Origin of the sequence: Methylorubrum aminovorans, assembly GCF_022179725.1 — a bacterium.
Classification (GTDB): domain Bacteria; phylum Pseudomonadota; class Alphaproteobacteria; order Rhizobiales; family Beijerinckiaceae; genus Methylobacterium; species Methylobacterium aminovorans.
On record NZ_BPRC01000008.1, the window covers coordinates 56,315 to 171,657 of the forward strand.

General features: G+C 68.6%; 97 protein-coding genes (2 of these 97 running past the window's edge). 53 read left to right on the plus strand and 44 right to left on the minus strand.

Annotation, left to right across the window (positions count from 1 at the left end; translation table 11 throughout):
- The 5 genes from MFF24_RS12865 to MFF24_RS12885 all read left to right on the plus strand — a co-directional run.
- Nucleotides 1-364 carry the final stretch of an ABC transporter substrate-binding protein gene (locus tag MFF24_RS12865; RefSeq protein ID WP_308445601.1) on the plus strand. Its footprint begins 1,262 nt before the window's first position, so only the last 364 of its 1,626 coding nucleotides appear in the window; its start codon lies off the left edge, out of view; its stop codon occupies nt 362-364.
- 243 nt (nt 365-607) lie between these two features.
- Entirely contained in the window at nt 608-1,555 is a 948-nt protein-coding gene (locus tag MFF24_RS12870; RefSeq protein ID WP_283214497.1) for a helix-turn-helix transcriptional regulator, read from the plus strand.
- A gap of 259 nt (nt 1,556-1,814) precedes the next feature.
- Entirely contained in the window at nt 1,815-2,675 is an 861-nt protein-coding gene (gene cysE / locus MFF24_RS12875) for a serine O-acetyltransferase (protein WP_108940038.1), read from the plus strand.
- 139 nt (nt 2,676-2,814) lie between these two features.
- Nucleotides 2,815-3,030, plus strand: a complete 216-nt coding sequence (locus MFF24_RS12880; RefSeq protein ID WP_017485459.1) for a DUF3126 family protein — start codon at nt 2,815-2,817, stop codon at nt 3,028-3,030.
- A 153-nt stretch (nt 3,031-3,183) separates the two neighbouring features.
- Nucleotides 3,184-3,513 (plus strand): DUF6949 family protein, encoded by a 330-nt coding sequence (locus MFF24_RS12885; RefSeq protein WP_108940037.1) that lies wholly within the window; start codon nt 3,184-3,186, stop codon nt 3,511-3,513.
- 65 nt (nt 3,514-3,578) lie between these two features.
- Here the strand turns inward: MFF24_RS12885 and MFF24_RS12890 are convergent, their stop codons facing one another.
- A complete protein-coding gene (locus tag MFF24_RS12890) occupies nt 3,579-4,211 on the minus strand; it encodes a S24 family peptidase (protein ID WP_108940036.1) in 633 nt (210 codons plus the stop codon).
- A gap of 213 nt (nt 4,212-4,424) precedes the next feature.
- Here MFF24_RS12890 and MFF24_RS12895 point away from each other — a divergent pair, with 213 nt between their 5' ends.
- From MFF24_RS12895 to MFF24_RS12910, 4 genes are all read left to right on the plus strand, one after another.
- Nucleotides 4,425-4,775, plus strand: a complete 351-nt coding sequence (locus tag MFF24_RS12895; RefSeq protein ID WP_238224789.1) for a DUF952 domain-containing protein — start codon at nt 4,425-4,427, stop codon at nt 4,773-4,775.
- On the plus strand, nt 4,772-5,848 hold the full coding sequence (locus MFF24_RS12900) for a quinone-dependent dihydroorotate dehydrogenase (protein WP_238224790.1): 1,077 nt from the start codon (nt 4,772-4,774) through the stop codon (nt 5,846-5,848). Before MFF24_RS12895 ends, MFF24_RS12900 begins: the two co-directional genes overlap by 4 nt.
- A 330-nt stretch (nt 5,849-6,178) precedes the next feature.
- Entirely contained in the window at nt 6,179-8,497 is a 2,319-nt protein-coding gene (locus MFF24_RS12905) for an FdhF/YdeP family oxidoreductase (protein WP_238224791.1), read from the plus strand.
- Nucleotides 8,494-8,796, plus strand: coding sequence for a hypothetical protein (locus tag MFF24_RS12910; protein WP_108940032.1), 303 nt, complete (start codon nt 8,494-8,496; stop codon nt 8,794-8,796). Before MFF24_RS12905 ends, MFF24_RS12910 begins: the two co-directional genes overlap by 4 nt.
- Nucleotides 8,797-8,815: 19 nt before the next feature.
- Here MFF24_RS12910 and MFF24_RS12915 read toward each other — a convergent pair whose 3' ends face one another.
- From MFF24_RS12915 to MFF24_RS12945, 7 genes are all read right to left on the minus strand, one after another.
- Nucleotides 8,816-10,783 (minus strand): PAS domain-containing HWE histidine kinase family protein, encoded by a 1,968-nt coding sequence (locus tag MFF24_RS12915; RefSeq protein ID WP_238224792.1) that lies wholly within the window; start codon nt 10,781-10,783, stop codon nt 8,816-8,818.
- 376 nt (nt 10,784-11,159) lie between these two features.
- Nucleotides 11,160-13,295, minus strand: coding sequence for a TonB-dependent receptor (locus MFF24_RS12920; RefSeq protein WP_238224793.1), 2,136 nt, complete (start codon nt 13,293-13,295; stop codon nt 11,160-11,162).
- Between the two features lie 146 nt (nt 13,296-13,441).
- Nucleotides 13,442-16,054: a DNA translocase FtsK gene (locus MFF24_RS12925; RefSeq protein WP_238224794.1), complete on the minus strand. Its 2,613-nt coding sequence runs from the start codon at nt 16,052-16,054 to the stop codon at nt 13,442-13,444.
- A 209-nt stretch (nt 16,055-16,263) separates the two neighbouring features.
- Complete coding sequence (locus MFF24_RS12930) at nt 16,264-17,520, minus strand: outer membrane beta-barrel protein (RefSeq protein WP_238224796.1); 1,257 nt, start codon at nt 17,518-17,520, stop codon at nt 16,264-16,266.
- 341 nt (nt 17,521-17,861) lie between these two features.
- The gene (locus MFF24_RS12935; protein ID WP_133089420.1) at nt 17,862-19,358 is read right to left on the minus strand and encodes an ammonium transporter; all 1,497 of its coding nucleotides are present in this window, start codon (nt 19,356-19,358) and stop codon (nt 17,862-17,864) included.
- Nucleotides 19,359-19,490: 132 nt separating this feature from the next.
- Nucleotides 19,491-19,829 (minus strand): P-II family nitrogen regulator, encoded by a 339-nt coding sequence (locus tag MFF24_RS12940; RefSeq protein ID WP_108940026.1) that lies wholly within the window; start codon nt 19,827-19,829, stop codon nt 19,491-19,493.
- 260 nt (nt 19,830-20,089) lie between these two features.
- Nucleotides 20,090-20,968 (minus strand): acyl-CoA thioesterase, encoded by an 879-nt coding sequence (locus MFF24_RS12945; RefSeq protein ID WP_108940025.1) that lies wholly within the window; start codon nt 20,966-20,968, stop codon nt 20,090-20,092.
- 247 nt (nt 20,969-21,215) lie between these two features.
- Here MFF24_RS12945 and MFF24_RS12950 point away from each other — a divergent pair, with 247 nt between their 5' ends.
- Nucleotides 21,216-22,493 carry an FAD-dependent monooxygenase gene (locus MFF24_RS12950; RefSeq protein WP_238224799.1) on the plus strand — a complete coding sequence of 426 codons (1,278 nt, stop codon included), beginning with the start codon at nt 21,216-21,218 and terminating at the stop codon, nt 22,491-22,493.
- A 15-nt stretch (nt 22,494-22,508) separates the two neighbouring features.
- Here the strand turns inward: MFF24_RS12950 and MFF24_RS12955 are convergent, their stop codons facing one another.
- Nucleotides 22,509-24,197, minus strand: coding sequence for a methyl-accepting chemotaxis protein (locus MFF24_RS12955; RefSeq protein WP_238224801.1), 1,689 nt, complete (start codon nt 24,195-24,197; stop codon nt 22,509-22,511).
- A gap of 467 nt (nt 24,198-24,664) precedes the next feature.
- Here MFF24_RS12955 and frr point away from each other — a divergent pair, with 467 nt between their 5' ends.
- From frr to lpxD, 7 genes are all read left to right on the plus strand, one after another.
- Nucleotides 24,665-25,228, plus strand: coding sequence for a ribosome recycling factor (frr, locus tag MFF24_RS12960; RefSeq protein WP_017485443.1), 564 nt, complete (start codon nt 24,665-24,667; stop codon nt 25,226-25,228).
- Nucleotides 25,229-25,348: 120 nt separating this feature from the next.
- Nucleotides 25,349-26,128 (plus strand): isoprenyl transferase, encoded by a 780-nt coding sequence (locus MFF24_RS12965; protein WP_108940022.1) that lies wholly within the window; start codon nt 25,349-25,351, stop codon nt 26,126-26,128.
- Nucleotides 26,128-26,991 (plus strand): phosphatidate cytidylyltransferase, encoded by an 864-nt coding sequence (locus tag MFF24_RS12970; RefSeq protein ID WP_238224803.1) that lies wholly within the window; start codon nt 26,128-26,130, stop codon nt 26,989-26,991. The genes MFF24_RS12965 and MFF24_RS12970 overlap by 1 nt, the downstream gene beginning before the upstream one ends.
- Before the next feature lie 96 nt (nt 26,992-27,087).
- Nucleotides 27,088-28,266: a 1-deoxy-D-xylulose-5-phosphate reductoisomerase gene (gene dxr / locus MFF24_RS12975; protein ID WP_238224805.1), complete on the plus strand. Its 1,179-nt coding sequence runs from the start codon at nt 27,088-27,090 to the stop codon at nt 28,264-28,266.
- Nucleotides 28,267-28,482: 216 nt separating this feature from the next.
- Complete coding sequence (rseP, locus tag MFF24_RS12980) at nt 28,483-29,643, plus strand: RIP metalloprotease RseP (protein WP_108940019.1); 1,161 nt, start codon at nt 28,483-28,485, stop codon at nt 29,641-29,643.
- Between the two features lie 359 nt (nt 29,644-30,002).
- Nucleotides 30,003-32,567 (plus strand): outer membrane protein assembly factor BamA, encoded by a 2,565-nt coding sequence (bamA, locus tag MFF24_RS12985; RefSeq protein ID WP_108940018.1) that lies wholly within the window; start codon nt 30,003-30,005, stop codon nt 32,565-32,567.
- A gap of 161 nt (nt 32,568-32,728) precedes the next feature.
- A complete protein-coding gene (lpxD, locus tag MFF24_RS12990) occupies nt 32,729-33,784 on the plus strand; it encodes a UDP-3-O-(3-hydroxymyristoyl)glucosamine N-acyltransferase (RefSeq protein ID WP_238224806.1) in 1,056 nt (351 codons plus the stop codon).
- 63 nt (nt 33,785-33,847) lie between these two features.
- Here the strand turns inward: lpxD and MFF24_RS12995 are convergent, their stop codons facing one another.
- Nucleotides 33,848-34,846 (minus strand): WcbI family polysaccharide biosynthesis putative acetyltransferase, encoded by a 999-nt coding sequence (locus MFF24_RS12995; RefSeq protein ID WP_238224808.1) that lies wholly within the window; start codon nt 34,844-34,846, stop codon nt 33,848-33,850.
- A 10-nt stretch (nt 34,847-34,856) separates the two neighbouring features.
- On the minus strand, nt 34,857-35,582 hold the full coding sequence (locus MFF24_RS13000; protein ID WP_238224810.1) for a fused DSP-PTPase phosphatase/NAD kinase-like protein: 726 nt from the start codon (nt 35,580-35,582) through the stop codon (nt 34,857-34,859).
- Between the two features lie 137 nt (nt 35,583-35,719).
- Between MFF24_RS13000 and MFF24_RS13005 the strand changes: the two genes are divergently transcribed.
- Together MFF24_RS13005 and ppa are read left to right on the plus strand one after the other, a co-directional pair.
- Nucleotides 35,720-36,223, plus strand: coding sequence for a GNAT family N-acetyltransferase (locus MFF24_RS13005; protein ID WP_238224813.1), 504 nt, complete (start codon nt 35,720-35,722; stop codon nt 36,221-36,223).
- A gap of 272 nt (nt 36,224-36,495) precedes the next feature.
- Nucleotides 36,496-37,041 (plus strand): inorganic diphosphatase, encoded by a 546-nt coding sequence (ppa, locus tag MFF24_RS13010; RefSeq protein WP_108940013.1) that lies wholly within the window; start codon nt 36,496-36,498, stop codon nt 37,039-37,041.
- A 109-nt stretch (nt 37,042-37,150) separates the two neighbouring features.
- Here ppa and pyrH read toward each other — a convergent pair whose 3' ends face one another.
- The 3 genes from pyrH to MFF24_RS13025 all read right to left on the minus strand — a co-directional run bounded on the left by pyrH (nt 37,151) and on the right by MFF24_RS13025 (nt 40,311).
- Entirely contained in the window at nt 37,151-37,873 is a 723-nt protein-coding gene (gene pyrH, locus MFF24_RS13015) for a UMP kinase (RefSeq protein WP_238224816.1), read from the minus strand.
- Nucleotides 37,874-38,181: 308 nt separating this feature from the next.
- A complete protein-coding gene (tsf, locus tag MFF24_RS13020; protein WP_108940011.1) occupies nt 38,182-39,102 on the minus strand; it encodes a translation elongation factor Ts in 921 nt (306 codons plus the stop codon).
- Between the two features lie 129 nt (nt 39,103-39,231).
- Nucleotides 39,232-40,311, minus strand: coding sequence for a 30S ribosomal protein S2 (locus tag MFF24_RS13025; RefSeq protein ID WP_133089433.1), 1,080 nt, complete (start codon nt 40,309-40,311; stop codon nt 39,232-39,234).
- 640 nt (nt 40,312-40,951) lie between these two features.
- Between MFF24_RS13025 and MFF24_RS28830 the strand changes: the two genes are divergently transcribed.
- The gene (locus MFF24_RS28830; RefSeq protein WP_283214498.1) at nt 40,952-42,385 is read left to right on the plus strand and encodes a collagen-like domain-containing protein; all 1,434 of its coding nucleotides are present in this window, start codon (nt 40,952-40,954) and stop codon (nt 42,383-42,385) included.
- A gap of 156 nt (nt 42,386-42,541) precedes the next feature.
- On the opposite strand, the gene MFF24_RS13035 is transcribed toward MFF24_RS28830, so the two are convergent.
- Entirely contained in the window at nt 42,542-44,524 is a 1,983-nt protein-coding gene (locus MFF24_RS13035) for an acyl CoA:acetate/3-ketoacid CoA transferase (RefSeq protein ID WP_108940009.1), read from the minus strand.
- A gap of 454 nt (nt 44,525-44,978) precedes the next feature.
- Between MFF24_RS13035 and MFF24_RS13040 the strand changes: the two genes are divergently transcribed.
- On the plus strand, nt 44,979-46,181 hold the full coding sequence (locus MFF24_RS13040; protein WP_166059209.1) for a pyridoxal phosphate-dependent aminotransferase: 1,203 nt from the start codon (nt 44,979-44,981) through the stop codon (nt 46,179-46,181).
- Nucleotides 46,182-46,599: 418 nt separating this feature from the next.
- Nucleotides 46,600-46,899 carry a hypothetical protein gene (locus MFF24_RS13045; RefSeq protein ID WP_108940006.1) on the plus strand — a complete coding sequence of 100 codons (300 nt, stop codon included), beginning with the start codon at nt 46,600-46,602 and terminating at the stop codon, nt 46,897-46,899.
- Nucleotides 46,900-47,116: 217 nt separating this feature from the next.
- Here the strand turns inward: MFF24_RS13045 and ppx are convergent, their stop codons facing one another.
- The 4 genes from ppx to MFF24_RS13065 form a co-directional block, all read right to left on the minus strand.
- Nucleotides 47,117-48,670, minus strand: a complete 1,554-nt coding sequence (gene ppx / locus MFF24_RS13050) for an exopolyphosphatase (protein WP_238224819.1) — start codon at nt 48,668-48,670, stop codon at nt 47,117-47,119.
- A 113-nt stretch (nt 48,671-48,783) separates the two neighbouring features.
- Nucleotides 48,784-51,150: an RNA degradosome polyphosphate kinase gene (locus MFF24_RS13055; protein ID WP_108940004.1), complete on the minus strand. Its 2,367-nt coding sequence runs from the start codon at nt 51,148-51,150 to the stop codon at nt 48,784-48,786.
- 152 nt (nt 51,151-51,302) lie between these two features.
- Nucleotides 51,303-52,073: a P-loop NTPase family protein gene (locus tag MFF24_RS13060; RefSeq protein ID WP_238224822.1), complete on the minus strand. Its 771-nt coding sequence runs from the start codon at nt 52,071-52,073 to the stop codon at nt 51,303-51,305.
- Nucleotides 52,074-52,100: 27 nt separating this feature from the next.
- Nucleotides 52,101-53,213, minus strand: a complete 1,113-nt coding sequence (locus MFF24_RS13065; RefSeq protein WP_238224825.1) for an AI-2E family transporter — start codon at nt 53,211-53,213, stop codon at nt 52,101-52,103.
- 132 nt (nt 53,214-53,345) lie between these two features.
- Between MFF24_RS13065 and MFF24_RS13070 the strand changes: the two genes are divergently transcribed.
- The 3 genes from MFF24_RS13070 (at nt 53,346) to purN (ending at nt 55,412) form a co-directional block, all read left to right on the plus strand.
- The gene (locus tag MFF24_RS13070; protein WP_238224827.1) at nt 53,346-53,582 is read left to right on the plus strand and encodes a DUF6429 family protein; all 237 of its coding nucleotides are present in this window, start codon (nt 53,346-53,348) and stop codon (nt 53,580-53,582) included.
- Between the two features lie 106 nt (nt 53,583-53,688).
- The gene (gene purM / locus MFF24_RS13075) at nt 53,689-54,756 is read left to right on the plus strand and encodes a phosphoribosylformylglycinamidine cyclo-ligase (RefSeq protein ID WP_238224828.1); all 1,068 of its coding nucleotides are present in this window, start codon (nt 53,689-53,691) and stop codon (nt 54,754-54,756) included.
- The gene (purN, locus tag MFF24_RS13080; RefSeq protein WP_238224830.1) at nt 54,753-55,412 is read left to right on the plus strand and encodes a phosphoribosylglycinamide formyltransferase; all 660 of its coding nucleotides are present in this window, start codon (nt 54,753-54,755) and stop codon (nt 55,410-55,412) included. Before purM ends, purN begins: the two co-directional genes overlap by 4 nt.
- Before the next feature lie 173 nt (nt 55,413-55,585).
- Here purN and MFF24_RS13085 read toward each other — a convergent pair whose 3' ends face one another.
- The 11 genes from MFF24_RS13085 to MFF24_RS13135 form a co-directional block, all read right to left on the minus strand.
- The gene (locus tag MFF24_RS13085; RefSeq protein WP_238224832.1) at nt 55,586-57,157 is read right to left on the minus strand and encodes a SpoVR family protein; all 1,572 of its coding nucleotides are present in this window, start codon (nt 57,155-57,157) and stop codon (nt 55,586-55,588) included.
- 53 nt (nt 57,158-57,210) lie between these two features.
- Nucleotides 57,211-58,509: a YeaH/YhbH family protein gene (locus MFF24_RS13090; RefSeq protein WP_238224833.1), complete on the minus strand. Its 1,299-nt coding sequence runs from the start codon at nt 58,507-58,509 to the stop codon at nt 57,211-57,213.
- A 90-nt stretch (nt 58,510-58,599) separates the two neighbouring features.
- Nucleotides 58,600-60,552: a PrkA family serine protein kinase gene (locus tag MFF24_RS13095; protein ID WP_108939996.1), complete on the minus strand. Its 1,953-nt coding sequence runs from the start codon at nt 60,550-60,552 to the stop codon at nt 58,600-58,602.
- Between the two features lie 261 nt (nt 60,553-60,813).
- A complete protein-coding gene (locus tag MFF24_RS13100) occupies nt 60,814-61,287 on the minus strand; it encodes a 4-aminobutyrate aminotransferase (RefSeq protein WP_133089448.1) in 474 nt (157 codons plus the stop codon).
- Nucleotides 61,288-61,437: 150 nt separating this feature from the next.
- Nucleotides 61,438-61,857: a hypothetical protein gene (locus MFF24_RS13105; RefSeq protein WP_238224834.1), complete on the minus strand. Its 420-nt coding sequence runs from the start codon at nt 61,855-61,857 to the stop codon at nt 61,438-61,440.
- Between the two features lie 119 nt (nt 61,858-61,976).
- Entirely contained in the window at nt 61,977-62,459 is a 483-nt protein-coding gene (locus tag MFF24_RS13110) for a MerR family transcriptional regulator (protein WP_238224919.1), read from the minus strand.
- 65 nt (nt 62,460-62,524) lie between these two features.
- On the minus strand, nt 62,525-62,851 hold the full coding sequence (locus tag MFF24_RS13115) for an integration host factor subunit alpha (RefSeq protein WP_108939993.1): 327 nt from the start codon (nt 62,849-62,851) through the stop codon (nt 62,525-62,527).
- Between the two features lie 210 nt (nt 62,852-63,061).
- Complete coding sequence (locus MFF24_RS13120; RefSeq protein WP_238224835.1) at nt 63,062-64,042, minus strand: beta-ketoacyl-ACP synthase III; 981 nt, start codon at nt 64,040-64,042, stop codon at nt 63,062-63,064.
- Nucleotides 64,043-64,058: 16 nt separating this feature from the next.
- Nucleotides 64,059-65,129, minus strand: a complete 1,071-nt coding sequence (plsX, locus tag MFF24_RS13125) for a phosphate acyltransferase PlsX (RefSeq protein ID WP_238224837.1) — start codon at nt 65,127-65,129, stop codon at nt 64,059-64,061.
- 161 nt (nt 65,130-65,290) lie between these two features.
- Nucleotides 65,291-65,809 (minus strand): YceD family protein, encoded by a 519-nt coding sequence (locus tag MFF24_RS13130; protein WP_238224838.1) that lies wholly within the window; start codon nt 65,807-65,809, stop codon nt 65,291-65,293.
- Nucleotides 65,806-66,366, minus strand: coding sequence for a ubiquinol-cytochrome C chaperone family protein (locus MFF24_RS13135; protein ID WP_238224920.1), 561 nt, complete (start codon nt 66,364-66,366; stop codon nt 65,806-65,808). Before MFF24_RS13135 ends, MFF24_RS13130 begins: the two co-directional genes overlap by 4 nt.
- Before the next feature lie 158 nt (nt 66,367-66,524).
- Here MFF24_RS13135 and MFF24_RS13140 point away from each other — a divergent pair, with 158 nt between their 5' ends.
- Complete coding sequence (locus tag MFF24_RS13140) at nt 66,525-67,022, plus strand: outer membrane protein assembly factor BamE (RefSeq protein WP_238224839.1); 498 nt, start codon at nt 66,525-66,527, stop codon at nt 67,020-67,022.
- Here the strand turns inward: MFF24_RS13140 and MFF24_RS13145 are convergent.
- From MFF24_RS13145 to MFF24_RS13160, 4 genes are all read right to left on the minus strand, one after another.
- Entirely contained in the window at nt 67,016-67,693 is a 678-nt protein-coding gene (locus tag MFF24_RS13145) for an HAD hydrolase-like protein (RefSeq protein WP_238224840.1), read from the minus strand. The two genes, MFF24_RS13140 and MFF24_RS13145, sit on opposite strands and share 7 nt — an antisense overlap.
- A gap of 94 nt (nt 67,694-67,787) precedes the next feature.
- On the minus strand, nt 67,788-68,876 hold the full coding sequence (locus MFF24_RS13150; protein ID WP_108939986.1) for an alkene reductase: 1,089 nt from the start codon (nt 68,874-68,876) through the stop codon (nt 67,788-67,790).
- A 155-nt stretch (nt 68,877-69,031) separates the two neighbouring features.
- Nucleotides 69,032-69,544 carry a GNAT family N-acetyltransferase gene (locus MFF24_RS13155; RefSeq protein ID WP_238224841.1) on the minus strand — a complete coding sequence of 171 codons (513 nt, stop codon included), beginning with the start codon at nt 69,542-69,544 and terminating at the stop codon, nt 69,032-69,034.
- Nucleotides 69,541-71,166 (minus strand): glucan biosynthesis protein G, encoded by a 1,626-nt coding sequence (locus tag MFF24_RS13160; RefSeq protein ID WP_238224842.1) that lies wholly within the window; start codon nt 71,164-71,166, stop codon nt 69,541-69,543. The genes MFF24_RS13155 and MFF24_RS13160 overlap by 4 nt, the downstream gene beginning before the upstream one ends.
- 674 nt (nt 71,167-71,840) lie before the next feature.
- Here MFF24_RS13160 and MFF24_RS13165 point away from each other — a divergent pair.
- Together MFF24_RS13165 and MFF24_RS13170 are read left to right on the plus strand one after the other, a co-directional pair.
- Entirely contained in the window at nt 71,841-73,007 is a 1,167-nt protein-coding gene (locus MFF24_RS13165; protein ID WP_108939984.1) for a type III PLP-dependent enzyme, read from the plus strand.
- A gap of 190 nt (nt 73,008-73,197) precedes the next feature.
- The gene (locus MFF24_RS13170) at nt 73,198-73,755 is read left to right on the plus strand and encodes a GNAT family N-acetyltransferase (RefSeq protein ID WP_238224843.1); all 558 of its coding nucleotides are present in this window, start codon (nt 73,198-73,200) and stop codon (nt 73,753-73,755) included.
- A 144-nt stretch (nt 73,756-73,899) separates the two neighbouring features.
- On the opposite strand, the gene MFF24_RS13175 is transcribed toward MFF24_RS13170, so the two are convergent.
- Entirely contained in the window at nt 73,900-74,088 is a 189-nt protein-coding gene (locus MFF24_RS13175) for a hypothetical protein (RefSeq protein WP_108939982.1), read from the minus strand.
- A gap of 278 nt (nt 74,089-74,366) precedes the next feature.
- Here MFF24_RS13175 and MFF24_RS13180 point away from each other — a divergent pair, with 278 nt between their 5' ends.
- The 6 genes from MFF24_RS13180 to MFF24_RS13205 all read left to right on the plus strand — a co-directional run bounded on the left by MFF24_RS13180 (nt 74,367) and on the right by MFF24_RS13205 (nt 80,522).
- On the plus strand, nt 74,367-75,815 hold the full coding sequence (locus MFF24_RS13180) for a homospermidine synthase (protein ID WP_238224844.1): 1,449 nt from the start codon (nt 74,367-74,369) through the stop codon (nt 75,813-75,815).
- 89 nt (nt 75,816-75,904) lie between these two features.
- Entirely contained in the window at nt 75,905-76,465 is a 561-nt protein-coding gene (locus MFF24_RS13185; protein ID WP_108939980.1) for a Uma2 family endonuclease, read from the plus strand.
- Nucleotides 76,466-76,536: 71 nt separating this feature from the next.
- Nucleotides 76,537-77,097 carry a Uma2 family endonuclease gene (locus tag MFF24_RS13190; protein WP_238224845.1) on the plus strand — a complete coding sequence of 187 codons (561 nt, stop codon included), beginning with the start codon at nt 76,537-76,539 and terminating at the stop codon, nt 77,095-77,097.
- Between the two features lie 25 nt (nt 77,098-77,122).
- The gene (locus MFF24_RS13195) at nt 77,123-77,464 is read left to right on the plus strand and encodes a hypothetical protein (protein ID WP_108939978.1); all 342 of its coding nucleotides are present in this window, start codon (nt 77,123-77,125) and stop codon (nt 77,462-77,464) included.
- A gap of 6 nt (nt 77,465-77,470) precedes the next feature.
- Nucleotides 77,471-78,322 carry a DUF1206 domain-containing protein gene (locus MFF24_RS13200; protein ID WP_108939977.1) on the plus strand — a complete coding sequence of 284 codons (852 nt, stop codon included), beginning with the start codon at nt 77,471-77,473 and terminating at the stop codon, nt 78,320-78,322.
- Between the two features lie 208 nt (nt 78,323-78,530).
- Entirely contained in the window at nt 78,531-80,522 is a 1,992-nt protein-coding gene (locus tag MFF24_RS13205) for an SDR family NAD(P)-dependent oxidoreductase (protein WP_238224921.1), read from the plus strand.
- Between the two features lie 20 nt (nt 80,523-80,542).
- Here the strand turns inward: MFF24_RS13205 and MFF24_RS13210 are convergent, their stop codons facing one another.
- Entirely contained in the window at nt 80,543-80,950 is a 408-nt protein-coding gene (locus MFF24_RS13210; RefSeq protein ID WP_108939975.1) for a winged helix-turn-helix transcriptional regulator, read from the minus strand.
- A gap of 76 nt (nt 80,951-81,026) precedes the next feature.
- Between MFF24_RS13210 and MFF24_RS13215 the strand changes: the two genes are divergently transcribed.
- Nucleotides 81,027-81,638, plus strand: coding sequence for an FMN-dependent NADH-azoreductase (locus tag MFF24_RS13215; RefSeq protein ID WP_238224846.1), 612 nt, complete (start codon nt 81,027-81,029; stop codon nt 81,636-81,638).
- Between the two features lie 4 nt (nt 81,639-81,642).
- On the opposite strand, the gene MFF24_RS13220 is transcribed toward MFF24_RS13215, so the two are convergent.
- Both MFF24_RS13220 and MFF24_RS13225 read right to left on the minus strand, forming a co-directional pair.
- Nucleotides 81,643-82,566: an NAD-dependent epimerase/dehydratase family protein gene (locus MFF24_RS13220; RefSeq protein ID WP_108939973.1), complete on the minus strand. Its 924-nt coding sequence runs from the start codon at nt 82,564-82,566 to the stop codon at nt 81,643-81,645.
- 12 nt (nt 82,567-82,578) lie between these two features.
- Entirely contained in the window at nt 82,579-83,586 is a 1,008-nt protein-coding gene (locus MFF24_RS13225; RefSeq protein ID WP_238224847.1) for an MraY family glycosyltransferase, read from the minus strand.
- Between the two features lie 315 nt (nt 83,587-83,901).
- Here MFF24_RS13225 and MFF24_RS13230 point away from each other — a divergent pair, with 315 nt between their 5' ends.
- The 3 genes from MFF24_RS13230 to MFF24_RS13240 all read left to right on the plus strand — a co-directional run bounded on the left by MFF24_RS13230 (nt 83,902) and on the right by MFF24_RS13240 (nt 88,383).
- Nucleotides 83,902-86,844, plus strand: a complete 2,943-nt coding sequence (locus tag MFF24_RS13230) for an EAL domain-containing protein (protein WP_238224848.1) — start codon at nt 83,902-83,904, stop codon at nt 86,842-86,844.
- 130 nt (nt 86,845-86,974) lie between these two features.
- Nucleotides 86,975-87,397: a hypothetical protein gene (locus MFF24_RS13235; protein ID WP_238224849.1), complete on the plus strand. Its 423-nt coding sequence runs from the start codon at nt 86,975-86,977 to the stop codon at nt 87,395-87,397.
- 44 nt (nt 87,398-87,441) lie between these two features.
- The gene (locus tag MFF24_RS13240; protein ID WP_238224851.1) at nt 87,442-88,383 is read left to right on the plus strand and encodes a ferredoxin reductase domain-containing protein; all 942 of its coding nucleotides are present in this window, start codon (nt 87,442-87,444) and stop codon (nt 88,381-88,383) included.
- Between the two features lie 19 nt (nt 88,384-88,402).
- Here the strand turns inward: MFF24_RS13240 and MFF24_RS13245 are convergent, their stop codons facing one another.
- Both MFF24_RS13245 and MFF24_RS13250 read right to left on the minus strand, forming a co-directional pair.
- On the minus strand, nt 88,403-88,750 hold the full coding sequence (locus MFF24_RS13245; protein WP_238224852.1) for a DUF1648 domain-containing protein: 348 nt from the start codon (nt 88,748-88,750) through the stop codon (nt 88,403-88,405).
- Between the two features lie 231 nt (nt 88,751-88,981).
- Nucleotides 88,982-91,516: a glycogen/starch/alpha-glucan phosphorylase gene (locus tag MFF24_RS13250; RefSeq protein WP_238224853.1), complete on the minus strand. Its 2,535-nt coding sequence runs from the start codon at nt 91,514-91,516 to the stop codon at nt 88,982-88,984.
- A gap of 340 nt (nt 91,517-91,856) precedes the next feature.
- Here MFF24_RS13250 and MFF24_RS13255 point away from each other — a divergent pair, with 340 nt between their 5' ends.
- From MFF24_RS13255 to MFF24_RS13270, 4 genes are all read left to right on the plus strand, one after another.
- Nucleotides 91,857-93,485, plus strand: coding sequence for an alpha-amylase family glycosyl hydrolase (locus MFF24_RS13255; RefSeq protein ID WP_238224855.1), 1,629 nt, complete (start codon nt 91,857-91,859; stop codon nt 93,483-93,485).
- Nucleotides 93,486-93,774: 289 nt separating this feature from the next.
- The gene (gene glgA, locus MFF24_RS13260) at nt 93,775-95,307 is read left to right on the plus strand and encodes a glycogen synthase GlgA (RefSeq protein ID WP_238224856.1); all 1,533 of its coding nucleotides are present in this window, start codon (nt 93,775-93,777) and stop codon (nt 95,305-95,307) included.
- A 113-nt stretch (nt 95,308-95,420) separates the two neighbouring features.
- The gene (locus tag MFF24_RS13265; protein ID WP_238224857.1) at nt 95,421-96,200 is read left to right on the plus strand and encodes a Crp/Fnr family transcriptional regulator; all 780 of its coding nucleotides are present in this window, start codon (nt 95,421-95,423) and stop codon (nt 96,198-96,200) included.
- Between the two features lie 116 nt (nt 96,201-96,316).
- Complete coding sequence (locus MFF24_RS13270) at nt 96,317-97,153, plus strand: aldo/keto reductase (protein ID WP_108939963.1); 837 nt, start codon at nt 96,317-96,319, stop codon at nt 97,151-97,153.
- 31 nt (nt 97,154-97,184) lie between these two features.
- On the opposite strand, the gene MFF24_RS13275 is transcribed toward MFF24_RS13270, so the two are convergent.
- Nucleotides 97,185-99,326, minus strand: coding sequence for a sensor histidine kinase (locus MFF24_RS13275; protein ID WP_108939962.1), 2,142 nt, complete (start codon nt 99,324-99,326; stop codon nt 97,185-97,187).
- A 102-nt stretch (nt 99,327-99,428) separates the two neighbouring features.
- On the minus strand, nt 99,429-99,743 hold the full coding sequence (locus MFF24_RS13280) for an Rdx family protein (protein WP_238224858.1): 315 nt from the start codon (nt 99,741-99,743) through the stop codon (nt 99,429-99,431).
- A 157-nt stretch (nt 99,744-99,900) separates the two neighbouring features.
- On the opposite strand from MFF24_RS13280, the gene MFF24_RS13285 reads away from it, so the two are divergent.
- The 7 genes from MFF24_RS13285 to MFF24_RS13315 all read left to right on the plus strand — a co-directional run bounded on the left by MFF24_RS13285 (nt 99,901) and on the right by MFF24_RS13315 (nt 107,593).
- Nucleotides 99,901-100,536 carry a LemA family protein gene (locus tag MFF24_RS13285; protein WP_133089472.1) on the plus strand — a complete coding sequence of 212 codons (636 nt, stop codon included), beginning with the start codon at nt 99,901-99,903 and terminating at the stop codon, nt 100,534-100,536.
- An 88-nt stretch (nt 100,537-100,624) separates the two neighbouring features.
- Nucleotides 100,625-101,413 (plus strand): TPM domain-containing protein, encoded by a 789-nt coding sequence (locus MFF24_RS13290; protein ID WP_238224859.1) that lies wholly within the window; start codon nt 100,625-100,627, stop codon nt 101,411-101,413.
- Entirely contained in the window at nt 101,403-102,029 is a 627-nt protein-coding gene (locus tag MFF24_RS13295; protein WP_238224860.1) for a TPM domain-containing protein, read from the plus strand. Before MFF24_RS13290 ends, MFF24_RS13295 begins: the two co-directional genes overlap by 11 nt.
- A gap of 376 nt (nt 102,030-102,405) precedes the next feature.
- Nucleotides 102,406-104,463: a carbon starvation CstA family protein gene (locus MFF24_RS13300; RefSeq protein WP_108939958.1), complete on the plus strand. Its 2,058-nt coding sequence runs from the start codon at nt 102,406-102,408 to the stop codon at nt 104,461-104,463.
- A gap of 7 nt (nt 104,464-104,470) precedes the next feature.
- Nucleotides 104,471-104,704 (plus strand): YbdD/YjiX family protein, encoded by a 234-nt coding sequence (locus tag MFF24_RS13305; RefSeq protein WP_108939957.1) that lies wholly within the window; start codon nt 104,471-104,473, stop codon nt 104,702-104,704.
- Nucleotides 104,705-105,165: 461 nt separating this feature from the next.
- Nucleotides 105,166-106,455, plus strand: coding sequence for a YjgN family protein (locus MFF24_RS13310; RefSeq protein ID WP_238224861.1), 1,290 nt, complete (start codon nt 105,166-105,168; stop codon nt 106,453-106,455).
- 7 nt (nt 106,456-106,462) lie between these two features.
- On the plus strand, nt 106,463-107,593 hold the full coding sequence (locus tag MFF24_RS13315; RefSeq protein WP_238224862.1) for a M48 family metallopeptidase: 1,131 nt from the start codon (nt 106,463-106,465) through the stop codon (nt 107,591-107,593).
- 100 nt (nt 107,594-107,693) lie between these two features.
- Here the strand turns inward: MFF24_RS13315 and MFF24_RS13320 are convergent, their stop codons facing one another.
- Both MFF24_RS13320 and ndk read right to left on the minus strand, forming a co-directional pair.
- Nucleotides 107,694-108,077, minus strand: a complete 384-nt coding sequence (locus MFF24_RS13320) for a hypothetical protein (RefSeq protein ID WP_238224864.1) — start codon at nt 108,075-108,077, stop codon at nt 107,694-107,696.
- Nucleotides 108,078-108,279: 202 nt separating this feature from the next.
- Nucleotides 108,280-108,702, minus strand: coding sequence for a nucleoside-diphosphate kinase (gene ndk, locus MFF24_RS13325; protein WP_108939953.1), 423 nt, complete (start codon nt 108,700-108,702; stop codon nt 108,280-108,282).
- Nucleotides 108,703-109,137: 435 nt separating this feature from the next.
- On the opposite strand from ndk, the gene MFF24_RS13330 reads away from it, so the two are divergent.
- The 4 genes from MFF24_RS13330 to edd all read left to right on the plus strand — a co-directional run.
- Complete coding sequence (locus MFF24_RS13330; RefSeq protein ID WP_238224865.1) at nt 109,138-109,665, plus strand: DUF2147 domain-containing protein; 528 nt, start codon at nt 109,138-109,140, stop codon at nt 109,663-109,665.
- A gap of 361 nt (nt 109,666-110,026) precedes the next feature.
- Entirely contained in the window at nt 110,027-112,138 is a 2,112-nt protein-coding gene (locus MFF24_RS13335) for a carbohydrate porin (RefSeq protein ID WP_373322689.1), read from the plus strand.
- Between the two features lie 203 nt (nt 112,139-112,341).
- Nucleotides 112,342-113,358, plus strand: a complete 1,017-nt coding sequence (locus tag MFF24_RS13340; RefSeq protein WP_238224866.1) for an Hsp33 family molecular chaperone — start codon at nt 112,342-112,344, stop codon at nt 113,356-113,358.
- 335 nt (nt 113,359-113,693) lie between these two features.
- A protein-coding gene (gene edd, locus MFF24_RS13345; protein ID WP_238224867.1) for a phosphogluconate dehydratase crosses the window boundary here: on the plus strand, nt 113,694-115,343 show its 5' portion. Its footprint extends 180 nt past the window's final position; only the first 1,650 of its 1,830 coding nucleotides appear in the window; it begins with the start codon at nt 113,694-113,696; its stop codon lies beyond the right edge, outside the window.

Sequence of the window (115,343 nt, forward strand, 5' to 3'; positions counted from 1 at the left end):
CCGGGCGGCGCTCTACGGCGGCGAGCCGACGATGATGCTCTACGGCTGGACCAGCGACAATGGCGACCCGGACAACTTCATGAACGTGCTGCTCGGCTGCCGGGCGGCGGCGCCGGGCGGTGCCAACCTCGCCCGCTGGTGCGATCCCGCATACGATGCGGCGGTCCAGGCCGCTCGACGCACCGACGACCGCGGGATCCGCACCCGGCTCTACCGGGACGCGCAGGCCCGCTTCCGCGAGGCCGCCCCCTGGGTGCCGCTCGCCCACACCGTCGTTCACATGGCGGTCCGAAGCACGGTCAACGGCTTCCGGGCTGATCCGCTCGGGCGCACCCTGTTCGAAGGCGTGACGTTGGCGGAGTAATGTTTTGCAGTGCCATATCTCGCATTGCGGCATATCATATATTATCCACTGGCGAGTGTGCATGGATGCCACGCTTGCAAGGCGGGTTGCGCTGCGGCCTACCGATATCCAGATGTGCGCCTTCTCCGCCATGGCGTGCGCTCTGGCTCGCGCGTTGCAGCGGGTGTCGTCCGGCCGGATGACTGGACGAACGGGGGTGCGCCGGACGACAGGTGGGGGCCTCGTCAGGGGGACCCGACAGGGATGCGGATCGAGGCGGGCGTCGGAAAGGACGATGAGGTGAGCGAGGTCATGACCGACCCGGCCGAACAAGAGGCGAGTTTCCTCAATGAGCTCGGCCGGCGGGTACGCCATGCCCGGACGGTGCGGGGGCTGTCGCGCAAGCTGCTCTCGCAGGCCTCCGGCCTGTCCGAGCGCTACATCGCCCAGCTCGAGAGCGGCCAGGGCAACGTCTCGATCATCCTGCTGCGGCGTGTCGCCAACGCGATGGGCATGCGGCTCGACGATCTCGTCTCGAGCCAGGAGGCTTCCCCCGACTGGCGCGTCATCCGCGACCTGCTCGAACAGGCGAACCCGGACCAGATCGCCTTGGCTAAGGCGGCGCTCGCGGGCTCGACCGGCGCGGATGTGCAGACAGTCCGGCGGCGCGTGGCTCTGGTGGGCCTGCGCGGCGCCGGCAAATCGACGCTCGGCCGGATGGCGGCCGCCCATCTCGGCTGGCGCTTCGTGGAGCTCAACACGGAGATCGAGCGCGAGAACGGCCTGTCGGTCCGCGAGATTTTCGCGATCTACGGCCAGGAAGGTTACCGTCGTTTGGAGCAGAAGGCGCTTCGCGGCCTCGCCGAGCAGCCGGGCCCGATGGTGCTCGCCACCGGCGGCAGCATCGTCGCCGAACCGCTGACCTACGACCTGCTCCTCTCCTCCTTCTACACCATCTGGCTCCAGGCCCGGCCCGAGGAGCATCTGCAGCGGGTGCGCGACCAGGGCCATGTCGAGGGCAAGGGTGACCCCACCTCCGTGCTCGAAGACCTGCGCGCCGTCCTGCTTAGCCGCGAGCCGCTCTATGCCCGCGCCTCGGCCACGGTGGACACCTCCGACGTCCCGGTCGAGACCATGGCCGCACGCCTGATCGAGGTGATCGAAGATCGCTTCAGCGGCCACGACAACGGCGGCAAGCGCCCCATCGCGTAAGCGACGGCGCGATCCGCCGCAGGGTCTGGCTCGACCTCTTGATGCGGCGGCGGGCAACACCAAGCTGTAGAGCCTGCCCCGGCTGGGCGAAGACTCTTCTCCCGCTTGCCGCCCGCGCGATACGGGTCGTATCCACTTTCTCGGTTCAGCCGGGACAATCGGTTCCGCCCCGGTGTCGAGTCGCCAATGCTCTGCCGGCCGCGCACCGCATCGCGGCCCAGAGGCCGAATGGACAGCCCGCGCTGTCGAGGAGGAATGCATGTCCGCCAGTCCGTCGCTCAGCCCGGCCTCCGGGCGCGAAGGGATCGCCGGAATCGTCGATCCGCTCTGGACGCGCGTGCGCACCGAGGCGGAGACGGTGGTGCGCGACGAGCCGCAACTCGCCTCGTTCTTCGTGGCGACCATCCTCAACCATCCGAGCCTCGAAGCGGCGGTGGCTCACCGCGTCGCCACGCGACTCGGCCACGCCTCGCTCTCGACCGAACTCGTCGCCCACGGCTTCCACGAGGCGCTCCAGGACGATGCGTATATTGGCCAGAGCATGCGCGCCGACATCCTCGCCGTCATGGACCGCGACCCGGCGACCACGCGGGCGATCGAGCCGCTGCTCTACTTCAAGGGTTTCCACGCGATTCAGGCGCACCGCCTCGCCCACTGGTACTGGGGCCAGGGCCGGCGCGACCTCGCACTCTACCTCCAGAGCCGGTCCTCGGAGGTGTTCCAGACCGACATCCACCCGGCCGCCCGGATCGGGCGCGGAGTGTTCTTCGATCACGCCACCGGCCTCGTCGTCGGCTCCACCGCTGTGATCGAGGACGACGTCTCAATCCTGCACGCGGTGACGCTGGGCGGCACGGGCAAGCATGGCGGCGACCGCCACCCGAAGATCCGCCGCGGCGTGATGATCGGCGCGGGCGCCAAGATCCTCGGCAACATCGAGGTCGGGGCCTGCGCCCGCGTCGCGGCGGGCTCGGTCGTGCTCCGCTCGGTGCCGCCGCATACCACCGTCGTCGGCGTGCCGGCGCGCGTCGTGGGAGCCGCCGGCTGCGCCGAGCCCGCTCGCTCGATGGATCAACTCGTGGCGATGAGCGAGTTCGTCGACATCGCCGGCGGGATCTGAATCCGGCCTGTCGCTTTCCCGCTGGGTTGCCTGCCCACCCGCGACGTGGCAAGCCGCCGGCCACCATCCGAAGCCCCCTCAGCGCTGCCGCCGGAACCCTACGTCCCGGCGCGCACCGCCTCGCAAGAAGGTTGACGGCGTGACCAAGACCGAAGTCGCCAAGCTGCAGGACTACCTGCGCCGCAAGTTCGCCAACGCCAATATCCGCGTCGTCGCGATGAAGACCGGTGATTCCGCCGAGGTGTTCATCGGCGACGAGTCGATCGGCGTGCTCGCCGACGACAAGGAGGACGGCGACGATTCCTTCACCTTCCGCATGGCGATTCTCGACATCGACCTCGAAGAGGACGCCTGAGGCTCGCCTCGTCCCGATCACGGATATCGATTCCGACGCCGTCCCGGGCTTTCCCGCCTGTGGGCGGCGTTAGCGTTAACGAAACCTCTTTCTTAACAAGACGTAAACCTTCGGTCAGACTGCGCGTCACATCCTGAGAAGGAGCGTCGCGTCATGACCCTGAGCCCGTCTTCCCTCGAAGCCATCCAGGCGCTCATTGTCGGCCTCGCGCTGGCGGGGCTGCTCGCGAGCGCCTTCGAATATGCCACGAACCGGCGCGCGAGCTTCCGCCTGCTCGAAGCCGGTGGCGTCACCGCCTTGGTCGCCCTGCCGATGATCGCGGTGGTCGCGCCCTTCATCATCTTGCGCAACACCTTGCGGGGCCGCCGCTTCGAGCATCGGCCGATACCCTTCGTGATGATCGCGACGATGATCGCCTGCGGCTGGAGCCTGCTCTCGGGCCAGATCGCCCTCGGCATGGCCCATCGGCTGGCCGGACTGTAACCGCGCTCGCGTGCATCGTCTTTTTCGCGAAATCCGGCGGCCGCCTTTCGGGACGATGCTCTCGGTTACTGACGCACCCACATCACCCGCGCCATCCAGGCGACGTCGGCGAGCGGCACCATGCGATCCTCGTGGTCGGGGTTGAGCGAGGCCAGCTCGATGGTCCGCGCGGTGCGGCGGCGCAGCTCCTTGGCCAGCACCTCGCCGTTGGTGAGCCGGGCGACGATCCGGTCGCCCTTGCGGATGCCGGCATTGGGGGCAACGATCAGCACGTCGCCGTCGCGGTAGAGCGGCAGCATCGAATCGCCCTGCACCTCCAAGGCGAAGGCGTGGTCATCGCCGAGATCGGGAAACTCGATCTCGTCCCAGCCGGGGCCGCCCGTCGGAATTCCCTCCTCGGTGAACAGGCGGCCGGATCCGGCCTGCGTCAGGCCGACCAGCGGCACCATCGTGCGGGCCGGCGCCTGCCCGGAATCGACGAGATGCAGGAAGTCGTCGAGGCTGGCGCCCGTGGCCGCGAGCACCTTCGCGATCGATTCGGTGGAGGGCCAGCGCTTGCGCCCGTCGGGCCCGACGCGTTTCGAGCGGTTGAAGCTCGTGGCGTCGAGGCCCGCACGTCGGGCGAGGCCCGACGCGGAGAAGCCGTGGCGCTCGGCCAACCGGTCGATCGCAGTCCAGATCTGCTCGTGCGACAGCATAGCGGCCTCAGACCGGCGCGTGTGCCGTTGAGACATACGGCCTAAAGTTAGGAAACTAGAACCCGCCGAACCCGGACGCAATCGGAGCATCCGGAGAGGCGAGTGTCGCATCTGAACGGCAAGCGGTGAAGACGTGGCACCCCGTATCCGGCATCGGTTGCCGCGGGGAAGCGCGCGTTCTATCGCTCCGGAAGATCGACCCCCGGAGACCGGATGGCCCTCGTCTACAAGATCTGTCCGCGCGACCTCTGGCGGAACGCCGAGGCGCTCGGCCGCTTCACCGGTGCGCCCGTCGATCACGCCGACGGGTTCATCCACTTCTCGACCGCCGACCAAGTCGTCGAGACCGCCGCCCGCCATTTCGCCGGACAGGACGACCTGCTCCTCGTGGCGGTCGAGGGTGACGACCTCGGGCCGGCGTTGCGGTTCGAGCCGTCGCGGGGCGGCGCGCTGTTCCCGCACCTCTACGGCGACCTTCCCTTGAGCGCCGTGCGCTCCGTGACCGCCCTCCCCCTCGATCCAGAGGGACGGCACGTCTTCCCGGCGGAGATCGTGCCGGCATGATCGACGCGCTTTTCCCCCTCGCCCGGCCGCTGCTGCACGGGCTCGACGCCGAGACGGCGCACGACCTGACGATTCGCGGCCTCTCACTGCTGCCGCCGCGCCGGCCGCCGGCCGACGACGCGGCGCTCGCCGTCGAGGTGTTCGGGCGGCGCTTCCCCAACCCGGTCGGCCTTGCCGCCGGCTTCGACAAGGGCGCGCGGGTGGCCGACGCACTTCTGGGCCTCGGCTTCGGCTTCGTCGAGGTCGGCGGCGTGGTGCCACGGCCGCAGCCCGGCAATCCGCGCCCCCGGGTGTTCCGGCTCCCCGGCGACCGGGCGGTGATCAACCGCTTCGGCCTCAACAGCGAGGGGCTCGACGCGGTGGCCGACCGGCTCAAGGCCCGCGAAGGCCGGGAGGGCATCGTCGGCGTCAATATCGGGGCCAACAAGGAATCGGCGGACCGGCTCGCCGACTACGTCGCCTGCACCGCGCGGCTCGCCCCGCACGTCGCCTTCATCACCGTCAACGTCTCCTCGCCCAACACGCCGGGCCTGCGCGATCTTCAGGGCGAGGCGTTCCTCGACGACCTGCTCGCCCGCGTGGTCGCCGCCCGCGACGAAAGCGGATCGAGAGCGGCGGTGCTGCTCAAGATCGCGCCCGACATCGCCCTCGAGGGGCTCGACGCCATGACGGCGACGGCGCTCCGGCGCGGCATCCAGGGCCTCGTCGTCTCGAACACCACGATCGCGCGGCCCGCCAGCCTTACGGAATCCACCATCGCGAAGGAGACCGGCGGCCTGTCCGGCCGGCCGCTCTTCGGCCCGGCGACGCGGCTTCTCGCGCAGACCTATCTGCGCGTCGGCGACCGGATCCCGCTGGTCGGCGTCGGCGGGATCGATTCGGCCGAGGCCGCCTGGACCAAGATCCGGGCCGGCGCGCGCCTCGTCCAGCTCTACTCCGCCCTCGTCTACGAGGGGCCGGGGCTCGTCGGCACGATCAAGCGCGGCCTGAGCCAGCGGCTTCGGGCGGAAGGGCTGACGAGCCTCGAACCGGTGGTCGGGCGGGACGCGGCCGACCTCGCGCAGGGCGCGTGAACCGCCCCGCGCCCCACCATCCGAGCGCGGACACAATGCAGTTTTCTGCGCACTGCACTTTGTTGCAACGCATCAAATTTCCAAGTCGCTCGTTCGCCCTCTCGACGAGATGAACCCTTGAGCCATTCCAGAAATAGGCACCTTCTGGAATTGAGTTAAATTGCTCTGCGCACAACGAATACCTCCCCCATCAACGGCCACGCATCCACTCGCATCTGCGAGATGTTACGTCTCGATCCAGGCATCCGAAACCGCTCACCCGCCAGGGGGCGAGACGGCGGGCGCGGATCGTCCACAACATCTCCCACATCGCGAAGACCGGGCTCTCGGATGGACCGTTCGCAAGGCTTACCCAAGCGCTCTTCCGCCGCGGGCGGATGGGGCGCGCTGAAGAGTTGCGGCAAGTTCCTGTTGGGCAGCCGCGCTCCGCTCTCTGGGGCGCGAGCCCTGCTCAGCGCCAACCAGCCCGACGGCTTCGACTGCCCCGGCTGCGCCTGGGGCGACCCGGCCCACGGCTCGTCGTTCGAGTTCTGCGAGAACGGCGTGAAGGCGGTCTCGTGGGAGGCCACTGACAAGCGCGTGACGCCGCGCTTCTTCGCCAAGCATCCGGTCACGGAGCTGCGCGGCTGGACCGACTACGCTCTGGAGAGCGAGGGTCGCCTCACCCACCCGATGCGCTACGACGCGCAGAGCGACACCTACCGCCCCGTGGAATGGGAGGAGGCGTTTGCCGAGATCGGCGCAACGCTGCGCGGCTTCGACCATCCCGACCGCGTCGAGTTCTACACCTCCGGCCGCGCCTCCAACGAGGCCGCCTACCTCTACCAGCTCTTCGCCCGCGCCTACGGCACCAACAACTTCCCCGATTGCTCGAACATGTGCCACGAGGCGAGCGGCATCGCGCTGACTCAGGCCATCGGCATCGGTAAGGGCACGGTGCTGCTCGAAGACTTCGAGCGGGCGGACGCGATCTTCGTCGTCGGGCAGAACCCCGGCACCAACCATCCGCGCATGCTGGGCGACCTGCGCCGGGCCGCCGAGCGCGGCGCGCGCGTCGTGGTGCTCAATCCCGTGCGCGAGCGCGGGCTGGAGCGCTTCGCCGACCCGCAGAACAGCGTCGAGATGCTGCGCGGGGCGAGCCACCCGATCGCCAGCCACTATTACCAGCCCAAGCCCGGCGGCGACATGGCCGCCTTCCGCGGCATCGCCAAAGTGGTGTTCGCCCGCGACACGGCGGCGCTCGCGGCGGGCAAGCCCTCGCTTCTCGACCACGCCTTCATCGCCGCCCATACCAGCGCCTTCGACGAGTACCGCGCGGCGGTCGAGGCGACGGCGTGGGAGGCGATCCTCGACCAATCGGGTCTGACCCGCGAGGACATCGAGACCGCGGCCGACGTCTATCTCGGTGCTGAGAAGGTGATCGCGACTTGGGCGATGGGCGTGACCCAGCACCGCCACTCGGTGGCGACGATCCGCGAGATCGCCAACCTGCTGTTCCTGCGCGGTCATATCGGCCGGCCCGGCTCGGGCCTGTGCCCGGTGCGGGGCCATTCCAACGTGCAGGGCGACCGCACCGTCGGCATCAACGAGAAGCCGCCGGCCGCGCTTCTCGAAGCGCTCGACCGAGCGTTCGGCCTCACCATGCCGCGAAAGCACGGCCACAACGTGCTCGGCGCCATCGGCGCGATGCTCGACGGCTCGTCCAAAGCCTTCATCGGCTTAGGGGGTAATTTCGTGCGCGCCACGCCCGACACGCGGCTGGTGGAGAAGGCGCTGGCGGGCTGCGAGCTCACCGTCCACATCGCGACGAAGCTCAACCACTCGCATCTCGTGCCAGGCCGGGTCGCCTACCTGCTGCCCTGCCTCGGCCGCACCGAGATCGACCGCAACAGCCGGGGCAAGGTGCAGATCGTGACCGTCGAGGATTCGATGAGCATGGTCCACGGCTCGGGCGGCATCAACAAGCCGGCCTCCCCGCATCTGCGCTCGGAGATCGGCATCATCGCCGGCATGGCCGCGGCGACGGTGGGCTCGGAGCGGATCGACTGGGCCGGGCTCGCTGACGATTACGACCTCATCCGCGACCTCATCGAGCGGACGATCCCGGGATTCGACGGCTTCAACACGCGAGTGCGCCGTCCCCGCGGCTTCATGCTGCGCAACCTCGCCGCCGAGCGCGTGTTCGAGACGGCGACCGGGCGGGCGGGCTTCTCCAGCGGCCCTCTGCCGGTGGCGACCGAGCACCAGCGCGCGAGCCGGCAGGGCGACACCTTCGTGCTCCAGACCTTCCGCAGCCACGATCAGTACAACACCACGATATACGGCCTCGACGACCGCTATCGCGGCGTCTACGGCGAGCGCCGCGTCGTGTTCGCCCATCCGGACGACCTCGCCGAGCTGAAGGCGCGGGCGGGCGAGCGGGTCGATCTCGTCTGCGTCCACGCTGAGGACGGCATCGAGCGGGTGGCGGAGGATTTCCGCCTCGTGCCCTTCGACATGCCGCGCGGTTCGCTTGCCGGCTACTATCCGGAACTCAACGTGCTGGTGCCGCTCTCGGCCTTCGGGGAGTTCTCGGACACGCCGACCTCGAAGTCGGTGCTGGTTCAGGTGCGCGCCCGCGCCGCGAATGACGTGGGCAAGGCCGCGTGAGCGAGCCCGCCGCCGACGCCGAGACCTTCCTGGCCGCGACCGACACGATTGCGGCCTTGCGTCCGGAACTGAGCCTGCTGGAGGCCGGCATCCTCGCCGGCCTGCATCTGGGCCTCGCCGCGGACAGCCGCAGCTTCGCCCGCATCTTCGGCGTCGAGCACGCCCTGGTGCTGCGCGCGGTGGAGGGGCTTTCCGGCGAATCCCTCCTCACCGTGACCGCCCGCGATGGACGCACCCAGCGCACCCGCTACGCAGCGAGTGCGACGGGCAGCGCGATGCTGACGGCGCTCGCCGCCTGAACTCCGGCGAGAGCGGGCCTCACGCCGTGCTCATCTCGCCCGACCGCTCGCCCAGCGGCAGTTCGATCGCGCAGAGCAGCCGCGTCTCGCCGAGTTCGTAGCGGGTCTTGGCGTTGAGGGCGTAGGGCATCGCCCGCTCGATCAGTTCGCGTCCGTAACCGCGCCGCGTCGGGCCGTATGTCTCGCGCGGCCGGCTGATGCCCTCCTCGATCCACTCGATCAGCAGGTTCCCGTCCCCCTGCTCGTTCCGATCCGCCCGCCACGTCACCGAGAGGCGGCCGTGCTCGGTCGTCAGAGCACCGTACTTCCGGGCATTGGTGGCCAGTTCGTGCATGGCGAGGGCGAGCGTCTGCACCGATGCCTTGCGCAGGCGCACCGGCGGGCCGGCGACATGGATGCGGTCGGCGAAGTCGCCGGCTCCGAGCGCCTCCAGCTCGGTCCGGATCAGGGTGCGCAGGGTGATCGGCTCCTGCTCGGAGCGCGACAGCAAGCCCTGAACCCGCGACAGGGCGGCCAGCCGGTCGTTGAATTGCTCGCGGAAGCGCTCGGTGGGGCCGGTCTGCACCATGGTCTGGTGGGCGATGGAGCGCACGACGCCGAGCAGGTTGCGGGTGCGGTGCTGCAATTCGGCGACGAGGACGGCCTGACGCTCCTGCAGATCGTGCAGCTCGTGAATGTCCATGGCAGCGCCGATCCACTGCGTGACATGCCCTTCGGCATCGACGATCGGCGCCTGCCGCACCAGGAACCAGCGGTACTCCCCGTCATGCCGGCGGATACGCGGCTGCACCTCGATCAGACGCTGCTGCTCGCGCCCGACGCGGAAGGCCTCCTGCGAGGCGTCACGATCGTCCGGATGGATCGCTTCGAGCCAGCCGCCGTCCTGTGACTGCGGCAGGGTCTGGCCGGTATAGGCGAGCCAAGCCTCGTTGAGCGCGTTCTGTTGCCCGCTCTCGTCCGAGCGCCAGAGAAGGACGGGGATCAGACTCGCCAGGGTGCGGAAGCGATCCTCGCTCTCGCGCAGGGCTGCCTGCGCGATCTCGTCCCGGAGCCGGAGCACCTCCTCCTGCGCCGCCTTCCAGGCCGAGATCTCCTTGGTGGTGGTGGCGACCCCGTCGCCGAGCTTGACCGCGCACTGGAAGAACCAGCCGTCGAACTGCTCGTGGACATAGCGGCGCTCCGCGGTCGCGGGTTGGCCGGTCTCGATCACGCGCTTGAAGGTGTCGAAGATGCCCTCCTGAACGACGCCCGGGTTGCGCTCCAGAAGGCTTTGGCCGCTCACCTCACCGTAGCGGCTCTCGGAGGTGTGGTTGTTGAGCAGCCACTGGAAATCGACGATCTCGCCCGAGGCGTCGCGCACGGCCTTGAAGACCTGAATCATGTCCATGGAGCTGTCCATGGTGGCCTTGAGCAGGTCGCGGCTGGCCTGGAGTTCCGCCGTGCGCTCCTGAACCTGCCGTTCCAGCTCGGCCCGGAAGCGCGCCTCGCTCTCGCGGAGCGCCCGGTCCGCCAGCACGCGAGACGTGGTCTCGACCAGGATGACCAGGATGCCTGCGATCGCGCCGGAATCGTCGCGCAGCGGGCTGTAGGTCAGCGTGAACCACGCGTCCTCGAGGCGGCCCGATCGCGTCAGGGGGTAGAGCGCGTCCTCGAAGGTCAAGGTCTCGCCGGCCCAGACCCGCTCGTAGATCGGCGCGTTGATGTGCCAGACCTCGGGCCAGCAGGCGCGGGTCGGCTGGCCCAGCCCGGCCGGGTGCTTCAACCCCATCAAGTCGCGATAGCCGTCGTTGTAGACCTGGATCAGGTTCGGCCCCCACAGCGCGATCATGGGGAAGCCGCAGCCGAGGAGCAGGCTGATCGTGGCCTTCAGGCTGGGCGGCCACGTCTCCGCGGCACCCAACGTCGTTGACGTCCAGTCATACGCCCGGATCCGCCCGGCCATCTCACCGCGGACCGGCTGCACCGGTGGAGAGCCGCTCCGATCCATCCCGTACCTTCGCACAGCCTTCCGAACCGTATTCCGCAGTCGGAACGAGCGGCACGGCCCACAATCCCGGCGAGATCGTTGCGGCAATTCCTCAGGCTGGCAATAGATGGAATCGATGCGAACGGTCTCCCCCATTCGATGAGTTCGCTTGGCGCCCAAAGGTACGACCAATCACCGCTGCGATGTGAAAATACGCCTCGTGATTTCTGGATCGCCATAGCTGCCGCTGGCATCTTTCCGGATCCAAAACGCTCAATCGTGGCGATCGCGAGCGGCTTCCCTCATCGGTCCACGATGTGTGACGCGGCCGAACCGGCCGCCCCGACGCCGGTCGGATGGCTGCGATCATGGTCCGAGCACCGGCGGCTCCCCCTCGTCAGAACCGCGCCGTGAGGAAGAGCCGCACGTTGCGACCCGGCAGGACCACCTCGTCCTTGCGGAAGGAGGCGGCGTTGCGGATCACGTCGTCGAGCAGGTTCGTGCCGCGCAGGCCCAGCGTCACCTCGCTCAGGCCGTGGACCGCAGGATCGAGCGGACGGCTATAGGCGATCTCCGCCTTCAGGTCGTTGTAGCCGGGTGTCGGCGTCTCCAGCACGCCCGTCTGCGTCTGCGCGAAGGCGTGCAGCAGGCTCACCTGAGCGAACCAGCCGTCCGCCCGCAGGAAGACGCCGCCGCCGACGCGGTGGGGTGGGATGCGCGGCACGAAGCTCCCGTCATCGAACTGCGCCCGCACGAAGTCGTACTGAGCGCTGATACCGGCAAAGCCGTCGCCGACCGGCACGAGGTCGATCTGGCTGGCAATCTCGGCGCCGGTAAAGGTGGCGCCCGCCTGCGAATAGGTGACTTGGCGCAGATCCCCGCCGCCGATCCCGCACGAACCGAAGGTGTCGCCGCAGGTGAAGCCGGTCAGGCGCTTGTAGACGAAGCCGGTGTAGCGGGTGACGTAGCCGGTGGCATCGAAGCGGAACGGCCCGTCCGCCCGGCGGATCGCCACCTCGACGGTGCGGGCGCGCTCCAGCTTGAGATTCGGGTCGCCGATCTCGAAGGTCGCGGAGGCCTCGTGCGGCCCGCGAGAGAACAGCTCCGGCGAGGTCGGGGCGCGTTCGACATAGGAGCCGGTCAGGCTCGCGACGAAGCCGTAGGGCAGATCTTGAAGCGCACCGAAGCTCGCGCTCTTCGGGGCGAAGCGGCGGATGCGGCGCGATTCCAGCGGCTCGTCGCCGGGGCCGTCGGGCAGGAAGTCCAAGGGGAACAGGGCCTGGGTGCCGGCGACGCGGTTGCCCTCGATCCGGCCCGCCGCCTGGAACCGCAGGCCGCCGCCGAGCGCCAGTTCCTCGAACAGGTAGGCCGCCTGCACCCGCGTGTCGGTGGGGCGCAGGAGCCCGCCTTCCGCCCCGGAGATGCGGAGCTTGCGCCGATCAGCCTGGACGCCGAACTGACCGGTCAGGGTGCCGAACGGCAATTCGACCGGCGCGTGATCGAACTCGATCCGCCCTTCCGCCGCGCGGTTCTTGAACACCGCCTCGATTCCCTCGACGCCGTTGGCGTCGATGCCGAACTCGTTGTGGCGGTAGTTCGAGCCGCCGGCCCAGAACCGGATCGCCGCGAACGGGCCGTCGAGCGGCCGGTACTCGCCGCGCGCCTGGAGCTTGTCCTGCACCGGATCGAGACGGGTGCGTTGCGCCGCCGAACTGAGACCAGGAATGCCGTAGACCGAATCGAAGTGACTGAAGGACAGGCCGACGAAGCCGCGATCGAACAGGTAGGAGGTGCCGAAGGCTCCGCCCTGCGACCGGTTGAAGGAATTGCGCTGGATGCCGAGCGGCGTGTTGTAGTCGTTCGCCGCACTCTTGAAGGCATCGGCGTGGACCGCGACGTTGCCGCTGCCGGCGTCAACGGTCGCGGCGGCGTTGCGGCCGTTATCGACGGCCGAATAGCCCGTCGTCACCCGGCCCGTGACACCGCCGGGCGGGATGCTCGTCGGGATGCGGTTGTTCTCGACCGAGACCACGCCGCCGACGGCCTGCGAGCCGTAGCGCAAGCCGGCGGGCCCGCGGATCACCTCGATCCGGTCGTTGATCAGCGGGTTGATCGGCACGGCATGGTCCTCGCCCAGATCGGACATGTCCTGCACGCCGGTGCCGTTCTCAAGGATGCGGACGCGATGGTTGTCGAGACCGCGAATGATCGGCCGCGAGGCCGAGCCCGGCGCGAAAGTCGTCGCCGACAGGCCCGGCTTATCGAACAGAGCCTCGCCCAGCGAGGTCGGCTGCGAGCGGGCGAGATCGGCGCCGGAGACGACGCTCACCGTCGCGAAGCGGTCGGCCACCACCGGCAGGACACCGGCCAAGTTCGGCATCGGTCCCGATGCGGCGCCCTCGCGCCGGGTCTTCCGGTCGGAGGTCACGCTGATCTCGTCGAGGGACACTTCCTCGGCCTGGAGCGGCGACACGACGAGACCGGCGATGCCGATTCCGGCCCAGCGACCAAGTCCATAGCGTTTCCTCGACATAAGACCTCTCACTCGAACTTATAGCTGATGCTATATTTTCAAGCGTAGCCGTTGTCGAGAGGGAAGCGCCGCTGAAACGCGAAGCGCGCCGCCCTCCTGCGAGAGCGGCGCGCCAGCCGGTCGTTCGATGTGAGTATAGGCGCGGATCAGTAATCCTGCGGCTCGGCCTCCACCAGGATCTCACGCTTGCCGGCATGGTTGGCCGGGCCGACGAGGCCTTCGGTTTCCATCCGCTCCATCAGCGAGGCGGCGCGGTTGTAGCCGATCTGCAGGCGACGCTGGATGTAGGAGGTGGAGGCCTTCTTGTCCCGCAGCACCACGGCCACCGCCTGCTCGTAGAGGTCGCCCCCTTCCCCGCCGCCGAACTGGCCGCCATCGAAGACCGGGCCATCCTCGGACGGGGCGGCGCCGGCCGGGATCTCGCCTTCCTCCGCCGTGACAGCCTCCAGATAGGAGGGCCGGCCCTGGCGCTTGAGGTGGGCGACCACGCTCTCGACTTCCGAATCCGAGCAGAACGGCCCGTGCACGCGGGTCGTGCGTCCGCCACCGGCCATGAACAGCATGTCGCCCTGGCCCAGCAGCTGCTCCGCGCCCATCTCGCCCAGGATCGTGCGGCTATCGATCTTGCTCGTCACCTGGAAGGAGATCCGGGTCGGGAAGTTCGCCTTGATCGTGCCGGTGATGACGTCGACCGAGGGGCGCTGCGTCGCCATGATCAGGTGGATGCCCGCCGCCCGCGCCATCTGAGCGAGACGCTGGATCGCGCCCTCGATGTCCTTGCCCGCTACCATCATCAGGTCGGCCATCTCGTCGACCACGATCACGATGTAGGGCAGCGGGTTGAGGTCCATGACCTCATCCTCGTAGACCGCCTCGCCGGTGGTGCGGTCGAAGCCGGTCTGAACCGTGCGGGTCAGGGTCTCGCCGCGGGCGCGGGCCTCTTCGAGGCGGGCATTGAAGCCGTCGATGTTGCGCACACCGACCTTCGACATCTTCTTGTAGCGCTCCTCCATCTCGCGCACGGCCCATTTGAGGGCGATGACCGCCTTCTTCGGATCGGTGACGACGGGGGAGAGCAGGTGCGGGATGCCGTCATAGACCGACAGCTCCAGCATCTTGGGATCGACCATGATCAGACGGCACTCTTCCGGCTTCAGGCGGTAGAGCAGCGACAGGATCATGGTGTTGATGGCCACCGACTTGCCGGAGCCGGTGGTGCCGGCCACCAGCAGGTGCGGCATGCGGGCGAGGTCGGCGATGATCGGCTCGCCGCCGATGTTCTTGCCCAGGCACAGCGCCAGCTTGTGCTTGGATTCGACGAAGTCCTCGGAGGCGAGCAGTTCGCGCAGAAATACCGTTTCACGCTTGGCGTTCGGCAGCTCGATGCCGATGGCATTGCGGCCGGGTACGACGGCGACGCGGGCGGAGACGGCGGACATCGAGCGGGCGATGTCGTCGGCGAGCGCGATGACGCGGCTCGACTTGGTGCCCGGTGCCGGCTCCAGCTCGTAGAGGGTCACGACCGGGCCGGGGCGCACGGCCAGGATGTCGCCGCGCACGCCGAAATCCTGAAGCGTGGCTTCCAGCATGGTGGCGTTCTGCTCCAGCGCCTCCGCCGAGACCTCGGAGCCCGGCGCCGCCTCACGCGGGCGGGCGAGAAGCTCCAGGGCGGGCAGCCGGTACTCGCCAGCCTCCGGGCGGGGCTCGAGCGGGCGCGGGCGCGCCGCCGGAGCCTGCGGCAGCGGGCGCGAGACGCGGGTGGACGGTTCGAGGGCGGCCGCCTCCGCCTCACGGGCGTCAAGCGCAGGGCGCGGCGGGACGGCGCGGACGGGCCCGTCGTCCGCGTCGTCGTCCTGCGGTTCGAATTGCGGCTCGCGGCGGCCTGAGACATCGGCATGCTCGCGGGCGTGCGGCGCCCAGGGCGCCTCCTCCGGGTCGGCGAAGGCGCGGCGCGCGGCGAGCGCGGGCGAGGCGCCGGCATAGGCGAGCCCCTCCCCCTCATCGGCCGGAGCCTGCCAGGATTCGAGCCGGGTGCGCAGCGAGGCGCGGCCGCGCATGACCGCTTGGGCGAGCGCCCCCAGCGACAGGATGCCGAGGCTCGGCTCGTCGGAATCGTGACGCTCCTCGTGGGCCGCAGCGCGGCCGGGCCGGGGCGCGGGGCGCGGGGCGCCGTAGGGTCCCTCCTCGTCCTCCTCGAAATCCGGCTTGGTGACGCGGCAGGCGGCGGTGAGGCTGAGGATGGCGATCGCCGCGAACAGGAAGCCGGCAAAGTGTGCCAGCGGCCCGACCAGCATCCGCGTTCCGGCGAGCAGCGCATCGCCCGCCACACCGCCCATGCCGGTGGGCAGCGGCCAGCGGGCGGTCGCCGGCACGGCGCTCGCGACCGCGCTCGCGGAGAGCACGCCGACGAACCACAGGGCCATGCGCACCCCCCCGTGCGGCAAGTCGCGCTCGCGCATCAGCCGCATGCCCCAGAGGACAGGCGGCAGCGCGAGCATGATCGAGCCGAGCCCGAGGAGCTGCATGGCGAGGTCGGCGACGACGGCACCGGGGCGCCCGAGCACGTTGTGCGCCCGCTGGTCGGTGGCGTGGTTGAGGCTCGGGTCGTCGATCGACCACGTCGCCAGGGCGACGGTCAGGGCGACCGCGCCGGTGAAGAGGATCAGGCCGCCGCACTCCGTCAGCCGCTTGGCCAGGAAGGGCCGCAGGCTGTCGACGAAGGTGTCGTAGGGCGACGCGGAACGGCGAAGGGAACGCATGCGCAGACCGGTCCGGTGTCAACGATCCGGTAAGGCTAATGCGGGCCGGTTAACGGCGGGCTAAGTGTGCGCCCCAAAGCGATCGCGACCCCGGCGGCCGTCGAATGATTCGAGATGTACCCGGTGTCGCTCCCAAAAAGCAGGAAGCCCCGGATCTCTCCGGGGCTCCCCATATCCTGTCCCGATCTCGTCGGCGGACCGGCGTGGCCTCAGAAGGTGAAGCCGGTCTCCACCAGGTAGCGCTCCTGCGAGCGCTTGGTGCCGTCGCGGCCGAAGCCGAAGCCGGGGGTGACGTCGTAGGCCTGCACCGTCGCGAACTCGCCGCGGACGAAGTAGCGGTCCCAGGTGAAGGTCGGCGTGATGGTGAACGAGAAGGCCGAGCTGCCCGGACCGTACAGGAGGCTGGTCGCGCTCAGGGTGTCGAAGCGGCTGCCCGATTGGGCGATGTACTCGACACGGCCGGCCAGACCGAAATTCTCGTTGAAGGCGTAGCCGGCCAGCAGCGCACCGCCCCAGGTCTCGCCGCCGATGATCGGGGAGAAGTAGTTATCCTTGCGATCGACGGTGGTGTACTGGAAGTACGGCGCGATGATCCACGGCCCGTTGGCGTAGGTGTAGTTCACGCTGATGATGCTGCTGTTCTGCAGCGAGTTGATCGTCGCGAACTGGAAGCGCGGGCTGCGGGTCGAGGAATCGAAGTCGCTGAAATGCGTGCCGCCGTTGATGCCGATCGTGTTCGAGTCGTCGAGCTTGTAGGTGGCAAAGCCCGTCACCCAGTTCAGCTCGCCCGAGTAGAAGCCGTCGTTCACCGAGACTGCCGCCGCGAACGGACCGTTCGCGTAGTTCACCTGAACGCCCTGGTTGATAAAGTTCTCCTGGTTGAACACCAGACCGCGGGAGATGTTGAGGTTCTGGTAGGAGAACAACAGCTCGGAGCCGATGTTGGTGAACATCCGGCCGGCCTGGATCGACCACTCGTCGTTGATCTGCCACTTGCCGAAGGCGACCGGCACCGGGCCGAACAGCGACTGGGTCTGCTCGAACGAGGAGTAGAGCGGTAGGCCGAGCGCCGGGATCGAGTAGAGGCCGGCATGCACGTAGAACTGCAGCGGGCCATCCGCCTTCTGGATCCAGCCCTGGAGGTTCGTGAAGTCGACCCGGCCGTAGCGATCCTGCTCGACGCTCGGCGAGAGGATGCCGAAGGCGTTGGTCTGGGAATAGGCAAAGCCGGTGATCGCGCCGCCGACATAGATGTCGCCAAGTCCCGTGACGAAGCAGGCTGGGTTCGGGTTCGCCTTGATGAGACCGCCGAAGGTCGGGGTCGAGATCGCGGCCTTGCAATGCTCCTCGACTACAACCGGGGCCGACGCGGCGGCGGGCATGTCCGCGGCGAGAACTGGCAGCGCGGTGGCGCTCAGCGTCGTCAGCGCCGCGCCTGCGGCCAGAAACATTGTTTTGATTGTCATTGCGGTCAGCCCCAAGTTCGATACGGCCAAGGTGCCGAAGTCACCGCCGCGTCGCAAAATGAAGTTTTGCGCAAGTGCCCAATTTTTAGCCAGTTTTGAGCTGCATCAATCCGCGGCCGAAAAATGTTGCGCGAAGGCAACAATCCCTGAAACGGCGAGCGTTTAACTTTCTTGCGAAAATCTCCCGTTTTCCTCACGATTGATTCACGATTGGGAAGACCTGAGCCGCGGCGGCGATCGACGAAGGCTTGGCGCGACTCAGCCATCGACCCATGAAAAAGGCCCCGGCGCGGTGCGCCGAGGCCCTTTCTCAGATGCCCGCCGGGATGGCGGGCCGCCACTCAGTAGTTGTAGGCGCGCTCGCCGTGATCGGCGATGTCGAGGCCCTCGCGCTCCTCCTCCTGCGTCACGCGCAGGCCGATCGTCAGATCGACGAGCTTGTAGAGGATCGCCGAGCCGATGCCCGACCACAGGATGGTGAAGCCGACCGCCTTCGCCTGGGTGATCACCTGGGCGACCATGTCGTAAGCGCCGACGGTGAGTTCACCGGGCTTGGTGGTGTAGTCGGGGATGCCCGCGCCGCCGAGATCGGGCGAGACCAGGATACCCGTGGCGATGGCGCCGAGGATGCCGCCGACGCAGTGCACGCCGAACACGTCGAGGGAGTCGTCGTAGCCGAGCGCGTTCTTCACGGTGGAGCACATCACGAAGCAGACGGCGCCGGCGGCGAGACCGAGCACGATCGAGCCCATCGGGCCGGCAAAGCCCGCGGCCGGCGTCACGGCGACGAGGCCGGCAATGGCACCCGAGAGCATGCCGAGGAGCGACGGCCGACCCTTGGCGGCCCACTCGACGAAGAGCCAGGACACGGCGGCGGCGGCGGTGGCGACGAAGGTGTTGATCATCGCCAGGCCCGCGGCACCGTTGGCCTCGAGGTTCGAGCCGGCATTGAAGCCGAACCAGCCCACCCACAGGAGCGAGGCGCCGATCGTGGTCATGGTCAGCGAGTGGGGGGCCAGCAGGTCGCGGCCGTAGCCGATGCGCTTGCCGAGCATCAGGCAGCCGACGAGGCCGGCGATGCCTGCGTTGATGTGCACGACGGTGCCGCCGGCGAAGTCGAGGGCGCCCCACTTGAACAGCATGCCGGCATCACCCAGCACCGCGTCGTACTCGGCCTTGGCCGCGGCATTGGCCTCGCCACCGGCGGCGGCAAGCTTGCGGGCCGCGTCGGCGAAGACATCGGGACCGCCCCAGTACCAAACCATGTGGGCCATCGGGAAGTAGATCAGCGTGACCCAGAGGATCGTGAACACGACCAGCGCCGAGAACTTCATCCGCTCGGCGAAGGCGCCGACGATGAGACCGGGGGTGATCATGGCGAACGTCATCTGGAAGCAGATGTAGACGTATTCGGGGATCACGACGCCGTTGGAGAAGGTGGCCGCAACCGAGTTCGGATCGACGCCCTTCAGGAAGGCCTTGGAAAACCCGCCGACGAAGTCGTTGAGGCCGCCGCCATTGGTGAAGGCGAGGCTGTAGCCGTAGGTGACCCACAGGAGGCAGACGATCGAGGCGATCGCGAAGACCTGGGTCAGCACCGAGAGCATGTTCTTGGTGCGCACGAGGCCGCCGTAGAACAGGGCGAGGCCCGGCACCGTCATCAGTAGGACGAGGATGGCCGACAGCAGCATCCAGGCGGTGTCGCCCTTGTTGGGCACCGGGGCAGCGGCGGTGGCGGCGGGCTCGACCGTCGGCGCCTGCGCGAGCGACGGCTCGACGAGGAGGAGGCCGAGAGCGGCTCCTCCCAGCCCGAGCGCGAGAAGGTTACGAGGTTTCATGGACAGGAAGCTCCTGATCGCAGTGCGTCACGCATTGAGGAGGGAGAGGCGGCGGCGCGGCCGGGCGCGTTCCGCCGGAACGGGTGATGGGCCGTCGGGATATCGGGGAGGAAACCGAGGCGGGCGGGCTCCTCAGAGCGCGTCGACGTCGGTCTCGCCGGTGCGGATGCGGACCGCTTTCTCCAGCGGCATCACGAAGATCTTGCCGTCACCGATCTGTCCGGTGCGGGCGGCGCCGGCGATCGTGTCGATTACGTTGGTCACGAGGTCGGCCGCGACCGCCACCTCGATCTTGAGCTTGGGGAGGAAGCTTACGGCGTACTCGGCCCCACGATAGATCTCGGTATGGCCCTTCTGCCGGCCGTAGCCCTTGACCTCCGTCACGGTCAGGCCGTGGACGCCGATCCCGGTCAGGGCGTCGCGGACCTCTTCCAACTTGAACGGCTTGATGATCGCCATCACGATTTTCATGGGCGGCGCCCCCTTTGTTCTGCCTTCTCACCGCCGGTCGCGCACCGGCCGAGACCCAGCGGTTCCGCAGGGATCGGGATGACCCTGCGACTGCGCGCCTTCATTCAAGGACCGTGCCAAGCGGAACCATTTTCGGTTTCGCCCTTCTGCCCAGAACGTGAGCGAGCCGTGACACCGCGTCGAGCAGTCCGGTGGCGAAAATTGCCTTCTTGATGAGCAGGCAGCCTAACGGGTCGGCAGATCCGCTCTGATTGCCTGCTTCAGGGGCGACGCTGACGGATCAGGCCCTCCTGGGCGACCGAGGCGATGAGGTGCCCGTTCTCGTCGTGGAAGGTGCCGCGGGCGAAACCGAGAGCGCCGGAGGCACTCGGGCTGTCCTGCGCGTAGAGCAGCCAGGAATCGGCCCGGAACGGCCGGTGGAACCAGAGGGCGTGGTCGAGGCTCGCCGACTGGATCTCCGGGTCGAACACGGTGCGGCCGTGGGGGATCAGCGTCGCATCGAGCAGCGTCATATCCGAGGCGTAGGCGAGCACCGCCCGATGCACCGCCGGATCGTCCGGCAGGGGCTTCGTCGCGCGCATCCAGACATGGTAGCGGGCGGGCTTCGGCAGGCGGTCGCGATAGCGCTCGGTCTCGACCGGTCGCAATTCGATCGGCCAGGCCTGCGTGAAATAGGCGAGCATCGGCTCGGGCACGATGCTGCCGCCCTCGCGCACGAGGGTCCGCGCATCCGCCAGATCGCCCGGTCCCGGCACGTCGGGGCGCTCGGCGGCGTGCTCGTGGCCCGCTTCCGTGACGTGGAACGACACCGACATGGCGAAGATCGCCCGGCCCTTCTGGATCGCCTTGACCCGGCGCGTGGTGAAGCTGCCCCCGTCGCGGATGCGCTCGACCTCGTAGACGATCGGCACCGCGGGGTCGCCGCCGAGGAGGAAGTAGGCGTGCAGCGAGTGCGGCGGACGGGACGCCTCGACCGTGCGGGAGGCCGCGACCAGCGCCTGGGCGACGACCTGCCCCCCGAACACCCGCGGCCAGCCGATCCGGGGGCTGATGCCGCGGAACAGGTCGGTCTCCAGGCGCTCCAGATCGAGGATTGCCAGAAGCGCGTCGACGGGATCGGGCCTGAGGGTTTCGGACATAGCGGCTTCTGCGACTCCGGGATGATGTGGTGACGACGGGATGACGACGAGGGGCGAGCGGCCCCAGTGCGGGGTGTGCCCGACGCACATAGCGGCCTTGCCCAGCGATGCCACGCGGGGCGTCCGCGCCCTGAGCGGCATCTGTCGCCGCCTGCACGGGATCGCGTGCGCGCCCCGCGCGGTCTATGGGGTAGGCTCGAGGGAACACTCGGAAACGCCTCGCCGGAGCCGAGGAAGAGGAAGGCCGATGAACACAACGGATCGCCGTCCCGGACATCGTCCCGGAAGCCGTCACCTGCTCGTCGCCGGAGCGGGTATCGCCAGCCTCACCCTGGCGGTCGCCCTGAAGCGGACGCACGGCCCGGCCCTCGACGTGACAGTTTGCGATCCCGGCCTCGAGGCGGGCGCCGCGCGCCATCGCGGGCGCGCCTACGCCGTCGCGGCGGGGCCGCGGCGGATGTTCGAGCAGCTGGACCTGTGGCCGCGCATCGAACCGGCAGCGGAACCGATGCGCCGGCTCGTCATCAGCGACAGCCGCGTCGGCGATCCGGTGCGGCCGGTCTTCCTCACCTTCGGCGACGGGACCGAGAAGGAGAGCGCGGGCGAGCCCTTCGCCCACATGGTCGAGGCCGAACCGATGGTCAGCGTGCTCCTCGACGCCGCGCGCGAGGCGGGCGTCCGGCTCGTCACCGCCGGAATCCGCGGTGCGGTGCCGGGGCCGCGCGCGAACCGAGTCAGCTTGAGCGACGGCAGCACGGAGGAGGTTGCGCTGGTGGTCGCCGCCGACGGAGCGCGCTCGGCCCTGCGCGAGGCCGCCGGAATCGGCTGGGTCGGCTGGTCCTACCCGCAATCGGGTATCGTCGCGACGATTCAGCATGCTCGCGACCACGAGGGCCGCGCCTTCGAGCACTTCCTGCCGAGCGGCCCCTTTGCGATCCTCCCGCTCAAGGCGGGGGGCGACCTCGGCCACCGTTCCTCCATCGTCTGGACCGAGCGCAGCGCCGACGTGCCGGCCCTGCTCGGCGGGGACGCCACCGAGACGCTGGCCGAGATCGAGCGCCGGTTTGGGCCCGAACTCGGCCGCATCGCCCTGGAGCACGGTCCGAGCGCCCACCCGCTGCATCTCGGCATCGCCCGCAGCTTCCGGGCGCCACGCCTCGCGCTCCTCGGGGACGCCGCCCACGTCATCCATCCCCTGGCGGGCCAGGGGCTGAATCTCGGGCTCGCCGGGGCGGCGGCGCTGGCCGAAGCCGTCACCGGCGCCCTGCGGCTCGGCCTCGACCCCGGCGCCGACGCCGTGCTGCGCGATTACGAGCAGGCGCGCCGCTTCGACAGCGTGGCGATGGCGGCGGCGACCGACGGGCTCAATCGCCTGTTCTCCAACGACAGCTTGGCGCTGCGCCTCACCCGGGATTTCGGGCTCGGCCTCGTCGACCGGATGCCGGGCCTGAAGCGCTTCTTCATCGGCCAAGCCTCCGCCCTGCGAGGCGAGACTCCGCGCCTGTTGCGGGGCGAAGCCCTGTGAGAGGCCGCGCGGTCGTCAGGCCGCGCGGACGGAGGCCAGGAACCGCGCGACCTCGGCCGAGAGATGCTCGGATTGGCGCGAAAGTTCGGAGGCCGACGATAGAACCTGGGAGGCCGCCGCACCCGTATCCTCAGACGCGCGCGCGAGGCCGACCATGTTGCTCGTCACCTCGGTCGTGCCGGCCGAGGCCTGACCCACGCTGGACACGATCTCCTGGGTGGCGGCGCCTTGCTGCTCGACCGCCGCCGCGATGGCCGTGGTGACGGAATTGATCTCGCGGACCCGCTCCGTGACCGAGCCGATCGCGCCGACCGCCTGACGCGTCGCGCCCTGGATCTGGCCGATCTGGCCCGAGATCTCCTCGGTCGCCCGCGCCGTCTGGCTCGCCAATTCCTTCACCTCCGCGGCCACGACCGCGAAGCCCCGGCCGGCCTCTCCGGCGCGGGCCGCCTCGATGGTGGCGTTCAGCGCGAGGAGGTTGGTCTGGCTGGCGATATTCGAGATCAAGCTCACCACATCGCCGATCTGGGAGACGGCGCCGCTGAGTTCCTGCACGAGCGCAACCGTCCGATCCGCCTCGCTGGCGGCGCGCTGAGCCAGATCCGCCGATCCCGAGACCTGCCGGCCGATCTCCTGCACGGAGGCGCCAAGTTCCTCGGAGGCGGCCGCCACCGTGTTGACATTGACCGAGGCTTCCTCGGCCGCAGCGGCTACCGCGCCGGACTGGTTCGCGGTCTGGTAGGCCGTGGTCGTCATGCTCTCGGCCGTGGCATGGAGCTCGGTGGCCGAGGCGGAGACCATGCCGACGATGCCGCCGACCGCCTGCTCGAAACGCTCGGCCATCTGCCGCATGCCGGCTTTGCGCTGCTCCTCGGCCGAGGCGCGTGCGAGGGCGGACTCCTCCTCCAGCGCACGCGCGCGGATCAGACTGTCCTTGAAGACCTGAACGGCATCGGCAATGCGGCCGATCTCGGTCGCCTCACCCTGATGCGCGACGCTGACGCTCAGGTCGCCGCCCGCGAGGGTCTGCATGGGCCGCACCACGGAGTCGATGCCGCGCGAGACGCCGCGGACGATGACGAGGGCGAGCCCGACCGAGAGCAGGATGGCGACCGTGATCGCGCCGAGAACCTGAACCTTGGTCGAGGCGTAGGCATCGGTGGAGGCGACCTCGGCCGCCGCCGCGCCGTCGTTGTTGAGCTTGATCAGGGATTCGAGCGCCAGCGATGCGCGCCGCCGCGGGGGCACGGCCTCGGTTTCATACAGGGCCAGAGCTTGCGTCTTCTCGCCCTGACGCGACAGCCCCATGATCCGCTCGCCGACACCGGCGAAAGCGCGCCATTCCTGCCGGAACGTCTCGTAGAGCTTGCGCTCCTCGGCCGAGCTGATGAGCGACTCGTAGGCATCGGCGGCGGCATCGAGCTTCTTGCCGCGCTGAACGACATCGGTCTCGACGGTGGCCAGGCTCTTCGCATCCGTGGTCAGGACATGTCTCAGCAGGCTGGTGTTGTAGCGGCCGGTCAGCGCATCGACCTCCCCCGCGACGCGGACGCTGGGGAGCCAGTTCCGCTGGATGGTCTGAAGATGCCCGTTGATGTGTGACAGGCCCCCGAGGCTGAGGGCTCCCAATCCGAGCACCAGAATGGTGAGGATGGTGAAGCTCCCGATCAGCTTCGAGCGAATTGACAGAGTCCTGACAGGCACGACACAGCTCCCGACGCGACCCGAATTACATATGTTAGGTGGTCACAGCGGGATTTTACCGTGAGATTACTAACTCATGGTCACTTTCTACGGCGGCGGGATTAAACCGCGAGGTGCTGTCGATTGGCCGGCAAGATCCGGAGGACCCTCCGGAAGCCTCCACGTCTGCCGAGGAAGGCCGCGTTTGAGGCCGGAACTGTGCGGTTTCTGTAGAGAGGCGGATCAAGCCGTTCGCGGCAAGCCCATCCCCTGTCGCCCGCGCAGGCCCGGATTCCGTCCGCGGAGTGGATTGCCACGCAGACGGGTCGAAGCGGGAGGAGGCCGCCGGGTCGCGGCCGGTCCCTGTTGCGGAAGCGGCTCGAGCGCATTTGCGGCCACCCGGTTTTTCGTTCATGTAGCGGCACCGCGTGCCGGGCGCGTCCCGAGCGCGCCGATCTGCCACCCGAACGCATCGGGACTTTGAACTCATGGCCACACCGGAATTCGATCTCGGCGACATCAAGCGCCGCATGCAGGGCGCCGTCTCGTCCCTGAGCAAGGATCTGGGATCGCTGCGCACCGGCCGCGCGACCCCGAGCCTGCTCGATCCGATCCAGGTCGAGGCCTACGGCGCGTCGATGCCGATGGCCCAGGTCGCCACCGTCAGCGTGCCGGAGCCGCGCCTGCTGTCGATCTCGGTCTGGGACCGCTCGATGGTCACCAATGTCGAGAAGGCGATCCGCGAATCCGATCTCGGCCTCAACCCGATGACGGAGGGCCAGACCATCCGCCTGCGCATCCCCGAGATGAACGAGCAGCGCCGCAAGGAAATGGTCAAGGTCGCCCACAAATACACCGAGGAGGCCCGCGTCGCCGTGCGCCACGTCCGCCGCGACGGGCTCGACATCCTCAAGAAGCTCGAGAAGGACGGCGCCATCAGCCAGGACGACGAGAAGCGTCAGGCCGCCGACGTGCAGAAGGCCACCGACGACGCGATCGCTGAGATCGACGGTGTGCTGGCCTCGAAGGAAAAGGAAATCATGCAGGTCTGACGCCTCCGGCCTGTATCGAACGGGACGAACGGTCGGGCCGCGACGGCTAGGGGTGGCCAAGGCGTGGCCAAGGGGCCGCTGAGAAGGCGACACGGGGTGCGCCAAGAGGGGGAGGCTGCGTTGGTTCGCTCGGAAGGCGCGCGGCAGATCGGGGGTACGGCGGGTGCCGCCCCCGAGGGAGCGGCGCAGCCTGCGCCGCGGCACGTCGCCATCATCATGGACGGCAACGGCCGCTGGGCCGCGAGCCGGGGCCTGCCCCGCTTCGAGGGGCACCGCCGCGGCGTCGAAGCCGTTCGCCGGGCCGTGCGCTCCGCCATCACCCTCGGCATCGACTATCTCACCGTCTACAGCTTCTCCTCCGAGAACTGGCGCCGGCCGCCCTCGGAGATCTCCGAGTTGATGGGCCTGCTCAAGCTGTTCGTGCGCAGCGACCTCGCCGATCTGCACGCCAACAACGTCCGCGTCCGGGTGATCGGGGATCGGGCCGACCTCTCGGCGGACATCGCTGGACTGCTCGACGAGGCGGAGGCGCGCACCCGCGCCAATACCGGCCTGACGCTCGTCGTGGCCTTCAATTACGGCGGCCGCCAGGAGATCCTGCGCGCGGTGCGGCGCATCGCGGCGGCCGTCGCGGAAGGGCGGCTTCGGCCGGAGGAGATCGAGCTCCCGACGGTCACGGCAGCCCTCGACACCGCCGGCATCCCCGATCCGGATCTCGTCATCCGCACCTCCGGCGAGCAGCGGCTCTCGAACTTCCTGACATGGCAGACGGCCTATGCCGAGTACGTGATCGAGCCCGGCTTCTGGCCGGATTTCGACCACGACGCCTTTCTGGCGGCGGTCAGCGAATACCACCGCCGCGACCGCCGCTTCGGCGGCCTCAGCACCGGGGCCGGCTGATGGCACGGAACGAAGCCCCCCCCGCGCCTGCCGGGCGGCCGCCCTTCGCCAACCGCGAGTTCGGCCTGCGCCTGGCCTCGGCCCTGGTGCTCGGCGCGGCGGTGCTCGGCAGCTTGGTGATCGGCGGTTGGGCCTTCGCCGCAATCTGGCTCATTGCCGGGATTGTCGGCGCGGCCGAGTGGCTCGCCATGACCCGCTCCGAGCCGCTCCTGCCGCTGCTCGGCCTCACCGGCGTTACCCTGTTCGGCGTGCTCGCGACTGTCCTCGTCGGCGCACCGCTCTGGGTGCCGCTCCTCATCCTGCTCGCCGGCAGCCTCGGCCTGCTCGCCCTCAGCCACGGTCCGGGCCGGCGCAAGCCGGTCTGGGGCCTGCTCGGCGGTGCGGTGGTCGCCCTGGTTCCGACGCTGCTGCGGATCGATCCGGCGATCGGCATCGTCGGGCCGGCCTGGATGTTCGCGGTGGTCTGGTCGACCGACAGCGTCGCCTACTTCACCGGCCGCCTGATCGGCGGGCCGAAGCTGATGCCGCGTGTGAGCCCGAAGAAGACGTGGTCCGGCGCGCTCGGCGGGCTGGCCGCCGGCGTGATCGGCGGGACCGCGACCCTCCTCGTCGCCCGCGCGCAGGGCTGGGACGCCCTGCCCGGCCTTTCCCCGGCCGTGGTCGCGGCGCTCAGCGGCCTCGCCTCGATCCTGTCGATGGGCGGCGACCTCGTTGAATCCGCCCTCAAGCGCCGCTACGGCGTCAAGGATTCCGGCCGCTCGATCCCCGGCCATGGCGGCGTCATGGACCGGCTCGACGGCTTCTTCGCCGTCGCGCTCCTCGCCGGCCTGTGCCTTGCCGCCCAGCGGCTCCTGAATGCCTAGTGTCTCTCACAAAACTCCCGCCGCACCATCGTGCCAGGAAGAGCAACGGTCAGCGACCGGAAGTTTTGTGAGGCACTCTTGAACGGAACTGATCCCGTGAGCCTCACCGTCACCGTCCTCGGCGCCACCGGCTCGATCGGCCGCTCGACCACGGACCTCCTGTCCCAGCATGCCGGCCGCTTCCGGGCCGGGGCGCTGGTCGGCGGGCGGGACGCCGCGGCGCTCGCCAAGCTCGCCCGCGAACTGAAGCCGGATTTCGCCGCGCTCGCCGACGAGAGCGCCGGCCCGGCCTTGGCTGAGGCGCTCGCGGGCTCGGGAATCCCGAACGGCGCCGGCGAGAGCGCGGTGCTGGAGGCGGTGGCCCGCGAGGCCGACATCGTGGTGGCTGCGGTGAGCGGGGCGGCGGGCCTCAAGCCCACTCACGCCGCGCTGCGGCTCGGGCGCACCATCGCCCTGGCCAACAAGGAGAGCCTCGTCTGCGCGGGCGATGCCTTCATGCGCGACGCGACCCGCTACGGCGCCCGCATCCTGCCGGTGGATTCCGAGCATAACGCGCTCGCTCAGGCCATGGGCGACGGCCGCGTGTCCGACATCGCCAAGATGACGCTCACCGCCTCGGGCGGCCCCTTCCGCACATGGACCCGCGAGCGCATCGCCGCCGCGACCCCGGCCGAGGCCGCCGCCCACCCGACCTGGTCGATGGGCATGAAGATCAACATCGATTCCGCATCCCTGATGAACAAGGGGCTGGAGCTGATCGAGGCCCACCACCTCTTCGCCATCGAAGCCGAGCGGCTCGATGTGATCGTCCACCCGCAATCGATCGTCCACGGGCTGATCGCATGGCGCGACGGCGCGGTGACCGCCGGACTCGCCATGCCCGACATGCGCGTGCCGATCGCCCACTGCCTCGGCCTCGGTGACCGCCTGGAGATCGCCCGAGGCCGTCCGCTGGACCTCGCCGCCACCGGCAGCCTCACCTTCGAGCCGGCGGATGAGGCGCGCTTCCCCTGCCTGCGCGTCGCCCGCGCGGCGCTGGCCGAAGGCGGCGCGGCGCCCACCGTGATGAACGCCGCCAACGAGATCGCGGTCGCCGCCTTCATCCGCGGCGCGATCCCGTTCTACGGCATCGCCGAGCTGGTGGAGCGGGCGGTCGAGCAATTCGCCGCCGAGTTCGGCCACGCCCCGGAGGACGTCGAGGAGGCGCTGGCCATCGACGCGCGGGTGCGCGCCTGGAGCCTTGAGGGTGTACCCGCCACCCGCGCCGCCGGCTAAGATCGAAATTAACCTTTACGAAGTGTTGTCGGGGATGGACCGCCCGGCCCCACGGGGCGCGGGCGCGATTACATCTCGCACTCGGACGTGAGGCGTGCGACGATCCGCAACTTGCCGGCTGTGGGCTCGCTCTGCCAGGGCGGACGGTCAAGACCGGATTCGCGCCCGACGTGCACGGATCTCCCAACGCGTCTCGCGGCCTGAAGGATGATGGCCATGGAATTCTTGAGCGGCATGGGCGGCAACGCCGCCGGCTTCTTCGGGGCGGTGATCCCGTTCCTGATCGTGCTGACGATCGTCGTGTTCGTGCACGAGATGGGCCACTTCCTGGTCGGGCGCTGGTGCGGGGTCGGTGTCACCGCCTTCTCCATCGGCTTCGGCCCTGAGGTCGTCGGCTTCACCGACCGGCGGGGGACCCGCTGGAAGCTCTCTGCGATCCCGCTCGGCGGCTACGTGAAGTTCGTCGGCGACGCCAACGGCGCCAGCGTGCCCGATCCCGAGGCGGTCGCCCGCATGAACCCGCACGAGCGGGCGATCAGCTTCCCGACCCAGCCGGTCGCCAAGCGCGCGGCCATCGTCGCCGCCGGCCCCATCGCGAACTTCATCCTGGCGATCGCCGTCTTCGCCGGCGCGATCTATTTCACCGGCCGCTACGAGACGCCGGCCCGCGTCGAGGCGGTGCAGCCCAACAGCGCCGCCGCGCGGGCGGGCTTCCAGCCGGGCGACGTGATCCGCTCCATCGACGGCGAGCCGGTCAAGACCTTCAATCAGATGCAGCGCGTCGTCTCGGCTGCCGCCGGCTCCTCCCTGTCGATCACCGTCGATCGCGGGAGCGAGGTGCAGACGCTGACCGCCGTGCCCGACATGATCGAGGAGCGCACCCCCTTCGGCCGCCACCGCTTCGGCCGTCTGGGCATCAACGGGCCGAAGGCCGACGCGGCCAAGCTGGTGCATTACGGCCCCTTCGAATCCCTGAAACTGGGCGTCCATGAGACGGCCTTCGTGGTCGAGCGCACCTTCGACTACATCGGCAAGCTCGTCACCGGCCGCGAATCCGCCGACCAGCTCTCCGGCCCGATCGGCATCGCCCGGGTCTCCGGCGAGGTCGCCCGCGTGGGCGGCGTCGGCGGGCTGATCGGGCTGGTCGCGCTGCTGTCGGTCTCGATCGGACTCCTCAACCTGTTCCCGATCCCGCTCCTCGATGGCGGACACCTGATGTTCTACGCCTTCGAGGCGGTGCGCGGCCGTCCCTTGAGCGAGCGGGCGCAGGAGATCGGCTTCCGCATCGGGTTGGCTTTCGTGCTGATGCTGATGCTGTTCGCGGCCTGGAACGACATCCTCAACCTGGGCGCCTCGCTGAGCCAGCGCGGCACCTGACGCGGGGCCTTCCCCTGCAGTATCTGTTGCCCGAATCGACGGCCCGGCGAACCCGCCGGGCCGTTCGCGCTCACGGTTAACGCCAGGTTGCCGCGATTGCGACACGAACCGAAAAGTCGTGTTCGGCATCATATTTACGCCCTATTCACGCTAATCTGAGATCGATCGTAAAGGCGCTTCGCCGTTAAGTGGCGCGAAGGCCACGACCCCCCAAAATCCCGGTATGTCGGACGGCCCTCGCGTTTGCTTCGTGGGGGAATCCCGATACAAGCGTGGCCGGGACCAGAGGGCGGCGAGCCTTAAGGGCGGCCGCCCGCGGGTGCGAACCCGTGCTGAGATAAAAAGAGACGGGCGATTACATGATGTCGATGACGGGAAAGCGCCGGCGAAAGTCGGCGGAGCGTGCCATCGTTCTGGTCGCCACCGCCGCCAGCGTGATCCTCGGCGGCGCGGCCGCACAGGCGCAGCAGATCGTCGTCGAAGGCAACCGCCGTGTCGACGCCGATACCATCCGCTCCTACGTCACCGGTACCGCCTCCGGATCGCCCGAGGAGGCGCGGCGCAATCTTCTCGCCACCGGCCTCTTCTCCGACGTGCAGGTCTCCGGCCGCGGCGGCACCACCGTGGTGCGCGTGCGTGAGAACAACGTGGTCGGCCGCGTCTTCTTCGAGGGCAACAAGAAGATCGAGAAGGCTACCCTCGAGAGCGTCGTCGAGACCAAGGACCGCGGCGCCCTGAGCCCGGCGGTGATCGCCGCCGACGTCGAGCGCATCCGCGACGTCTACAAGCGCTCGGGCCGTGGCACCGCCAAGGTCAGCTACCGCACCGTCGACCTGCCCACCGGCCGCGCGGACGTCGTCTTCACCATCGACGAGGGCGACAAGACCGGTATCCGCGCCATCAACTTCGTCGGCAACAGCGTCTACTCGGAGCGGACCCTCAAGGGTCTGATGTCCTCCTCCGAGATGAACTTCCTCTCGTTCATCAAGACCTCCGACGTCTACGATCCCGACCGCATCTCCGCCGACCTCGACGTCGTGCGCCGCTACTACCTCAAGAACGGCTACGCCGACTTCCGCGTCGTGAACGCCGATGCCCGCTACGTCGAGGCTGGCGAGGAGGCCGGCTGGGTCATCACCGTCACCGTCGAGGAAGGCGCGCAGTACACCGTCGGCGCGGTGGCCGTCGATCCGCGCATCCCCGGCATCGACCGCGAGGCGCTCGACGGGCAGATCCGCGCCCAGGTCGGCGACGTCTACAACGCCGAGGATGTCGAGAAGACGCTCGTCGGCGTCACCAACGAGGTCAACCGCCAGGGCTATCCCTTCGCCCAGGTGCGCCCCACCGGCCAGCGTGACCGCGCCACCCATCAGGTGGCCCTCGGCTTCGTGGTCGAGGATGGCCCGCGCGTCTACGTCGAGCGCATCAACATCCGCGGCAACACCCGCACCCGCGACTACGTCATCCGCCGTGAGCTCGATCTGACCGAGGGCGATGCCTATAACCGCGTGCTGGTCGACCGGGCCGAGCGCCGCCTGAACGGTCTGGGCTTCTTCAAGAAGGTCCGCTTCTCCAACGAGCCGGGCACGGCGCCGGACCGGGTGATCGTCAACATCGACGTCGAGGATCAGCCCACGGGTTCGTTCTCGGTGGCGGGCGGCTACTCCACCCAGGACGGCATCATCGGCGAGGTCTCGGTCTCCGAGTCGAACTTCCTCGGCCGCGGCCAGTACGTGCGCCTCGCGGTGCAGGGCGGCCAGTATGCCCGCGGCATCGACTTCTCCTTCACCGAGCCGTACTTCCTCGGCTACCGCCTCGCCGCCGGCTTCGACGCCTTCTACAAGTACTCCGACCTGACCCGGTGGTCGCGCTACGAGACGACGGTCTACGGCGGTCAGCTCCGCCTCGGCCTGCCGATCACCGAGGAATTCGGCGTCACCTTCCGCTACTCGCTCTACAACACCGAGCTGCGGGTCCCGAACACCATCAAGCGGCCCTACAACGACTGCTCGGTGGCGATCCCCGGCTACACCGCCGTCAATCCGGCGGGAACGATCGATCCGGCGAGCGGGCGTGACGTGGGTGGCCTTCCGGCCTATCCGAACTGCGCCTTCGACGGCGAGGCCTCGATCGCGCTCAAGGGCCAGCAGGGCAGCGTGCTGACCTCGCTCGCGGGCGTCACCCTGGCCTACTCGACCCTCGATAACCTGCAGCGGCCCACCAACGGCTTCTACGGCGAATTGAAGCCCGACATCGCCGGCATCGGCGGCGACTCCAAGTTCTTCCGCGTGACGGGTGACGCCCGCTACTACAAGGAACTCTGGGAGGACGTGGTCGGCTTCGTGCGCCTCCAGGGCGGTCACATCTCGGCGCTGGACAATCAGCCGCTGCGCATCACCGACCAGTTCTTCCTCGGCCCGTCGCTGGTCCGCGGCTTCGCTCCGAACGGCCTCGGCCCGCGCGACGTCGGCATCGCCGATGCACGCTCGAACGCCATCGGCGGCACGACCTACTTCGGCGCCACGGTCGAGGTTCAGTTCCCGATCTGGGGCCTGCCCAAGGATCTCGGCCTGAAGGGCGCGGTCTTCGCCGATGCCGGTACGCTGTTCGGCTATGATGGCCGCCGCAACTTCGACGTGAACCGTGACGGCTTCATCAACGGCTTCGCACCGGGATCGGGCTGCAACTACACGAACTTCGGCGCCAGCGCGATCAAGGTCGAGCCCGAGTGCGTGAACGTCCGCGACAAGCCGACGATCCGCTCCTCGGTCGGTGCCTCGATCCTGTGGAACTCGCCGCTCGGCCCGATCCGCTTCGACTACGCCTACGCGCTGTCCAAGGACGAGGGTGTCCAGACGGCTCTGGGTAAGGTCGGCAAGGACCAGACCCAGGCGTTCCGCTTCTCCGGCGGCTCGCGCTTCTGATCCACGACACATTCGCTTGAGAGAGCCGTGTCCGACCGTCACCGGTCGGGCACGGCTCTTTTGTTTTGTCGCACGCCCTCCGTTCCGGGCGGGTGCCCCCTTCCGGCGAAGAGCGCTATAGCGGCGCTCGGACCCCTCCCCTGCCGGCCTCTTCGAATCGCATGTCAGATCCCGTCTTCATCGCGCCGAAAGGCGGCCTGACCCTCGGCGCCGTGGCCGAAGCCTGCGGTGTTGCGCTGCCCGAGGGCGCCGACCCGGCGCAGGCGGTGACCGGGGCCGCACCCCTCGAAACCGCGTGTCCGACCGAACTCGCCTACATGGACAACGCCCGCTACGGCGACGTCCTCGCCACGACGCGGGCACTGGCCTGCCTCGTCTCGCCGCGCTTCGCCCCTCGGGTTCCGGCCGGCACGATCGCCCTCGTTACCCGCGACCCCTACCGCGCTTATGCCGGGCTGCTGGCCCGCCTCTACGAGGAAGCGATGCGGCCGGGCTCGCTGTTTGCTGCGAGCGGGATCTCCCCCGGTGCACATATCCATCCGCAGGCGCGCCTGGAGGATGGGGTGCGCGTCGATCCCGGCGCCGTCGTCGGCCCCGGCGCCGAGATCGGCTCCGGTACGGTGCTCGGCCCCAACGCCGTCGTCGGGCCGAACGTGCGGATCGGCCGCGACTGCTCCATCGGCGCGGGCGCGACCCTGACCCACGCGCTCGTCGGCAACCGCGTCATCGTCCATCCCGGCGCCCGGATCGGCCAGGACGGGTTCGGCTTCGCCATGGGTGCGGGCGGCCATCTCAAGGTGCCGCAGGTCGGCCGCGTCATCATCCAGGACGATGTCGAGATCGGCGCCAACACCACCATCGACCGAGGTGCCTCGCGCGACACCGTGGTCGGTGAGGGCAGCAAGATCGATAACCTCGTGCAGATCGCCCACAACGTGGTGATCGGCCGCCACTGCGTGATCGTCTCCGGCGTCGGCATCTCCGGCTCGACCACGCTGGAGGATTACGTGGTGCTCGGCGGCCAGGTCGGCGTCGTCGGCCATCTGCGCATCGGCATGGGCTCGCAGATCGCCGGCTCCTCCAACGTCAACCGCGACGTGCCGCCGGGCTCGCGCTGGGGCGGCACACCGGCCAAGCCCGTGCGGACGTGGTTTCGCGAGATGACGACGCTGGCCCGCCTCGCCGAGCGCTCAGGCAAGGACGAGGCGGAGGGGTAAGGTTCAGGGCGAAGCCCTGAGATCCGCCCAAGGGCCTGCCCTTTGGGAACCCGTGACCGGCCTTCAGGCAGTTTCGAACAGGGTCCGGATCTCCGGCGAGGCTGCCCAGTGCTCGATCCGGTGGCAGGTCAGGGTCTCGCGCGGCTGCGCCTGGTAGATCGCGAAGCTCTCCGCGACGAAGGCGTCGAGACCGATCGTCTCGGGGGCAGCACCCCGGCGCTGGCGTCGCTTGAACACCGTCGAGCCCGCCACGCCGTAGAGCGTCGCCACCGGCGGGTAGACCGGCCAGATCGCGTCATCGAGCAGCGCGTCCGGGGCGTAGGCCTCGACCGCGACCGGACGCGGGGCGATGCCAGCCTCCCGCAGCAGCCGCGCGGCGATGTCGCCGAGCACGGTCAGGCGCGGGTGGTTGATGTTGTGCATGAACTGGCCGCCGCGCGACCAGCGCAGCAGATCGTCCGAGAGGTCGAAGCCGATCGCCCGGCTCGACGCGATCAGGTCCGCCGCGGCGAGATCCCAGGCGTCGAGATAGCCGAGCTGCGAAAAGACGGCCTCGCGGAACAGCCCGACGATCCGCTCCGGCGGCAATCCCTTGAGGAAGCCGAACAGGGTGATCGCCGAGTGGTAGGTGCCGAGCGGTGATGGCACCAGCTTCACCCGCGCCACAGAGGTGAGATCGCCGACATAGACCGCGTCCGGATGGAAGGCGGTGAAGACGATGGAGGGAAACAGCCGCATCCGCGGCAGCCGTTCGCGCAGGGCGTCCGAGCCGCCCTCAGGGAAGAACCCCGCCGGAAAGGGCTGAGAGAAGACGTGGTCGCACGCCTTGAGCGTCGCTGCGAAAGCGTCGAGGCGCTGCCCGCCGCGGCCCAGGGTGCTCATCGGGATCAGCCGCACCCGCGCCCCCGGCGCGAGGATGCGCACGGCCTCGGCCACGCCCTTGGCTTGGCAATTTCCGATCACCGCGATCCGGGGACCGTTCAGGCCGATCTCGTCCGACCCGCGCCGCCCGGTCCATGATCGAGGGACGGCGGCGAGCAGCCGCGAAAGCCGGAGGGCCAAGGCGGCGCGCCTATTCGCGCCGCAGCAGGCGGTCGACGACGAGGTCGGACCAGAAGCCGGCGCGGAAGTTTTGCGTCACGGCCTGGGGATCGTAGCTGTACTCGACCCACTCGAGGAAGCTCTGGCCGCGCGCCTCGCCCTCGCGGAGATAGGTGGCGAAGAACGCGTCGAGGATGCCGGTCTTGGCGAAGCGGAAATGGCCGTAGCGCGGCGAGAGCTGGCGCAGGGCCTCGCGCACCGGCCGTCCCTCGTGCAGGATCAGGAACAGGGTGGCGGCGAGCCCGGCCCGGTCCGCGCCCGACTTGCAATGCATCACCGCCGGATATTCGAGACCGGCGAAGAAATCGCGGGCGGCGAGCAGGGTCTCGCGGGAGGGCGCCTCACGGGAGCGCAGCACGAACTCGACGAGCGTCAGCCCCTGCCGCTCGCAGGCCTCGCGCTGGAGCGGCCAAGAGCCGTGCTCGCGTCCGCCGCGCAGAGACACGATCGTGCGCACGCCCTGGCGCTTGAACCAGGCGAGCTGGTGCGGCGTCGGCTGGGCCGAGCGCCAGACCAGCCCGGAGCCGATCCGGTGCCGGTTGAGATAGGCGAGGCGGAAGATCCCGTGATCGACGAGCAGCATGTTCGCCCAGGCTTTCGCCCGGGAGGCGGAGCCGTCGATCGGCCGCTCGAACTTCGCGATGCGGGCCATGCGCCGCGCGTATCGGATCTCGGGAGGAAGGAAGCGGTTGAACACGGATCGCTACGAGAGGCCTGTCGGAGCGTTCCTCTAACAGCCCGCGATTCGGGCGACAACGCGCCCCCACTCGGCCCGTTGCCGAACCCGCCCCTTTGCCACCATCATGCGCGGCCCGTTGGCAATCGGAGCCCGCGATGACGACGAACACGGTGAGCCTGCGCCGCGCCCGCCCTGCGGATGCCGCCGGCCTCTCGGCGGTGTTCGATGCCGCGTGGCGCGAGGCCTATCAGGGGATCATCCCGGGGGTCGCCCTGGAGCGGTTCCTCGCCCGCCGCGGCCCCGAGACGTGGCGCGGCATGATCGGCGGGCGGGGCCTCGTCGTCGTCGCCTTCGGCGAGCAGGTCGCGGGCTACGCCGCCTACGGCCGGGCGCGCGATGGCAGCCTGCGAGCGGATGGCGAGATCACCGAACTCTACATCGCCCCGGAATTCCAGGGCCTCGGGCTCGGCACCCGCCTGTTCCGGGCGGTGCGCAACGACCTGATCGACCGCGGCCTCACCCGCATCGGCGTCTGGGCGCTGGCCGACAATCCCCGTGCCTGCCGCTTCTACGCGTGCCTGGGCGGCGTCGCCGGCCCGGAAGCGGTCGAGCAGCTCTCCGGCATCGGCCTGCCGAAGATCGGCTACCTGTTTGCCTGATCGTCCACCCGAGCCCGTCCCGTGCGAGGGCTTGCTCCCGCATCCGAAGCGCGAACGAAGCGGATCGGGACGCCGCCTCATCGAACAAACCGGCATTTTATAGCGCGGGACAGCGGAGGACGCGCCAACTTGGCCGGAGGACCGATTTCATTTCCCCCCCGCACAATCTAAGACATCGGACGATGGGTGCGGCACCGTGAGCCGCCCCCGCACGATGCATCCGCCGGACGGGGCGACGCGTCCGACGGCCGGATTTCAGAGAGCACAGGCCCATGGACATCAACGCCATCTCGATCGGCAAGAACCCGCCGGAAGACGTCAACGTCATCATCGAGGTTCCGCTCGGCGGCGAGCCGATCAAGTACGAGATGGACAAGGATGCCGGCACGCTCGTCGTCGATCGGTTCCTCTACACGCCGATGTTCTATCCGGGGAATTACGGCTTCATCCCCCACACGCTCTCCGGTGACGGCGATCCCTGCGACGTGCTGGTGGCCAACACCCGCGCGATCATTCCGGGCGCGATCATCTCGGTACGTCCCGTGGGCGTGCTGGTGATGGAGGATGACGGCGGCGAGGACGAGAAGATCATCGCCGTGCCCTCGCGCAAGCTGACCCAGCGCTACAACCGGATCGAGAACTACACCGACCTGCCCGAGATCACGGTCAGCCAGATCCAGCACTTCTTCGAGCACTACAAGGATCTCGAGCCCGGCAAGTGGGTGAAGGTCGTGCGCTGGGGCGACAAGGCGGAAGCCCAGCGCCTCATCCTCGAAGGCATCGAGCGCGAGAAGGCGCAGAAGACCAAGGCCGGCTGATTTTTTCCATGACGGGTCGAGCGACGGCGGTCATTCCACCGGGCCGCTGTCGCTCGCTATCCCTCTTGCCGCACGCGGGGCGAGGGGCTTCCAGGCAGGAACCCGCCGGCTACGGCACCACGCGGGTGGAGACCGAGGCGCCCGTCAGGATCGCGTTGATCGAACTGGGCGCATGCACCGAGCCCACCACGATGGTGAGCCGGCTCTCGCGGGCGAGGGCGAAGGCAGCGGTGTCCATCACCTTGAGATCGCGGGCGATGGCCTCGTCGTGGGTGATGCGATCGTAGCGGACGGCGTCCAGGTCGCGCTTCGGGTCGGCCGAGTAGACACCGTCGACCTGGGTCGCCTTCAGCACGGCGTCACAGCGCAGCTCCGCCGCGCGCAGCACCGCGGCCGTATCGGTGGTGAAGTAGGGATTGCCGGTGCCGCCCGCGAGCACGACGACCTGGCCCTTGTCGAGGTGGTGCAGCGCCGGCTGGCGGGCATAGGTCTCGCAGATCGTCGGCATCGACACCGCCGACATGGTCCGCGCCTGCACGCCCGCGGCGTTGAGCGCGGTCTCGATGGCCAGCGAGTTCATCACGGTGGCCATCATGCCGAGCGAGTCACCGGTCGCCCGGTCGATCCAGCCGGCCTGCGAGATGCGCGCGCCGCGGATCAGGTTGCCGCCGCCGACCACCACCGCGATCTGCACCCCGCGCGCGACCGTAGCGGCGATGTCCTCGGCCAGACCCGCGAGCATCGGCGGATGGAGCCAGTAGCCGTCGGGAGCGGCGAGCGCCTCGCCGGACAGCTTCACGAGGACTCGGCGGTAGGGCGTCGTCTCCGGCATCGGATCCTCGTCGGCTCGGGCAGGTCGCGCCGCGGCTTCTAGCAACACGGAAGCCCGAACGTCGAGGGGCGGCGGCATTCCTGCCGCCGCCCCCTCAAGACGTCCTGTGAGGATCGGTGATGATGAGCGCCGTGACCGGCTCTCGTACCAAATCCGGCTGATCCCTTCGGGATGGCGGATTTGGGCTCCGCTCAAGCGCCGCACGGGCTCGCTGATACGGCCCCCGCTTTGATGAAGCGGAGGCCGTATCAGACCTTTCCGGACCGCGCTCTCTCAGGCCGATCCGGTCTCCCCTTCGGCGAGAGCGCTTAGCGCGACATGCTCGCGACTTCGGCGGCGAAGTCCGGGCCCTCTTCCTTCTCGATGCCCTCGCCGAGCGCGTAGCGGACGAAGCCCTTGATCGCGACCTCGCCGCCGGCCTTGCCCGCGGCTTCCTTGAGCACCTGGGTGATGGTCTTGGAGCTGTCGTGGACGAAGGGCTGCTCCAGGAGGGTGACCTCCTTGTAGTAGCTCTTCAGGCCGCTCTCGACGATCTTGGCCATCACGTGGTCCGGCTTGCCGGCGTTCTTCTCGCGCAGGATGTTCGACTCGCGCTCGACCACGGCCTGATCGACGCCGGAAGCGTCGAGCGCCACCGGGCTGGTGGCAGCGATGTGCATGGCGATCTGGCGGCCGAGCGACGAGAGGAACTCGACGTCGCCCTCGGATTCAAGCGCGACGAGCACGCCGATCTTGCCGAGGCCCTCGCTGATCTGGCCGTGGACGTAGGAGGCGATCACGCCCTTGCTCACTTCGAGCTTCTCGACGCGGCGCAGGGTCATGTTCTCGCCGATGGTGGCGATCAGGTTCGAGAGCTTCTCCTGCACCGTCTCGGACGAGCCGGGGAAGGTCGCAGCCTGGAGGCCCTCGAGGGTGCCGTCGGTGTTGAGCGCGAGCTTGGCGGCCTCGCGGGCGAAGGCCTGGAAGCCGTCGTTGCGGGCGACGAAGTCGGTCTCGGAGTTCACCTCGACGATGGCCGCGTGACGACCGGCGGACTCGACGGCGACGAGGCCCTCGGCCGCGACGCGGCCGGCTTTCTTGGCGGCCTTGGCGAGACCCTTTTTGCGCAGCCAGTCCACCGCCGCTTCGAGGTCGCCGTTGGTCTCGTTGAGCGCGCCCTTGCAATCCATCATGCCGGCGCCGGTCTTTTCGCGAAGCTCCTTCACGAGTGCGGCGGTGATGTTGGCCATGGCGATCCTCTCGGGGTCTGGAATTGCGGGTCTTGAAGCGAATGAGCCCGGCGCTCGTTGAAAGCACCGGGCTTTGCAGAAAGATGACGATCGGGCCGCCGGGCGAGACCCGGCGGCGAGCGTTGCAACTTACGCGGCGGCGGCCTCGACGAAGCCGCGGGACTGCGCGATCCAGCCGTCACGGTCGATGCGGCCGTTGAGCTTCAGGTCGGCGTCGAGCTTGGCCACGTCCTCGGGCTGCATGGCGGCGATCTGCCAGTAGTGCCACACGCCGGCATCGTTGAGCTTCTGCACGAGCTGCGGGCCGACGCCGGTGAGCTTGGTCAGGTCGTCGGGCGCGCCGCGGGGGGCGGCGAGCTGCTCGAAATGCTCGGTCGATTCGGCGAGCGCGGCAACGTCGGCCGGGGCGATCGCGTCGGAGGCGACGGAGGCCGCCGAGTCCGAACCCACCACGTCGTCGTTGGCCGGCAGCTCCTCGGCGGTCGGCTCCTCGGAGGCGCCGACATCGATGCCGAGCGCGCCCTGGCCGCGGCCGATGCCCTCGATCGCCGCGCGGGCGATCAGGTCGCAATACAGCGCGATGGCGCGGCCGGCGTCGTCATTGGCCGGCACGATGTAGGAGATGCCGTCCGGGTTGCAGTTCGTGTCGACGATGGCGGCCACCGGGATGCCGAGGCGCTGGGCCTCCTTGATCGCCAGCTGCTCCTTGTTGGTGTCGATCACGAACAGCAGGTCGGGCACGCCACCCATGTCCTTGATGCCGCCGAGCGCCTTCTCGAGCTTGTCCTTCTCGCGGGTCAGCATGAGGCGCTCCTTCTTGGTGAGGCCGACGGCCCCGCCTTCGAGCGTCTCGTCGACCTTGCGCAGGCGCTGGATCGAGCCGGAAATGGTCTTCCAGTTGGTCAGCATGCCGCCGAGCCAGCGGGAGTTGACGTAGTACTGGGCCGAGCGCTTGGCGGCCTCGGCAATGGCATCCGCCGCCTGACGCTTGGTGCCGACGAACAGCACGCGACCGCCGCGGGCGACGGTGTCGCTCACCGCCTGGAGGGCGGCGTGCAGCGCCGGCACGGTCTGGGCGAGATCGATGATGTGGATGTTGTTACGGGTGCCGAAGATGTAGGGCTGCATCTTCGGGTTCCAGCGGTGCGACTGGTGCCCGAAATGGGCGCCGGCCTCGAGGAGCTGGCGCATAGAGAAATCGACGGCCATGACTTTTGTTCTCTCCGGTTGATACCGCCGCGGAGGATGTAGCCGGCTTGATCGGCCGGCCACCGGAAACGCCCCATTCAGGCATGGGGCCGGCTCCGCGTGTGGAATGGGCGGGGCGTTAGCAGAGACGGGACGGGATGGCAAGGCGGCGTGCCTGCCGACGCTCGCCATCGTCCGCTCGACTGCCTCGTCGCGGCTTGGCCGATCAAGCAGGCACGCCATGCCCGACATTTCCGCTCTCCGGACGCTCGCCTCACCGGGACAACAGGCCTCCCGTCGAAAAGACAGCACAAAGCGTCTCATCTGACGTCCGGATTCACATTTGTTGCGAATCCGCTACAGCACAGCTCGATCTTTCACCCTATGACCCGAGCTGTACTGGAGATCCATTTGATAATGGAACTATATCTCACAGAAAAATCTGCCGATTTTCGCAAATAAAACCGTTTATCTGCACAAATAGCCCAACGTAAAGTTCGTATCGACACCTTTGTATCGAGTTGAAGCGAGGAGCAACATGCGGGGCCATGTATCGACGGGGCGTCTGTGGCGCTGGACCCGGTCGGGCGCGACCGGAATGCTGGCGGCTGCACTGACAACGCCTGTCCAGGCCGCTCCGACGAATGAAGAACTTTACCAGATGCTGCGCTCGGTTCAGGCCGAGCAGGAGCGGCTGAGACGCGAGAACCAGGAAGCCAAAGCCGAGCTTGTCGAGGCGCGGCGGCGTCTGCGCGATCTCCAGGCCGTCTCGCGCCCGTCGCCTTCGCGCAAGGCGACCATCGCCGAGCCGGTGCCCGTATCAGGACCGCTTCCCCCTTTGCCGCCCTTGCGCGCCGTCTCGGGCGTCGTCGGTGCGATCGAAGGCGGCGCCGGTGGCTTCCGGGCCGGAAACGGTGCCTATGCCGCGGGCTCGCTGGCCTTTCCCATCGGGCGGTCGTTCGGCTTCCAGGCGGATCTCGCGGCGATCTCGAACGGGGGCGACCTCGGCCTGGGAACGGCCGGGCATGCCTTCCTGCGCGACCCGACCAAGGGCCTGATCGGCCTCTACGGCTCCGTCGATTACGCCACGTCCATCCGGAGCTACGGCCTTCAGGATGTCGGCACGACCATGGGGCGCATCGCCGGCGAGGGCGCCCTGTTCCTCGATCGCTTCACCGTGGACGGCATCGCCGGCTGGCAGATGGGGGATCGCGCGCAGCATTTCTTCGACCAGATCGACCTGTCCTGGTACGCGACCGACGACCTCCGCTTCAGCGTCGGCCACCGCTACGAGAACCGAATCCATGCCGTCGCCGCCGGGGCGGAGTATCTGCTCCCGCTGCTGAGCCCCGTCGGCATCTCGGTCTTTGCCGAGGGGCGGATCGGCGAACGCGATTACCGTGCCGGCCTCGGCGGGCTTCGCGTCTATTTCGGCCAGGAAGACAAGTCGCTGCTGCGGCGGCAGCGCGAGGATACCCTCAAGGTTCGCTTGGTCGATCCTTTCGCCGCGCGGCCGAACGGGTTTCGCGTCGTTCCGGCGGTCGGCCCGCAAGGTCCGGCCGGGCCGCAGGGCCTTCCCGGCGTGGCCGGCGCCCAGGGCACACCGGGTGCCGTCGGATCGCAGGGGCCGGCGGGCCCCCAGGGCTCCACAGGACCGCAGGGATCGGCGGGCGCGCAAGGCACGCCCGGCGTCGCGGGAACGCAGGGCCCCACCGGCGCGACCGGCCCGCAGGGTCCGGCAGGCCCACAAGGCACCCAAGGAGCGACCGGCATCCCCGGCGCGGCCGGTCCACAGGGAGCGCCCGGCGTCGCCGGACCGCAAGGTCCTGCAGGCCCACAAGGCACGCAAGGAGCGACCGGCACTCCCGGCGCGGCTGGTCCGCAGGGAGCGCCGGGCGTCGCCGGACCGCAAGGTCCGGCAGGCCCACAAGGCACTCAAGGAGCGACCGGCACCCCCGGCGCGGCCGGTCCGCAGGGAGCGCCGGGCGTCGCCGGACCGCAGGGACCGGCCGGGCCGCAAGGCCCTACCGGCGCGACCGGACCGCAGGGGCCTCAAGGGCCTCAGGGCCCGCCGGGCTTCTTCCCTCCCGTCTAGAGCCGTGCCCGACGAGGCTAGGTCGGATCCCGCCTCGATCTCTTTGGCTTGGCGCGTACTCGCTCGGCGAACCGGCATCCACTTCGTTGAAGTGCGCTCGGGGCCCGGGCGAGCGCTCCCAAGGCGAGTGTCGGTCGGGCGTGGCGCTCGCCGCGCTCAAGCCGCGGAGGCCACCGCCGGCGAGATCATCTTCCGGGCCTTCTTGTCCTCGGTGCTGCCGAGGAAAGCCTGGGCCTCCTCCTTGCGCTCGAAGACGTGGGGGGCGACGCCGCGCTTGGTCAGGGCCTCCTCCATCTTCAGGCGGAGGAAGGCGCTGGTCGCGTAGCGGGTCGTCGTCGCGTAGTAGTTGGCCTGGAGATACTGGATCATCCCGGCATAATCGTCATAGAGGTTCTCATTGAGCCGGAAGCCGTCGTGGTTGATCACGGCGTTGACCCGCTGGCCGGCCTTGCGGCAGGCCTCGACGATGGTCATGCGCAATTCGTCCATGTCGCTCTTCACCCGGCAGTACCAGCCCTCCAGGTTGATGAAGAGGATGTTGCGCTCGGCATCCAGGCTGACGCGGGACTTCAGGTCGAGGTTGAGCAGGTCCGAGATCAGATCCATCGGCTCGTCGCGGAAGATGCGCGCGTCCATCGTCACCGGATTGCGCACCACGGGGGCGAAATCCATGTGGGCGAGGATGTCGCGCTCGATATCGATGCCCGGCGCCACCTCGATCAGTTCGAGCCCCTCCTTCGTGAGCTGGAAGACGCAGCGCTCGGTCACGTAGATCACCGGCTGCGAGCGCTCGACCGCGTAGGGGCCGGAGAAGGTGTTCTGCTGAACCTGGGTGACGAACTTCCGGGCCCGGCCCTCCTGGACGATCTTCACCTGACCGTCCTGGACGGCGATCTCCAGGCCGCCCGCGGTGAAGGTGCCGGCGAAGACCACCGAGCGGGCGTTCTGCGAGATGTTGATGAAACCGCCGCAGCCGTTGAGCTTGCCCCCGAATTTCGAGGTGTTGACGTTGCCGGCGCCGTCGCACTCGGCCATGCCGAGGCAGGTCATGTCGAGGCCGCCGCCGTCGTAGAAGTCGAACATCTGGTTCTGGTCGATGATGCAGTCGGCATTCGTCGCCGCGCCGAAGCTCGACCCCGAGGCCAGCACCCCGCCGACCGCGCCTGCTTCCGTGGTGAGCGTGATGTAGGGGGTGATCTTCTCCTCGTTCGCGACCGAGGAGATGCCCTCGGGCGCGCCGACGCCGAGATTGACCACGCCGTTGGGCGGCAGTTCGAAGGCGGCGCGCCGCGCGATGATCTTGCGCTCGTTGAGCGGCATCCGCTTGATGCCGGTGACCGGCACGCGGATCTCGCCCGCGAGCGCGGCGTCGTACATCACGCCGTAATTCATGCGGTGCATCTCGGGCTCGGCCACGACGACGCCGTCGACGAGGATGCCCGGTACGCGCACGTCCTTGGGCAGCAGGTAGCCGTCATCGACGATGCGCTCGACCTGGGCGATGACGATGCCGCCGTTGTTTCGAGCGGCCATGGCCTGGGCGAGGCAGTCGAGGGTCAGCGCCTCCTTCTCGAAGGAGAGGTTGCCCGACGGATCGGCCGAGGTGGCGCGGATGAAGGCCACGTCGATCTTGGTGGCGGTGTAGAACAGCCACTCCTCGCCATCGACCTCGACGAGCTTGACGATGTCTTCGGTCGTCAGATCGTTGACCTTGGCGCCGCCGTGGCGCGGATCGACGTAGGTCTTCAACCCTACCTTCGAGAACAGCCCCGGCTGGCCGGCGGCGCAGGCGCGGTAGAGCTGCGAGATCACCCCTTGCGGCAGGTTGTAGCCACGGATCAGATTGGCTTGCGCCGCCTGCGCCACCTTGGGCATGCGCCCGAAATTGGCGGCGATGACCCGCGAGAGCAGCCCGTCATGGTGCAGACGGCCGGTGCCCAGCCCCTTCGAATCGCCGGCACCTGCGGTCATGATCAGGGTGAGGCCGCGCGGTGAGCCGGTCTCGACGAAGCGCTTCTCCAGCGCGGCGTGCAGCGCCTCCGGGATGCAGCTTTGGACGAAACCCGTGGTCGTCAGGACGTCGTTCTCGCGAATGAGGGCGATCGCCTCCTCGGCCGTGATGACCTTGTTCTTTTTCATAGACGCCGCCGTCCTCCGCTTGCCTGACCCGGCGGGGCGGCACCGCCCGCCTCTTGCCGCGCCCGCTCGTAATATTGTCGCCCGGCCTCGCAGGAGCGGATCAATTCCATCTGCATTGGACCGTTTGAATTCTGCATGCAATGCTCATTGCAGCGCATCGATATGCTGTCGCACTGCAATAAACTGCACATCTTGTCTGTAACAATAACCGATAACCGCGGCAGCTTACGCCTGAAAAACTCTTCGTTCCAGCTTGAGAAAAATTGCAGTCCGTTCGGCAGCTGGCCGCAGCGTCGTCGCCGTGGCCGCCCCGCGGCTGGATCGGGACGGGAGCCGGGAGGCAGCTTCCCGCTCGCCGCGCTTGCCCGTGCCGCGACGCATGATTACGAGGGCCCCGATGCCCGGAAACATCTTTCGGGCCCACCGACACTCGAAGACCTTTCGGAGATCTGCCATGGGCTTTCTCGCCGACGCCCTCTCGCGGGTGAAGCCGTCCGCGACCATCGCGATGACCCAGAAGGCGCGTGAGCTGAAAGCCTCCGGCGTCGACGTCATCAGCCTCTCGGTGGGCGAGCCGGATTTCGACACGCCCGACCACATCAAGGAGGCGGCGATCGACGCGATCCGCCGCGGCGAGACCAAGTACCCGCCGGTCTCCGGCATCAACCCGCTGCGCGAGGCAATCGTCAAGAAGTTCAAGCGCGAGAACGGGCTCGACTACAAGGTCTCGCAGACCATCGTCGGCACCGGCGGCAAGCACGTCATCTACAACGCGCTGCTGGCGACCCTGAACCCCGGCGACGAGGTGGTGATCCCCCGCCCCTACTGGGTCTCCTACCCGGAGATGGTGATCCTGTGCGGCGGCACCCCGGTTTTCGCCGACACCGACATGGCGCACGACTTCAAGCTCCAGCCGGAGGAGTTGGAGCGCGTCATCACGCCGAAAACCAAGTGGATCATCCTCAACTCGCCGTCGAACCCCTCGGGGGCCGCCTACACCCGCGACGAGATGAAGAAGATCACCGACGTGCTGATGCGCCATCCGCAGGTCTGGGTGCTCACCGACGATATGTACGAGCACCTGACCTACGGCGATTTCGAATTCGTCACCCCGGCTCAGGTCGAGCCCGGCCTCTACGAGCGCACGCTCACCATGAATGGCGTCTCGAAGGCCTACGCGATGACCGGCTGGCGCATCGGCTACGCCGCGGGCCCTGAGCAGCTCATCAAGGCGATGGACTTCGTGCAGGGCCAGCAGACCTCGGGCGCCTCCTCGATCTCGCAATGGGCGGCGGTAGCCGCGCTCGACGGCACGCAGGAGCATCTCGCCCGCTTCAAGGCGGCGTTCCAGGAGCGGCGGGACCTCGTCGTCTCGATGCTGAACCAGTCGAACGGCCTCAAATGCCCGGTGCCGGAGGGCGCGTTCTACGTCTATCCGTCCTGTGCCGATCTGATCGGCAAGACCACCGAGACCGGCAAGACCATCGCCACGGACGAGGACTTCGTCACCGAACTGCTCCAAGCCGAGGGCGTTGCGGCGGTCCACGGCTCGGCCTTCGGCCTCGGCCCGAACCTGCGCATCTCCTACGCGACCTCCAACACGACGCTTGAGGAGGCCTGCCGGCGGATCCAGCGCTTCTGCGGCTCGCTGCGATAAGCCGCACGTCGGCCTTGCGTCGCCGGAAGGGCAGCGGCGTCACGGCGCGGTTGCTCGCGGCGGCGCGGACCTCTACATCGGCCCTCCCCGCGGCCGATGCGCCTGATGGTTTCGCGAGCCCTCTCGGGCCTGCGTGGCGGCGGGGCCGGCAGTGACGGGGCGGTGCGGACCAGTTCTCTGCGCCGTTCCTGTGACGCTCAGTGGGCCGAGCGGCTGCAGGTGTGTCGGAAGCGCGGGGAACAGGAACCGCGATTTCGGCGCATGGCCCACCCGATTCCCAGCCTCGCCGATCCGGGCTCCAGCCCGGATCGGGAACGGTGTTCCCGGGTTGGCGCCAGATCCGTTAACGGTCTTTCGCAAGGGAAAACCAACCAGACGCATGCAACCATTTTGCGCTTTGTCTCAGAAAGGTTGCACAATGTCTCATTCCGGTAGAGCCCGCGTTTCCGCTCGCCAGTACCTGCCGGAATCAAAGCTGGAAGACCTCGCCAACAGCCTGCGGCGGCTGGCCAACCACCGCGGCCTCGTTCGCAGTGAGATCGCCAGCCCGATGCTGCTGCGCCTGCTGCCGCCGCCGCGGCGTGCCGAGGAGAAGAAGTACGAGGCCGACCTGCGCCAGCGCCTCGCCGACGCCAATCTCGACGGGGCACGCCTCGCTTATCTGGCGGCCGATGCCGAGCGCGAGATCGCGATCGCCCACACCCGCCTGTCGGGCTGATACGGCCTCGATGCGTCCGGCGCCCTCCGGCGTCACGCGATCCCTCCGATGAAGCGCAGGGCGCAGCTTCGCCCAGCGCAGCTCGGACGGATGCAGCCGGGATCGGAGCGAGAGGCCTGACCGGCCTCGTCGATCCTCCCCGAGGACGTCCCTGAGGATGGGGCGGATTCTGGGAAACCGGAGGGAGCCGGTCTCTTCGCCGGCATCTCACAAGAACTCAGGCGACCTCGACCCGTCCGTCGAGGCCGACGACCCGGCCCAGCCCGCGCACGCGGCTCAGCAGTCGCTCGCCGTTGAGATCAGCCCAGTCGGCGGGCAGGCGCAGCACCACCTTGCCGTCCTCTACCGCCACCGGCATCCGCTTGAGCGGACCGGCCATGCCGGCCGAGACCGGGAAGGCGACGCGCATCAGGGCGCCGACGAGGCGGGCGCGGTCGAACAGGCGCGGACCGGCGAGCATGCGCAGGGTCGGGCTCGCCTTCTCCGGAGCCACGCCCTCGTGGCGGAAATAACTCGACAGCGCGAGATAGGCGCGCCCGGGATGGTCGATGCCGGCGAAGGCGGCGTTGGCGAGCACGTTGAGGCTCTGCTCGCCGCGGTAATCGGGATGGGCTCGCCAGCCGATATCCGAGAGCAGGCAGGCCGCGTGGCGCAAGCGGCGCTCGCCCGCGGTCTCCGGGCCGTCGAGGCTGGTGATGAAGTGGTCGGTCCAGTCGCGCAACTCCTCGCCGTGGCCGGGGGAGCGGGCGCGCTGCAGGTTCAGCTCCTGGGCCGAGGCGATCAGCGGATCGGTGAGGCGCGTCTCGCGGTCGAGCTGTTCGAACAGCAGGCCCTCGCGCACCCCGAAGGCGGAGATCGCGATCTCGCGGGGCCGGCCCAGACGGATGATCTCTTCGAGCACCACGGCGCCGAAGGCGAGCAGCGGCCGGCGCGCCTCGGAGATCGTCTCGACCTCCTGCAGGGTGGCGGCGTCGCTCGCCTCGACCATTTCGAGGAAGCTCAACTCGTCCGACGGCTCGACCGCGTAGCCGTGCATGACGTGAAGCGGATAGTCGCGGGCCGCTTGGTGCAGGCGGGCGAGCGCCCGCCATGTACCGCCGACCGCGTAGAAGGTGCGCCCGCGAAGGGTGTCGAGCTGCGGCTCGGCCTTCTTCAGATGCTCGCGGGCGATCTTGCGCGCCTTCTTGAGTGAGCCTTCCGAGAGATCCTGGAGCGCCAGCCCGCCGAGCGGCATGGTCACGCCCTGGCCGACCGTGGTGCCGTTGACGTCCACGAGTTCGAGCGAGCCGCCGCCGAGATCGCCGACCACGCCGTCGGGGGCGTAGAAGCCGGAGACGACGCCGAGCGCCGACAGCTCCGCCTCGCGCCGGCCGGACAGAAGCTGGATCTCCTGGCCGAGCGCCTCGCGCGCCGCCTCAAGGAACGCCGGCCCGTTGGCGGCATCCCGCGCGGCGGCGGTGGCCAGGACGAAGATGCGCGAGACCCGCATCGTGTCGCACAGGACGCGGAAGCGGCGAAGCGCGGTGAGCGCCCGCTGCACCGAATCCTCGTTGAGGCGGCCGGTGGAGAAGACGCTGCGGCCGAGACCGCACAGGACCTTCTCGTTGTAGAGCGGCGTCGAGGCGCGTTGGAGCCCGTCATAGGCGACGAGCCGTACCGAGTTCGAGCCGATATCGATGATCGCGACAGGTTCGAACGTCATGCCAGTCATCATCGGGGCCGGCCATTCGGCAGAGTGGGCGAGCGTCAGGTGAGGACGTGTCGGACCCATGCAGCCCCTCTCAGGGAGGTGCCCCCGGATGAGAGCACGATGGTGCCGGGCCGGAAACCGGCCGAACACTCACAATAGGACCGGGCCGGATACCGGCCCGGCGCAAGCCGTGGTCAGGACCGCTGGGCGCGGCGGCTGAGCGCCCGCGGGCTCGACTTCTTCGATGACTTGCCGCGCCCGGACAGGCTCGGATTCGTCATGAAGTACTTGTGCGCGTTGAACGGTTCCTCCCCCTCCGCGGGGCTGATCCGCTCACTGGCACCTGATGCCAGTACACGCCAGCTCTGCCGGTTGTCGAGGAGGTTGGCCAGCATGATCTGGTCGAGCACCTGCTGATGCACAGTCGGGTTGGTGATCGGAAGCAGCGCCTCGACACGCCGATCGAGGTTGCGCTGCATCAGGTCGGCTGAGGAGATGTAGACGGTGGCCTTCGGATGCGGCAGCCCGGCGCCGTTGCCGAAGGCGTAGACGCGCTCGTGTTCGAGGAAGCGCCCGACGATCGATTTGACCCGGATCGTGTCGGACAGGCCCGGAATGCCCGGCCGCAGGCAGCAGATGCCGCGCACGATGCAGTCGATCTGCACGCCCTCCTGGCTCGCGTCGTAGAGCGCATCGATGATCTGGGCATCGACCAGCGAGTTGCACTTGATCCAGATCGCCGCCGGGCGACCGGCCCGGGCGTGGGCGATCTCCTCCTCGATATGCTGCAAGAGGCGCGGCTTCAGGGTCAGCGGCGACACCGCCATGCGCTCCAGTTCCGCCGGCTCGGCGTAGCCGGTGATGAAGTTGAAGATGCGCGAGACGTCCCGGGCGATGGCCGGGTCGGCGGTGAAGAAGGACAGGTCGGTGTAGATGCGCGCGGTGATCGGGTGATAGTTGCCGGTGCCGACATGGCAGTAGGTGACGAGGCGGTCGCCCTCGCGGCGCACCACCATCGACAGCTTGGCGTGGGTCTTCAGCTCGACGAAGCCGAACACCACCTGCGCGCCCGCCTTCTCGAGGTTGCGCGCCCAGCGGATATTGGCCTCCTCGTCAAACCGGGCCTTCAGCTCGACGAGTGCTGTCACCGACTTGCCGGCCTCCGCAGCCTCGGCCAACGCGGCGACGATCGGGGAGTTGGAGGAGGTGCGGTAGAGCGTCTGCTTGATCGCCACCACGTTCGGGTCGCGGGCGGCCTGGGCCAGGAACTGCACCACCGAGTCGAAGGACTCGTAGGGGTGGTGGACGATGAAATCCTTCTGCCGGATCGCGGCGAAGACGTCGCCGCCCGATTCGCGGATGCGCTCGGGGAAGCGCGGATTGTAGGGCTTGAACTTGAGGTCGGGCCGGTCGATCCCGACGATCTGCGACAGCTCGTTGAGCGCCAGCATGCCCTCGACCACGAAGATCGAATCGGGCGCGATCTCCAGCTCGTCGGCAACGAAGGCGCGCAGCTCCTCCGTCATGCCCGCCTCGATCTCCAGGCGAATGACGACGCCGCGGCGGCGGCGCTTGATCGCCGATTCGAAGTGCAGGACGAGGTCTTCCGCCTCCTCCTCGATCTCGAGGTCGGAATCGCGCACGACGCGGAAGGCGCCCTGCCCTTTGAGCGAGTAGCCGGGGAAGAGGCGGCTCGCGTATTTGGCGATGACCTGCTCGATGGCGATGAAGCGGGCGGTGCCATCGCCGGCGACGTCGGGCAGGCGCACGAAGCGGTCGAGCAGGGAGGGCAGGCGGATCAGCGCGCGCAGGGTGCGGCCGTCGCGGGGCCGCACCATCATCAGCGCGACGGTGAAGCCGAGATTGGGGATGAACGGGAAGGGGTGCGCCGGGTCGATGGCAAGCGGCGTGAGCACCGGGAAGATGTAGGACAGGAAATAGTCGTCGAGCCACGCGAGATGCTCGTCCGAGAGTTCGGCCGGCTCGGCGAGGTGGATGCCGTTGGCGTTCAGCTCCTCCCGCAGCGCCCGCCAGCGCTCCTGCTGGTCCAGCGCCAGCCGCGAGACCTCGTTGCCGATGCGCGACAATTGCTCCGCGGGGGTCAGGCCGTCCTGCGAGGGCACGACGAGGCCGGCGCGGACCTGATCGTGCAGGCCGGCGACGCGCACCATGAAGAACTCGTCCAGATTGTTGGCCGAGATTGAGAGGAAGCGCAGCTGCTCCAGAAGCGGGTGGTTCGGGTTGGCGGATTCCTCCAGCACCCGGCGGTTGAACTGGAGCCAGGACAATTCGCGGTTCACGAAGCGCTCGGGCGAGTGCCGCAGCGAGCGGCCGGCCTCCAGCACCGGCTCGCGGGCGGCCTCGGCCGCAGCACCCTCCCGCTCCGCATCCGGCTCGGCCGGCTTCTCGGCGGCCTTCTCCGCGGCGAGGATGCGGGCGGCGCGGGCGGTGCGGGCGCGGGCGGATTCGCTGCGCACGCCCCGCTCGGTGGCAAGACTCGTCTCCTCGGCCTCGGTCGTCTCCGCGTCCCGGGCGACGGCATCCGACTCCACTTCCGACAACGCGCTGGCTCCCTTCCGCTTCAATCCGGCCCGGCTCAAGGTTCTCGTGGTCACGCGCACACTTTCAATGAACCGGCATCCGCTTCATCGGCAAGCGCTCTAGCACGGGGCGACCGGACCTGTTTGACGGTTTCATGACAACGCCCGGCGGTTCACGACGCTCCTGAATCGGTGCCGGCCTCGCCCTCCTCGTCCCTGTCTTCCTCCGCCTCCTCGTCGGACGCCTCACCCCTCCCGGCGGCCTCCATCCGGTCGAGGACGGCGAGCGCCAGCGGACGGGTGATGCGGCGGCGGCGGCCGAGCGCATCGCGGTCGAGCTCGGCCACGACCTCGCGGACACGGGCGAGCGAGCGGTCGATGCGCAAGGCCAGGGCATCGACCACCGAGGTGTCGATCCCGAGTTGCCGGTCGGCGAACAGCTTGACGATGACCGCCTTGAGGAGGGCATCGTCCGGCGGGCCGATCTCGGCGCCGGGCGCGAGCCGCAGCCGCGAGCGCAGATCGGCAACCCGCAGGTCGAAGCCGTCCACCGAGCCGCAGGCCGTAAGCAGCACGGGAAAGCGCCGCTCGCGCGCGAGGTTGAGCAGGTGGAACAGGGCCGCCTCGTCGCGGCCGGCCTCGCGGTCCACATCCTCGATCACGAGGGCGCCGTTGGAGATAAGGTGGGACACCTGCTCCATCGAAACGTCCGCGGCGGTGACGGTCCAGGCCTGTGCCCGCGTCGCCCAGATCGAGGCGAGATGGCTCTTGCCGCTGCCGGGCGGGCCGCGCAGCAGGAACACGGTGTCCGGCCAATCGGGCCAGGCCTCGATCAGGGCATAGGCCTCCTCATTCGAGGGGCTGACCAGAAAATCCTCGGCGCCGTAGCGCGGGTCGAGCGGCAGGTCGAAGGCGAGCTGCTTCGGGGGGGCGTTGTCGCGCATGGCGACACCCTACACCGCTTCACGCCATCAATCGCGGGTGGGGAGCGAGGGGCTCCCGGAATCCCCGATCAGCACCGGTCCATCGCCTCGGTAGATCTTGCTCTCGAGATACCGCTCGATGCCGAAGCGCACGACGACGCCGATGGAGGCGGCGACCGGCACGGCGAGCAGCAGCCCGAGGAAGCCGAACAGCGAGCCGAAGGCCAGCAGCGCGAACATCAGCCAAACCGGGTGGAGGCCGACCGAATCACCCACGAGCTTGGGCGAGATCACGTTGCCTTCGAGGAACTGCCCGACGAGGAACACGCCGACGGTCAGCCCGATATGCAACCAGTCGCCCGAGGGCCACCACTGCACCAGGGCGACGCCGACGGAGAGCATGAAGCCGGTGAGCGTGCCGACATAGGGGATGAAGGTGAGAAACCCCGAGATCATCCCGATCAGCACGCCGAAGTTCAGTCCGACGAAGAACAGGCCGACCGCGTAGAACGAGCCGAGGATGAGGCAGACGAGGCTCTGCCCGCGCACGAAGCCGGTCACCGCGCCGTCGATCTCGCCCGCGAGGCGGCGCGCAGTCGGGCGGTGGCGCGGCGGCACCCAGCCATCGAGGGCGGCGATCATCCGGTCCCAGTCGTGCAGCACGTAGAAGGCGACGACGGGGGTCACGACCAGCAGCGAGGCGATGGAGACCAGCGCCTGGCTCCCGGTCCAGAGCGACTTGAGGAAGGCCAGGAACCACGCCCCGCCCTGCCCCACCAGCGTACCGACGGAGGATTGCAGCTCGTTCACGACCTCGCTTCCGCCGACGCGCTGCAGGAGCGGGCCTGCCCGTTCGACCAGAATGCTCTGCAGACGCCCGACCATGGTCGGCAGGGAATTGACGAGGGAGGCGATCTGGCTGGCGGCCAGGGGCACCACGATGATGAGCACCACCACGAGACCGACGACGAAGCCCGACAGGATCAGCAGGGTGGCGGTGAGCCGCCCGAGACCGAGCCGCTCCAGCCGGTCGGCGAGCGGGTCGAGCAGGTAGGCGAGCGCCAGTCCCGCCACGAAGGGCAGCATCACCTCGCGCAGTTCGTAGAGCAGGAAGACGACGACCGCGAGGATCGAGAGCCCGATGATTGCCCGCCCACGCATCGCGCGCCCGTCCCCTGTGAATCCGTTCGGCGCGGACAGTGGGAAGCGCGGCCGCCCCGGTCAAGGCGGACCTTGCCGCGAGCCGCGCGGCGGCGTTCGATAGCCCATCGACCTCGACGAGGAGATGACGCCATGGACACCGAGGATACCGACCGGATCGACGCCGCGGTTCTGGCCCTGCTTCGGCTCACGCTGCACGACGGTGATCGGGCCTGGAAGGAGCATTCCTGGGACGCGCTGGGCCGCCTCCACGCCAAGGGCCTGATCTTCGATCCCGTCAACACGGCGCGGTCGGTCCAGCTCACGCCGGAGGGTCTGGACCGCTCGGAGGCCCTGTTCGAGGCGCTTTTCGCCCGCGGCGGAGAATGATGCTGTGCCCGAACATGCCACCCGGCGCCGGTGACGGTGGCCAATCGCGCCGCGATGTGGCAGCGGGTTTTGGCATGATCAGCGATTACCGGACGACGGGGCGGCGATGACGGCGCAGGACGGAAACGGGCTCACCTACGCGCAGGCCGGCGTCGACATCGACGCGGGCAACGCGCTCGTCGAGACGATCAAGCCGCTGGTGCGCGCCACGCGCCGGCCGGGCGCGGATGCCGAGATCGGCGGCTTCGGCGGGCTGTTCGACCTCAAGGCGGCGGGCTTCAAGGACGCGATCCTGGTCGCGGCCAATGACGGCGTCGGCACCAAGGTAAAGATCGCCATCGAGACTGGGCGCCACCACACGATCGGCATCGACCTCGTGGCGATGTGCGTCAACGACATCATCGTGCAGGGTGCCGAGCCGCTGTTCTTCCTCGATTACTACGCCACCGGAAAGCTCGTGCCGGGCGTCGGCGCCGACATCGTGCGCGGCATCGCCGAGGGCTGCCGGCAGGCCGGCTGCGCCCTGATCGGCGGCGAGACCGCCGAGATGCCGGGCCTCTATGACGGTTCCGACTACGATCTCGCCGGCTTCTCGGTGGGCGCGGCCGAGCGCGGCACGCTGCTGCCGCGCCCCGGCATCCTGCCCGGCGACGTCGTTCTCGGCCTGCCCTCCTCGGGCGTCCACTCGAACGGCTTCTCGCTAGTGCGGCGGATCGTGGCCAAGACCGGGCTTGGCTACGACGCCGATGCCCCCTTCGCGCCGGGCCGGACCTTGGGCGAGGCGCTGCTGGAGCCGACCCGGATCTACGTGAAGCCGCTGCTCGCCGCCCTGAAGCGGGCCGGCGGCATCAAGGCGCTCGCGCATATCACCGGCGGCGGCTTCCCCGACAACCTCCCCCGTGTCCTGCCCGACGGCGTCGGCATCAATGTCGATCTGTCGGCGATCGCCGTGCCGCCGGTCTTCGGCTGGCTGGCGCGCGAGGGCGGCGTCGCGGAAGCGGAGATGCTGCGCACCTTCAACTGCGGCATCGGCATGGTGGTGGTCGCCGCCGCCGACGCGGCCGACGCCGTGGCCGATGCCCTGACCGAAGCCGGCGAGGCACCGGTCCGGCTCGGGCACATCACCGAGCGCGGCGCGGAGCCGGTGACGTTCACGGGGCAGTTGGCGCTGTGAGCGCTTCGACCCGAAAAAAGCGCGTCGCGATCCTGATCTCGGGCCGCGGCTCGAACATGGTCTCGCTGATCGAGGCGGCGCGCGCGCCAGACTATCCGGCCGAGATCGTGCTCGTGCTCTCGAACCGCCCCGACGCCGCCGGCCTCGACCGCGCGCGGACGGCGGGCATCCCGGCGCGCGCCATCGACCACAAGGCATTTTCCGATCGCGCCGGCTTCGACGCCGCGCTTCAGGCGGAACTGGAAGGGGCGGGCATCGAGCTGATCGTGCTGGCCGGCTTCATGCGCATCCTCACCGACGCCTTCGTGGAGGCGTGGGCGGGCCGGATGATCAACATTCACCCCTCGCTGCTGCCGCTGTTCAAGGGCACGCACACCCACGAGCGCGCGCTGGAAGCCGGCGTGCGCCTCCACGGCTGCACCGTGCACTACGTCGTGCCGGAGCTTGATGCCGGGCCGATCGTGGCCCAGGCCGCCGTGCCGGTGCTGCCGGACGACGATGCCGACACGCTTTCAGCCCGGGTGATCGTGCAGGAGCACCGGCTCTACCCGGCGGCGCTCGCCGTGATCGCGGGCGGCGGCGCCGTGCTGGAAGGAAGCCGGGTGCGCTTCACGGCGCGGGCGCGCGACGCGGGGGCCGCGATCCTCTCGCTCTGACCGGTTTCAGCTGACCGCTCTCGATTTCGAATCTCTCTTCGTCATTGCGAGCGTCAGCGAAGCGATCCAGCGGCGCGATCTTTCCGGACGAGGCAGCGCACTGGATTGCTTCGGCTTCGCCTCGCAAAGACGGGAGCGGGCACGTCGCCTTCGGCCGAGAACAGCAAAAAGGATCAGAAAAAGATCGGCCGCGCGCTCGCAGAATGCTCGACCAGCACCGCGCCGGTCACCGGATCGACCTCCTTGAGCACCGCGTCGTAGCCCCACAGATCGGCGAGGTGCTGAAGCACCCGCCGGGCGTCCTCCCGCTGCAGGGTGATGCGGTTGAGCGCCTTGTGATGGAGGATGAGCCGGCGGTCGCCCTCCAGATCGACGTCCACCACCTCGATATCGGGGTCGAGCCACGCCACGTCGTACTGCCGGGCGAAGGAGCGGCGCATCTTGCGGTAGCCGCGCTCGTCGTGGATCGCCTCGACCCGCATCTCCGGCTCGTCGGGATCGTCCACCACGTGGAACAGGCGCATGTCGCGCATCAATTTCGGGCTCAGGAACTGCGCGATGAAACTCTCGTCGCGGTAGTTCTCCCAGCAGTCGCGCAGCACCCCCATGGCGTCCCCGCGGCCGGCAATGTCGGGGAACCACTCGCGATCCTCTTGGCTCGGCTGCTCCACGATACGGGCGATGTCCTGCATCATCGCGAATCCGAGCGCGTAGGGATTGTGGCCGCCAAACGAGCGGTCGTCGAAGGTCGGCTGGCGAATGACGTTGGTGTGCGAGGTCAGGAACTCGAGATAGGCCGCCTCGCTGAGCTGCCCCTTCTGCGAGAGTGCGTTCATGATCCGGTAGTGGCAGTAGGTGGCGCAGCCCTCGTTCATCACCTTGGTCTGGCGCTGCGGGTAGAAGTACTGCGCCACGAGCCGGACGATCCGAAGGATCTCGCGCTGCCAGGGCCGCAGGCGCGGCGCCACCTTCTCCAGGAAGTAGAGGATGTTCTCCTGCGGCAGTTCGAGCAGCGCCCGGCGCCGCTCCAGTGCCGGGTCGCCCTTCTGACCGCCGGCCTTGGTCGGAAGCGTCCGCCAGAGGTCGTTGTAGATCTGCTCGCCGTGCTCCTCGCGCTCGCGCTCGCGCCGCTGCTCGCTCGCCAGATCCGGCCGCTTCTTGCGCGGGTAGCGGTGGACGCCCTGGCTCATGAGCGCGTGGGCGGCGTCGAGCACGTGCTCGACCGCCTGATGCCCGTAGCGCTCCTCGCAGCGGGCGATGTAGCCCTTGGCGAAGTCGAGATAGTCGAGGATGCCCTCGGCATCGGTCCACTGGCGGAACAGATAGTTGTTCTTGAAGAAGTGGTTATGCCCGAAGGCGGCGTGAGCGATGACGAGCGTCTGCATCGTCGCCGTGTTCTCCTCCATGACGTAGGAGATGCACGGATCGGAGTTGATGACGATTTCGTAGGCGAGCCCCATCAAGCCGCGGCGGTAGCTCGCTTCCTGCTGCGCAAAGTGCTTGCCGAAGGACCAGTGCTTGTAGAACAGCGGCATGCCGATCGAGGCATAGGCGTCGAGCATTTGCTCGGCGGTAATGATCTCGATCTGGTTCGGGTACCACGACAGGCCGAGTTCCGGCCCGGCCACCGCCTCGCAGGCGTCGTGGATGCGCCGGATCGTCTCGAAGTCCCAATCGTTGCCGGAAAACAGCAGCTCGCCCGGCTTCGGGGCGGTGGACTTCGTGCGGCTCAGGCTCGCGACCATGTCGGCCCTTCTCTTCGACGCTGTCTCGCCTCTCCTCGCGGAGCGGCCTATCGCTATGCCTCCGCCCGCGCGTCCTTGCGGCCGAACAGCTCGCGAAACACGGGGTAGATGTCGCGGCGGTGGTTTACCTTGCGCATGGCGAGCGGCTCGCCGGCCTTGGCCAAAGCCTCGTAGGTCCGCCACAGGGTGGTGCGGTGCTCGACGAAGCCGGCACGCGGGCCGTTCTCGTCGCCGACTTCGAGATAGGCGAAGTGCTGGCAAGCCGGCAGGATGTGCGCGCGCAGCAACTCCGTCGAGGTCGGCCCGTCGGAGGAGACGTTGTCGCCGTCCGAGGCCTGCGCCGCGTAGATGTTCCAGTCGTCGGGCGAGTAGCGCTCGGTGACGATGCGCTTCATCTCGACCAGCGCGGAGGAGACCAGCGTGCCGCCGGTCTCGCGGGAGCCGAAGAACGTCTCCTCGTCCACCTCCGTCGCCTTGTCGGTGTGGCGGATGAAGACGATCTCGACGTGCTTGTAGCGGCGCGTCAGGAAGATGTGCAGCAGGATGTAGAACCGCTTGGCCAGATCCTTCATGTGCTCGGTCATCGAGCCCGAGACGTCCATCAGGCAGAACATCACGGCCTGGGCGATCGGCTTCGGATAGGGCTCGAAGCGGCGGAAGCGCAGGTCGATCGGATCGACGTAGGGGATGCGCTTGGCGCGCTCGCGCAAACCGAACAGCTTGGTTTGCAGGTCGGGCAGGCGCGGATCGTTCGCGGCCTCGGCCGCGGCGATTTCCGCCTCAAGGGCCGCCACCTCTTCCAGCTTCGGCCGCTTGAGGGCGATGCGCCGGGACATCGAGTTGCGCAGGGTGCGCGACAGGGCGAGGTTCGCCGGCGAGCCCGAGACGGTGTAGCCGGCCCGGCGCAGCCCCTCGGTCTCGACGACGGCGAGGCGGCGCTTGGCGAGGTCGGGCAGTTCGAGGTCTTCGAGGAAGAGGTCGAGGAATTCCTCCCGCGTCAGGACGAAGTGGAAGGCGTCCTCGCTGTTCTCGCCTCCCTCGCCGCCTTCCCCGGAGCCGCCTCCACCCCCGCCGCCCGGCGGGCGCTCGATGCGGTCGCCCTCCACGTAGGTCTTGTTGCCGGGCAGGATGTAGTCTTGGTGCCCCGTGCCTGGCTGACGGGAGAAGCGCGGCTCGCGCACCCCGTCGCCCGGCACGGAGATGCGCCCGTCCTTGCCGAGATCCTTGATGTCCTTCTCGCGGGCGGATTCGCGCACCGCCCGCTGGGCGACGTCCTTGACCCGGCGCAGGAAGCGCTGGCGGTTGGGGAGGCTCTTTCCGCCTGGATTGAGCCGTCGATCGACGATGTGCATCCGGGGTCGCTCAGCGCCTGGTCTCACGTCCCTGGTCGAGGGACAAAGGTGCGGGAGTTGCGGCGGATGCCGGCGGGCCGAAGGCCCGCCTCAGCCCGCCTGCTTCACACGCATGTACCATTCCACGAGTCGCCGAACCTGCCGCTCGGTGTAGCCCCGGTCGGTCATGCGGTCGACGAACTCGCCGTGCTTCTTCTCGGTCTCGCTGTCCTTCTTGGAACCAAAGGAGATGACGGGAAGCAGTTCCTCGACCTGGGAGAACATCCGCCGCTCGATCACCTCGCGCAGCTTCTCGTAGGAGGTCCAGGACGGGTTGCGCCCGCCGTGCTGCGCCCGAGAGCGGAGCGCAAACTTCACCACCTCGTTGCGGAAATCCTTCGGGTTGGCGATGCCGGCCGGCTTCTCGATCTTGGTCAGCTCCTGGTTCAGGAGTTCGCGGTTGAGGAGCTGGCCGGTCTCGGCGTCCTTGAAGTCCTGATCCTCGATCCACGCATCGGCGTAGTCGATGTAGCGATCGAACAGGTTCTGCCCGTAATCGTGATACGATTCGAGATAGGCCTTCTGGATCTCGTGGCCGATGAACTCGGCGTAGCGCGGCGCGAGCTCGGTCTTGATGAACTCGATGTAGCGCTTCTCGGTCTCCGGCGGCAGTTGCTCGCGCCGGATCGCCTGTTCCAGCACGTACATCAGGTGGACGGGGTCCGCCGACACCTCCGTCGTGTCGTGGTTGAAGGTCGCGGCCAGCACCTTGAAGGCGAAGCGGGTCGAGATCCCGTCCATGCCCTCATCGACGCCGGCGGTATCCTTGTATTCCTGCATCGAGCGGGCGCGGGGATCGACCTCACGCAGCGACTCGCCGTCATAGACCCGCATCTTCGAGAACAGGTTCGAGTTGGCGTGCTCGCGAAGCCGCGAGAGAACCGAGAACCGGGCCAGCATCTCCAGCGTACCCGGCGCGCAGGCGGCCTGCGACAGCTCGGAACTCGAGATCAGCTTGTCGTAGATGCGCTGCTCCTCCGTGACGCGGAGGCAGTAGGGCACCTTGATGACGTAGATCCGGTCGATGAAGGCTTCGTTGTTCTTGTTGGTCTTGAACGACTGCCACTCAGCCTCGTTCGAGTGGGCCAGGATCACGCCGGTGAACGGGATCGCGCCGATATTCTCGGTGCCGACGTAATTGCCCTCCTGCGTCGCGGTGAGCAGGGGGTGCAGCATCTTGATCGGCGCCTTGAACATCTCGACGAATTCGAGAACGCCCTGGTTCGCCCGATTGAGGCCGCCGGAGTAGGAGTAGGCGTCGGGATCGGCCTGGGACAGCGTCTCGAGCCGGCGGATATCGACCTTGCCGACCAGCGAGGAGATGTCCTGATTGTTCTCGTCGCCCGGCTCGGTCTTGGCGATGGCGATCTGGCGCAGGCGCGAGGGCCGCACCTTGATCACCTTGAAGCGGGAGATGTCGCCGTCGAACTCGTCGAGGCGCTTCAGGGCCCAGGGACTCATCAGGCCGGTCAGCCGCCGACGCGGGATGCCGAAGCGCTCCTCGATCTCCCGGCCCATGGCCTCGGGGTCGAACAGGCCGAGCGGGCTCTCGAAGACCGGGGACACCTCGTCGCCGGCCTTGAGCACGTAGATCGGATGGACCTCCATCAGCGCCTTAAGGCGCTCGGCGAGCGACGACTTGCCGCCGCCGACCGGGCCGAGCAGGTAGAGGATCTGCTTGCGCTCCTCCAGCCCCTGCGCGGCGTGGCGGAAGAACGAGACGATCCGCTCGATCGTTTCCTCCATGCCGTAGAACTCGGCGAAGGCCGGGTAGACTCGGATCGTGCGGTTCATGAACACGCGGCCGAGGCGGGAATCGCGGGCCGTATCGACCATCTCCGGCTGACCGATGGCATCGAGGATGCGCTCGGCGGCCGAGGCGTACATCAGCGGATTGTCGCGGCAGGCCTCGAGATATTCGGAGAGCGTCATCTCCGTGTCGCGGCGCGCTTCATAGCCGCGAGCGAAGCTCTGGAACAGGTCGTTCGTCGAGTGCAGCGGCATTCGAACACCCCCTATCAGGCTGATGACAGCTTCATCCTGTCTCGGGTCGAACGCAACCGACATTGCGGGTTTTGTCGCACCGCCCACAGGAGGGCCGGTTTGCGTGGGAAACGGGACACACTCAAAGTTGGCCGGGATTTAGCGCAAGCTTAACCGGCTTCCGATAAGAAGCGCCCGCCCCCGGCCAGCGGCCGGAGGCTCTTGAAACCGATCGAAATTGCTGCGGCGCAGCGTAGCGGCGTCCGGAGCCGCCCTTCCGGATCAGAGATCGGTGCCGCTCTTCTTGTCGTCCTTGGGCTTGTCGGCCTTGTCGACGGTGATGCGGATGTCGCGCTTCTCGATCTCGCCGTCGGAATTCTTGATCTCGACCACGACGCCGTCGGAGCCGGTGTAGCCGCTGTTGGACTGGTAGAAGATCGCCTGGACCTCGGCATCCTTGTTCGGGCAGCGGTACTTGGCCGGGGTCTTGAGCTTGCCGGCTTTGGTGATGAGCGAGCCGGAGGTCGGCGGCGTCACCACCTTGATCTCGGGCATCGGACCGAGGGAGCAATCCTTCTTCAGGTTCGGCACGATGACGAGGCGGGCCTGCTTGCCGGCGGGCACGGTCTCGCTCTTGGTCACGGTGGTCTGCGCGAGAGCCGGCCCGGCGAGACCGAGCCAGGAGGCCGCAAGGGCGGTGGCGAGGGCAGCGGGCAGGGCCGCAAACGGCTTCGCGGCAGAGGTCGGCAGATCCATCGTCGGTTCCTTGAGCGTCGTCTCACACCCCGCCGGAGAGCAGCCGGACGATCCGGCCTCGACGCCGCAGGGCGCAATCGAGGATGTGGGGAGGTCGGCGGTCCGCGTCGAGGCTTGTCCGCCCGAATCTTGTCGGACGCGATGTACGGATCAGTGCTGCAACGCAGCGGCGACCGTGCCGGCCACGAGGGCGATCTGGGCCTCGTCGAGCTGCCCCGCCAGCGCATCGGTCAGCGCCTTCTCGACGCGCTCACGTTCGCCGAGATCGGCGAAGGGCACCGACGGGATGTCCCCGTCTGCAAGGTCGCAGGCTCGGCGGATGGTGTCGGCGGCTTTCAGCAGCGTTTCCCGGTCCGCCGGGCCCATGTCCCAGAGCGGCGCCCGCAGCCGGCTGATGACCCGCCGCGCGTCGCGGTACTCGCGGTCCACCGTGGTCGAGGCTTCGATCTGGCTGACGAGGAACATCAACTCCAGAACCTCATTGGCCGCTTCCGGGCAAGCGCGCACGATCCGCATCACGCGGGCGATGAGTTCCTGGGTCGGCGACATCCGGGAGCGAGGGGGAGCCATGGCGCCTCAACGCCGATCCGCCGGTAAAGTTCAGCTCATATCTGCGCGCGACGGCGCGGGAGCGGACGGAAATCCGTGAGGCGGGCCAATGCCTTGCGCACAAGCAAGTTGCAACAGGGTCAGGCGGCCTCGTGATCCGCCTCGTCGAGGCCCGCGAGCAGGGCCCGGCAGGCCCGCAGTTCGGCGAGCGCTCCTTCCAGTGCGCGACGATCCGCAGCGGCAGCCTCGACGCTGTCTTCGTCCCGGTCGGGACCGGTCGGGGCGCCGACCTCGACCTCGCCGCGGCCGAGCGCCTGGACGAAGCGCACGCCGTTCTCCTTGAGGACGCGCTGCGCCCCGCGGATGGTGTAGCCCTGCCCATGGAGCAGCCGGCGCACGCCCTTGAGAAGATCGACGTCATCGGGCCGGTAATAGCGCCGCCCGCCGGCCCGCTTCATCGGCTTGATCTGGTTGAACCGGCTCTCCCAGAACCGCAGCACGTGCTGGGGTACGCCGAGTTCCTCGGATACCTCGGTAATGGTGCGGAAGGCGCCGGGGCTCTTCTCGCCGCGCTCCTCGTCGGCGGGCGATTCGAGAGACAGGGATTCCAGCGGCAGTCCCATCGGCAGTCCCATGGCAGCGCCTCACACCGATCCTTGCGTCAACAAGCCGGGACAGCCCAGCCGGCTCACTCGTCCTCGTCCGCGTCGAGCCCGTTGACGTGGCCGCCGTTGATGCGCGCTTTGAGCACGTTCGAGGGCTTGAACACCATGACCTGCCGCGGCTCGATCTCGACCTCGACCCCGGTCTTCGGGTTGCGGCCGATGCGCTTGCCCTTGGAGCGCACAACGAACGAGCCGAACGAGGACAGCTTCACCGTCTCGCCCTGGGACAGGCAGTTGCAGATCTCGCCCAGGACCGTTTCGACCAGGGCAGCCGATTCGGCCCGCGACAGGCCAACCTGCTGGTAAACGGCCTCGCTCAAATCCGCGCGTGTGACCGTCTTGCCTGCCATGCGCTCCCCCTCCGGCCGAGTTTTTTGCCACCGCACCGTCCTTTTCGGGACGTGCGGAGGCTCTCTCCGCTCACCTGCCGGGCGAGCCCCTCGAAACGGGATCTCGCCATGTATCTCTATGATCGGACACGCTAATCGGCAGAGGGACGACGGTCAACAGAACCTTGCGGTTGACACAAAAACCTGGGGCCCAGTCCGGGACGCTTCGCGCTACCACCGGATGAGCGCGGCACCCCAGGTAAAGCCGCCGCCGATCGCCTCGATCATGACGAGGTCGCCCTCACGGATACGCCCGTCGCGGCGGGCGGCGTCCAGCGCCAGGGGAATCGAGGCGGCCGAAGTGTTGCCGTGGCGATCGACGGTGAGCACCACCTTCTCGCGGGCGATGCCGAGCTTGTCGGCCGACGCCTCGATGATCCGCCGGTTGGCCTGATGCGGCACGAACCACGACAGCTCGTCGGCGGTGGTGCCGGAGGCGCGAAACGCCTCCTCGATCACGTCCGTGACGGAGCCGACGGCGAAGCGGAATACCTCGCGGCCCTCCATGCGCAGCTTGCCGGTGGTACCGGTCGAGCCGGGCCCGCCATCGACGTAGAGCTTGGCCCGGTGGCGCCCGTCCGAGCGCAGGCAGCTCGACAGCACGCCGCGGTCGGCGTTGGTGCCCTCCCCATCGCGGGCCTCCAGCACGATGGCCCCCGCGCCGTCGCCGAACAGGACGCAGGTGGTGCGGTCCTCCCAATCGAGCAATCGCGAGAAGGTCTCGGCGCCGACGACGAGGGCGCGCTTGGCCCCGCCCGTCGCGAGGTACCGGTCGGCGGTGGCCACCGCGTAGACGAAGCCGGCGCAGACCGCCTGGAGGTCGAAGGCGAAGCCGCCCTCGATCCCGAGGGCCGCCTGGATCTGGGTGGCGGTCGAGGGGAAGGTATGGTCGGGCGTCGAGGTCGCGCAGATCACGAGGTCGATGTCGGCGGGCGAAAGCCCGGCATCATCGAGCGCCGCGCGCGCCGCACGGGTGCCGAGCACCGACGTCGTCTCATCGGGACCCGCGATGTGGCGCTGGCGGATGCCGGTGCGCTGGACGATCCATTCGTCGGAGGTTTCGATCCCGCGCTCGGCGAGGTCTGTGTTCGTGACGACGGTTTCGGGCAGATACGCCCCGCAGCCGACCACGACGGAGCGCCGATGCGCCATCAGATCCGTCCTTTTCTCACTTCTGTGCCAAGCTGGCATCGAGCCCGGCGTCCATACCGGCGGCGACCGCCGGCGTCTGTTCCAGCATGTCGCGAATCGTCCGCATCAGGTCGTAGCGCGCCATGTCGTGGGCAAGGTCGACCGCCGCCGCGAAGCCTTGCGCGTTCTCCGAACCGTGGCTCTTGATGACGATGCCTTCCAACCCGAGGAAGACGCCGCCATTGGCCCGGCTCGGATTCATTTTCTCGCGCAGCGCCGCGAAGGCCTGGCGGGCGAACAAGTAGCCGATCTTGGCCGACAGCGTCCGCCCCATCGCCGCCTTCAGGTAGGAGGCGATCTGCTTGGCGGTGCCTTCGGCCGTCTTCAGGGCGATGTTGCCGGTGAACCCCTCCGTCACCACCACGTCGGTGGTGCCGCGGCCGAGATCGGTGCCCTCGACGAAGCCGTGATAGCTGAAATTCGCCGGCTCCGACTCGCGCAGGAGCCGGGCGGCCTCCTTGACGGCCTCGTTGCCCTTCATCTCCTCGGTGCCGACATTGAGCAGGCCCACGGTCGGCCGCTCGACGTCGAGAACGATGCGGGCCATGGCCGAACCCATCACCGCCATCTCGACCAGATGCTCGGCATCCGTGCCGATGGTGGCGCCGACATCGAGCACCACGCTCTCGCCGCGCACCGTCGGCCACAGGCAGGCGATGGCCGGGCGCTCGATGCCGGCCATGGTCTTGAGGCAGATCTTCGACATCGCCATCAGCGCGCCGGTATTGCCGGCCGAGACCGCGGCCTGGGCCTCGCCGTCACGCACGGCCTGGATCGCCCGCCACATCGACGACTTGCCCCGCCCCTGGCGCACCGCCTGGCTCGGCTTGTCGTCCATGGCGACCGAGACGGTGGTGTGGCGGATCTCGACGGCGCCTTTCAGGCGCGGCTCGGCCTCGACCAGGGGACGCACCACCGCCTCGTCGCCGAACATAATGAAGTGAAGTTCAGGGTGCCGCTCGCGGGCGATCGCCGCACCGGGCACGACGGTCGTGGGGCCATGGTCGCCGCCCATGGCGTCGAGCGAGATGCAAACGCGGTTCGACATGGTTCCTTCGGGGCGCCGCGGCGAGGAGCCGGCGGGCAGCGAGCGTGAAGGGGCATCACGGGCCCCGGAATCGGCGGCGCAAAATAGCGGCAGCGCCCCGCCGGGCAAACAAAATCTCAATTTTCGTTGTACCGGCCCCTACCAAGGGGCAGGCCCACCGCTCACTCGCTGCTTTGGCCGAGCTTGGCCCGCAATGCGGCCAGATCGGAGAACGGCAGCGGATCCTCGCCGACGGTGACCGGCTCGAAGGCGACGCCGGGCTTGCGCGGATAGGGATCGAGGCCGAGCGCGAGGAACTCGGCGGTCAGCACGCCGAAATCGACGCGCCCGTTCACGATCGGATCGGGCAGATCGACCTCCTCGGCCTCGGTGCACTCTAGGATATCGGCATTGGTGAACTCCACCTCGATCGGCTCGGAAACCTTCGCCTCGAACGGCTCCAGCGTCACCGTGCAGACCTGCGTCACGACCGCCTCGACCCGGCCCACGGCGCGCAGCCGGGTGAGCGAGCCGCTCAGGGCGAAGCGGCCGATGAGGTCGCGGATCGCCGGGATCTTGAAGTCGCGGGCCAGCGCCTCGCATTCCGCGGGCGTGGCCTCGACGACGATCTCGGCGCGGTCCTTGGGCAGGCGTTCGACATTGACGGAGCGGGAGAGCGGCCCCTCGGGCTTCGGCGTCATCGATGGTCTCCTGATACATCGGGCGCGGCCGCGGGCTCGGGGAAGCGCGGCCCCTCCCCCAGCAGGCCGTCGAGATCCTGCGCCGCCAGTGCCGCCGCGGCGGTCTCGACATAGGCGGCCAGCGGGCCCGCGGCCCCGGCCTCCGTGCCGTCGAGCACGTTGCGGGCGAGCGCCGCGGCGAGCGCCGCGCGGTCGGCAGCATCGAGCGCCGCGCCATAGGCCCCGGCACGCGCATAGAACGAGGCGCCGAGCTTCTTGATGCGCTTGGGCACACCCATGTCGCCGATGCCGAGTTCGCGCAAAGAGGCGTCGAGCTGCATGAAGACGGAATCGACCAGATCCTGCGCCACGTCCGCGGCGGGCGGGGGCAACTGGCCGAGGCGGCGCAGCACGAGGATGACGTGCAGGCTCAAGGCCTCGAACCGGCCCTCCACCGTGTCGGGCACGCCGAGCGCGGTGTAGAGGCCGGGTCGACGCCCGGCCTCGCCGATCCTCTGATGCAATGCCCGGACGGTGCGGCGGCGCCGGTCGGCGCGGCGAAACAGGCCCGCGATCATACGTTCCACCGGTTGGGCCGGCGCTGTGGCCGAGCTTGCCTTGTCAAAGCCATAACCCCGCGGTACGGCAACCGCGGACCAGGGTGCAAGTCCGAAGACGCGCGAGTTGAAACGCGCCGCGGATGCAGGCCCTTTTTGGCAGGAAATCAGGGGGGCCGATGTCGCGCCGTCTCGTCTCGTCGCTTGCCCGCGCGGCCGTTTTCGGCTCCGTCGCGATCGGCGTATCAGGCTGCATCGGCGAGGATATCCGCCACGGCTATCAGATCGACCAAGCCGCACTGGCCACGGTGAAGCCGGGCATGAGCGCCGAACAGGTGCTCCAGATCCTCGGCACCCCGTCGACCGTCTCCACCGTCGGCAACAAGTCCTGGTACTATATCAGCCAGAACACCCGCCGCACGGTGATGTTCCTCGGCGAGCAGATCGAGGACCAGAAGGTCACGGCCGTCTACTTCAACGCCGGCATGAAGGTGGAGCGCGTGGCGCTCTACGGCCTGCAGGACGGGCGCGTGTTCGACTTCATCGAGCGCACGACCCCGGCCAGCGGCGCCGATCGCGCCTTCATCAGCCAGCTCTTCCGCGGCCTGACCCGCTACGAGCCGTTCGGCAGCGGCTCCGGTACCTCGGTCGTCCCCGGCGCCCGCGCCGGTCAGTAAGCACGTCGGCTCGGGCCTGCGAGGGCCCGCACCACATCGCTCGGTTCGGCAAACAGGTAGGCCGGCGCCACGCCGGCCAGAGCCTCGGGGCTGTTATAGCCCCAGGCCACCGCGGCGAAGGCACAGCCGGCCCGCGCCGCCGCCTCGGCGTCGCGAATCTCGTCGCCCACTGCCAGCATCTCAGCGGGGTCGAAGCCCGCCGTCCGCGCGACCGCGCGCAGATGGCGCGCCTTGCCGAACAGCGCGGCGCCGCAATCGAAGTGGCGGATCAGCCCGGCCGCCCCCCGTAGCGCCCGGCGCACATTCGCCTCGCTGTTAGAGCTGACGACGGCGAGTGCGATCCCAGCCGCATCGAGTTCCGCCAGCATCTCCGGCACGCCGGGAAACAGCCGCACCTGCCCGGCTTCGCGGGTCGCGAGCGCGCGCATGTGGCGGGCGATCAAGGGCACCTTCCAGACGGGAATGCCGAGATCCTTCAGGATCGCCCGCGCGCCCAGGCCGCGTAGCCGCTCGGTCTCGCCCGCCTCGACCCGGCGGAAGCGGTAGCGCGCCGCCACATCGTTGAGGTTGGTGCAGAACCAGGGGAAGGTGTCGGCGAGGGTACCGTCGAAGTCGAAGGCGACAAGGCGGTAGTCGGCGGCCGTGGCCCCCTCCGATGTGGTGACGCTCACGGGATCTCAGCCTCTAGACGGACGAAGGCGGCCCCGCTTCCGCGAAGCCGCCTTGCCTGACGATCGTGCGAGCGGCCCGCGGGCCGCTCTCGGTTCACGCCGCCTTCTGCGACGCGGTCGGATAATCGACGTAGCCTTCCGGTCCCTGGCTGTACCAGGTCTTCATGTCGTCCTTGGCGAACGGCAGGCCCTTGGCGATGCGCTGGACCAGATCGGGATTGGCGATGTAGGGCCGGCCGAAGGCGATGGCGTCGGCCTCACCCGAGGCGACCGCCGCCTTGGCGCGCTCGGCGTCGTAGTCGCAGTTGAGGATGACCGGACCGCCGAAGCGCTCCTTGATCACGGGCGCCACCGGCGGCACCGTCGCTTTGCCGAAGGTGCCGTCCGGACCTGGCTCGCGCATCTCGATGAAGGCGAGGCCGACGCGCTCCATCATCTCGGCGGCGAGACCGAAGACCTCGTGCGGGTTGGAATCATCGACGCCCTGGATCGGGCCGTTGGGGGAGAAGCGGATGCCGGTGCGGTCCGCACCGACCACGCCGGCCACCGCCTGCGCCACCTTGGTCACCAGCCGCACCCGGTTCTCGGGCGAACCCCCGTAGCGGTCGCTCCGCTTGTTGCTGCCGTCGCGGATGAACTCGTCGAGCAGGTAGCCGTTCGCCGCGTGGATCTGCACGCCGTCGAAGCCCGCCGCCACGGCGTTCCTCGCCGCGCGCTCGTAATCGGCGATGAGGCGCGGGATCTCGTCCTCGCGCAGGGCACGAGCCTGGCTGTAGGGCTTCTTGCCCGAATAGGTATGCGCCTCGTCCGGCGCGGTAGCGACCGAGGGAGCGACCGGCGGCTCGCCGCCGAGGAAGTCGGAATGGACGAGGTAGCCCATGTGCCAGAGCTGGCAGACGATGCGCCCACCCGCGTCATGCACCGCCTTCACCACCGGCTTCCACGCCTCGGTCTGCTCGTCGGACCAGATGCCCGGCGCATAGGGCCAGCCGAGCCCTTCCTGGCTGATGCCGGTGGCCTCGGAGATGATGAGGCCGGCATCGGCACGCTGGGCGTAGTACTCGGCCATGAGCGGCGTCGGTACGTGGGTCCGCGTCCCGCGGGCACGGGTCAGCGGGGCCATGAGGATGCGGTTCGGCAGCTTCAATGCGCCGAGCGTAATCGGATCGAACAATGAGGGCATTCGAGACTCTATCTGGAGGGGGCGGCTCTCGGCAGCGCTGTGGTGTCAGCGCGAGGGCGGCCTTCGGATGGCCTCAACCTTGTATTCGTCCCGCCGGTTCGCCAGTGCGCTGGCGCACCTGCGCCGCGGCGCACAAATCGGCGTGAACCGAGCGGCTAACCTTCCGTCAGCGCGATCTCGTAGCACCACGCCTCCATGCCATCCTCGTAATAGTCCGCCTTCGTCCCGGTGCGCGCATAGCCGCCCCGCTCGTAGAGCCGGATGCCGCTGCCGTTATCGGCCCGCACCTCCAAGCGCAGCCGCTGGCAGCCGTGGGCTCGAGCATCGAGTTCGGCCGCCTGCAGCAGGCGGCGTCCGAGCCCGAGGCCGATGCGGGCGGGCGCGACGGCGAGCGAGGAGAGCCGGGCGACGCGGCTCGTACGCCGCCGCTCGATGGTGGCGGCGCCGACGAGGATCTCGGCCTCGCCGCCCTCCCCCGGCTCGCGCACGACCGCGACGAGGAGGGTCATGCTGGGCGAGCGGATGGCATGGCGGATCGCCCGCCGCTCGGCCCGATCCGTGGTGAAGGCGGCGTGTTCGAGCGCGATCAGCGCGTCGAGGTCGGCGAGGCGCGCGGGCCGGATCTCCACGGGAAGCCGCGCGGCGCTACGCTCGCGGCGCGTACTCACGCCGCGCTCCAGGGAAAGGACCACGTCTCGGTCAGCGCCTGATCGCCTTTTCTCAAGTAAGCCCGCAATTCGGTGGTGCTCGGCCCGTCGAGCCGCACGTCGAGGGCGACGCGATAGCCGCCGATATGGGGGTTGGGCACGATCGAGGTCGCGGTGATGCGGCCCTGACTCGCGCTGGCGACGATCTCGGGCGGCGATGCCTCGTCCAGGCCCTTACCCAGGTCCCCGCCGCCGAAATCGATCAGGAAGCGCCGGCTGCGCAGGGCGGCCGGATCCCCGGCCTTGCGCGCGGCGCCGCTCGCGGCGGGTTCGGCGATGAAGGTGTTCAGCACCTTGCCGTTCGGGTGAAGATCCTCGCCCGTATGCGCGCGGATCGTATAGGCGAGCCGCACCGGCCGGCCGGCGGGATAGGGCTGCTTCGGGCGCCAGAAGGCGACGATATTATCGGCCGTCTCGTTGTCGGTCGGCAGTTCCATCAGCACGACGCTGCCCTCACCCCAGGCGCCTTCCGGCTCGACGAAGTAGCCGGGCCGCCGCTCGTAGCCGGCTTCCAGATCCTGGTAGTTGGCAAAATGCCGGTCGCGCTGCATCAGCCCGAACCCCTTCGGGTCGCGGTCGAGGAAGGTCGAGATCCGCCGATTCTGCGGATTGTCGAGCGGCCGCCACAGCCACTCGCCGGAACCGGTGGCGATCTGGAGCCCGTCGGAATCGTGCAGCTCCGGGCGGTAATCGTCGCTGTGGCCGCGATCGGTCTCGCCGATGAAGTACATCGATGTCAGCGGCGCGAGACCGATCGATCCCAGATCCTGCCGCGGGTAGAGCACGGCGCTCACCCGCGTCGTCGTGTTCCGTCCCGGCTCGACCGTGAAGCGGTAGGCGCCGGCGACCGAGGGGCTGTCGAGCAGGGCGTGGATCGTCAGAGCCCGGGCACCCGCAGTCGGCACCTCGATGAAGAAGGCGCGGAAGAACGGAAACTCCTCCTTGTCGCCCTCCGTGCCGATCGCCATGCCGCGGGCGGAGAGGCCGTAGAGCTGGTCCTGACCGAGGAAGCGGAAGTAGCTGGCGCCGACGAAGACGATGAGTTCGTCGAGGCGGTCGGGCCGGTTGAGCGGCGCGTGGATGCGGATGCCGGCGAAGTTCAGGTCACGCGGCAGCGTCCCCTCGATCCGTGTGCGGCCGAAATCGAACAGGGCCGGATCGTAGGCGATCGGCGTGCTGATCCCGTCGCGCACGAGACTCACCGCGACGGGCCGTGGATACAGGAAGCCGCGGTGGAAGAGCTGGAGCCGGAACGGCCCGCCGGCCTCACCGAGAAAGGCACGCTCCTTCCGGAAGCGGATGTCGCGATAGGCATCGTAATCGAGACCCGCCAGCGGCGCCGGAAGCGGTGGGAAGCTCCCATCGAAGGGCTGTGCGGCGAGCGCCTGCGCCCAACGCTCGACCACGCCGGGCTCGAATGGAAGGCTCTTGCCTTCGTCTTGCGCGAGAGCTGCGGCCGGCAGGGAGGCGGCGAGACCGAGAGCGGCCAGCCCCGACATCACGACCCGGCGGGACGGTGCGTCCATCGGTGTCATCTCGTCGGCCTGGTCTTTGGCGAAGCGGGTGCCTTTGGCGCAGATCATGACCCCATCCCGAAATGCCACGGTTCAATGGCTGCTTCGGTCGGGCTTGGAAAGGGGTCGTCCGAGCCGGCGCGACGGGTCGGTGCGTCTTCCGCGCCACAATCCTCGACTCCGCCCGTCGATCCCCGAAATCCAGAGCGAAGAGTGCCTTTTTCCCTTGTGGTCGGGGACGCTCGGCCGTATATCGCCCCTGCCCAATTTCGCACGTGCCTGTGGCCGCGTGCCGGTTGGTGGGCATCCGGTCAACTGCCGGACAGCCGCCAGGGGTCTTAAAGGATCGATGGTCGTAAAGGGTGGATCCCTACGGCCGGCATCCGGGTGGCGACACCAGACCCTAACAACAACCGGCAGCCGGAGGCGAAACCGGCGAACCCCGCTCTCCACGGGGGACGCAGCTTAAAGCAACGACGAACGGGCTTTTTTGGTCTCGCCGGCTCCTCCAAAGGCCGGCACCGAAGAGGCTTGTTTATCCTTGCCCGGCGTGCGGTTGGGGTTCCCCCATCCAATCCACGGCAGCTTCCGGGGTGCTCTCGCGCCCGCTGACCGGTTCGCGTCTCCACAGCGCGAAGCGGAAGCGACGCATCGCCCCTGACGCCGACGGCTCGTTCTCGGGCCGTCACGATTCGATCTCGCGCCCGAGCGATGGCGCCTCGAACCTGTGGTGGGGACGACCAATGACCGATCGCATCCGCGATTACCTGCGCGCGCGCCGTGACCTCGGCCGGGACGAGGGTCCGGTGATGGTGCTCGACCTCGATGTCGTGCGCGAGAACTATACCGCCTTTGCCCGCGCGCTTCCCGACACCCGCGTGTTCTACGCCGTGAAGGCGAACCCGGCGGCGGAAGTGCTGCGCCTGCTCGCCGAGATGGGCTCCTGCTTCGATACGGCCTCCGTGGCCGAGATCGAGATGGCGCTTTCCGCCGGCGCCACCGCCGACCGCGTCTCCTTCGGCAACACCATCAAGAAGGAGCGCGACGTAGTGCGCGCGCTCAAGCTCGGCATCCGTCTCTTCGCCGTCGATTGCCAGGCTGAAGTCGAGAAGATCTTCCGCGCCGCCGGTGAGGCCGGTGTCGAGACGGGTGACGTGCAGGTCTTCTGCCGCATCCTCTGCGACGGTGCCGGCGCCGACTGGCCGCTCTCGCGCAAGTTCGGCTGCGAACCGGAGATGGCGGTGAACGTGCTGGAGCACGCCCACCGGCACGGCCTGCACGCCTACGGCGTCTCGTTCCATGTCGGCTCGCAGCAGGCCAACACCGAGGCTTGGGACGGGGCGCTCGCCTCGGCGTCCGAGATCTTTCGCGAATGCGCTCTGCGCGGCATCGGCCTGTCGATGGTCAATCTCGGCGGCGGCTTCCCGACCAAGTACCTCAAGCAGGTGCCGGGCGTGGAAACCTACGGCGACGCGATCTTCCGTGCGCTCACCAAGCATTTCGGCAACCGCATCCCGGAGACGATCATCGAGCCGGGCCGCGGCATGGTCGGCAATGCCGGCATGATCGAGGCCGAGGTCGTGCTCGTCTCCAAGAAGTCGGAGGCCGAGGACGAGGTGCGCTGGGTCTATCTCGACATCGGAAAGTTCGGCGGTCTCGCCGAGACCATGGACGAGTCGATCCGCTACGCGATCAAGACCGACCACGACGAGGACCGCATGGCGCCGTGCGTCGTCGCCGGCCCGACCTGCGACTCGGTCGACGTGCTCTACGAGAAGAACCACTACCCGCTGCCGGTCTCCCTCTCGATCGGCGACAAGGTGTGGATCGAGGGCGCGGGCGCCTACACCACGACCTATGCCGCGGTCGCCTTCAACGGCTTCCCGCCGCTCGAGCAGATCGTGATCTGATCACGACCTAATCCCTGGATGGCCTCGCTTCGGCGAGGCCGACGCCGGTCAGGCTTCGTTCACGCCTTTTCCGTCAGAACAGCCGCGCGCCCCATGGGGCGCGCTCTCGACGTGTCCCGGACGGCCTGCCCTTACGGCAGGTGCGAGGGCTGTTTCTTCCCGCTTGTCAGCGACCTGGGAGGGTACGGCCGTGATCCAGATCCGCGATGAGATCGCCTCCGACGTCGCAGCGCGCGAGCACCTGCTCGACGCCTGCTTCGGCTCGAGCCGCTTCCTGAAGACCTCCCAGCGCCTGCGCGAGGGGCGCCTGCCCGCGCGCGGTCTCGCTCTCTCGGCCGTGCAGGGCGAGAAGCTCGTCGGCACCGTGCGGCTGTGGGATGTCGAGACCGACTGCGGCCGTCCGGCCTTGCTGCTCGGCCCGCTCGCAGTCGATCCGGCGCTTCAGGGCGCCGGCCTCGGCGGTTCGCTGATGCGCGAAGTCCTCGCCAGGGCGACCGAGTGCGGGCACGGGGCCGTGCTGCTCGTGGGCGATGCGCGCTATTACGCCCGCTTCGGCTTCACGCAGGCGAAGGCCGACGCCCTCTACATGCCCGGCCCGTTCGAGCGCGAGCGCTTCCTCGGTCTCGAACTCAAGGCCGGCGCGCTGGCAGGGGCGGAGGGTGTACTGCGGGCGGCTGGCGCCTTCGAGGTGCTGCCGGAGGTCGCGGCCGAAGCCTCCGCCTTGGCTGCGCGACGACGCGCAGCCTGAGTCGAGGGCGGGTTGCGGCCGGCGCTCCCCGTCATGCGACGGCGCCTGAACCGGGATCCGCTCTCTTCCGAGCAGCGGGTCTCGGCCCGCCGCATCAGGTCTCGATCCATGGTCGGCCGATGGCTGTGATGCGGATCTCCCGCCTTAGCGGTGAGAGGGCCACGCCGCCGCGGAGAAGGACAACCGGCTGGCGCTCTCATGGAAGGCACGGGCCTGACCGGCGGCCGTGCGGCTCGCGCGGACGAGAGCGGAAAGGAGGGTGATGATGCCCGGATCGCGGTCGAGCGGCTCGACTTCCGGATGGAGGGTCGGTGCAGTGAGGACGGTCAGCATGGCTCAGATCCCTTGTGCGTGCTGTCTGCCCTTGCGGCGTCTCTCCCTTGTTGCACCGCAATATAGGTTGGCCCGTCGCATCTGGCTTCAGCCCCGTCTCGGCCTCAGCTCTGCACTGGCCTCATAGCTGACGCCTGAGACCTTCACGATTCTGCAATATTCTCGTGACCGAGCCGGTTGACCCCGGGGCCTCGAGCCGTCATCCGCTCGTCATTTCCAAGCATCAAAGCACGCCGCTCGCGTTTCGAGCGCAAGCCCTGAGAAGGAGTGTCCGCGCCATGTCCGATGGTCCGCAGAAGGATTGGCCTGTCCACGGCCGCATCACCGGCCCGATCGTGATGATCGGCTTCGGTTCGATCGGGCGGGGAACCCTGCCGCTGATCGAGCGGCATTTCGAGTACGACAAGAGCCGCTTCACGGTCATCGATCCGGTCGATACCCATAAGGATCTGGCCGACAAGCACGGCATGCGTTTCGAGAAGGTCGCGCTGACCAAGGAGAATTATCGCGACGTCCTCACCCCGCTCCTCACCGAGGGCGGCGGCCAGGGCTTCTGCGTCAACCTTTCGGTCGACACCTCCTCGCGCGACATCCTCGAACTCTGCCGCGAACTCGGCGCGCTCTACATCGACACGGTGGCCGAGCCCTGGACCGGCTTCTACTTCGACAAGGACCTGAGCCAGGCCGACCGCACCAACTACGCGCTTCGCGAGAACATCCTCGCCGCCCGCCGCGCCGCGCCCGGCGGCCCGACGGCTGTCTCCTGCTGCGGCGCCAATCCCGGCATGGTCTCTTGGTTCGTCAAGCAGGCGCTCCTGAACATCGCTAAGGATACCGGCTCGACCACGCCCGAGCCGAAGACCCGCGAGGAATGGGCCGCGCTGATGCGCGAACTCGGCGTCAAGGGCGTCCACATCGCCGAGCGCGACACCCAGCGCGCCAAGACCCCCAAGCCCATGGGCGTTTTCGTCAACACTTGGTCGGTCGAGGGCTTCGTTTCCGAGGGCAACCAGCCGGCCGAGCTCGGCTGGGGCACGCACGAGACCTGGAAGCCGGCCAATGCCGAGGAGCAGACCAAGGGCTCGCGCTGCGCGATCTTCCTGCTTCAGCCCGGCGCCGACACCCGCGTGCGCACCTGGGTGCCGACCGCCGGTGCACAGTTCGGCTTCCTCGTGACCCATAACGAGGCGGTCTCGATCGCCGACTACTACACGGTCCGTGAGAACGGCGAGGCGGTCTACCGTCCGACCTGCCACTACGCCTACCACCCGGCCAACGACGCCGTGCTCTCGCTGCACGAGATGTGGGGCAATGCCGGCAAGGTGCAGGAGCACCAGCACATCCTCGACGAGGACGAGATCGTCGACGGCATCGACGAACTCGGCGTGCTCGTCTACGGCCACAAGAAGAACGCCTACTGGTACGGCTCGCAGCTCTCGATCGAGGAGACCCGCCGCGTCGCCCCCTACCAGAACGCCACCGGGCTTCAGGTGACCTCGGCCGTGCTCGCCGGCATGGTCTGGGCGCTGGAGAACCCGGAGGCCGGCATCGTCGAGGCCGACGAGATCGACTTCCGCCGCTGCCTCGAAGTGCAGACGCCGTATCTTGGGCCCGTGGTGGGCGTCTACACCGACTGGACTCCGCTCACCGACCGTCCGGGCCTGTTCCCGGAGGACATCGACCCGAGCGACCCCTGGCAGTTCCGCAACGTGCTCGTGCACGGCTGAAGGCTTCGAGGCTGAAGGCCGTTGGGGCCGCCCTGTCCGGGGCGGCCCTTTTTTGTTACGGTTCCGGCCTTCGAACAGGAGCCTGAGCGATGGCTGTGCCAGCGCGCCGCGACACCCGCATGCGGGTCTCCGAGTACCGGGAATGGGCCGCAACCCGACCGGACGACGAGCGCTGGGAATTGATCGACGGGGTGCCGATGATGATGTCGCCGGCAAAGGGCCGGCATCAGCGCATCGTCATGAACATCGCCAAACGCCTCGACGACCTCGCCGAGCGCCGCGGCTGCGGCGCCTATCCCGGGCTCGCGATCCTGAGCGAGGCCATGGACGACTACGCACCGATTCCCGACGTGGTGGTGCAATGCGGCGCGCCGCCCGAGGACGGCTACACCAGCGATCCGCTGGTCGTCGTGGAAGTCCTCTCGCCCTCGACCCTCGTCCTCGATCGCGGCCGCAAGACCGAGTTCTACCAGACCGTCCCCTCGCTCGCCGTGCTCCTGCTCGTGCATCAGGACGAGGCGCGGGTGGAGGTCTGGCGCCGCGCTCCGGATTGGACGGTTCAGTTCGCCGGCCCCGGCGCCAGCATCGATCTACCCGAACTCGGCGGCGCGCTGGCGGTCGCGGAGATCTATGCGCGCCTCAGCGTCTGACCCCGCGCCGCACGCCGCTTGCCTAGCGGAAAGGCAGTGCTAGCATCGAGGCGGTTTTCGGAGGCCCCTCGATGGCGCTCGCCCTTCGGCGCGACCCCGGCATGGGGCTCGCGGAGTATCAGGCCTGGGTCGCAGACCGGCCCGACGAGGAACGCTGGGAGCTGTTCGACGGCGAACCGGTGCACATGGCGCCGCAGAGCGAGCGGCACCAGCAGATCATCGCGAACTTGGTCCGGCACCTCCGGCCGTTCGGACGCGACCGCGGCTGCCGTGCCATTCCCGGCATCGCCGTGCTGAGCGACAGCATGGACACCTTCGCACCGATCCCCAACGTGGTGGTGCGCTGCGGACCGCCGCTGAGGAATGGCTACGCCCGCGATCCCGTCCTCGTCGCAGAGGTGCTCTCGACCATGAGCCGGGACCGCGGTCGCAAGACCGACTTCTACCGGACCATCGCCTCCCTTAAAGCGTTCCTGATCGTCTATCAGGACGAGCCGCGGGTCGAGGTTTGGCGCCGCGGGTCGGATACCGGCTGGACATTCGAGGCCTGCGGCCTCGACGGCACGGTCAGCCTGCCCGAACTCGGCGGCCACTTGGCCGTTGCCGAGATCTACGACGACATCGCCTTCTAGACGACGAACCCGCGCGGGACCGGCCTTGCCCCATTTCGAAGACTACTACGCCAACAAGCTGCGCGGCTCGCTCGGGGTCACCGACGCGGAATCGGTGCTCGACCTGCGCGGGGCCAATCGCCCGACCGCGGAAGCCTCGCTGACCGACATGCTGGAGCGCAGCCGCTTCGCCAAGGGCAAGACCGTGGCGATCCGCCTGGATGCGCCACCAGAGGGCGGGGGCGAGACCCTGTTCCAGCCGATCGGGCGCCAGCTTCTCGACGCCAAGCGCCGCGGCTGGATCGAGCGGCTCCAAACCCTGCCCGCGGGCGACGGGCTCGGCTTCTACGTGGCGCTGGCCGGCAAGCCCGACCGCGAGCGCGACTGAATCCCGATGGCTTGGAGTCGCAACGACAACGCGTTGGAGCACCTCGCCCGCTTCGGCTACGGCGCCCGCGGCATCGTCTACTGCGTCGTGGGGGGGCTGGCCGTTCTTGCCGCCCTCGGTCAGGGCGGATCGGCCGGCGACAGCAAATCGGCCCTGCGCGCGGTGCTCGGCGGTCCGTTCGGCGCCGTCATCGTCGGGCTGATCGCCTTCGGGCTTGCGAGCTTTGCCCTGTGGCGGGTCGTGGAAGGAGCGACCGACGCCGACCGGCGCGGGCGCTCGGCGAAAGCGCTCGCCGTGCGCGGCGCCCACCTGATCAGCGCCGTAATCTATGCCGGCCTCGCCCTCACCGCCGGCCAGCTCGCCTTCGGCATCGGCCGCGCCTCCGCCGGCGGAGACGGGGTGCGGGACTGGACCAAGTGGCTGCTCAACCAGCCTTTCGGCCCATGGCTGGTCGGGATCGTCGGCCTCGGCATCGCCGCCGCCGGGATCGGCTACGCCGCCAAGGCCTGGAAGGGCAACGTCACCGAGCGGCTCTCCCTTCCCGCCGGCGCCGAGGCCTGGATCGACCGGCTCGGCCGGTTCGGCTACGCGGCGCGGGGGCTGGTCTTCCTGATGATCGGCGGCTTCGTCCTGACCGCCGCCTGGACGCAGGCCTCCTCCGACGCCTCGGGTCTCTCGGGCGCCTTCTCGGCGCTGCGGGCGCAGCCCTACGGCTGGGTGCTGCTCGCCATCGTCGCCGCCGGCCACTTCGCCTTCGGCGCCTTCGGCCTGATCCAGGCCCGCTACCGCCACATCGACGCCCCGGATCTCGACGAAGGGGATGGGGCGGTGGCCAGGGCGGTCCGCGCCGCGCGTTGACAATCCCCCCGATCGGCGCCGATACCGCGCTCCGCCTGGAGCATCGGCCTTCGGCCGAAACCGGTATCGATCATTCGGGCCGATGCTCTGATACGGTCTCCGCTTGATCAAAGTGGGGGCCGTGTCAGCGAGCCCGCGCGGCGCTTGAGCGGAGCCCAAATCCGCCATCCCGAAGGGATCAACCGGATTTGGCATGACACGAAGCACCATGCAGAAGCGCACCTTCAAGACGGCGGTGATGGTCGTCCACGATCTCGCCGCGACCGCGGCGGCCGTGGTGCTGACCTTCGTCTTCCGCTTCCAGGACGGGGCGCTGGCCGAGCGCCTGCACGCGCTGCCGCTGCTGCTGCCGCCGTTCCTGGCCTATGCCGGGCTGATCTACGCGTGGTTCCGGCTCTACCGCACCAAGTGGCGCTTCGCTTCGCTGCCCGACCTCGCCGGCATCGTGCGCGCCGCCAGCGTGACTGCGCTGACGCTGCTCGTGCTCGATTACGTGCTGGTCTCCTCGAACCTCTACGGGTTCTACTTCTTCGGCAAGGTGGCGATCCTCCTCTATTGGGTGCTGCAGATCTTCCTGCTCGGCGGGCCGCGGCTGGCCTTCCGCTACCTGAAATACGCCCGCTCCCGGCAGAGCCAAGCGCGCGCCGCCACCACGCCGACGCTCCTGCTCGGCCGCGGCGCCGATATCGAGATCGTGCTGCGGGCGATCGAATCCGGCTCGGTCAAGCGGCTCTCGCCCAAGGGCATCCTCTCGCCGCGGGCGGACGAGGCGGGCCAGATGATGCGCGGCGTGCCCGTGCTCGGCGGTTTCCGCGACCTCGAACAGGTGGTGACCGATCTGGCCAATCGCGGCCTGCCGGTGCGCCGGCTCGTGGCGACGCCGAGCGCGCTGGCGCCCGAATCCGAGCCCGACGACCTGATCGCCCGCGCCCGCCGGCTCGGTCTGCCGCTCGCCCGCGTCACCAGCCTCGGCGAGGGAATGCGCGATGCCGAACTCGCGCCGCTGGAAATCGAGGATCTTTTGCTGCGCCCGACCGTCGCCATCGACCGGCCGCGGCTGGAAAGCTTCCTCACCGGCGCCCGCGTGGTCGTGACCGGCGGCGGCGGTTCGATCGGTGCGGAGATCTGCGCCCGCGCCGTCGCCTTCGGCGCCGCGGCTTTGCTCGTCATCGAGAATTCGGAGCCGGCGCTGCACGCCGTCCTCAACGGTCCGGCCCTGCTCCATGCCGAGGCCGAGGTGCAAGGCGCGCTCGCCGACATCCGCGACCGCGAGCGGCTGCACGCCATCCTCCGCGACTTCCGGCCGACCTACGTCTTCCACGCCGCCGCACTGAAGCAGGTGCCCTATCTCGAGCGCGATTGGGCCGAAGGCATCAAGACCAACGTGTTCGGCTCGATCAACGTCGCCGAAGCCACCGTCGCCGCGGGGGCGCGCGCCCTGGTGATGATCTCGACCGACAAGGCGATCGAGCCGGTCTCGCAACTCGGCGTCACCAAGCGCTTCGCCGAGATGGTCGCCCAGTCCCTCGATCATGAAACCGCGCTCGACGCGGTACGCGGCGGCGCGGAAGCGACCCGGCTCATCGCCGTGCGCTTCGGCAACGTGCTGGGCTCGGCCGGCTCGGTGGTGCCCGTGTTCAAGGCGCAGATCGCCCGCGGCGGCCCGGTCACCGTGACCCACGCGGAGATGGTGCGCTACTTCATGACCGTGCGCGAGGCCTCCGACCTCGTGCTCACCGCCGCCTCCCACGCCGATGCGGAGGGGCGCGGCGATACCGGCGACCAGCGCGCGGCGGTCTACGTGCTCAAGATGGGCCAGCCGGTGCGCATCCGCGATCTGGCCGAGCGGATGATCCGGCTCGCCGGCTTCGAACCCGGCGAGGACATCGAGATCCAAGTGACCGGCGCGCGGCCGGGCGAGCGGCTCAACGAGATCCTGTTCGCCAAGGAAGAGCCGCGGGTGACGCTCGCCGGCATCGAGGGCGTGATGGCGGCCAAGCCCGTCTTCGCCGACCGCGCCGTGCTGGAGGGCTGGATCGCGCGTCTGCGCGAGGCGGTGGCGGCTGGCGACCGGGGGGCGGCGGAGGCCGTGTTCGAGGAGGCGATCCCGGATTTCCGCAATCGCGCCAGGGCCGTTCCGACCACGAAGCCAGAGAGCCTCGCGCCACCGCCCCAAGCTGCCGAGGCGGCAACCGCCTGACACCTCGGTTTCCGTGAAGCTCAGGCGCCTTCGCCGCCGCGGCGATCAAAGCGGGCGCGGGCCTCCTGGATCTCCGGCAGATGAGCGAAGGCCCAGGCGCCGAGCGCCTGGATCGGCTCCCGAAGCGAGCGCCCGAGTTCGGTCAGCTCATAATCGACCCGCGGCGGGATCGTCGGGAAGATCGTGCGCGTCACGAGCCCGTCCCGCTCCAGTCCGCGCAGGGTGAAGGTGAGCATCCGCTGCGAGATGCCGCCGATCATCCGTTTCAGCTCGTTGAAGCGCCGCGGACCGTCTCCGAGCATCATGACGACGAGGACGCTCCACTTGTCGCCGATCCGCGCCAGGACCGTGCCGACGAGGCGGCAATCCTGCCCGGAATGATCGGGCCGCCGCGGCGCGTCGGTTCCCTCGATGTGCCCGGGTTCCAAGAATGTGCCTCCTTGCGCAGGGTTGACGGTGGTTATCTATAGCGCCTCGGTTCAATTCTGATACCGAGGATCAAACATGAAGCTCCTTCACGTCGACGGAAGCATTCTAGGACCGCATTCCGTCAGCCGGACGGTTTCCGCCGCCATCGTAGACCGCCTGCGAGTGCAGCATCCCGACCTCGACGTCACCTACCGCGACCTCGCCCAGACGCCGCTGCCGCATCTCTCGGGCGCGGTCCTCGCCGGGGCACAGCCCAACGCGACGAACACGCCCGACGTGCAGCACGACGTTGATCTCGGCCGGCAGGTGCTGGAGGAGTTCCTGGCGGCCGATGCCGTGGTGATCGGAGCGCCCCTCTACAACTTCACCCTGTCGAGCCAACTCAAGGCCTGGATCGACCGCATCCTCGTGGCCGGCGTCACCTTCCGCTACGGGCCGTCCGGGGCCGAAGGTCTCGCGGGCGGCAAGCGGGTCATCGCCGTCGTCTCGCGCGGCGGCCTTTACGGACCGGGCACGCCCGCAGCGTCGGCCGAGCACGCGGAGACGTATCTGCGCACGGTGCTGGCCTTCATCGGCATCACGGCGCCGGAGATGATCGTCGCCGAAGGCATCGCCCTGGGTCAGGAGGCCCGCGAGCGGGCGGTGGCCGGTGCCCTTGAGGCTGCGGCGGTTCTCAAGGCGGCCTGAGACCTCAACCGCCCGTCCGCGCCAAAGCCGCGAGCCCGTCCCGCGACGCTTGCGCCGGCCGCCAGCCGAGGGCCTCCAGGCCCTCGGCGCGGGCGACGAGCGAGCCGGACAGCCGGTCGAAGGCGGCCTCGCGGCCGGTGGCCCGGCAGGCGAGGCCGATCAGCGGCACCGGACAAGGCAGCAGACCGGGCCCGCGGTCGAGGCCGGCACGGAGCGCGGCAAGCATCTCGGGCAGCGTCAACGGATCGGGATCGGCCACGACCAGCGGGCGCTTCAGGGGGCCGGGCGCCTCCAGAGCCGTCGCCACCGCGACCGCGAGACTCTCGACCGAGACCAGCGAGCGGCGCCCGGTCAAGCTCGCGAGCGGCAGCGGATAGGGTGTGCGGGCGAGCTTGAGCAGCGCCGCCATATTCCCCTTCACCCCGGCGCCGTAGACCAGAACCGGACGCAGGGCGACCCAGTCGAGCCCGGTCTCGGCCAATGCCTCTTCGGCGGCAAGCTTCGAGCGGCCGTAAGGATCGGTCGGCGCGGGCGCGTCCGCCTCGGACACGGGCGCCGGGGTGCTCGAACCCACCTGCGCCCGGATCGAGGAGAGGAAGACGAAGCGGCCCACCCGTGCCCGCTGCGCGGCCTCGGCGAGCGTGCGCGTCGCCTCTGTGTTCGAGTTGCGAAAATCGTCCTCGGGCGCGCCGGACATGGCGTGGGCAAGGCCCGCCGAATGCACCACCGCATCGACCCCGCTGAGCGCGGCGGCCATGTTCATCGGCCGCGCCAGATCGCCGACCACGGCACCGCTTGCACCCTCCGGAACCTCGACCGGCCGGCGCAGCAACACCCGCACCCGGTAGCCCCGCTCCGAAAGCGCCCGCAGCAGGTGGCGTCCGATGAAGCCGGTGGCTCCCGTCAGCGCGATCAGCTTTCCGCTCACCCGGTCATCCCCTCACGTGCTGGCGGTCCGCGGCGTCGTGAACCGGCGCAGCAGCCACCCGACGAGCCCCGCCGCAACGACGAGACAGGCGAGCGTGACGGCCGGAGACGGCCAAAGCAAGGTCGCGCCCGCCAGCCCGGCAAGCGCCACCTGCACGGCGAAGACCGAGCCGACCACGCTCGGAACGGAGAAGCCGTTGACGGTGGCGACCTGATAGTAGTGGCTGCGGTGGGCCTGCCAGACCGGATCGCCCCGCCGCAGACGCCACAGCAGGGTGAGCGTCGCATCGGCGAGCGGATAGAGCGGCAGGATCAGCGCGGAGGCCAAGCCCCCCTCTCCTGCGAGGCGGAACAGCAGCCATGCCACGATCAGCCCGACCGGCAGCGAACCGACATCACCCATGAACAGCCGCGCCACCGGGCGGTTGAACGGCGCGAAGCCGAGAAGGCCGCCGAGCAGGGCACCGGCGACCAGTGTCGGCTCGGGAGCGTAGCGGCCGGCGAGACCGAGGGCGAACAGGAAGGCTAACGGCGGCACGAACTCGGCCAGCGTCATCCAGTCGAGCCCGTCCATGAAGTTGACGAGGTTGACGAACCAGAGGCCGGCGAGGATCGCGACGGCGCGCTCCAGCCCCAGCGGCACGTCCGGGAACAGGCGGCCTTCGGCGGTGAGCACGACGGCGGCGACCGCGCCGGCCTGGATCACCAGCCGGAGCGAAGCCGGCAGCGGCCGGATGTCATCGACGGCGCCGATGGCGGCGAGCACGATCACGGAGAGAGCCAGCACCGGCAGCTCGACGCCCCCGAGCGCGCTCCCGGTCGGCGCGGCCAGGACGACGACCGTGAGCAGTGCGGCGGCGATGATCGCGATCCCGCCGCCCTGGGGCGTCGGCACCCGGTGGCTGGAGCGCGCGTTGGGCCGCGCGAGCGCGTAGCGCTGCAGGAGCGGCTTCAGCAGCAGGATGAGGCCGGCGGAGAGAAGCGCCGCCAGCGGCACGACGAGGAGCGGAGCGAAAATCATCGCGCTGCCGAAAGCCGCGGAACTCCCCTCCCCCCTCTGCAGGGGAGGGTTTTTCCTGGGTGCCGCGTTCTGATCGTTCGCATAGTCCCCGATCTACCGGCCCGTATCCGCCCAAGCGAGACCCAAGCGAGACCGCGGCGACCGATCCTAACTTGTTTTGGCCGCAAAGCCACGCGATCCGCGTCGCACGGTCCGCCGAAAGAGCGGTGGGTGGGCCGCGCGTCCCCGGTCGGCTCGCCTTGCGGGGGCGGGGAGCCGCCGATACGACTTGGCCGCACGCCCCCACCGCTGAAGCCGGCTGTCAAGAATCGCCCGTTGCGCACGCTTTCCCTGGCCCTTGCCCTGGCCCTCGCGATCCTGACGGCCGTGGCGGGTTCCCTCGCCGGCCTCCTCGGGACCACCACCCCCGCCTACGCGGTCGAGGCCGTGCGCGTCACCCTCGACGCGCCCGCCATCGACCTGACGCCGACGATCGAGCGCTATCGCTCGGACGGCGACCTGATCCAGATCTCCACCGCGCCGGGCAAGGACGGCATCGTGCGGCGCATCGCGGTCAAGGCGCGCGAGGCCGGCGCGCGTCCCGACTGGATGGTGTTCGCGCTCACCAACGACACCGACGAGCAGATCGACCGCCTGCTGGTCGCCCCCCACTTCCGCCTCGTCGGTTCCGGGGTGATCTGGCCCGATCTCGGCGGCTCGCGCATTGCCGCGATCACCGCGAGCGAGGGCATCCGGCCCGAGCGCGACGAGAGCCTCGACGCCGACCAGTTCCTGATCACCATCGATCCCGGCACCACGGTAACCTATGTCGCCGAGCTCAAAGGTCCGAACATCCCGCAGGTCTACCTCTGGGATCAGGACGCCTACCGCAAGAAGACCTCGGGGCTCACCCTCTACAAGGGTATCATTATCGGCATCGCCGGGCTCTTAGCGCTGTTCCTCACCATCATCTTCGTGGTGAAGGGCGCGATCATTTTCCCCGCCGCCGCTGCGCTGTCCTGGGCGGTGCTGGCCTATGCCTGCATCGATTTCGGCTTCCTGCAACGGGTGTTTCCCGTCACCGAAGCCGCCGAGCGGATCTACCGGGCCTCCGCCGAGGCGGTGCTCGGCGCGACCCTGCTGGTGTTCCTGTTCGCCTATCTCAACCTGTCGCGCTGGCACGTGCGCTACAGCCACGTCGCCTTCTTCTGGCTCACCTTTCTCGCCGGCCTCGTGGCGCTCGCCGTGTTCGACCCGCCGGTGGCGGCGGGCGTGGCGCGCATCTCGATCGCCGCGGTGGCGGGCGTCGGGCTCCTCCTGATCCTCTATCTCGCCGTCCATAACGGCTACGACCGCGCTATCCTGCTCGTGCCGACATGGCTGCTGCTGCTGGTCTGGGTGGTGGCGGCGGGCTTCGCCATCACCGGGCATATCGGCTCCGACCTCGTGCAGCCGGCGCTCATCGGCGGCCTCGTGCTCATCGTCATGCTGATCGGCTTCACGGTGATGCAGCACGCCTTCGCCGGCGGGGGCCTGAGCCACAGCCTCGTCTCCGACACCGAGCGCCGGGCGCTGGCGCTGACGGGAGCAGGCGACATCGTGTTCGACTGGGACGTGCCGGGCGACCGCGTCTTCGCCGGCCCCGAGATCGAAGCGCAGCTCGGGCTCAAGCGCGGTACCCTCGAAGGGCCGGCGGCGAACTGGCTCGGCCTGCTCCACCCCTTCGACGTGGAGCGCTACTCGGCCGCCCTCGACACGGTGATCGAGGAGCGGCGCGGGCGCATCGTCCACGATTTCCGCCTGCGCTCGGCCGATGGCCCCTACGCGTGGTATCGACTGAAGGCGCGCCCGGTGATCGGCACCGACGGCGAGGTGATCCGCATCGTCGGCACCATCAGCGACGTGACCGAAGCGAAGACCGCCGAGGAGCGGCTGCTGCACGACGCCGTGCATGACAGCTTGACCGGCCTGCCCAACCGCGAGCTGTTTCACGACCGCCTGGAGGCCGCGCTGGCTCTGGCCAGCCAGGACCCGCGCCTGAAGCCCGCGGTGATTGCCCTCGACATCGACCGGTTCAAGGCGATCAACGACGCCATCGGCCTCTCGGCGGGCGACTCGATCCTGCTCACGCTGTCGCGCCGGCTCGGCCGGCTGCTGCGCCCGCAGGACACCCTGGCGCGGGTGGCGGGCGACGAGTTCGCGGTGATCCTGCTCTCCGAGCGCGAGCCCGACCGCATCCTCTCGTTCGCCGAGATGATCCGGCGCGCCATCGCCACCCCCGTCACCTACGCCGACCGCGAGGTGTTCCTCACCGTCTCCATCGGTATCGCCCTGCACGAGGCCGGCCAAGGGAGCGCTCAGGGTGCGAGCGGCCAGGGCAGCGGGCAGACGCGGCGCGAAGAGGTGTTCAAGAACGCCGAGATGGCGATGATCCAGGCCAAGCGCGGCGGCGGCGACCGGATCGAGGTGTTCCGCGCCAACATGCGGCTGGAGCGCTCAGACCGGCTGATGCTGGAAGCCGACCTGCGCAAGGCGCTGGAGCGCAACGAGATCAAGGTGCTGTTCCAGCCGATCGTCCGGCTCGAAGACCGCACGGTGGCCGGGTTCGAGACGCTGCTGCGCTGGGATCACCCGAAGCTCGGCCGCATCCCGCCCTCGACCTTCCTGCCGGTGGCGGAAGAGACCGGCGTCATCGTCCCACTCGGCAATTTCGCCATCGAGCGCACGGCTTTGGAACTCGCCGCCTGGCAGCGCTCGCTCGATGTCGAGCCGCCGATCTTCGCCTCGGTCAACGTCTCCTCGCGCCAGCTCCTGCGCCACGACCTCCTGCACGATGTGAAGACGGTGATCGCCCGCACCGGCGTGCTGCCCGGCTCGCTCAAGCTGGAGATGGCCGAGGGGCTGGTGATGGAGAACCCGGAATACGCCGCCCAGATGCTCACCCGCATCCACGATCTCGGCGCCGGCCTCGTCCTCGACGATTTCGGCACCGGCTACTCGGCGATCTCCTACCTTCAGCGCTTCCCCTTCGACACGATCAAGATCGACCAGAGCTTCGTGCGCCAGATGGGCCAGGGGCGCAGCGCGATGCTGCGCTCGGTCCTGCGGATGGGGCAGGAGCTGGGCCTCGCCACCATCGCCGAGGGGGCCGAATCGGAAGAGGATGCGCAGGGGCTGCAGGAGCTCGGCTGCGATTACGCTCAAGGCGCGGCCTTCGGCGAGCCGATGACCGTGCTCCAGGCGCGCCAGCTCGTCGGCGCCGCGCCCGAGGCCGCGTGACCGCGCCGATCTCACGATGAGGCAGGTCCCTCAAGCTTCAGTTTAAACCTCCTTTAACCATGTTGAAGGAAGGTCCATCCGAACGATCCGGGACGCTGCTTCGGTGGTCCCGCCGGACTGAGGATGGACGATGATCGAGGCCACGAGACGCAGGAGCCCGGCCCTCTCCGGCAGCGCGATGCGGCGCCTCATGACACGCCCGATCCACGCCCATCTCGCCGTCGCGGCGCAGCCGCGTCTCGTTCCGGTGGAAGCGCCGGCGGACGTGGCGGAAGAGAACCCGGCGGACGCCGTGGCGCCGGCCACGGCGGACACGGACGTCGACCTCCTTGCTCCCTCCCAGCCCGAAGCCGATGCCGGTGAAGCGGATCTGACGCGCCTGCGCCTCGAAGTGGCGATGATGAAGGCCGCGCTCGCCGCCGAGCGCCGGGAAAGCGAAGCGCTTCGCAGCAGCCTCGGCCTCGTGGAAGCGGAAACGCTGAGCGAGGAGGCCCGCGCCGTGCGCGCACGCTGGGCCGCCCTGGTCGAGCGGCTGATCCACGACCCGCTCTGATCCCTCCAAGACACCTCTCATTTCGATCGGAGCGGGTTGCCGCCATGCGTGCTCCCATGAGCGCCCGTTGCTCGCTTGTCGTGAACGGTCAGGCCCTGCGGGTCTCTCCCGGCGACACGTCCCTGGAAACCGCGCTCGCCGACGGCGTGATCGCTCCGATGACCGGTCTGCTCGGCCAGGGCGCAGGCCCCGCCTCGCGGCGGTTGCCGGTCCGCGCCCGGCGGGCGGAGGCAGTGACCCTTTCCGTGCCCGATCCGGACGCGGCGATCCGACCCGTCAAGACGCCCGCCCGGACGCTCGTGCGCCGCACCGGCAGCATCGACACGATAACGGCACTGGCGCCGCGAGTCGTGCAGGTGGTCGCGACCCTAGAGCGGCGGCTTCCCTTCGAGCCGGGCGATCAGGTCGTCGTCACGCTCGAGGGCGGCCGCCCGGTCACCCTCACCCCGACGCTCGGCGTCGAGGGCGGGGCGGAGTTGAACGAGCTCGTCTTCCACCTGCGCGGCGAGTGCGCCGAGGATCTCACCGCCCTGTTCGGCTGCGCGGTCGAGCCCGGCCGCACGGTCAAGGTGAAGGGCCCCGTCGGCAACGGCACCTACCGGCCCGGCGGCGGACGCCTCGTGCTGGTGGCAGCAGAAACCGGATTCGCCGGCATCTGGGCCATCGCCCGCGCCGCGCGCTACGTCGAGCCCGCCCGCGAGATCTGCCTCATCGTCGGGGCCCGCGATCCCCTCGACCTCTACATGCGCCCGTCGCTGGAATGGCTGCGCGCCACCGGCGTGACCCGCATCACGATCGCCGCCGACCGTCACCGCCAGCGCGCCCCCGACGTGCGACCCGGCCCGCTCACCGCCCACATCCCCACCTTACGGGCGACCGACGTGGTGCACGCCTCCGGCTGCCCCTCGACGCTGGGTGCGGTCGAGGTTTTGGCGGCGGCAGCGGGTGCGCGGTACTACCCGATCCCGCTCGAACCGGGGGCGTAAGGCGCCTCAGAACTTCGATTCAGGGCTGCGCTTCCGCCCAGGCCATGACGGCCGAGATATGCCAAGCATATCCGGCCGCGATGAAGCAGAACGTCGCGATCATTCCGAGCCAGTACCAGTCACTGGCTGATCCCGCCTTTTGCCTGATATTGAGGAACACTCCAGGGGCTGTGACCGCCAAGATCGCCACGATTATCCAGAGGCCGACTGCCTTTGGAGCGAACCAAGTTGGCTGTCCGTTAACGCCCCATTGCATAGGCACTTTTCCGGTCTTTATGCTTCCGCCGTAAGTGAGATTGATGGCCGATATCGCGGCGATCGCGGCGAGGCACGAAAACCAAGCGAGCTTCGGCAGACGTTGATCCATGGTGCATGCGCCCCGATGCGCGGTCAGGCGAAAGCCAAGCTAGAACCGGCACCGAGGCGGAACAATCTATGATTGCATATAAAGATAACGGCTCGTCTCAACCCGATGCCGTAAAGGCCGGCACCAGTTCCAGCCGCTGCTTGCGCTGAACTCGGAAGGAACCGGGGTGAGAAACGATAGGGGCGGAAGGAGCCTCCGCCCCTCCCGCCCTGCGCGCGTCCTTGTAGGCCCTTAGGCCACCTTCACCCGCCAGATCTCCTCGGCGTATTCCCGCATCGAGCGGTCGGAGGAGAACCACGCCATCCGCGCGGTGTTGAGGATTGCCGCGCGCCACCACTGCGCCGGGCGCTTCCAGGCGGCGTCAATCTCGCGCTGGACACGCCAGTAATCCTCGAAATCGACCGTGGTCAGGTAACGGTCGCCGTGGCGCAACTCGTCCACCAGCGGCGCGAAGCGGCCGGGATCGTCCGGCGAGAACGTGCCGTTGCCGATGGCGTCGAGCGCCGCGGCCAGCCGGGCCGAGGCTGCGATCGCCTTGGCGGCGTAGTCCGGCTCCTTCACGCGCGCAAGCACGCCCTCGGCGTCGAGGCCGAAGATGAAGATGTTCTCCGCGCCGACATGGTCCTTGATCTCGATGTTGGCACCGTCGAGCGTGCCGACGGTGAGCGCACCGTTGAGCGCGAGCTTCATGTTGCCCGTGCCGGAAGCCTCCATGCCGGCGGTCGAGATCTGCTCGGAGAGGTCGGCCGCCGGGATGATGACCTCGGCCAGGCTCACCGAGTAGTTCGGCAGGAACACCACCTTCAGCCGGTCGCCGATCTCGGGATCGTTGTTGACGACATTCGCAATGTCGCCCGCCAGCTTGATGATGAGCTTGGCCTGGACGTAGCTCGGCGCCGCCTTGCCGGCGAAGATCTTGACCCGCGGCGTCCAGTCCTTGTGCGGGGCCTGCTTGATGGCTTGATAGAGTGCCACTGTTTCGATCAGGTTGAGGAGCTGGCGCTTGTACTCGTGGATGCGCTTGATCTGCACGTCGAACAGGGCCGACGGATCGACGGTGACGCCGGTGCGCTCGGCAATGACCTGGGCGAGGCGCTCCTTGCGGGCCTTGCGCATCGCCGCGTAGCGCTTACGGAAATCCGCGTCGTCGGCGAACGGCACCAGCCGCTCGAGCAGAGTCGGATCATCGAGCACGCCCTCGCCCGCCGCCTCGACGGCGAGCGCCGTCAGCTCCGGATTGGCGTTGTGCAGCCAGCGGCGGAAGGTGATGCCGTTGGTCTTGTTGATGATCTTCTCCGGCTCGATGGCGTGGAGATCCTTGAACACGGTCGATTTCAGCAGCTCGCTGTGGAGCGCCGAAACGCCATTGACCCGGCGCGAGCCGTGGAAGGCGAGCGGTCCCATGCGCACGCGCCGCCCGTGCGTCTCGTCGATCAGCGAGACGGTGGACACGTCGAACGCACCACTACGGGCATTCTTGCTCTGCTCCTCGAGGTGCAGCCAGTTGATCAGGTAGATGATCTGCATGTGGCGCGGCAGCAGCCGCTCCATCAGCTCGACCGGCCAGGTCTCCAGTGCCTCGGGCAGCAGGGTGTGGTTGGTGTAGTGCAGGGTGTGGGTGGTGATCTGCCACGCATCCTCCCACGGGAGGTCGTGATCCTCCATCAGGATGCGCATCAGCTCCGGCACGGCGATGGCCGGATGGGTGTCGTTGAGCTGGATCGCGGCGTGGTCGGGCAGGGAGCGGAGCGATCCCCGCTCGGCCACGTGCCGGCGCACGAGATCCTGCAGCGAGGCGGAGGTGAAGAAGAATTCCTGGCGTAGGCGCAGCTCTTGGCCCTCGGCGGAGGAATCGCTCGGGTAGAGCACCCGCGAGATCGCCTCGGCCCGGGCCCGGCCCGCCACCGCCCCGACATGGTCGCCGGCATTGAAGCGGGCGAGCTCGACCGGCGCGTCGGCCTCCGCCTTCCACAGGCGCAGGACGTTGACGTGCTTAGCTTTCCAGCCGACGATCGGCACATCGTAGGCCACGGCATTCACGGTCTCGGCCGGATGCCAGTGGCGGCGGATGTGGTGATCGCCCTGGCTCGTCATGGTGACGTGGCCGCCGAAGCCGATCGTGTAGGTGGCTTCCGGCCGCGCGAACTCCCAGGGGTTGCCTTCCGCGAGCCAGGTCTCCGGCGCCTCGCGCTGCCACCCGTTCTCCAACGACTGGCGAAAGATGCCGTGGTCGTAGCGGATGCCGTAGCCGACCGCCGGGATCGACAGACTCGCCATACTCTCCATGAAGCAGGCGGCGAGCCGGCCGAGGCCGCCATTGCCGAGCGCGGCGTCGGGCTCGGCACCCTCGACGTCGGCGAGATCGATCCCGAGGTCGCGAAGCGCGGCCCTGGTGGTCTCGACGAGGCCGAGATTGTTCATCGCATCCGACAGGAGCCGGCCGATCAGGAATTCGAGCGAGAGGTAGTAGACCCGCTTGTCCGGCACGGTGCCGGCCTGGGCCCGGTCGCGGGCATCGACGATCCGATCGCGCAGCGCCAGGGCGGTGGCGGCGAACCAGTCGCGCTCGCGGGCGGCCTCGGGCGTCTTGCCGATCGCGTAGACGAGCTTGGCGCGGATGTCCTCGCGCAAGGCCACGACGGCATCGGCATGGACGATTTCGCGCGGCTTAACAAAGGTAGCGGCGGCTTTCGCCGTCTTCGCCGATGAAGCGGATGTGTCCGCTTCGTCATTTCTGTCGCGAGCGGACGGAGCTTCTTTCAGCACCTGAGATTCCCCCTTCGTTGCAGCCGAAGCAGCTGAAGCATTTCGGTTCAACGCAGATCCTGCCCTCTTCTTGCGGTGGCACGATGATCCGCGACGTGGCCTGTCGCCCTGCGGGACCATGGTGTTGCCGGTGACCCGACTTGTCGAGACACATGCGTGCAAACATGTCGTTCGCAAGCTGTGTGCCCGCACGTCTGTGTCACGTTAGACACAACGCTTTCGTGTCACCCCAAGGCCCGCACGAGAGATGGCATCCACCGCTTGAAGGCTTGCTGAACGGCCCTACGCCCTCCTCTGGCCGGGTGCGCGCGGTGCCGGCAGCGTCAGGGCGGGAGGTCCGATGTCAGGTCCGGTATCCGGGACGAACCGCTCCGAGGCGGTCTGGTGGCAGAGCGGGACAGTCTATCAGGTCTATCCGCGCTCGTTCCAGGACACGGATGGTGACGGCGTCGGCGATCTTCGGGGGATCACGGCGCGGCTGGATTACCTCGCATGGCTCGGCGTCGATGCGGTCTGGATCTCGCCGTTCTACCGCTCGCCGATGGCCGATTTCGGCTACGACGTGGCGGATTACTGCGCCATCGACCCGCTGTTCGGCACACTGGCGGATTTCGACACTCTGATCGGCGAGGCGCATCGGCGGCGCCTGAAGGTGATCCTCGACTTCGTGCCCAACCACAGCTCGATCGAGCATCCGTGGTTCGTCGAGAGCCGGGCGAGCCGCGCGGCACGCAAGCGCGACTGGTACATCTGGCGCGACGCCGGCCCCGATGGTGGCCCGCCCAACAACTGGCTCTCGAATTTCGGCGGTCCGGCCTGGACCCGCGATCCGGCGACCGGTCAGTACTACTACCACGCCTTCCTGCCCGAGCAGCCGGACCTGAACTGGCGCAACCCCGAGGTGCGGGCGGCGATGCACGACGCCCTGCGCTTCTGGCTGGATCGCGGCGTGGACGGCTTCCGCGTCGACGTGATCTGGCACCTGATCAAGGATGAGGGATTCCGCGACAATCCGCACAATCCCGACTTCGAACCGCATCAGGCCGGGATCAACCGCTTCCATCAGACCTATTCCTGCGATCGGCCCGAGGTGCTCGACGTCATCGCCGGAATGCGCGCGGTGCTGCGCGACTATGGCGAGCGGGTGCTGATCGGCGAGATCTACCTGCCGATCGAGCGGCTGATGGCCTATTACGGGCCGGAACTCGGCGGGGCCGATCTCCCCTTCAACTTCCAGCTCATCCAGACACCGTGGCGCGCCGACGCGGTGGCGGCCCTGGTCGCGGAATACGAGGCGGCTTTGCCCGAGGGCGGCTGGCCGAACTGGGTGCTCGGCAATCACGACCAGCCTCGCATCGCCGCCCGCGTCGGCGAGGCACAGGAGCGGGTCGCGGCGATGCTGCTGCTGACGCTACGCGGCACGCCCACCCTCTATTACGGCGACGAGATCGGCCTCGGACATGTCCCGGTGCTGCCTGAGCGGGCCCAGGACCCGTGGGGCCGCAACGAGCCCGGTCACGGGCGCGACCCCGAGCGCACGCCGATGCAGTGGGAGGACGCGCCGAACGCGGGCTTCACCACCGGCACGCCCTGGCTGCCGCTCAGCGCGGACGCGGATCGGCGCAACGTCGAGACGATGCGCGATGATTCCCGCTCGATCCTGACGTTGTACCGCCGGCTGCTGTCCTTGCGCCGGGATCATCCCGCCCTCTCGATCGGCAATTGGCGCAACCTGACCCTGGATACGGATCTCGCCGCCGAGGTGTTCGGCTTCGAGCGCTTCGCGGGTGATGAAACCCTGCGCATCCTGCTCAATTTCAGCACGCGGGAATGGCGGGTGCCTCTGCACGAGAGAGGGGCCTGGACGATCCTGCTCTCGACCCACGCCGGACGAACGGGCGAGAGGGTTGAGGGCGGCCTCGCCCTCGGACCGGACGAAGGCGTTATCCTGAGCCCGGTCGGCGGGTAGGGGATCGCCTCCCTCGAAAGCCGGCATCCGCCTTTCGAGTCGCTGCGACGCACCCTGCGCATGCGACCCAACCGAATCCGGGAAGAATACGCAGAATGGCCGACACATGCCCGCAACGCAGACAACCCATGATGGAAACGCAGGCGCCGGATCAAAAATATTGGTCTGAACGTGGTCTGAATTGTGCAATGCAACGGAACGGATTGCCTTCCGGAGCATTTCAATGCCGAGCGCAGCAGCGGCGGGTCCCGCATACCAACAGCGGCGCAGGTGGGGCGGGGGCGAAGCGATGGCTTACGTGGATCTCGGTGCGCGCCCGTTCGCCGAGCCGCCGTCGCCGATCTCCGCCTTCGAACCCGATCACAGGCTCGGCAACGCACTCCTTCCCCGCATCCTCTACGCCACCCCCGAGATGGCGGATTTCGTGAAGACCGGCGGACTCGGCGAAGTCGCGGGCGCCCTACCCCGTGCCCTGCGCCGCCACTACGACGTCCGCGTCCTCATCCCCGGCTACGCGCGGGTGCTTGCCGGCCTCGAAAACCTGACGATGGTCGGTCGGTTCGGCGCCTTCGCCGGCGTACCCGGCTGCGAACTCGGCTACGGCACCACGCCGGACGGGCTCGGCGTCTACGTCCTTGTGGCGCCTGACCTCTACGAGCGCGACGGCACGCCCTACGGCGACGCGGACGGCGATTTCGGCGACAACGACTTGCGATTTGCTCGCCTGAGCCGCGCGGCGGCGGAGCTCGCAGCCGGGATCGATCCGCTCTGGTCGGCCGACCTGCTGCACCTCAACGATTGGCAGACGGCCCTGGCGCCGGCCTACATGTCCTGGCTCGGCATCCGCCGGCCGAGCGTGCTGACGATCCACAACCTCGCCTATCAGGGCCTGTTCCCCCGTGACAATCTTGGGCGGATCGGCGCGCCGGACTATGCTTTCCAGATGGACGGCGTGGAGTTCTACGGGCAGCTTTCCTTCCTCAAGGCGGGCATCTTCCACGCCTCGCACGTCACCACGGTGAGCGAGACCTATGCCCGCGAGATCACGACGCCCGAGGGTGGCTGCGGCCTCGACGGCCTGTTGCGCACCCGCGCCGCGCAGGGGCGCCTGACCGGCATCCTCAACGGCATCGACGAGAGCTGGGACCCGCGCACCGACTCGCATCTCGCCACCCGCTTCGAGCCCGACGATTGGAAGGGCAAGCGCGCCAATGCCGACGAGGTGCGTAAACAGTTCGGCATGGCGGTTTCCCGCGGGCCGCTCTTCGCCATCGTCTCGCGCCTCGTGCACCAGAAGGGCATCGATCTCAGCATCAGTGCCGCCGAATCGATCGTCGCCGAGGGCGGGCAACTCGTGGTGATCGGCCAGGGCGAGGGCCGGTTCGAGGAGGCCCTGCGCGATCTCGCCGGACGCTACCCTGAGAATGTCGGCGTCCATGTCGGTTTTCGCGAAACGGAAGCGCGCCGCATCTTCGCCGGCAGCGACTTTCTGCTGATGCCCTCGCGCTTCGAGCCCTGCGGCCTAGCGCAGATGTACGCGCAACGCTTCGGCTCCCTGCCGATCGTGCGCCGCACCGGTGGGCTCAACGATACGGTCGAGGATGGGGTGACCGGCTTCACCTTCGGCGAGGCCTCGCCGCGGGGACTGACCTCGGCGATCCGCCGCGCCTTCGAGACCTTCGGCCAGAAGAAGCGCCTCAACACTATGCGCCGCAGCGCCATGTCCCGCTCCTTCGGTTGGGACGGGGCAGCGCTGAACTACTGCAATCTCTACGCCCGCGCCTTCGGCAACCACACCGCCCGGCGCTGGAAGGCCGCCTGAGACGCGGCAGACGACCGACGGGCTTGCGGGAACACAGCATCCCGAGGGCGGTTTCCCGGAGAATGTCGTCGCGTTTCCATGGCACGGAACGGAGCGTTCCGCGTTGAGCGTCCATGGACGCGACCGTGCTGCCTTCACGCAGCAACCCCCTGATCCTCAGGCTTCGCCACGGCCCGGACCTCGACGCCGGCGACCGGGCCCTGCTCGCCGATATGGCCAGGGTCAAGCGCAGCCTGGACCCGCAGCAGGACATCGTGCGGGCGGGCGACGTGGCGGCTGGCGTCCACCTCATCCTCGAAGGCTTCGCCTTCCGCTACAAGATCATCGATGACGGGCAGCGCCAGATCATCGGCCTGCTCCTGCCCGGCGATTTCTGTGATCTGCAATCGATCGTACTCGGCCCATCCGACCATTACATCGCCGCGCTGACCCCCTGCATCGTCGCCGACATCCCCCAGGAGCAGGTCGATTCTCTGGTCTTCCGCGATTCCCGCCTCGCCCGGGCCCTGTGGTGGGCGACTCTCGTCGACGAGAGCATCCTGCGGGAATGGCTCGCCAGCATGGGCCAGCGCCCCGCCGACAAGCGCATCGCTCACCTGTTCTGCGAGCTGCTGCTGCGCCAACAACTCGTCGGCGCCGCCGGAGAACGGGACTGCCCGCTGCCCCTGACCCAGCCGATGCTCGCCGACATCCTCGGCATTACGACGATCCACGTGAGCCGCATCCTGCGCGACCTGCGACTGGCCGGATTGATCCAGTTGAAGGACCGTCGGCTCTACATCCCCAACGTCGCCCGCCTGCGGAGTTTCTGCGACTTCGATCCGGCCTATCTGCACCTGGTCCGGATGCCCGATCCCGACGCGGTGGAGGAGGCCGCGCGGACCGGGCCCTGACGCGCGCGCAGGCCTGCCCCCTCGGAAGGATGCCTGTACGGCAGGCAGGATCATGCCGATTCTCTCGGCCCCGCCCCCGGCTCTTCGCCCGGGCCGCGCATGAGAACAAAGACGCCATGGCAGCCCCCGATCCCGTCCCGCAGATCGCCCTCAACGATGGACGGTCCATCCCTCAACTCGGCTTCGGCGTCTGGCGTTTGCAGGAAGCCGAGACGCCGTCCCTCGTCGGCACGGCGCTCGGCAGCGGCTACCGATCGATCGACACCGCCGCGGCCTACGGCAATGAAGCCGGCGTCGGGCGCGGTCTGCGCGAGACAGTGGTGTCGCGTGCCGAGGTCTTCGTGACGACGAAGCTGTGGAACGACAGCCAGGGCTACGACGCGGCGCTGCGCGCCTTCGACGAGAGCCTCGCCCGGCTCGGCCTGGAGCAGGTCGATCTCTACCTGATCCACTGGCCCTGCCCCGACCGGGGTCTCTATCTCGACACGTGGAGAGCCCTGATCCGCCTGCGCGAGGAAGGCCGTGCGGCCTCGATCGGCGTCTCGAACTTCACCGAGGGTCAGCTCGATCGGCTCGTGAGCGAGACCGGCGTCGCACCGACCCTCAACCAGATCGAACTGCACCCGCGCTTTCAGCAGCACGCGCTTCGGGCGGCCCATGCCCGGCTCGGCATCGTCACCGAGGCCTGGAGCCCCTTGGGACAGGCCCAGGTGCTGGACGATCCCGCCATCACCCGGATCGCCGACCGCCTCGGGCGCAGCCCGGCCCAGGTGGTTCTGCGCTGGCACATCGAGAACGGCTTCGTGACGATCCCGAAATCCGCGACGCCTGCCCGAATGCACGAGAACATCGACGTGTTCGGCTTCGCCCTCACGCAGGAGGACCACGCGGCCATCGCCGCTCTCGATCGGGCCGACGGGCGGATCGGGCCGGATCCGATGACGTTCCAATAGGAGCCCGCTGGGGTCGCTCCGGGCGCCTGCTTCAGCCTGCGAGCGGAAGCGGTTTCGTGGCAGCGAGCTGCGTTCCGCCTTTCCGCTCCAGCAGGCCCGGCGGGGGCACCGGTGCCTCGATGGTGCAGACCACGCCATCGGGCTCGTAGAGCAGCTCGACCTTGCCCGCGAGCTCGCGGGCGAGACTGCGCTCGATCAGGCGCGAGCCGAAACCGCGCCGCGTCGGCGGCGTGACGGGCGGGCCGCCGCTCTCGCTCCATCGCAGGGAGAGGAACAGGTCCGGCCGGCGCTGCACGGTCCAGGTGATCGTCACCCGCCCGCCCTCTCTGGAGAGCGCGCCGTACTTCACGGCGTTCGTGCCGAGTTCGTGCAGGGCCATGGCAATGGACAGGGCCAGCCGCGGCGCGAGCCGCAGGCGCGGGCCCGAGACCGCGAAGCGTGAGTCTTGTCCCTCGGCTGCCTCCAGCGGGCGGATCGCGTCGGCCACCACGGTCTTCAGCTCGGCGCCTTCCCAACTCTCGCGGGTCAGCACGTCGTGGGCGCGGGCGAGCGCCAGCAGCCGCGCCTCGAAGGCGGCCTTGGCCGCCTGCGCCTCCTCGCCGTCGAGCCCGCGCAGGGATTGCATGGCGATCGACTGGACGGTGGCGAGCGTGTTCTTCACCCGGTGGTTCAGCTCGTTGATGAGCAGGCGCAGATGTTCCTCGGCCCGCTTGGCGTCGGTGACGTCAACGTTGCACCCGGTGAAGCCGAGGAAGGTGCCGTGATCGTCGAGCCGCGGCACGCCCTCGCAGCGCAGCCAGCGGATCTCGCCGTTGCGATCGATCACCCGCATCTCGGCCCGGAACGGGTGCCGGTGCTCGAACGCCTCCTGGAACGTCGCCCGAAAGGCCGGCAGATCCGGCGGATGCACGATCGACTCCCAGCCGCCGCCGGTCATCTCCGTGGCGGGGCGGCCGAACAGGTGGTCGAAATGCATGTTGGCGAAGACCACCTCGCCGGTCTCGTCGGTCATCCAGATCAGGGCCGGGGCCGAATCGGCCATGTGGCGGAACCGCGCCTCGCTCTCGCGCAGGGCCGTGAGGCCGCGCTGGGTCTCGGCGAGCGCCCGGTCGCGCTCCTCGCTGCGGGTGCGCAGCCGCAGCGAGGCTTCCGAGAGCACGTCGGCGAGGCGGCGGATCTCGTGGATCGGCGAGGCGACCCGCGGGATTGCCTGCCCGCGGGCGAGCGCCGGCCCCGACGCCGCGAGCTGCCGCAGCGGCTTCGAGACCCGCGACCACAGATGCACGGCAAGCACCGAGGAGGTGGCGAGCACAAGAAGCCCGAAGCCACCGAAGGCCCAGATCCAGCGCCGCAGCCGCGCATCGACCAGTTCGCGCGGGATGCTTGCCCCCACGGTCCAGCCGTTCAGGCGCGAGCGCGCCTCGACCACGGTGACGGGTTTGAAGTTTCGGTCCCGTCCCTCCCAGACGCCGGGCGTGCCCGTCGCGGTCTGGCGCAACGTCGCCAGCCGGGGATGCCCGACCACGCCCGGCATCTCGGGCAAGCGTGCGAGCACCACCGCGTCCCGGTCCGAGACGCCGGTGACCCAGCCCCGGACCTGTTCACGGCCGAGGATGCCCGCGATGCGATTCAGGGGCACCGCGAAGCTGAGGATGAAGGCGACGCGGTCATCGATCCGCACGGGCAGCGCGACGGCGTAGTGCGCCTGATCGGGCGTCGCCCCCGCGAGATAGCCGGTGACCATGGAGCGCTGCCCGCCGTCGATCAGTTCACGGTCGATCGGCAGCGTCGTCACCGGCAGGGGCGCCCCCGGCTTCAGGGCCGTGTTGACGATCTGCTGTCCGTCCGGCCGGCGCAGCACGAGATCGAGGCCGATCGCCTCGCGCACCAGACGGGCCTGATTCTCGAAATTGGCGAATTCGCCATCCCTCAGCCGCGGCGAGGTGGCGAGCGTCTGCAGCACCGAGACGAGCCCGGCCGTGTCGCGGTCGATCGACAGGGCGATCCCGCGCACGTTCTCCCGGGCATCCTGCTCGAAGCGGGCGCGTTCGGTGGCGGCGTAGCGGGTCAGCAGGATGGCGGTGAAGATCAGACCCGGACCGATCAGCGCGATCACGAGCATGATCAGGTAGAACTGCGTGGAGAAGCCACGCTGGCCGAGCCGGGAGAGCATGCGTCGGATCAAGGCGTCCCGCGGCGTTGGCCTGTACGATGTTCGAAGAGTGGCGTCCGGCCATCATGCCCCAGCGCGGGCCTGCGTGCCAACTGCTCTGTCTCAGCTCTCCCGCCCGGCTCGATCGACATGGCCGAGATCCCGCCCCGGATCGATCCGATCCCGCACCCGCTGCTTGAGCACCTTTACATCCGGAAAGCCGCCGTCGCGCACACGCTCCCAGATGACCTCCTCATCGTACGCGATCACGAACACCCCGCCGGTGCCAGGCCGCAGGGCGACCTCACCGAGATCGTCGCGAAAGGTCGAAAGGAGTTCCTGCGCCATCCACGCCGCCCGCAGGAGCCACTGACATTGGGTGCAGTAGCTGATGGTGATGCGGGGACGGGCGGAAGCGAGGGCAGGCGCATTGTTCATCACAGGAACGCCGCCGCAACCGAACACGCGTTGTCAAGCGGCGAATGTCCGCCGGCGCGAATGCGGTTGCTTCGGCACTGACCCTTCTCGCAGCCGTGGCAGCCCCTATCTCCGACAGCAGCTTCTGCCGCCAAGCTCGTTTCGGAGATTGCCCGCCATGTCCTTCTCTCTCAGTCCCGCGGCACCTGCTCGCACCAGCGTTCTCGGTCGCCTCGTCTCCGCGTTCGCCGCGCTCTGGCTGGCGACCTGCCTCTCCGGCTGCGGCGCGATCAACCGGGTGCCGAGCCTGGAGGAGCAGGCGAAATCGGCCTGGAGCGAGGTGCAGAACCAGTACCAGCGCCGGGCCGACCTGATCCCGAATCTCGTCGAGACCGTGAAGGGCTACGCCAAGCAGGAGCAGGAGACCCTGACCCGGGTGACGGAAGCTAGGGCCAAGGCCACCAGCGTCCAGGTCGATGCCTCGACGGTCAGCGACCCGGAGAAGTTCAAGCAGTTCCAGGACGCCCAGAACCAGCTCTCCGGTGCGCTCGGGCGACTGCTCGCCTCGGTCGAGGCCTATCCGGATCTCAAATCCAACCAGAACTTCCTGGCCCTGCAATCGCAGCTCGAAGGCACGGAGAACCGCATCGCCGTGGCGCGGCGCGACTACATTCAGGCGGTGCAGGCCTACAACACTGAAATCCGCACCATTCCCGGCCGCTGGATCGCTTCGTGGTTCTACCCCGAGGCGAAGCCGATGGAGACCTTCACCTCGACGCCGGGCGCGGAGCGCGCGCCGAACGTGAAGTTCTAGAGCGTCGATTTTGCATCGTCCTTGTCCGAAAGCCGGCGGCCACCGTTCGGGACGATGCTCTCGCACGCCCGCGCGAGGCACCCTGTCGATGACGCGCCCCGATTGGACCGCTCGGCGTCCCGCGGCCGGCCTGCTGCCGGCCTTGTGGCTCGCAGGGCTGATCTGGATGGTCCTCGCCGGACTCGCCGCGGCGGCCGAGCCCGATTTTCCTAAGCTCACCGGGCGGGTCGTGGATGCGGCCGGGATCCTCTCGCCGGAGGCTCGAACGCGGATCGACGGCAAGATCAAGGCGCACGAGGACAAGACCGGAGACCAGCTCGTCGTCGCTACCGTGCCGAGCCTTCAGGATCTCACGATCGAAGACTACGCCAACCGCCTCGCGCGGAGCTGGGGCATCGGCCAGAAGAAGACCAACAACGGCGTGCTCCTTCTGGTGGCCCCGACGGAGCGCAAGGTCCGGATTGAGGTCGGCTACGGGCTCGAAGGGGCGCTGACCGACGCACTGTCGAAGACCATCATCACCAGCGCGATCACGCCCCGCTTTCGCCAAGGCGACTTTTCGGGCGGGGTCGAGGCGGGGGTGGATGCCATCCTGCCCATCCTCGCGGGCGATGCCGACGAATGGCAGCGCCGGGCCCCGGTGCGAGCGGACACGGTCGATCCCGTCACGGTGATCTTCTGGATCATCGTCATCATCGCCCTCGTCATCGTGCTGTCGCGGATGAGCGGGGGCGGGCGCGGAGGCCGAGGCGGCGGCTTCGTGGTCATCCCCGGGCCGTCCGGCGGATGGAGCGGCGGCTTCTCCGATGGCGGCGGCGGCGGCTTTTCCGGCGGTGGCGGCTCGTTCGGCGGCGGAGGAGCATCCGGTGACTGGTAGCGCGTCGATTCTCGACACGGCCGCGCGCGAGCGGATCGCCGCGGCGATCGGACGGGCGGAGGCCGGCACCGCGGGCGAGATCGTTGTGCTCGTGGCCGCCCGCGCCGGACTCTACCGCTCCCCTGGCCTCGCCCTCGCGCTTGCGGTCGCGCTTGCCCTGCCCTGGCCGCTGATCCTGCTCACCGATCTCGGCGCGGGGGAAATCGCGCTCGTCCAGGCGGCCTGCGTGCTCGCGACCCTCCTGTTGACTCTGAACGAGCGCCTGAGGATCGCACTGACGCCGCGGCGCTGGCGTCGCGAGCGGGCGCACGCCGCCGCCCGTCGCGAGTTCTTCGCCCATGGCCTCACCGGAACGCGGGGGCGCACCGGCGTGCTGGTCTACGTGGCGCTGGCCGAGCGCTACGCCGAGATCGTCGCCGACCGGGGCGTGCGCGCGCGTATCGAGGAGGCACAGTGGCACGCCATCGTCTCGGACCTGCTTGCCGCCGCCGGTCACGGGGCGCTCGGCGAGGGTCTCGTCGCGGCGGTGGAGCGGGTCGGTGCGGTGCTTGAAGCGGAGTTCCCCGGCCGTGACGCGGACAACCAGCTTCCCAACCGGGTCATCGTCCTCGACTGATACGGTCTCCGCTTGATCAAAGCGGGGATCGGATCAGCTAGCCCGCGCGGCGCTTGAGCGAGGGTCAAATCCGCCATCCCGAAGGGATCAACCGGATTTGGTATGACGCGCCCGGTGTGGCGCGAGCGGCACGGCCCACCCGACGGGTCACGGAGGCTCACGGAAATTCCGGCAGAACGTCGACGCGCTGGCCTGCAGGCGCATGACTCACACTCTGCCAGCGAGGTAACGCGAGCTGGAAGTTGTCACTCCCCAGACGGGGGAACGCGAACCTGTGTATTTCCGGCAACTGGCTTCACCGGAAAAATTGCGCCAAACAGAACCGCGTAAGGCCGCCTGCATCAAGAATGCGGCCAATGACGGAGTGAGGCGTCGCATGGGCGCGATACAGAAGCACGGGCCTTGGGCCCTGGTCGGGGCCTTGGGTGCCGCGGCATTGGCGGTGGTCGCCATAGAGCGAGGGGAATCGATCAACGCCCTATGGGTCGTGGTCGCGGCGGTCTGCGTCTACCTCATCGCCTACCGCTACTATTCCCTCTACATCGCCAACAACGTCATGCGCCTCGATCCGAAGCGCGAGACCCCGGCCCATCGCCACAACGACGGCCTCGACTACGTTCCCACCAACAAGTCGGTCCTGTTCGGCCACCACTTCGCGGCCATCGCCGGCGCCGGCCCGCTGGTCGGCCCGGTGCTCGCGGCGCAGATGGGCTACCTGCCCGGCATGCTCTGGATCCTCGCCGGCGTCGTACTCGCGGGCGCGGTGCAGGATTTCATGATCCTGTTCATCTCTATGCGCCGCGACGGCCGCTCACTCGGCGAGTTGATCCGGGCCGAACTCGGGGTGATCCCCGGCGTCATCGCTCTGTTCGGCACCTTCATGATCATGGTCATCCTGCTCGCCGTGCTGGCGATGGTGGTGGTCAAGGCGCTGGCCGAGAGCCCCTGGGGTACCTTCACCGTCGGCGCGACGATCCCGATCGCCCTGCTGATGGGCCTCTACGCCCGCTACGTCCGGCCGGGTAAGGTCGGCGAAGTCTCGATCATCGGCTTCGTCCTGCTCATGGCCGCGATCGTCTACGGCGGCCAGATCGCCGCCGACCCGTACTGGGGCCCGGCCTTCACCTTCACCGGCGTGCAGCTCACCTGGATGCTGATCGGCTACGGCTTCGTCGCCGCCATCCTTCCGGTCTGGCTGCTGCTCGCCCCGCGCGACTACCTCTCGACCTTCCTCAAGATCGGCACCATCGTCGGTCTGGCCATCGGCATCGTTTTCGTGGCGCCGCACATGCAGATGCCGGCGATGACGAAGTTCGTGGACGGCACCGGACCGGTCTGGGCCGGCTCCCTGTTCCCGTTCCTGTTCATCACCATCGCCTGCGGCGCGGTCTCGGGCTTCCACGCCCTGATCTCCTCGGGCACGACGCCGAAGCTCGTCGACAACGAGCTCGACACGCGCTTCATCGGCTACGGCGGCATGCTGATGGAGAGCTTCGTGGCGATCATGGCGCTGGTCGCCGCCTGCGTGATCGACCCCGGCATCTACTTCACCATGAACTCGCCGGGTGGCCTTGTCGGCACGACGCCCGAGAGTGCGGCGGCGGCGGTGACGGCGCTCGGCTTCCCCATCGGCGCGGATGTGATCGCCCAGACCGCCAAGGATGTCGGCGAGCACTCGATCATCTCCCGCACCGGCGGCGCACCGACGCTGGCGGTCGGCATGGCCCACATCATCTCGTCCGCCATCGGCGGCAAGGCGATGATGGCCTTCTGGTACCACTTCGCGATCCTGTTCGAGGCGCTGTTCATCCTTACGGCAGTGGATGCCGGGACCCGCGCCGGGCGCTTCATGCTGCAGGACCTGCTCGGCCTGCTCTCGCCGACCTTCAAGGACACCACGTCCTGGGGACCGAGCGTGGTCGCGACCGCGCTCTGCGTCGGCGCCTGGGGCTTCTTCCTCCACCAGGGCGTCACCGATCCGCTCGGCGGCATCTACACCCTATGGCCGCTGTTCGGCATCTCGAACCAGATGCTCGCAGCGGTGGCGCTGACGCTCGCCACCGTCGTGATCTTCAAGATGAAGCGCGAGCGCTACGCCTTCGTCACGATCATTCCGACGGTGTGGCTGTGCATCTGCACCCTCACCGCCGGCTGGCAGAAGATCTTCTCGCCCGACCCGAAGATCGGCTTCCTCAGCCACGCGGATCGGTTCGCGAAGGCGATCGCCGAGGGCAAGGTCCTGGCACCGGCCAAGAGCATGGACGACATGCACAAGATCGTCTTCAACGATCGGATCGACGCGGCGCTGGCCGTGATGTTCGTCGGCCTCGTCGTGGCGATCGTCGTCTTCGGCGTGATGGCCTGCATCAAGGCGTACCGCGCCGACCGTTGGACGGCTCTCGAAGCCGATCCGAAGCTCGCACCCGCGGAGTGAGGCCGACATGACCGGGACCGCAGCACCGTCGCAGAACTTTCGCGATCGCCTTCGGGCCTTCAACAAGTGCGTCTGCGATGGCGCGCGGCTGATGGTGGGTCAGGGCGATTACGGGACTTATGTCTCCCACATCTCCAAGACCCATCCCGATCAGACGCCGATGACCGAGCGTGAGTTCTTTCGCAATCGCGAGAACGCCCGCTTCGGGGTCGGCAACAGCTCGGGTTTCCGCTGCTGCTGAATTACGGATGTCTCACCGGCATTCGATCCACGATGGCTAGAAGGACGCCGGGTCTTAGCAGACCCGGCGTTCGTCGTTTGGGGGTCGGGTCATCGGGCTGTCGGTTGCTCCCTAGTCATTTCAGACCAGAGCTGCCGCGATGATTTTCACGTGAAATTAACCCTGAAGGCGCCGGTTCATAGGTCTCGTCCCAACGCTTCAGCTCGCCGTGTATCGTCGCAAAAATGGCGCGAGCGATCCCGGACCCAACCTATCCGGAGGTGGTGCGCTGCCGGATCGCTTCGCTGATGTTCATGATGACGGGAAGACACGCCTGACGCGATCAAACTCGAACCGAGCCTGTCATCGAATGAGGCCCACCCATACCCGAGAGTGCCTAAATCGTTGATTGAGCACCCCGCGCTGTTGCAACGCACTCGTCGAGGATTCTAGTCTCCCAACACCAAGGGGGGACTGCGACGATGAACCAGCTTGAGGGCGTGCCGAGCCCGGCTCCGGCACGAATGGGCGCGATCGCGTTCGATCGCCGAGTGCCGGGCTTGACCGGCATCGTGGTCAAGGGATTCCTGCTTTCGCTGATCACGTTCTCGATCTACCGGTTCTGGTACATCACCAACCTTCGGCGCTATTTCTGGAGCCGCACGATCGTGGCCGGCAGCCCGGCCGAGTATCTCGGCAACGGCAAGGAGCTGTTCCTCGGCTTCCTCGTGGCACTGGCTATCCTGGTGCCAGTCTACCTCGTCCTGTTCGTCATCGGTCTCCTGAGCCCGGTGCTGGCCGCACTCGCCGCGCCGATCTCCTTCATCGGCCTGTTCGTTCTCGGGCAGTACGCCCTGTATCGCGGCCGACGCTACCGCGCGTCGCGCACGCGCTGGCGCGGCATCCGCTTGGGCCAGGACGGATCGGGTTTCGCCTATGCCGGGCGTGCCAGCCTGTGGTGGCTCGGGACTCTTCTCAGCCTCGGCCTCGCCTTCCCCTTCATGCGCGCGGCGCTGGAGCGCTACCGCATCGACCACACGCTGGTCGGCCAGAGCCGGATGCACTCGACCGCGACCGGCCGCTCGATCCTGCTCCCGTGGATGATGTTCTACATCGTCGGCCTGCTGCCGATCCTTCTGAGCATCCTGGCGCTGCTGGCGGGGACCGGCTTCGACATTCCGAGTGATCTGCTGATCCAGGATCCGGCGAGCGAGAAGAGCAAGCTCATCTTCAACCCGGCCTACGAGGACACGCCGCTCGTCTACTACGCCAGTGCCATCGGAATCGCCGCGTCCTTCTCGATCCCGCTGGCGCTCCTGCTGATCCCTTTCTACCGCGCCCGCGAGACCCGTGCCTTCCTCAATGCGACGCATCTCGGCGGGGCCCGGCTGATCTCGTCGCTCAAGGCGCGCCAGTTCTACTTCCCCTATCTCGTCTACATGCTGGCGGTGATCGGCTTCATCATCGTGCTGGGCATCATCTTCGCCCTGCTCGTGCCGCTGATCGCCCAGGATGGGGAGAATGCGGGCATTCACGCCTTCATCATCGTCTCGACCGTGTTGCTCTATCTCGGCGCGATCCTCGGCACGAACGTGCTCTACGTCCGCATCATCACCGTGCGCCTGTGGCACGCAGTGGCGACCACGATGCAGATCGAGAATCTGCCGGCTCTGGAAGCGGTCCTCGCCTCGACCCGCGCGCCCGCGAGCGGCCTGAACGAGGGGCTGGCCGACGCGCTCGATGTCGGTGGCGCCCTCGAAATCGGGCTCTGAGGTGACAATGGAGGCGATCACCACCGAGGGCACCTTCTTCGACGGAATCAGCGCCCGGCCCCGACCGGTGACGTTGCGGCTGACCTTCCGACTGGAAATCGTCGGCGAGGACATCACCCGCGACTGGAGCCTGCTCGACCTGCGCGCCGCGGACGCCGCCCCCCCTCTGATGCGGATCAACCACGCACAGGGGCCGGAGAGCGTGGAGTTCGCCGATGCACCGTTCGCGGAAGCGTTGACGGCGCGCTGCCCCGATCTGAACCGGGCTGAGGGCGGAGGCGGCGTCACTCGCCTCGTGCTCTGGTCGATCGCCGCCGGCGTGTCCGTGCTGCTGACCGCGATCTACGGCGTGCCGGCGGCGTCCGGCCTGCTCGCGCCGCTGGTGCCGCAGGCGTTCGAGGCGCAAATCGGGCGCAGCGTGGACGGGCAGATCGTCACCCTGCTCGACAACCCGCCGCTCTGCAACGAGGCCGCGGCGCGGGCCGTGCTCGACCGGCTGGCGGCGCGGCTCACCGAGGGCATGGCGTTGCCGGTGGCGCCTCAGGTCAGCGTGCGCCGCCACAAGGTCGCCAACGCCCTTGCGCTGCCGGGCGGCCGGGTGATCCTGCTCTCCGACATCATCGCCAAGGCCAGGAACGGCGACGAGTTGGCCGGCATCCTCGCCCACGAATTCGGCCACGTCGCCGCGCGCGATCCGATGCGCTCGGTCATCACGGCGGGCGGCACCTCGTTCCTGCTGAGCCTTGTCCTTGGCGACCTCACCGGCTCGACGGTGCTGGTGACGGTGGGCCAAGCGGCGATCTCGGCTGGCTACTCGCGCGACGCGGAGCGGGCGGCGGATGCCTATGCGGTCGCGGCGGTGAAGCGGGCCGGCGGCGACGGGGCGGCGCTCGCCGCGATCCTCGAGCGCATCACAGACGCCGACCACGAAAAGCCGGACGCGATCTCGTTCCTTCGCTCGCACCCATTCACGGCGGAGCGGGCGGCGCGGATCCGATCGTTGGCAGGAGAGAAGCCCGCCGGTCCGGGCATCCTGTCGGAGGCCGAATGGACAAGCCTTCAGGGCATTTGCCCAAAGCAGGCCAAGCCTGAGAAGTCGAAGCCGGACGAAGGGAAAACTCGGACCGAGAAGCTCTGATTCCGGTTTCGAAAGATCGAGACCTTTCGCGGGTGCAGGGCGAAGCCCTGCCTTTTCCCCGAAGGGACGGCGCCATGCGCCGCCCCGATTGTGCCGTCGATCAGACGATCGGGCGCGGCAGCTTGCAGCTGTCGAGGGCGTTCAGCGCCTTCGCACGGGCCGTGTCGTTGAAGTAGCCGGTGGTGCGGTAGGAGGCGATCTCGTCCTTGTCGAGGGCGGAGAGGGTGCGCTCGGCGTAGCAGCCGCAAGGAGCGGCGAGCGCGTCTTCGGCAACCTTCTGGAACTTGGCCTGGGTCACGGTGCAGGCGTGGCGCACGCGACCCGTGAGGTTGCTCTTCGAGGCGGTCTTCAGCGCCGGATCGGGCACGTAGCCTTCGAGCGAGGTGTACTGCGTCGAGCGCCCCGCCGAGTTGCAGGCGGCGAGCAGGGATACGAGGCCGGCCGCGACGAGCAGGCGGCCGGTGCGCGAAAATTTGGAGCGCATGGAGCAAGAATCCGAAGAGAGACGGGAAAGCGTCGATCGTCTGCGTTCTTCGGTCCGCCCGCCCCGCGCCGCTAGGGCAGCAGAGTCACACTCGGCCGGATTGCGCCGTCCTCGACGGTTCGAGGCCACCGCGGCGTCAGCCCCGCGCAAGCTTGAGCGTGTTTCTCGCCGGCCCCGTGCCCCGAGGCCGGCGAGGACGGCCTTACGCGGCGATATCGGCGTCGGTGAAGAACTGCGCGATCTCGAGCTTGGCGTTATCAGCGCTGTCCGAGCCGTGGACAGTGTTCTCGCCGACGGACTCGGCGAACTGCTTACGGATGGTGCCGTCGGCGGCCTGGGCCGGGTTCGTGGCGCCCATCACCTCACGGTACTTGGCGACGGCGTTCTCGCCTTCGAGCACCTGCACGACGACGGGGCCGGAGGTCATGAACTCGACCAGCTCGCCGAAGAACGGGCGCTCCTTGTGCACCTCGTAGAACTTCTCCGCCTGCTCGCGGGTCATGCGGATCCGGCGCTGGCCGACGATGCGCAGGCCGGCGGCCTCGATCACGGCGTTGACGGCACCGGTGATGTTGCGGCGGGTCGCGTCGGGCTTGAGGATGGAGAAGGTGCGCTCGTTGGCCATGGTCCGGTCCGGTTCGTTGGAGAAAGGGGTCGCGCGACGCGCTTGAATGAGGGTGGCTGGAATGCCGCCCGAGAGGCTGCCGGCGCGCCGGGCTTATAGCGGTGCAGCGATGCCCCCTCAACCGACCGGCGAGCGGGCATCAGAACAATCGCTTGTAAGCAATCACTCTGGTTTGCTGCCGGCCTCGGTCACCAGCGTTCGCCGCCGCGGGTTCAGGCTTTCGCGGCGCGAAGCGGAGATCGCCCATGCGGTCCGGATGGCGGCTAGCGCGGCCTTTTTCGGCCTCGCCATGGCTTCAGCGCAACACTGCCGAAAAATCGCCGGATTGCGAGGGCTGATTCGGGAGACGGTTCGCCTGCCCCGGCTCGCCGCCGGGGCGATCCTTTCTCCGCAAGCCACACGCCCGTATCCGGGCTCAGCCTCAGGAGCCATTTCATGCGTATCGCCCTCAGCCTCGCCGCTCTCCTGGCCTCCAGTTCGGCCTTCGCTGCGCCCAAGGATCTCTCCGGAACCTGGCTGACGGGAGATGGACGCGCCAAGATCCGTATCGATCGCTGCGGTCCGGCCGGCAGCAACGCCTGCGGCAAGGTCGTTTGGCTGAAGTCTCCGGCCGACGATGCCGGCGCGCCGCGCACCGACGTGAAGAACCCGGATCCGAAGAAGCGGGTGCGGCCCATCATCGGTCTGACGCTCCTCGACAACCTTAAGCCGGAGGATGCGGGCTTCGCGGGCGAGATCTACAATGCCGACGAGGGCAAGATCTATCAGGTCAGCCTGGAGCGCGAGAGCGATGCCGAGCTGAACGTGCAGGGCTGCATGCTCAAGGTGCTGTGCGGATCGCAGACCTGGACCCGCGTGCCGGACGTGAACCAGCAGGCGGCCGCAGCCCCGGTCGAGGTGCCGACCAAGCCCGCGAAGGCCGCCAAGCCGGCTCCGAAAGCGCCCGCCGCTCCGGCGGAGTGACCTGCGCCGCCCGCACGCGTCTCACGCACATGGAAAAAGGGCGCGGCCTCGCGGACGCGCCCTGAAGTTTGCCTAACCTGATGGGGGTCACGGCTCATCCGAGCTAGGGCCAAGCTTCCGGCCGGCAAGACGGCGCATCGCCGAAAGGGCGACAATCGATCCGGCGCCTGCTGCCGTCCCCTGTTCTTCGACGCTGACGGCGGGACCGTCATCGTCCTGTCGGATGTTTCCGTTTTCTCCCTGCCATCGTGGCGCCCGCGCAACCGTTCCGAAGCCTCGTGCTTTCCGCGGGAGCGGGCCCATTACGGCGGCAACGGCATCTGCTAGGCCGCTCAAGAGGTGGCGGCGGGGGCTGGCGCAAGTGTCCAAGGTGCGCGCGGGGAACAATCGGATCGGTCGAGTGGCTTCGGCCAGTCTCGTCGCACTCCTCGGGCTTCATGCCGGCTCCGCCGCGGCTGCAGACCTCGCCGAGCGTGCCCGCCCTCGCTTCATCGATTGGTCCGGCTTCTATGCCGGGCTGCAGGGCAGCGCCGGCGCCTCTTTCGGCAATTACGATTTCGGCCCGACCACGATCGGCCCGCGCCGGGTGCAGTCGGTCTCGACGGGCGACGCCACCGGCAGCCGCGATCTCGGCGGCGACGCCACTACGGTGGTGGGCGGCGCCTTCGCCGGCTGGACTTGGCAGAGCGGCGCCTTTGTCTACGGCATCGAGGCCGACCTCGCCGGCGCCAATCTCAAGCGGGGCGTCCGCTCCGATGCGACCGGCTTCGGCTACGAGGCAATCGATCCGCCCTTCGCCCTGATCCGCGAGAAGACGGACGTGTTCGGGTCGGCCCGCGCGCGGTTCGGCTACGCCTTCGGCAACAACCTGATCTACGCGACCCTCGGGCTCACCGGCGCCAACGGACGGGTGCTCGCCACCTATCCGGACTTGGCCGGGGGACCGGCGGCCAGCGCCGCTCGCAATGTGTCCTATCTCGGCTACACGCTGGGCGCGGGCGTACAGTTCGCGGTCGATCCGCATCTCTCGCTCGGGATCGACTACCGTTACAGCGACCTCGGCGAGAGCCGTCGCTTCGGTCTCGGCGCCCTGCCGGGCCCCGACGGTGGTCCAGTGACGACCCGCACCAGCTTCGTCTCCAACCAGATGATGGCCCGGCTGATCTGGCACCCCCAGGCACTCACCCTGGTACCGGAAGAGGAGGACGAGGTCCCGAAGGACACCCGCTTCTCGCTGCACGGCCAGACCACCTTCGTGAACCAGGGCGTGACGGGCTTCCGCTCGCCCTATCGCGGTCCGCAGAGCCTCGTGCCGGACCAGGCGCAGGCGACGACCACCGCGACGCTGTTCCTCGGCCTCAAGCTCTTCGAAGGCACCGAACTCTACTACAACCCGGAATTCAGCCAGGGCTTCGGCCTGTCGCGAACCCTGGGCGTGGCCGGCTTCGTCAACGGCGAGGCGCAGAAGGCGGGTGCGCCGTTCCCGAAGCTGCGCTCGAACCGCTACTTCATCCGCCAGACCTTCGGGCTCGGCGGCGAGACCGAGGAAGTGCCCGACGGGCCGAACTCCATCGCCGGCACCCGCGACGTCGAGCGCATCACGGTGATCGCCGGCAAGTTCGCACTGGGAGACTTCTTCGACGGCAACGTCTACGCCCACGACCCGCGCGTCGACTTCATGAACTGGGGCCTGTGGGCGTCGGCCGCCTGGGACTTCCCGGCCAACCTCCCCGGCTTCACGCAAGGGCTGATGGTCGAGTACAACCGCGCGGAGTTCGCGGTGCGTGCCGCCTACACGCAGGTGCCGAAGGAGCCCTCCTCCGACGTGCTCGATCCGCGCGTGTTCGAGCGGGCCGGCGCCGTCATCGAGTTCGAGGGGCGCCACACCCTGCCGGTGCTCGATCAGCCGGGAAAGCTGCGCCTCGGCCTGTTCACGAATGTCGGCAACACCGCGAACTTCCGGCAGGTCGTGGCTCTGACCCAGGCCGGTGCGTTCGCCGACATCAACACGGCGGTCCTGGCCACCCGCGAGCCCCGGCGCAAGAGCGGCCTCTACCTCAATCTCGAACAGGCGCTGACCGCCGATCTCGGCCTGTTCGCGCGGGCGAGCGTCAATGACGGGCGCAACGAGAGCCTGTCGTTTACCGATGTCGACGGCTCGGTCTCGGGTGGCCTCTCGCTCAAGGGAACGGCCTGGGGCCGGCCGCAGGATACGATCGGTTTTGGCGCCTCAGCGAACCGGATCTCGCCCTCCCACCGCGCCTATTTCGCCAATGGCGGGCTGGGACTGCTGATCGGCGACGGCCGCCTCGACAACTACGCCCCCGAGCGGGCGGTCGAGGTCTACTACGCCTTGAACCTGACGAAGGCCGTGACGATGACCTTCGACTACCAGCACGTCGAGAACCCGGCCTATAACCGCGACCGCGGTCCGGCCGACTTCATCGGGACGCGGCTGCACACGGATTTCTGACCCGTCCCGTCGGCACGACGCGTCGTCGGGTATCTCGGACGCGAGTGGTGGCATCCTGCGCCGGCCTCGCACCGCGGCCCAGCGCTCCCCATATGAGGGTCTGTCGAGGACGTCCGCCGCCCCTTGCGCTCGCGCCGGTTTGGCGTGATGCCGCCGGATCGGCCGCCCTCCCGCCCCTTTCACCGCTCGGACACGGAGAGCCCATGAGCTCCGGACACGCCCCTTCCTCCATGCCGTCCACGCCCTCGCTCGAAGGCGGCGACGACGCCGTGCTGCCCTTCGCCGTCGAGGCTTTGGACCTGCGCGGGCGCGCGGTGCGGCTCGGTCCGTCGATCGACACCATCCTGCGCCGTCACGGCTACCCCGACGCCGTCGCCCGGCTGATCGGCGAGGCGGCGGCGCTCACCGTGCTGCTCGGCGCCTCGCTCAAGCTCGAAGGGCGCTTCCAGCTCCAGACCAAGACCGACGGGCCGGTGAATATGCTGGTGGTCGATTTCGAGGCGCCCGACCGGGTGCGTGCCACCGCCCGCTTCGACGCGGAGCCGGTGGCGGCCCTCGGACCCAAGGCACGCGCCGCCGACCTGATGGGCCGGGGCCACCTCGCCATGACCATCGATCAGGGGCCAACCCAGAGCCGCTATCAGGGCGTCGTTGCCCTCGAGGGGCAGAGCCTTGAGGAGGCCGCGCACCAGTATTTCCGCCAGTCCGAGCAGATCCCGACGCTGGTGCGCCTCGCGGTGGCCGAGCAGATGGAGGCCGGCGAGAGCCGCTGGCGGGCCGGCGGCCTGCTGGTGCAGTTCCTGCCGACCTCGCCCGACCGGTTGCGCCAGGCCGACCTTCCGCCCGGCGACGCGCCGGAGGGCCACGAGATCCTCACCGGCGCGCCCGCCGAGGACGATGCCTGGACCGAGGCGCGCAGCCTCGTCGGGACGGTCGAGGATCACGAACTGGTCGATCCGGCGGTGTCGAGCGAGCGGCTGCTCTACCGGCTGTTCCACGAGCGCGGCGTGCGGGTGTTCGATGCGCAGAGCGTGATCGAGCGCTGCCGCTGCTCCCAGGAACGGGTGATCGGCATGATCCGCTCGTTCTCTGCCGAGGAGCGCCGGGACATGGTGGCGGATGACGGCACCATCGGCATCACCTGCGAGTTCTGCTCGCGCCGCTACGTCCTCGATCCGGCCGAGATCGAGCGGGAGATTGCCGCCGCGCCGGGAGCGTGACGGGATCTGGCCACGCGCTCTGCGCGACGTGTCGCGCCCGACGTCTCCTGGAAGCCAACGCGATCGTGGCGGTCTGTTTGATCCCACGGTGGCGTCGGCGCTCGGCGTGGATGCCTGATCTGAGTGCGGATCCCATCGACGGCTTCTCCAGGCGCACGCTGAGCCTGCCCGCGACACAGAGAGCCGCCGAGGAGGGCGCACAGCCCTCGCTGCGATCGATGAAAACGTTCTCACAAGCGTGATGCCGTTTTGGAGTCTCTCCATGTTAAGGGGACGCGGGCCCCGATCTTGCGGGCCTGTCCGTGCCGTCGATATCCGAACGAGGCGAATGAGCCATGCCGGAGCTTCACCCCGAAGTCGCCGCGGTCACCGAGCGCGTCATCGCACGCTCCCGCGACAGCCGCCGCGCCTATCTCGACCTGATCGAGCGCGAGAGGGAGGCGGGCGTGCACCGCCCGAAGCTCGCCTGCGGCAACCTCGCCCACGGGTTCGCGGCCTCCGGTGAGGACAAGCCGGCGATCATCGCGGGACGCGCCATGAATATCGGCATCGTCACCGCCTACAACGACATGCTCTCGGCGCATCAGCCCTACGGACGCTATCCCGAGCAGATCAAGATTTTCGCCCGCGAAGTGGGCGCCACGGCACAGGTCGCCGGCGGCACGCCGGCCATGTGCGACGGGGTCACGCAAGGGCAGCGCGGCATGGAGCTGTCGCTGTTCTCGCGCGACACCATCGCTCTCTCGACCGCGGTCGCCCTCAGCCACGGCATGTTCGAGGGCGCGGCGCTGCTGGGCATCTGCGACAAGATCGTGCCGGGCCTCATCATCGGGGCGCTGCGCTTCGGCCACCTGCCGATGATCCCGATTCCGGCCGGGCCGATGCCCTCGGGGCTCGCCAATAAGGAGAAGCAGCGCATCCGCCAGCTCTATGCCGAGGGCAAGGTCGGGCGGAAGGAGCTCTTGGAAAGCGAATCCGCCTCCTATCACGGGGCCGGCACCTGCACCTTCTACGGCACCGCGAACTCCAACCAGATGATGATGGACGTGATGGGCCTGCACATGCCCGGCGCCTCCTTCATCAATCCGGGCACGCGGCTGCGCCAGGCCGTGACCCGCTCCGCAATCCACCGCCTCACCGAGATTGGCTGGAACGGCAACGATTACCGGCCGCTCGGGCGCTGCATCGATGAAAAGGCGATCATCAACGCCATCGTGGGGCTTCTCGCCACTGGCGGCTCGACCAACCACGCGATCCACCTGCCGGCCATGGCGCGGGCCGCCGGCATCGTCATCGACTGGGAGGATTTCGACCGGCTCTCCGGTGTGGTGCCGCTGATCGCGCGGGTCTATCCGAACGGCGCGGGCGACGTGAACCACTTCCACGCCGCCGGCGGCATGTCCTACGTCATCGCCTCGCTGATCGATGCCGGCCTGCTGCACGACGACATCCTCACGGTGGCGGGGACGCGCCTGCGCGACCACGCCCGTGATCCGAAGCTGCTGGGCGAGAATGACGACCTCACCTTCGAGGACGCCCCCGCCGAGCCGCTGGACGAATCCATGCTGCGTCCGCCCTCGAGCCCCTTCCAGCCGGATGGCGGGATGCGGCTGGTGAAGGGCAACCTGGGCCGGGCCACCTTCAAGACCAGCGCGGTGGACCCCGAGCGCCGCACCATCGAAGCCCCGGCCCGTGTCTTCTCGGATCAGGACGACGTCATCGCCGCCTTCAAGGCGGGCGAGCTGGAGCGGGATGTCGTGGTAGTGGTGCGCTTCCAAGGCCCGCGCGCCAACGGGATGCCGGAACTGCACAAGCTCACCCCGCCGCTGGGCGTGCTGCAGGACCGCGGGCACAAGGTGGCGCTGGTCACCGACGGGCGGATGTCGGGGGCGTCGGGCAAGGTGCCGGCGGCGATCCATCTCAGCCCCGAGGCCGTCGGCGGCGGGCCGATCGGCCGCATCCGCGACGGCGACATCATCCGCCTC

Bases quoted from the DNA above. Each gene is read 5' to 3' on its own strand.
- MFF24_RS12870 (WP_283214497.1), top strand. From the start codon at position 608: ATGCGGATCGAGGCGGGCGTCGGAAAGGACGATGAGGTGAGCGAGGTC.
- cysE (WP_108940038.1), top strand. From the start codon at position 1,815: ATGTCCGCCAGTCCGTCGCTCAGCCCGGCCTCCGGGCGCGAAGGGATC.
- MFF24_RS12885 (WP_108940037.1), top strand. From the start codon at position 3,184: ATGACCCTGAGCCCGTCTTCCCTCGAAGCCATCCAGGCGCTCATTGTC.
- MFF24_RS12890 (WP_108940036.1), bottom strand. From the start codon at position 4,211: ATGCTGTCGCACGAGCAGATCTGGACTGCGATCGACCGGTTGGCCGAG.
- MFF24_RS12895 (WP_238224789.1), top strand. From the start codon at position 4,425: ATGGCCCTCGTCTACAAGATCTGTCCGCGCGACCTCTGGCGGAACGCC.
- MFF24_RS12900 (WP_238224790.1), top strand. From the start codon at position 4,772: ATGATCGACGCGCTTTTCCCCCTCGCCCGGCCGCTGCTGCACGGGCTC.
- MFF24_RS12905 (WP_238224791.1), top strand. From the start codon at position 6,179: ATGGACCGTTCGCAAGGCTTACCCAAGCGCTCTTCCGCCGCGGGCGGA.
- MFF24_RS12915 (WP_238224792.1), bottom strand. From the start codon at position 10,783: ATGGATCGGAGCGGCTCTCCACCGGTGCAGCCGGTCCGCGGTGAGATG.
- MFF24_RS12920 (WP_238224793.1), bottom strand. From the start codon at position 13,295: ATGTCGAGGAAACGCTATGGACTTGGTCGCTGGGCCGGAATCGGCATC.
- MFF24_RS12925 (WP_238224794.1), bottom strand. From the start codon at position 16,054: ATGCGTTCCCTTCGCCGTTCCGCGTCGCCCTACGACACCTTCGTCGAC.
- MFF24_RS12930 (WP_238224796.1), bottom strand. From the start codon at position 17,520: ATGACAATCAAAACAATGTTTCTGGCCGCAGGCGCGGCGCTGACGACG.
- MFF24_RS12935 (WP_133089420.1), bottom strand. From the start codon at position 19,358: ATGAAACCTCGTAACCTTCTCGCGCTCGGGCTGGGAGGAGCCGCTCTC.
- MFF24_RS12940 (WP_108940026.1), bottom strand. From the start codon at position 19,829: ATGAAAATCGTGATGGCGATCATCAAGCCGTTCAAGTTGGAAGAGGTC.
- MFF24_RS12945 (WP_108940025.1), bottom strand. From the start codon at position 20,968: ATGTCCGAAACCCTCAGGCCCGATCCCGTCGACGCGCTTCTGGCAATC.
- MFF24_RS12950 (WP_238224799.1), top strand. From the start codon at position 21,216: ATGAACACAACGGATCGCCGTCCCGGACATCGTCCCGGAAGCCGTCAC.
- frr (WP_017485443.1), top strand. From the start codon at position 24,665: ATGGCCACACCGGAATTCGATCTCGGCGACATCAAGCGCCGCATGCAG.
- MFF24_RS12970 (WP_238224803.1), top strand. From the start codon at position 26,128: ATGGCACGGAACGAAGCCCCCCCCGCGCCTGCCGGGCGGCCGCCCTTC.
- rseP (WP_108940019.1), top strand. From the start codon at position 28,483: ATGGAATTCTTGAGCGGCATGGGCGGCAACGCCGCCGGCTTCTTCGGG.
- bamA (WP_108940018.1), top strand. From the start codon at position 30,003: ATGATGTCGATGACGGGAAAGCGCCGGCGAAAGTCGGCGGAGCGTGCC.
- lpxD (WP_238224806.1), top strand. From the start codon at position 32,729: ATGTCAGATCCCGTCTTCATCGCGCCGAAAGGCGGCCTGACCCTCGGC.
- MFF24_RS13005 (WP_238224813.1), top strand. From the start codon at position 35,720: ATGACGACGAACACGGTGAGCCTGCGCCGCGCCCGCCCTGCGGATGCC.
- ppa (WP_108940013.1), top strand. From the start codon at position 36,496: ATGGACATCAACGCCATCTCGATCGGCAAGAACCCGCCGGAAGACGTC.
- pyrH (WP_238224816.1), bottom strand. From the start codon at position 37,873: ATGCCGGAGACGACGCCCTACCGCCGAGTCCTCGTGAAGCTGTCCGGC.
- tsf (WP_108940011.1), bottom strand. From the start codon at position 39,102: ATGGCCAACATCACCGCCGCACTCGTGAAGGAGCTTCGCGAAAAGACC.
- MFF24_RS13025 (WP_133089433.1), bottom strand. From the start codon at position 40,311: ATGGCCGTCGATTTCTCTATGCGCCAGCTCCTCGAGGCCGGCGCCCAT.
- MFF24_RS28830 (WP_283214498.1), top strand. From the start codon at position 40,952: ATGCTGCGCTCGGTTCAGGCCGAGCAGGAGCGGCTGAGACGCGAGAAC.
- MFF24_RS13035 (WP_108940009.1), bottom strand. From the start codon at position 44,524: ATGAAAAAGAACAAGGTCATCACGGCCGAGGAGGCGATCGCCCTCATT.
- MFF24_RS13040 (WP_166059209.1), top strand. From the start codon at position 44,979: ATGGGCTTTCTCGCCGACGCCCTCTCGCGGGTGAAGCCGTCCGCGACC.
- MFF24_RS13045 (WP_108940006.1), top strand. From the start codon at position 46,600: ATGTCTCATTCCGGTAGAGCCCGCGTTTCCGCTCGCCAGTACCTGCCG.
- ppx (WP_238224819.1), bottom strand. From the start codon at position 48,670: ATGGGTCCGACACGTCCTCACCTGACGCTCGCCCACTCTGCCGAATGG.
- MFF24_RS13060 (WP_238224822.1), bottom strand. From the start codon at position 52,073: ATGCGCGACAACGCCCCCCCGAAGCAGCTCGCCTTCGACCTGCCGCTC.
- MFF24_RS13065 (WP_238224825.1), bottom strand. From the start codon at position 53,213: ATGCGTGGGCGGGCAATCATCGGGCTCTCGATCCTCGCGGTCGTCGTC.
- MFF24_RS13070 (WP_238224827.1), top strand. From the start codon at position 53,346: ATGGACACCGAGGATACCGACCGGATCGACGCCGCGGTTCTGGCCCTG.
- purM (WP_238224828.1), top strand. From the start codon at position 53,689: ATGACGGCGCAGGACGGAAACGGGCTCACCTACGCGCAGGCCGGCGTC.
- MFF24_RS13085 (WP_238224832.1), bottom strand. From the start codon at position 57,157: ATGGTCGCGAGCCTGAGCCGCACGAAGTCCACCGCCCCGAAGCCGGGC.
- MFF24_RS13090 (WP_238224833.1), bottom strand. From the start codon at position 58,509: ATGCACATCGTCGATCGACGGCTCAATCCAGGCGGAAAGAGCCTCCCC.
- MFF24_RS13095 (WP_108939996.1), bottom strand. From the start codon at position 60,552: ATGCCGCTGCACTCGACGAACGACCTGTTCCAGAGCTTCGCTCGCGGC.
- MFF24_RS13100 (WP_133089448.1), bottom strand. From the start codon at position 61,287: ATGGATCTGCCGACCTCTGCCGCGAAGCCGTTTGCGGCCCTGCCCGCT.
- MFF24_RS13105 (WP_238224834.1), bottom strand. From the start codon at position 61,857: ATGGCTCCCCCTCGCTCCCGGATGTCGCCGACCCAGGAACTCATCGCC.
- MFF24_RS13110 (WP_238224919.1), bottom strand. From the start codon at position 62,459: ATGGGACTGCCGCTGGAATCCCTGTCTCTCGAATCGCCCGCCGACGAG.
- MFF24_RS13115 (WP_108939993.1), bottom strand. From the start codon at position 62,851: ATGGCAGGCAAGACGGTCACACGCGCGGATTTGAGCGAGGCCGTTTAC.
- MFF24_RS13120 (WP_238224835.1), bottom strand. From the start codon at position 64,042: ATGGCGCATCGGCGCTCCGTCGTGGTCGGCTGCGGGGCGTATCTGCCC.
- plsX (WP_238224837.1), bottom strand. From the start codon at position 65,129: ATGTCGAACCGCGTTTGCATCTCGCTCGACGCCATGGGCGGCGACCAT.
- MFF24_RS13130 (WP_238224838.1), bottom strand. From the start codon at position 65,809: ATGACGCCGAAGCCCGAGGGGCCGCTCTCCCGCTCCGTCAATGTCGAA.
- MFF24_RS13135 (WP_238224920.1), bottom strand. From the start codon at position 66,366: ATGATCGCGGGCCTGTTTCGCCGCGCCGACCGGCGCCGCCGCACCGTC.
- MFF24_RS13140 (WP_238224839.1), top strand. From the start codon at position 66,525: ATGTCGCGCCGTCTCGTCTCGTCGCTTGCCCGCGCGGCCGTTTTCGGC.
- MFF24_RS13150 (WP_108939986.1), bottom strand. From the start codon at position 68,876: ATGCCCTCATTGTTCGATCCGATTACGCTCGGCGCATTGAAGCTGCCG.
- MFF24_RS13160 (WP_238224842.1), bottom strand. From the start codon at position 71,166: ATGATCTGCGCCAAAGGCACCCGCTTCGCCAAAGACCAGGCCGACGAG.
- MFF24_RS13165 (WP_108939984.1), top strand. From the start codon at position 71,841: ATGACCGATCGCATCCGCGATTACCTGCGCGCGCGCCGTGACCTCGGC.
- MFF24_RS13175 (WP_108939982.1), bottom strand. From the start codon at position 74,088: ATGCTGACCGTCCTCACTGCACCGACCCTCCATCCGGAAGTCGAGCCG.
- MFF24_RS13180 (WP_238224844.1), top strand. From the start codon at position 74,367: ATGTCCGATGGTCCGCAGAAGGATTGGCCTGTCCACGGCCGCATCACC.
- MFF24_RS13185 (WP_108939980.1), top strand. From the start codon at position 75,905: ATGGCTGTGCCAGCGCGCCGCGACACCCGCATGCGGGTCTCCGAGTAC.
- MFF24_RS13190 (WP_238224845.1), top strand. From the start codon at position 76,537: ATGGCGCTCGCCCTTCGGCGCGACCCCGGCATGGGGCTCGCGGAGTAT.
- MFF24_RS13200 (WP_108939977.1), top strand. From the start codon at position 77,471: ATGGCTTGGAGTCGCAACGACAACGCGTTGGAGCACCTCGCCCGCTTC.
- MFF24_RS13205 (WP_238224921.1), top strand. From the start codon at position 78,531: ATGCAGAAGCGCACCTTCAAGACGGCGGTGATGGTCGTCCACGATCTC.
- MFF24_RS13215 (WP_238224846.1), top strand. From the start codon at position 81,027: ATGAAGCTCCTTCACGTCGACGGAAGCATTCTAGGACCGCATTCCGTC.
- MFF24_RS13225 (WP_238224847.1), bottom strand. From the start codon at position 83,586: ATGATTTTCGCTCCGCTCCTCGTCGTGCCGCTGGCGGCGCTTCTCTCC.
- MFF24_RS13235 (WP_238224849.1), top strand. From the start codon at position 86,975: ATGATCGAGGCCACGAGACGCAGGAGCCCGGCCCTCTCCGGCAGCGCG.
- MFF24_RS13240 (WP_238224851.1), top strand. From the start codon at position 87,442: ATGCGTGCTCCCATGAGCGCCCGTTGCTCGCTTGTCGTGAACGGTCAG.
- MFF24_RS13245 (WP_238224852.1), bottom strand. From the start codon at position 88,750: ATGGATCAACGTCTGCCGAAGCTCGCTTGGTTTTCGTGCCTCGCCGCG.
- MFF24_RS13255 (WP_238224855.1), top strand. From the start codon at position 91,857: ATGTCAGGTCCGGTATCCGGGACGAACCGCTCCGAGGCGGTCTGGTGG.
- glgA (WP_238224856.1), top strand. From the start codon at position 93,775: ATGGCTTACGTGGATCTCGGTGCGCGCCCGTTCGCCGAGCCGCCGTCG.
- MFF24_RS13265 (WP_238224857.1), top strand. From the start codon at position 95,421: ATGGACGCGACCGTGCTGCCTTCACGCAGCAACCCCCTGATCCTCAGG.
- MFF24_RS13270 (WP_108939963.1), top strand. From the start codon at position 96,317: ATGGCAGCCCCCGATCCCGTCCCGCAGATCGCCCTCAACGATGGACGG.
- MFF24_RS13275 (WP_108939962.1), bottom strand. From the start codon at position 99,326: ATGCTCTCCCGGCTCGGCCAGCGTGGCTTCTCCACGCAGTTCTACCTG.
- MFF24_RS13280 (WP_238224858.1), bottom strand. From the start codon at position 99,743: ATGAACAATGCGCCTGCCCTCGCTTCCGCCCGTCCCCGCATCACCATC.
- MFF24_RS13285 (WP_133089472.1), top strand. From the start codon at position 99,901: ATGTCCTTCTCTCTCAGTCCCGCGGCACCTGCTCGCACCAGCGTTCTC.
- MFF24_RS13290 (WP_238224859.1), top strand. From the start codon at position 100,625: ATGACGCGCCCCGATTGGACCGCTCGGCGTCCCGCGGCCGGCCTGCTG.
- MFF24_RS13300 (WP_108939958.1), top strand. From the start codon at position 102,406: ATGGGCGCGATACAGAAGCACGGGCCTTGGGCCCTGGTCGGGGCCTTG.
- MFF24_RS13305 (WP_108939957.1), top strand. From the start codon at position 104,471: ATGACCGGGACCGCAGCACCGTCGCAGAACTTTCGCGATCGCCTTCGG.
- MFF24_RS13310 (WP_238224861.1), top strand. From the start codon at position 105,166: ATGAACCAGCTTGAGGGCGTGCCGAGCCCGGCTCCGGCACGAATGGGC.
- MFF24_RS13315 (WP_238224862.1), top strand. From the start codon at position 106,463: ATGGAGGCGATCACCACCGAGGGCACCTTCTTCGACGGAATCAGCGCC.
- MFF24_RS13320 (WP_238224864.1), bottom strand. From the start codon at position 108,077: ATGCGCTCCAAATTTTCGCGCACCGGCCGCCTGCTCGTCGCGGCCGGC.
- ndk (WP_108939953.1), bottom strand. From the start codon at position 108,702: ATGGCCAACGAGCGCACCTTCTCCATCCTCAAGCCCGACGCGACCCGC.
- MFF24_RS13330 (WP_238224865.1), top strand. From the start codon at position 109,138: ATGCGTATCGCCCTCAGCCTCGCCGCTCTCCTGGCCTCCAGTTCGGCC.
- MFF24_RS13340 (WP_238224866.1), top strand. From the start codon at position 112,342: ATGAGCTCCGGACACGCCCCTTCCTCCATGCCGTCCACGCCCTCGCTC.